This is a genomic window from Herbiconiux moechotypicola, from assembly GCF_024979255.1.
Lineage (GTDB): Bacteria > Actinomycetota > Actinomycetes > Actinomycetales > Microbacteriaceae > Herbiconiux > Herbiconiux moechotypicola.
Map to the genome: position 1 here is coordinate 229036 of NZ_JANLCN010000002.1, position 112079 is coordinate 341114.

Consider the following 112079-nt stretch of genomic DNA (forward strand, 5'->3'; position numbering starts at 1 on the left):
CGTCCTCCAGGAACCACCATGACCGACCAGCTCACCCGGCCCCAGCTCCTCGCCTGGCGCAACGCCATCTTCGTCGTGTTCGCCCTCTCGGGCATCTCCGTCGCGAGCTGGGTGGCGCGCATCCCGGCCGTGCGCGACAGCCTCGGTCTCGACACGGCGCAGCTCGGCATCCTCATCTTCGCCATGTCGGCCGGCTCGGTGATCGGACTCGTCTCGGCACCACCGGTCATGCTGCGGCTCGGGGCGCGGGGCGGCATGGTGCTGTCGCTGGTCGTGGTCTCGGCGGGGCTCGTCATCGTCGGCCTCGGCGGAGGGCTGGTGCTCTCGGCGCCGCTAGTGGGCGTCGGCCTCGCCCTCGTCGGACTCGGCAACGGCGCGGTCGACGTGATGATGAACGTCGAGGGCGCCGCGGCCGAGAAGGCGATCGGCAAGACCCTCATGCCGCTCATGCACGCCTTCTTCAGCTTCGGCACCGTGGCCGGCGCGGGGCTCGGAGCACTGGCGTCGTGGCTGTCGGTGAACGTGGCGCTGCATCTGGCGGTCGTCGCGGCCATCATCGTCGCGGGTGTGCTGGTGGCGATCCGTGCGGTGCCGCGCGGTGTGGAGGACGAGTCGGGAGCGGCGGCGTCCAAGCCGCCCTTCCGCGAGCGCCTCCGCGCCAGCCTGGCCGTCTGGGGCGACCTGCGCCTGCTCGCGATCGGCGTGGTGATGCTCGGCATGGCCTTCGCCGAAGGTTCCGCCAACGACTGGCTCACCCTCGCCGTCGTCGACGGGCACGACCAGTCGAACACCACGGGTGCGGTGATCTTCGCCCTCTTCACGGTCTCCATGACCGCCGGGCGGGTGCTCGGCGGTCCCGTGCTCGACCGCTTCGGCCGCGTGCCGGTGCTGCGGGTGAGCGCGCTGCTCGGCGCCCTCGGCATCGCCCTGTTCATCTTCGCGCCGGTCACCTGGCTGGCCTGGGTGGGCTGCGTCTTCTGGGCGGTCGGATGCTCGCTGGGCTTCCCGGTCGGCATGTCGGCCGCCGCCGACACGGGCGACCCGCGGCAGGCCGCCGCACGGGTGAGCGCCGTGGCCATCATCGGCTACGTCGCGTTCCTCGTGGGCCCGCCGGTGCTGGGCCTGCTCGGCCACGAGGTCGGCATCCTCAACGCGCTGCTGGTCATCCTCGTGCTGGTCGTGCTCGCCGGGATCGCTGCGCCCGCCGTGCGCGAGCGGGACGGGCGCAGCGGGAGCGGGAGCGACACCCTCGGCCCCGGCCAGGGCGGAGACCGCTCCGCCAGCGGCGCTACGCTCTAACGGTGCGTCTCGTCATTGCCACCTGCTCGGTCGACTACGCCGGGCGGCTCAGCGCCCATCTGCCGCTCGCGAAGCGGCTGCTCATGCTCAAGAGCGACGGCAGCCTGCTCGTGCACTCCGACGGCGGCTCGTACAAGCCACTCAACTGGATGAGCCCGCCCTGCACCGTCACCGTGCTCGAGCCCGACGCCGACCAGGCGGAGGCGGGCGTCACGGAGCTCTGGAAGGTCACCCAGAAGAAGACCGACGACGTGCTCGTCGTGTCGATCCACGAGGTGGAGCACGACTCCGCGCACGAGCTCGGCGTCGACCCCGGCCTCGTCAAGGACGGCGTCGAGGCCCACCTGCAGAAGCTGCTCGCCGAGCAGATCGAGCTGCTGGGCGACGGGCACACCCTCGTGCGGCGCGAGTACATGACCGCGATCGGGCCGGTCGACATCCTGGCGCGGGATGCGGGGGGTGCGGCGGTGGCCGTGGAGATCAAACGGCGGGGCGACATCGATGGCGTCGAGCAGCTCACCCGCTACCTCGAGCTCATGAACCGCGATCCCCACCTCGCACCGGTGCAGGGGGTCTTCGCCGCGCAGGAGATCAAGCCGCAGGCCCGCACCCTCGCCCACGACCGCGGCATCCGCACCGTGCTGCTCGACTACGACGCCATGCGCGGTCTCGACGACGCCGACTCCCGCCTCTTCTGAGCGGGCCCCGCGCCGCGGCGCGCATCCGCTCGCCTACTCTTGACGGATGGCCCGTCGTGCACCCGCCTTTCCCAAGTCCTACTCGAACCGAGCGCTGCGCAAATCGCTGGAGACCTTCGCGGCGCTGCCGAACCGCACCACGCTCGACGCTCTGCTGGCGGCGATGCGAACGGGCGGCCTCGTGGTCGACATCACGGGCACGACGGATGCGGCCGACCCGCAGCTGCGCACCCTCCTGTCGACCGATGGCGAGCTGGTGCTGCCGCTGTTCACGTCGCTGGCCGAGTTGCGGCTGGCGGTGCCCGAGGAGGCGCGGGCGAGCGCTCAGGCGATGATCGTGCCGGCGCGCGAGGCGCTCGCGCTCGTGGAGACCGCGGAGTTCGTGGCGGTGCAGTTCGACGTGGGGTCGATCGGCCAAGTCGTGAAGCGGGAGTTCGTCACAGCCTGAACCGCGTCACGGCCTGAACGCCGCCCCCGGGTGGTCGTCGGCCAGTCGCTTGCGCCCCTCTCCCTGGAAGTGCTCGCGCAGCGTCGTGCCCTCGTACTCGGGCGAGTGCAGACCCCGGCGGTGGAACTCGGGCAGCAGCAGTTCGATGAGATCGTCGTAGGTGCCCGGCGTGAGGTAGGGCTGAATGAGGAACCCGTCCGCATCCGTCGCCTCGATGAACGCCTCCACCTCGTCTGCGATCTCGGCGGGGGTGCCCACGAAGGTCGTGCCGTTCACCCCGTTGCGCCTGAAGTCCTCGAGGATCTCGCCCACCGTCTTCACTGTCGCCCCGTTCTCGCCCGTGAAGCGGTCGACGTTGCTCTGGCCGAGCTCGGTGCGCGTGCCGCCGCCGAGCGGCGCATCCTGATCCATCGCCAGCAGGTCGAGGCCCGTGTAGTAGGCGTAGGCCGTGGCCGCGTTCTCGGTGGTGGAGAGGGTCAGCATCTCCTCACGCTTGGCCTCGGCCTCCTCTCGCGTGGGCGCGGTGATGAACGAGGCGCCCACCACGAACTTGATCGCCCTCGGGTCACGGCCGAACGCGGCCGCCCTGGCCCGGATGTCGGCCACGTTCGCCGCGATGTGCGACACCTCGCCCCCGGCGAGAAAGACGCCCTCGGCGTAGCGCGCCGCGAAGTCCTTGCCCCGCCCGGAGGTTCCGGCCTGCAGCAAGAAGGGCGTCTGCTGGGGCGACGGCGGCACTGTGAGCAACCCGTTCGCCGAGAAGTAGGGCCCCGCGTGCGAGATCTCGTGCACCTTCGCCGGGTCGGCGTACACGCGACCCTCCTTGTCGAGCCGGAGCGCATCCGGTTCCCACGAGCCCTCCCAGAGCTTGAGGGCGATCTGCACGTGGTCCTCGGCCATGTCGTAGCGCGTGTCGTGCGGGGTGAGCTCCTCGCCGAAGAGGCGGGCGGAGGAGCCTTGGCCGGCGCCGGTGACGATGTTCCAGCCCAGGCGGCCCTTCGTGAAGTTGTCGAGGGTGGCGTAGCGGCGGGCGATCGCCTGCGGCCGCTCCACCATCGTCGAGGCGGTGGCGACGATGCCGAGGCGTTCGGTGACGGCGGCGACCGCCGAGACGATCACGATGGGGTCGCCCTGGGGGAATTGGATGGCGTCGCGCACTGCATCCGGGATCACCTGGTGCTCGAGCTCGGGGTAGCCGTAGGAATCGGCGAAGAAGAGGAAGTCGAAGCCGGCCCGTTCGAAGCGGCGGGCGAGGGTGGTCCAGTGCTCGATGTCGAGGAAGTCGACGGCGGTGTTGTCGGGGTGCCTCCAGCTGCCGCCCGTCATGCCGCTCGGGGCGAGGAATTGGAAGATGCCGAGGGTGAGGCGCCGGGTCATGGTGACACTCTCGCATCTGTGTGTTTCGGGCATGGGTCGGGATGCGCGGGGCGGGGCGGGATGCGCGGGGCGGGCGCGCAGAGCGGGCGGATGGGCGGGGCTACCCCACCCACGCGAGCGTCAGCGTCGCCAGCGGCACCACCACCGCCACCGCGACCACCCCCAGCGCCATGAACCGCGGCCACGACAGCGTGACCCCGAGCGCGACGAGCCGCTGGTGCCAGAGCAGAGTCGCCAGCGATGCCCACGGGGTGACGAGCGGCCCGAGGTTCGTACCGATGAGCAGTGCCATCAGCCGAGTCGGCGAGTCGGCGTGCGGTTCGAGCACCAAGTAGGCGGGCAGGTTGTTGAGGGCGTTCGACCCGAGCGCGCCGACGGCGGCGAGGTGCAGCAGGCTCAGCGGGTCGTCGCCCGACCCGGTGGCGGCCGCGAGCACGGTCTGCAGCCCGTGCACCTGTGCCGCCTCCACGAGCACGAACAGTCCGAGTGCGATGCCGAGGGCCTGCCACGGGATGAGGGTCAGCCGCAGTGCGCTCCGTTCGCGCATCGCGAAGGCGACGAGCAGGAGCACCGCCGCCACCCCGGCCACGACCGCCACCTCAATACCCGACACGAGCGCGGGCAGCAGCAGCGCGGTCACGATCGCCGCGAACACGAGCAGACCGCGGTCGCGCGCAGGAGTGGGCTCCGCCGGCTCGAAGCGCCCCCGCAGCTGACGGCGGTGCACGAGCGACAGGATGCCCGCGGTCGCGACGACGCCGACCAGCGCCGGGGCCCACGATGCGGCGAGGAACTGGGCGGGCGACTCGGCGAGCGCATCGGCCGCGAGCAGGTTCGTGAGGTTCGACACCGGCAGGAAGAGGGAGGCGGTGTTCGCGAGCCACACGGTGGCCAGCGCGAACGGCAACGGCGGAATGCCCACGTGCTGAGCGAGCACGACCACCACGGGGGTGACGAGCACCGCCGTGGTGTCGAGCGAGAGGAAGGCCGTGCTCACCACGGCGAGCGCCAGCACGAGCATCCAGAGCACCCACACCCGGCCACGCCCCCAGCGGGCCAGTCGCTCGGCGAGGCTCGTGAACACCCCCGCGGCGCTCGCGAGCTCGGCGACGACCGTGATCGCGACCACGAAGGCGAGTACCGGGGCCACGCGGGTCAGCAGGGCGCCGAACTCCGGGGCCGGCAGGATGCCCGTGAGCACGACGGCAGCCGCGGCGAGCAGCAGGGCCACGGTGAGCAGGGCACCGAGCCTGCGGGCGGCGAAGGCGAGCATGGTCGGGCGAGTCTACTGCGGCGTTGGGGCCGCAACCCCGCCCGCCCTAGGATTGCTCGGGTGAATCGTCCTGTCCCCTCCAAGCCCTGGTCGTGCATCCTGTTCGACCTCGACGGCACCATCACCGACTCGGCGCCCGGCATCATCGGCCGGCTCGGTCGGACGCTGGCGGCGATGGGCCGGCCGGTGCCGCTGCCCGCCGAACTCGTGGCCTTCGTGGGTCCGCCCATCCTCGACGGGTTCCGCGACGTGGCGGGCATGACCGCCGAGGAGGCGCTGGACGCACTGCGCATCTATCGTGGTCTCGCGGAGTCGGAGGGGCCGCAAGACGACGCGACGGTGTTCCCCGGGATGCTCGGGCTGGTGCGCTCGCTGCACGATGCGGGCATCCCGCTCGCGCTGGCCACGTCGAAGGCGGAGTCGCAGGCGATCCGCATCATCGAGCACCTCGGGCTCACCGACTGCTTCAGCGTGATCTGCGGCTCGTCGGAGGACGAGACGCGCAGCGCGAAGAAGGACGTGGTGGAGGAGGCCCTGCGCCGGCTCCGCTCTCGGGAGACCGACCTGTCGAACCTCGTGATGGTGGGGGATCGCTCGCACGACGTGGAGGGGGCGGGGCATCACGGTGTGCCGGTCATCCTGGTGGAGTGGGGCTACGGGTCGCCGGCGGAGGCCGTCGGTGCGATCGCCGTGGTGCACTCGGTCGATCAGCTGCGCGAGAAGCTGCTCTGAGGGCCGGTGCAGCGGATGCGCGGTGACCGGCGATGAGGCGGCGTGGTGTACTGGCAACGGCAGCTGTGACGGTGGGCGCCGCGGTGGTGGCATTCGTCGCGGGATTCCTCGTCTACGCGCACGTCACCTTCGCGGCCGAGCGTGAGCCCGTGCAGGCGGTGGCGGCGGATGCGGCGGTCGACATCGCGTGGACCTACGACTCGGTGGTGCTCACGCCGTCCACCGGGACTTCCTCGGTGGGGCTGGTGTTCCTGCCCGGGGCGAAGGTCGATCCGCTCGCCTACGCGTCGAAGCTCAGCGGGGTGGTCGAAGCGGGAGTGACGGTCGTGATCCCACGGCCGCTGCTGAACTTCGCACTGTTCGATCCGCGGCCGCTCTCCGACTTCGAGGCGGTGGAACCCTCGGTGTCGACCTGGTTCGTGGGGGGTCACTCGCTCGGCGGTGTCAAAGCCTGCCAGTACGCAGCGGGCGACTCCGGTGCCGCGGGTCTGGTGCTGTTCGGCTCGTACTGCGCAGGCGACGAGTCCGGGCTCTCCGTGCCGGTTCTCTCGATCTCCGCCTCGAACGACGGCCTCAGCACTCCGGAGAAGATCGACGCCAGCCGCTCGTCGCTGCCCGCGACCACGGAGTTCGTGGTGCTCGACGGCGCCACCCACGCTCAATTCGGCGACTACGGCCTCCAGCCGGGCGACGGCACCTCCACCCTCCCCGATGCCGAGGTACGCGCCGCACTCACCGCCGCCCTCGTGCCCTTCCTCCTCGACTGACCCGCCGCGCCCCCACTCGCCGCGCCCCCACTCGCCACGCCCCCACCCGCCACGCCCCCACCCGCAACGCCCCCGCTCGCCACGCCCCACCCCTCCCGCCCCGCATCGGCCGCTCGCACGCGCAAGAGTCACGCTGACTGCGCACCACGTGACGCGCACTGCAGGAAGGCGCACGCTGGAGCGTGCGACTGAGCCCCGGCCCGCGCGCGTTCAGCTCGCGGCGGTCGGGGCTCCCGGGGGTGGAACCCGGTCAGGCGCGGCGTCGCCTCCGCACGATCTGCAGCGCGAGGAGTCCCGCGGCAAGGAAACCTGCCGCGACGATCACCGCGGGGATCGTCGCCTCCGCCCCGGTCTGCGCGAGACTGCTCGTGGCCCGCGACGCCACTCCCGTCGTGGATCCCGAGGAGGCGGTGCCGCTACTCTGCGATCCCGTCCCCGACCCGCCGGATCCTCCTGTCGTGGGTGTGGTGGACCCGGGAGTCGGAGTCGCAGGTGTCGTGGTCGGACCCGGTGTCGGAGCGTCGGTAGGGGTGGGGGTCGGAGTGGGCTCGGGGTCGACCGCCGCCTCGACGAAAGCGGTGATCGGCACCTGCACCACCACGTTCGGTGCCTCGGGATCGCCGTTCATCTGACGGCCCGCGACCGTGACGGTTCCTGTCACCGGGCCGGTGGCGGCTGGTGTGAATCGAAGGGTGAACGATGCGCTCTGTCCTGGCTTGTACTTGGTGCCGACGCCGAAGTCTGATGCACCAACCGCCACCGACGTCAGCGGCGCACCGCTTCCGTCGGCGATGGAGATGTCTGCGATGGAGAAGCTCAGGTCATCGATGCCCTGCACGGTGATGGTGAGAGCGCGGTCGACCGCCGTACCCATCGGAGTCGTCCCGAAGTCGGCCTTGGCAGCACCATCGGGACCTGTCACCACGAAGAACGACCGATCGGTCGCGAGTGACCGCCCGGCGAACTTGATGGGCAAGGTCGACGAGGGGCTCACGCCGTCGATGTTCTTCGCCGTGAGCGTGACGATCTGCATCGAATCGGTACCCACGGCTGGAGCGGTGTACTTCACCGTGAACGTCCGGCTCGTGCCTGCCTCGATGAAGTCCATGGAGTCGAGGGTGGTCGACACGAGAGTGAACGGTGCCGCCAGCGCCGAGAGCGGCGCCGGGTCGACCATGATCGCCCCCGTGCCGTCATTGAGGAGGGTGAGTGTGCGGGTCACCGTCGTGCCGGTCTTCACCGCCCCGAAGTCACTGCCCGGACCGCTCAGCGAGATCGATGTGGGATCTCCGGGCACGGCCGACGCCGCAGGCACCACGAGGGCCAGGCCTCCGAGGGCGGTGCCCGCGAGGACGGCCGCGGCGAGCGCCGCGAAGGCTCGCGGTCGACGTCGAGAGAAGGGAACAGGCATGGAGGACTCGCTTCCGTGAGGGATCGCTACCCACGGTGCTGTACCGCGCATCCGGGGCGGTATGAGCAATTGCTACTCAGAAGGGAGGCTCTGCGCGTTTGCTCAAGCGGGGTTCCTACAGTGGAGGCATGGGCGACTTCTCCCTCCTTCCCAGCCTCCTCGCGCTCGTCGTGGTGGTCGCCGGCCTGGTCGTGGTGTCCACGCTCCTGCGCCGCCGCGCCCGCCGCCGCCCGGCACCGGCGATCGGCGGGGCGCCCCTCCGCGAGCCCGTCGACGAGCTCAGGAAGCGGGCGAGCATCCGCCTGGTGCAGATGGACGACGGCATCCGCGCCGCCGAGGAAGAGCTCGAGTTCGCCCGGGCCGAGTTCGGCGAGGCGGCCGCCCACGAGTTCGCCGACGCCCTCGGCACCGCCCGCCGGCGCGCATCCGAGGCCTTCGCCCTGCAGCAGCGGCTCGACGACTCCGAGCCCGACACCGAGCAGGAGCAGCGCGACTGGAGCCGCCGCATCCTGGCCCTCAGCGACGCCGCCCTCGCCCTCTCCACCGCCCAGTCCCGCGCCTTCGCCGAGCGTCGCCGCGCCGAGGGCTCCGCCGCCGACTCGCTCCGCCGACTCGACGAGCTGCTCGCCACCGTGCGGGTACGGGGCCAGGATGCGCTACGCACTCTCGCCACCGTCGCCGGCGAGTACGACGGATCCGCCTCGTCCGACCTCGCGCACGCCGCAGCCGATGCCCAGACCGCCCTCGACTCCGCACAGTCCGACCTGCGAGCGGCGCGTGCCGAGCTCGAGACCGACCCGCTCGCCGCGATCTCACGCCGCACCCGGAGCGCCGAAGCCGAGCTCGCCCGCGCCGGCTCCGTGTACGACGCGATCGAGAGGCTCCCCCACGATCTCGCCACCGCATCCGCCCGCCTCGCCGACGCCATCACCGCCGCAGGCCTCGCCGTCCGCGACGCCCAGTCGCTCCGCGACCGCGTCGACGACCACGCCGACACCGTGCGCATCGCCGAGGCCGGCGAACGCCTCCGCTCCGTCGCCGCCTCCGCTGCCGCACGCCGCCCCGCGCATCCCGTGGCCGACCTCGACGCGCTCGCACGGGCCACCGCCGAGCTCGACACCGCGGTCGCCGTCGCCCGCAGCGCCCAGCAGCGCATCGACTCGGCTCGCGAAGCCCTCGCGGGAGCCCTCCGCATCGCCGAGAGCCACATCGCCACGGCCGAGCAGTTCATCGGCTCCCGCCGGGGCGGGGTGGGCACGGATGCGCGCACCCGCCTCGCCTCGGCACACCGCGAACTCGAGCGGGCCCGCCTCGAATCCGACCCCCTCGTCGCGCTCGACACCGCCCGCCGCGCCGCGACCTACGCCACCGACGCCGACGCCCTCGCCCGCTACGACGCCCTCCACGCCTGACCGGGGCGGGAGCCGGGAACACGCTCCCGAAACGACGAATGCCGGGCCGACCTGAAGGTCGTCCGGCATCCTGTTCGTGCGCGAGGGGGGACTTGAACCCCCACGCCCTTGCGGGCACTGGCACCTGAAGCCAGCGCGTCTGCCAATTCCGCCACTCGCGCGAACTAGGAGAGACTAGCACGCGCGCGGGTCGCCTCGCGAACCGCGCGAGACAGGGCAGCGGAACTCCCGTCGTGGGCACGCGGATCGCGAGCGAACCCGGCGAACCGCCCGCGACCCCGAAGACGCCTGAGAGTGCATTAACACCGGAGACAAGTAACATCGTCGTAGCATTCACGCCTTGGACAGTGCGCGCGACCAGCGCCTGGCATCGACCGGCACCACCGAACCCGCCCACCGAGCGGCCGACGGGCGCCGCGAGAAAGAAGATCGGGAGAGACGTGGGAATACTGGACAACTTCGAGAAGGGTCTCGAGCGCGCCGTCAACGGCGCCTTCGCGAAGACCTTCCGCTCGGGGCTCCAGCCGGTCGAGATCTCCGCGGCGCTCAAGCGCGAGCTCGACACGAAGGCCGCGGTCGTCTCGCGCGAGCGCATCCTGGTTCCCAACAGCTTCCAGGTGCTGCTGGCGCCCTCCGACTACCAGCGCATGACGGCGATCGGCCCCGCGCTCGTCGACGACCTCAACCAGATCGTGGTGCAGCACGCGGCGCAGCAGGGTTTCCAGTTCGCCGGCGGTGTGACGGTCGACCTCGTCGAGAGTCCCGGCCTCACCACGGGGGTGGTGCAGATCGACTCGGCCAACGTGCAGGGCCAGGTGAGCTGGATGCCCGTGCTCGACATCGCGGGCACGCGCCACCCCCTCACGAAGAGCCGCACGGTGGTGGGCCGCGGCTCCGACGCCGACATCACCATCGACGACACCGGCACCTCGCGCAAGCACGTCGAGATCATCTGGGACGGCCAGCGGGCCCAGGCCCGCGATCTCGGCTCCACGAACGGCTCCACGCTCGACGGGCAGCCCTTCCAGCGGGCCAACCTCGAGCCCGACTCGGTCATCAAGATCGGCCGCACCGACATCGTCTTCCGCATCGTGCCGCAGTCGTCGGCCTCGCGCGGCGGCCGTCCGGCGTCGCCGTCCGCCCCCGCGGCACCCGGCGGGTTCTGGCGGTAGGCGGCCCATGAGCGAACTCACCCTCCTCATCCTGCAGCTGGCGTTCCTGGCGCTGCTGTGGGTGTTCATCTTCATCGTGGTCTACGCGATGCGCTCCGACCTGTTCGGGCAGCGGGTGCGCAAGCTGAAGGAGCCGGCGACCGCCGGGGCCCCAGCCGCAGCCGCAGCGGGCCAGACAGCACCCACGGGCCAGGCAGCACCGACCCCCGCCGCAGCGGCCCAAGCCGGCCCTCCCGCACCGTCCGCCCCCGCCCCCAAGGTGCCCACCTTCATCCCGGCCCCCGGCACCGAGCTGAGCGGCCCACCGCGCGCCACCCTCGCCAACGCGAGCCGACTCGTCATCACCTCCGGCGCCAAGTCGGGCAGCGAGATCCCGCTCGGCTCCGAGCCGCTCACCATCGGCCGCTCCTCCGACTCGAGCGTCGTCATCCGCGACGACTACACCTCCACGCATCACGCCCGCCTCATGATCTGGGGCGACGAGTGGGTCGTACAAGACCTCGACTCCACCAACGGCACCTTCCTCGACGGCGTGCGGGTCACCACCCCCACGCACGTTCCGCTCAACACGCCGATCCGCATCGGCGCGACGAGTTTCGAGCTCCGGCGGTAACCCGGGTGGCGATCGTGACCGCGAGCGCGGCCGTGTCCCACGTGGGCAAGGTGCGCTCCAACAACCAGGACTCGGGCTTCGCCGGCGAGACCCTGTTCGCGGTCGCCGACGGGATGGGCGGCCACGCGGGCGGCGACGTCGCCAGCGCGCTCGCCCTCAAGCGGCTGGCCGAGATCGACGGCCCGTACGGCTCCGCCGTCGACGCGGAGTTCGCGCTGCAGGAGGCGATCGTCGCGGCGAACGCCGTGCTCACCGAGGCGGTCTACGAGCATCCCGAACTCACCGGCATGGGCACCACCCTCAGCGCCCTCGTGCGGGTGGGCCACAGCGTCGCCCTCGCCCACATCGGCGACTCGCGGGTCTACCGGCTGCGCGACGACGTGCTCACCCAGATCACCGTCGACCACACCTTCGTGCAGCGCCTCGTCGACTCCGGCCGCATCACGGCCGAGGAGGCCAAGACGCATCCGCGCCGCTCGGTGCTGATGCGCGTGCTCGGCGACGTCGACGCCGCCCCCGAGGTCGACCTGCAGGTGATGGACACCCGGCCGGGCGACCGCTGGATGCTCTGCTCCGACGGCCTCTCCGGCGTGGTCGAGCACGACGACATCGCCGCGATCCTGCGCAACACCATCACCCCGAAGGATGCGGCCAACGCCCTGGTGAGGGCCAGCCTCGACCACGGGGCGCCCGACAACGTCACCGTCGTGGTGGTGGATGTGCACCAGTCGTTCGAGACGCCGGAGGTGGAGCCGGTGACGGTCGGCTCGGCGGCGCGCCCCATCGCGTTCGAGCAGCCGGCCGGCCGCCGCAGCTCGCGCATCCCGGGCCTGCGCCTGCACCCGAGGAACCCCACCTCCGAACCCAGCCACTTCGAGCCGGAGTCCGACGACTACCTCGACGAACTGATCGAGGAAGACCGGCGGCGCAGCCGACGCCGCAAGGTGACCTGGCTGGTGGGCACGCTCGTCGTGCTCGCCCTGATCGCCGGAGGCCTCTACGCCGGCTACCGCTGGACGCAGACCCGCTTCTACGTGGGCGAGTCGCAGGGCACGGTCGCCATCTTCCAGGGCGTGCAGCAGGGCGTCGGCCCGTTGCAGCTCTCGCACGTCTACCAGCTCACCGACATCGCGGTCGACGACCTGCCCGCCTACACGCGCCGCCAGGTGGAGAACACCATCAGCACCGACTCCGCCGCCGCGGCGCAGCAGGTGGTGGAGCGCCTGAGCACCAGCGCCGGCAGCGGGGCCGGTGACAGTGGCGGCAGCACCGCGACGCCCACCCCGACCCCCACCGGCACGCCCGCACCGAGCCCGGAGCCGACACCGTGACGACCGCCCCGGTCGCCACCGCCCCGGAGACGCCCCCGAAGGGCATCCGGCGCATCCGCGTGCCCCAGAAGCTGCGCAACCTCGAGCTCTTCCTGCTGCTGTTCGTCTGCGGGGTGAACGCACTCTCGGTCGTGCTGGTGCAGCTCGGAGCCCTGGGGGTCGCCGACTTCACCGTCGTCACCATCGGCGCAGGCCTCGCGGTGCTCGTGCTCGGCCTCCACGTGGCCCTCCGCATCGTGGCCACCAACGCCGACCCGTTCATCCTGCCGATCGCCGCCCTGCTGAACGGCCTCGGCATCGCGATGATCTACCGCATCGACATCGCCGAGAACCTCACCGGCTGGGAGAGCACCGCGCTCCGCCAGGTGGTGTGGAGCGGGATCGCGATCGCCCTGGCCATCGCCGTCATCCTGGTGATCCGCAACCACCGGGTGCTGCAGCGCTACACCTACATCGCGATGCTCGTGGCCGCGGTGCTCCTGCTGCTGCCGATGCTGCCGGTGATCGGGCAGGAGATCTACGGCGCCCGCGTCTGGATCCACATCGGCGCCTTCTCGTTCCAGCCCGGCGAGGTGGCGAAGATCGCCCTGGCGGTGTTCTTCGCGGGCTACCTGGTCTCGCGGCGCGACAGCCTCTCCATGGTGGGCCGGAAGGTGCTCGGGATGCGGTTCCCGCGTGCCAGAGACCTCGGCCCGATCCTGGTGCTGTGGGCGCTGTCGATGGCCATCATCATCTTCCAGCGCGACCTCGGCACCGCGCTGCTCTACTTCGGGCTGTTCGTCGTGATGATCTACGTGGCGACCGGGCGGGCGAGCTGGGTGGTGCTCGGCGTCGGGCTCTTCCTCGTGGGGGCGGTGATCGCCGGGCAGGTGCTGGTGTACGTGAACGACCGGTTCACGAACTGGCTCGACGCGTTCAACCCGGAGCACTACGACGCGGTGGGCGGCAGCTATCAACTCGTGCAGGGGCTGTTCGGCCTCGCCAACGGCGGGCTCATCGGCACCGGTCTCGGCCGTGGCCGGCCCGACATCACCCCGCTGGCGCAGAGCGACTACATCTTCGCCTCGCTCGGCGAGGAGCTGGGACTCGCGGGCGTGTTCGCGGTGCTCGCGCTCTACCTGCTCTTCATCTCCCGGGGCTTCCGCATCAGCTTCGCGGGGCAGGACGACTTCGGCCGGCTGCTCGGTGTCGGCCTGTCGTTCACCGTCGCGCTGCAGTGCTTCATCGTCATCGGCGGCGTGACCCGCGTCATCCCGCTCACCGGGCTCACCACCCCGTTCATGGCCGCCGGAGGTTCGTCGCTGGTGGCGAACTGGATCATCGTGGCGCTGCTGCTGCGCCTGTCGGACACAGTCCGCAATCAGCCGAGGCTGGTGATCTAGAGCCGTGACCCGTGAACTCAAGCGCGTGAGCGTCGTCGTGTTCCTCATGTTCGCGACCCTGCTGGTGTCCACCACGATCATCCAGTTCTTCCAGGCCGACAACCTCTCCGGCGACGCCCGCAACGCCCGCAGCATCTACGCCGGGTACGACACCGAGCGGGGCCCGATCCTCGTCGACGGCCAGCCCATCGCGATGTCGGTGCCCACCGACGACGAGTACAAGTACCAGCGCACCTACCCCCAGGGAGCGCTCTACAGCGCGGTCACCGGCTACTACACGCTGGGTCAGGGCTCGAGCCAGATCGAGCAGTCGCTCAACGACTACCTCTCCGGCACCTCCGACTCGCAGTTCCTCGACTACCTCAACCGCCTGGTCACGGGCCAGAACCCGCAGGGCGCCTCGGTCGAGCTCACCATCGACCCGGTCGTGCAGCAGGCCGCCTATGACGCACTCGGTTCGTATCAGGGCGCAGTGGTGGCGATCGAGCCGTCGACCGGGCGCATCCTTGCGATGGTGTCCAAGCCCGACTACGACCCGAACACCCTCGCCGTGCACGACACCCAGCAGGTGATCGACACCTACGACCAGCTGCTCGCCGCCCCGGGCGACCCGCTCATCAACAAGACAATCAACGACCTCAACCCTCCCGGGTCGACGTTCAAGATCGTCACCACCGCCGCCGCGCTGCAGAACGCCGGCCTCTCGGTCGATCACACCGAGCCGAACCTGGCCCGGTTGCAGCTGCCCGGCAGCGACTCCTCGGTGGCCAACGCCGGCGGGGGCACCTGCGGCTCGGGTGACGAGGTCACCATCGCCACCGCGTTCATCCTCTCGTGCAACATCCCGATGGCCGAGCTCGGCATGGAGATGGGCGAGTCGGCCCTCGCCGACATGGCGAGCGCCTTCGGCTTCGGCTCGGAGCTGTCGGTGCCGATGGACGTGTCGACCAGCGTCTTCCCTCGCGGACTCGACGACGCGCAGCTCGCCCTGGCCTCCTTCGGGCAGGGCAGCGACGTGGCGACTCCGCTGCAGATCGCGATGCTCTCTGCCGCCGTGGCGAACGGCGGCACCATCATGACCCCCACCCTCGTCGACGAGATCACGGCGCCCGACCTCAGTGTGCTGGAGAGCTTCGAAGCGACCGAGTTCAGCACCCCGCTGACTTCGGTAACAGCTTCGGAACTTTCCCAGCTCATGGTCGACGCGGTCGAGAGCGGCGCGGCGACTAATGCAAGAATAGACGGCGTCAGCGTGGCCGGTAAGACCGGTACCGCAGAGAACGGGGAGGGCGATCCCTACACTCTGTGGTTCACGGGATTCGCCCCCGCCGACAACCCTCAGGTCGCCGTGGCAGTGGTCGTCGAGGACGGCGGGGGGCAAGGTCAATCCGGTACAGGCAACGAATTGGCCGCGCCGATCGCGAAACGAGTACTAGAGGCGGTGCTGAGTAAATGAGACCCACAGCTGGCGTGACCTTCGGGGGCAGATACGAGCTGTCCAATCGCATCGCGATCGGCGGCATGGGCGAGGTCTGGCAGGCCACCGATCTGGTCATCGGGCGCACCGTCGCCATCAAGATCCTCAAGGACGAGTACCTCGGCGACCCCGGGTTCCTCGAGCGCTTCCGCGCCGAGGCCCGTCACGCCGCCCTCGTCAGCCACGAGGGCATCGCCAACGTGTTCGACTACGGCGAGGAGGAGGGCAGCGCCTACCTCGTGATGGAGCTCGTGCCCGGCGAGGCGCTCTCCACCATCCTCGAGCGCGAGCACGTGCTCTCCACCGATCGGGTGCTCGACATCATCGCGCAGACCGCGCTGGCGCTCCAGGCTGCCCACGCGGCGGGTCTGGTGCACCGCGACATCAAGCCGGGCAACCTCCTCATCACACCCGACGGCCGCGTGAAGATCACCGACTTCGGCATCGCACGCATCGCCGACCAGGTGCCGCTCACGGCCACCGGCCAGGTGATGGGCACCGTGCAGTACCTCTCGCCCGAGCAGGCCAGCGGCCAGCCCGCCTCCCCCACCACCGACATCTACTCGCTCGGCATCGTGGCCTACGAGTGCCTCGCCGGCAAGCGCCCCTTCACAGGGGAGTCTCAGGTGGCGATCGCCATGGCGCAGATCAACGAGACCCCGCCGGCCCTGCCCACCACGGTGGCGGAGCCGGTGCGCAACCTCGTGCTCTCGTGCATCGCGAAGAAGCCCGACGAGCGGCCCGCCTCCACGGGAGCCCTCGCGCGCGCCGCGATGGCGCTCCGCCGCGGCGACATCGCGGCGGCGGCCGCCTCGGTGCCCGCGGTGCTCGGCGACGAGCCGCTGCCGCCCACCAGTGCCACGACGGTCATGCCGGCCCCGGGGCAGCTGCCAGGTGCCACCCAGGCCACCACCGTGCTCCCTGCCGCCGGTGCCGGCGCCCGACCGGGCAACGGCGTGCCGCTGGTGCCCGGTCCGCCCCCCGGCGAGACCGTCGAAGACGAGCCTAAGAAGCGCAGCCCGTGGACCTGGCCGCTCATCGTGCTCATCATCATCCTCGCCCTCGTTCTCGTAGGCACGATCGTGGCGCTCGTGCTGCAGGGCGGCAACAGCTCCGCGCCGAGCACGCCCACCACCACGGCGGCGACGAACACCCCGACACCCACTCCCACCCAGAGCAATACACCGACCCCGGTGCGGACCACCGTGCCGGTGACCGAGTCCGAGCTGCGCGGCAAGACCTTCGACGAGGCCGCGAGCCTGCTGCAGGGTCTCGGCCTCAGCGCGACCCGCGTCGCCGGCAACGCGGCGCCCTCCGCCGATCAGGTCGACGTGGTCTACCAGGCCTCGCCCGTCGGCAACGTGCAGCCGGGAACCACGATCTCCCTCACCGTCTACACCGACGTGATCGTGCCGACCGCTCCCACGAGCGCTCCCACCGGCGGCGCGGGAGTCGAGGAGGACACGGTCGAGGCCGGCGCCGAGTTCGTGGTGCAGTGGACCTCGTACAGCTGCCCCTCGGGCACCACCCTCACCGGCTACACGGTTGAAGCGACGAACGCCACCGTCACCATCCAGCCCGGTACCAACCCGGCGGCCACCCTCGTGGCGGCCGAGGCGGCCGACCAGAACATCGAGGTGAAGTACGGGGTCTCGTGCTCCGGCTCCGCCTCGGGCCTCTCGCCCGCGCTCACCCTCAGCATCGCCGTGCCCCCGACCGGCAACAGCGGGAACGGCAATGGCAACGGCAACGGCGGCGGGAACGACTGAGCGTGGCCGATGAGACCCGACTCCTCGCCGGACGGTATCGTCTCGGCGAACTGATCGGCCGCGGCGGCATGTCGAACGTGTACTCGGGGCGCGACGAGCGACTCGGCCGCCAGGTCGCCATCAAGCTGCTCAAGTCGCAGCTCGCAGGCGACCCGGTCTTCCGCACCCGTTTCCGCCAGGAGGCCCAGGCCGCTTCACGTATGGCGCACCCCACGATCGTGCGCGTGTTCGACGCCGGCGAGGAGCGGGTCGCCGAGGCCGGCGGGTTCGAGGGTGTCGTCCCGTTCATCGTCATGGAGTTCGTCGAAGGACGCCTTCTCAAAGACATCATCAAGGAGGGCCCGCTCGACTCGGCGGAGGCCATCCGCATCACCGACGGCATCCTCACCGCGCTGGAGTACTCCCACCGGGCCGGTGTGGTGCACCGCGACATCAAACCGGGCAATGTCATGGTGACCCACGGCGGCCAGGTGAAGGTGATGGACTTCGGCATCGCCCGCGCCATCTCCGACTCCTCGGCGACGGTCGCCCAGACCACCGCCATCCTCGGCACCGCCCAGTACTTCTCTCCCGAGCAGGCCCGCGGCGAGTCGGTCGACGCCCGCACCGACCTCTACTCCACCGGCGTGGTGCTGTTCGAGATGCTCACCGGCGAACCGCCGTTCAAGGGTGAGACGCCCGTGGCGGTGGCCTACCAGCACGTGAGCGAGATGCCGGTCGCCCCCTCCAGCATCAACCCGCTGGTGTCTCCCGCCATCGATCAGGTCGTGCTGCACGCCCTCGCGAAAGACCGGTTCGCCCGGTTCCAGAGCGCGGTCGAGTTCCGCACCGATCTCGAGACCGCGGGGGCCGGGCGCATCCCGTCGAAGCGCCTGCCCGTCGAAGACTTCCAGACCTCGCTGTTCGGTGCGCCGCCGAGCCTGGCGCAGGGCGGCGACTCCGCGCTCACCCAGCTCGCCGGCGACGACGAGTACACGGTGCGCACGCAGTCGCGGCCGCCCGTGGTGTGGATCTGGGCGGGCATCGCCTCGGTCGCCGTCATCCTCATCGGCATCGTGGTGTGGGTGCTGTCGCTGCAACCCAGCACCGAGCTGCCCTCGACCTCGCGCGAGGTGCCGTCGGTGACGGGTCAGACCTTCGAGGCCGCAGACGCGACTCTGCAGCAGCTCGACCTCGTCACGGCGCGCTACGACGTCGTCAGCGACACCGTGCCGGCGGGCCAGGTGATCGACACCGATCCGGGCGCGGGCACCATCGTCAGCCCCGGCACGGTCATCGACGTGCACGTGTCGAGCGGCCGCGAGACGGTGGCCATCCCGTCGGTGGCGGGCAGTTCGGTCACCGACGGGGCCGCCGCGCTGGTCGCCGCGGGCTTCACGGTGGGTCAGACGATCAAGGAGAACTCCCCCGACATCGCCGCCGATGTGATCATCCGCACCGACCCCGCCGTCGACGCGGCCGCCTACGCGGGCGACACCATCGACATGGTGGTGTCGACCGGCATGGTGTCGGTGCCGAGTGTGATCGGCCTGCCGATCAGCGACGGCACCACCCGCATGACCGATCTCCTGCTGGTGGTCACCCCTCGTGCGGTGACGAACTGCACCGAGCCGGCCAACACGGTGGTGCGGCAGTCGATCGCCGAGGGCGACGCGACGCAGCGCTCCGAGATCGTGCTCGAGTACTGCAGCTGATCAGCTCGGCGAACGCGTCGGCCGGCCTGCGCCCCGGCGACCGCGCCGGTCAGACAGCGCGCAGCAGCGGGTTGAGCCCCTGAGCGGTCTCGCGCGCGCTCTCGAGCCCGGCGGCGGCGAGCCAGTTGCCCAGCATGGCGTAGCCGCCCTCGGTGAGCACCGACTCGGGGTGGAACTGCACTCCGTACACGGGCGCGCTCACGTGGCGCAGGCCCATGATGACCCCGCCCTCGGTGCGGGAGGTGACCTCGAGCGTGTCGGGAACGGTGCCGTCGACCACGGCGAGCGAGTGATATCGCGTCGCGGTGAATCCGTCGCGCACCCCGTCGTAGAAGGCGCTGCCGTCGTGCCGGATGACCGAGGTCTTGCCGTGCATGAGCTCTTCGGCGTTGGTGACGGTGGCCCCGAGGGCCTCCGCGATGGCCTGGTGGCCCAGGCACACACCGAGCAGCGGCTTCTGAGCCTCGATCGCGGCGAACACCACCGGGATGGAGACGCCCGCCTCCGAGGGCTTGCCCGGCCCGGGCGAGATGAGCACCGCGTCGTACCCCGCGATCACCTCGGCGGCATCGGCCGCGTCGAACGAGTCGTTGCGCACCACCTCGGTCTCGGCGCCCAGCTGCTGCAGGTACCCGCCCAGCGTGTAGACGAAGCTGTCGTAGTTGTCGATGACGAGGACTCGGGTCATTGCTCCACCGTGACATCCTGCGCGGGCGCCGTCAACTCGTCGATCCAGGGGAACACCCAGAACGCCAGCACCGCGAGCACCACGGCGGCGAGCACCACCAGGATGAGGATGCGCAGCCACACCGGGCCGGGCAGGATGCGCCAGAGGGCTGCATACATCGGTCAGGCTCCCGTGAGTGAGGCGATGGCGGCGGGTGCACCGGCCGAACGGGGCGTCCAGTCGGTGAGCACACCGTACGCGATGATGCGTTCGGAGGCGACGTAGAGCGGGTTGCAGCTGGTGAGGGTGATGATGCGATCGGTCGCCGTCACACCCTCCATCTGCGGAACCGGGTCGATCACGCCGACGCCGTAGGGCGAGACGTACTCGAGGCCGCGGAAGGTGTAGGTGTACCAGCCGTCCTGGGTCTCGACGTAGATGGCGTCGCCGACGGTGAGCTCGTTGATCTTGAGGAACGGGCTCCCCCATCCGTCGCGATGGGCCGCGACGGCGAAGTTGCCCACCTCGCCCGGCATCTGCGTCGTGGAGTAGTGACCGGCGCCACCCTTGTTGAGCACCGACTTCGGATCGACGCCCTCGGCGATGGTCTTGCGGTAGTCGGCTCCGAAGCGGGGGACGTACATGACGGCGAACTCCTCGGCGGAGTCGGGCGCGGGCGTGCTCGAGACCGGAGGCTGGCCGTAGGCGAAAGCAGCGCTGACAGCGGTGTCGGGGGCGCCGGTTCCGTCGTCGGACGCCGGGGCGGGCGTCGATGCCGACCAGCTCTCCACCAGGGAATCGGCATCGGAGGCCTGCTGATTGCTCAGCATCACGCCGTTGAGCGTGAACTGCCAGCCGAGGAACAGCAGCACCAGCACGCCCCCCGTGATGAGCACCTCTCCGGCCACCCCCACGACCTTCGACGCGGTCGACCGACGGGGGCGGCGAGGACGCCTGAGGACGGGCTCCTCGGACTGCGCGCTCATGGGCTCAATCCTACGAGAGCCAAGCTGGGCGGCGGCCTCGAACAGTCGTCCCTGTGTACTCACAGGTCACTTGTGGACAGCGTGTGGACAACCCGTGGAGAACGCCGGGACAATCCCCGTTAGAATCGTCGGCATGGCCCGAGACAAAGCATCATCGAACGAGGTCGCCCGCCGGAGCCGCGAGGTTCAGCGCACGAGCGACGACGCCTCGGCCAAGGCGCCGAACCCGGTGTGGTTCAAGCCCGTCATGTTCGGCTTCATGATCGTCGGCCTGCTCTGGATCATCGTGTTCTACGTGAGCCAGGGCCTCTTCCCCATCCCCGATCTCGGCAGCTGGAACATCCTCATCGGCTTCGGCATCGCCTTCATCGGCTTCATCATGACCACCAGGTGGCGCTAGCGAGAGATCTCGGCGCGGGGAATTACAACGGTGTGATTATCCCCAATGTGGAAACACCTGGGGATAAGTCCACAGGTGTGGAGAGTCTTGTGCATAACCCACTGGACTGTGGATAACTCAGACCAGAGCGCGCGCGACGGTGATGGCCACCAGTCCCAGCGCCACCGCCGCCACCAGCAGGATCTGCGTCGTGCGCATGCGGATCGGCCGCGTGCGCACGTAGATGAGGGCCACCAGGCCGCCGGCGATCAGGCCGCCGAGGTGGGCCTGCCACGAGATGCCCGGGATGAAGAGCCCGAACGCCAGGTTGAGGCCTACGAGCACGATGATCTGGATGCTGTTGCCGCCCAGATGCCGGTTGATGATGAAGAAGGCGCCCATGAGGCCGAAGATCGCTCCGGATGCGCCGAGCACGGCGGTGAGCGGACCTCCGAGCAGGTTCACGGCGACCGAGCCGCCCAGCCCTGCGATGAGGTAGAGCGCGAGGAAGCGCCCTCGCCCGAGCATGCGCTCGAGGATCGGCCCGAAGATGAACAACGAGTACATGTTGAGCAGGATGTGGAAGATCGAGCTCGGCGAGTGGGCGAAGATCGACGTGATCATGCGCCACGGCTCGAGCGGAGCTCCCGTGGAGGGTTGCACGTAGGCCGGGGCGAAGAGGATGGCGTTGGTGACACCCAATCCGGGGATGAGCTGCAGCACGTACACCAGGACGCACAGCCCGATGAGCGAGTACGTGACCACGGGCGCACCAGCACCGGTGAGGTTCTGCAAGAACGCGGGGCGCCCTCGCTTCACCCGCGGCGCCTCGCGGCGGTCACGCGCGGCGCACTCCACGCAGTGCACCCCGACCGCCGCCTGCACCTGGCACTCGGGGCACACCGTGCGCCCGCACCGCTGACAGAGCACGTAGCTCTGCCGGCCCGGGTGCCGGAAGCAGAAGTCGTCGGACGAGGTGGGAACGCTGCTCATCGGACCTCGCGGAGAGAAGAAGGAGTGAGGATCGCGGAGGCGATCAGACTTCTTCGACCGTGACGCTCTCGAGCACGACCTCGTCGAGCGGACGGTCGTAGGCATCGGTCGCGACACCAGCGAGCTTGTCGACGATGCGCTTCGAGGCGTCGTCGGCGACGGCGCCGAAGATGGTGTGCTTGCCCTGCAGCCAGGTGGTGGGGCCGACGGTGATGAAGAACTGCGAGCCGTTGGTGCCCTTGCCACCCTGGATGCCGGCGTTGGCCATGGCGAGGATGTAGGGCTCGGTGAAGTCGAGCTCGGGGTTGATCTCGTCGTCGAAGCGGTAGCCGGGCCCCCCGGTGCCGTTGCCGAGCGGGTCGCCGCCCTGGATCATGAAGCCGGGGATGATGCGGTGGAACACGATGCCGTCGTAGAGCGGCGCGGTGGTGGGCTGACCCGTCTTCGGGTCGGTCCATTCGATCTCGCCCGTCGCGAGGCCGACGAAGTTCTTCACCGTCTTCGGTGCGTGGTGGCCGTAGAGGTTGATGGTGATGGGGCCGTGGTTGGTGGTGAGGGTGGCGACGTGCGTGTGTACGGGCATGCCGTCATTCTAGGCCACCCGTCCGACACATCCAGGAAAGCTCCAGCCTCTCTCAAGGGGATGAACAGTGCGGGCTCCTCCCACAGTCGCGTGATGCGTGCCAAGATGAAGTCGTCCGTGCTTTCGCCGATGGAGGTTTCCCATGAGTCTTTCCCGTAAGCGTCGCAAGGAGCTGAAGCGCCTCAAGGGCACGGCCGAAGATCTCTGGCTCGACCAGCAGGCCGTCCTCGACCGCGCGAACGCCATCCTGCGCGAGGCCGGCAAGCAGGCCAGTTTTCTGGCCGACGAAGAGGTGAAGCCACGCGTGAAGACCGCAGTCGAGAGCGTAGCCCCGACCATCTCGAAGAACGTCGCCGCCGTCAAGGTGGCCGGCCAGACCGCCAAGGAGCGTTTCGCCGCCGACGTGGTGCCCGCGCTGGCCTCCACCATCGGTTCCGCGGCCGCCGTGCTGCAGCTGGCCAAGAACCCCGAGTTCGTGAAGCAGGCCGGCAAGAAGGCGGCCAAGGCCTCGAAGGCCCTGCAGAAGCAGGCACCGAAGTCGGGCGGATCGAAGGCGGGTCTCGTCGTGGTCATCAGCCTCGGCGTCGTGACGGCCGCCGGTATCGGCTACGCCCTCTGGCAGACCTTCCGCGCCGACGACGAACTCTGGATCGCCGACGAAGACCCGGCTCCCGCCGCCAACGCGGAGAGCTGATCGTTCGCCCCCGACACACGAAAGAACCCCGCAGCGAGAAGGCTCCGGGGTTCTTTTCGTGTGTGCCCTGGTGGAGCCTAGGAGATTCGAACTCCTGACATCCTGCTTGCAAAGCAGGCGCTCTACCAACTGAGCTAAGGCCCCCCGTCGCACCGAGGTGCTAGGGAGATTTCTTGTGGATCTCTCGTGGGGCTACAAGGACTTGAACCTTGGACCTCTTCGTTATCAGCGAAGCGCTCTAACCGCCTGAGCTATAGCCCCGTTTTTTGACCAGAGAAGAGACTACCTTACGGCGACTCGTTCTCCCAATCGAGCTTACTTGTTGGTGAAGCCGAGCATGACGCCGCCGGTGATGCGCACCGCGAGGTTGTAGAGCGCCGCGGCGATCGCGCCGAGCGCGGTGATGACGATCACGTTGAGGAGCGCCACCACCACCGAGAAGCCCATCACCTGGGGCAGCGACGCGAAGTCGAACAGGTCGAAGTTGCCGGCGCCCGCGATGTCTTGCAGCAGAGTGTTCACCGAGTCGAAGACACCGGTCTGGTTGAGCACCGACCAGACGAGGAAGCTGGCGACCACGGTCACGATTCCGAGGATGATCGCGAGGAGGAAGGAGATCTTCAGCACCGACCAGAAGTCGATGTAGACCAGCTTCAGCCGCACCTGCTTGGTGGTCGCGACCCGTGCCGTCTTCTTCGCGAATTTGTCGCCAAGATTACTCATCCGTCGTTACGTCCTCTCCAGGCGCGGTCTCGGCCGCGGTGTCGGGCGCCTGTGCAGGCTCCGCACCCTCGTCGAGCTCCGCTTCCAGGTTTCGCTCCGTGTTCTTCGCCACCGCGATGATGCGATCGTCGTCCGCGAAGCGAGCGAAGACCACGCCCATCGTGTCGCGTCCTTTGGCCGGTACTTCGGCCACGGCAGAGCGTACCACCTTGCCACTGGCAAGAACCACAAGGACCTCGTCGTCCTCGCCCACGATGAGCGAGCCGATGAGGTCGCCGCGCGCCTCGGCGAGTTTCGCCACCTTGATGCCCAGGCCGCCGCGGCCCTGCACCCGGTACTCGTCGACCGAGGTGCGCTTGGCGTAGCCACCCTCGGTCACCACGAACACGAAGCCCTCGTCGGAGACCACGGATGCACCCTGCAGCGCGTCGTCGTCACGGAACTTCATGCCGATGACACCCGAGGTCGCGCGCCCCATCGGACGCAGGGCCTCGTCACTCGCCGTGAAGCGGATCGACATGCCCTTCTTCGACACCAGCAGCAGATCGGAATCCTCATCCACGAGCATCGCCGAGACCAGCTCGTCGCCCTCGCGCAGGTTGATGGCGATGATGCCGCCGGTGCGGTTGGTGTCGTACTCGGTGAGCGCCGTCTTCTTCAGCAGCCCCGAGCGGGTGGCGAGCACCAGGAAGTCGGCCGCCTTGTAGTCGCGGATGTCGAGGATCTGCGTGATCTGCTCATCCGGGCCCAGCGCCAGCAGGTTCGCCACGTGCTGGCCCTTCGCGTCGCGGCCGGCCTCCTGCAGCTCGTAGGCCTTCGCGCGGTAGACCCGGCCGGTGTTGGTGAAGAACAGCAGCCAGTGGTGCGTGGTGGTCACGAAGAAGTGCTCCACCACGTCGTCGGCCCGCAGCTGGGCGCCCTTGACGCCCTTGCCGCCGCGGTGCTGGCTGCGGTAGTTGTCGCTCCGGGTGCGCTTGACGTAACCACCGCGAGTGACGGTGACCACCATCTCCTCTTCGGGGATGAGGTCTTCGACGTTCATGTCGCCGTCGAAGCCGAACATGATCTCGGTGCGCCGGTCGTCGCCGAACTTGTCGACGATCTCGGTGAGTTCCTCCACCACGATCTCGCGCTGGCGCGACGGGCTGCCGAGGATGACGTTGTACTCGTCGATCCGCGCCTGCAACTCGGTGGCCTCGTCCTGGATCTTCTGGCGCTCGAGCGCCGCGAGCCGGCGCAGCTGCAGCTCGAGGATGGCGCGCGCCTGCAGCTCGTCGATGTCGAGTAGCCCGATCAGTCCGTCGCGTGCCTCCTCGACCGTGGGCGAGCGGCGGATGAGCGCGATGACCTCGTCGAGCGCGTCGAGCGCCTTGAGGTAGCCACGCAGGATGTGCATGCGGGCCTCTGCCTCGCGCAACCGGAACATCGTGCGGCGCACGATCACGTCGATCTGGTGCGCGACCCACTCGGTGATGAAGCCGTCTAGCGGGAGCGTGCGCGGCACGCCGTCGACGATCGCCAGCATATTCGCGCCGAAGTTCTCCTGCAGCGAGGTGTGCTTGTAGAGGTTGTTGAGCACCACCTTCGCCACCGCGTCGCGCTTCAGCACGATCACGAGGCGCTGACCGGTGCGGCCCGAGGTCTCGTCGCGGATGTCGGCGATGCCGGCGAGCTTGCCGTCCTTCACGAGCTCGGCGATCTTCACCGCGAGGTTGTCGGGGTTCACCTGGTAGGGCAGCTCGGTCACCACGAGGCAGGTGCGGCCCTGCAGCTCTTCGACGTTGACGACCGCGCGCATCGTGATCGACCCGCGCCCGGTGCGGTAGGCGTCGTGGATGCCCTTCACGCCGAGGATCTGCGCTCCGGTCGGGAAGTCGGGCCCCTTGATGCGCTGCATGAGCGCGTCAAGCAGCTCCTCGCGATCGGCCTCGGGGTTCTCGAGGTACCAGATGGCGCCGGCGGCGACCTCGCGCAGGTTGTGGGGCGGGATGTTCGTGGCCATGCCGACCGCGATGCCCACCGAGCCGTTGACGAGCAGGTTCGGGAACCGGGCGGGCAGCACGACGGGCTCGAGGGTGCGGCCGTCGTAGTTGTCCTGGAAGTCGACGGTCTCTTCCTGGATGTCGCGCACCATCTCGAGCGCGAGCGGGGCCATCTTCGTCTCGGTGTATCGGGGCGCCGCGGCGCCGTCGTTGCCGGGCGAGCCGAAGTTGCCCTGCCCGAGCGCGAGCGGGTAACGCAGCGACCAGGGCTGGATGAGACGCACGAGCGTGTCGTAGATAGACGAGTCGCCGTGCGGGTGGAACTGGCCCATCACCTCGCCCACCACGCGGGCCGACTTCGAGAACGCGCGGTCGGGGCGGTAGCCGCCGTCGTACATCGCGTAGATCACGCGGCGGTGCACCGGCTTGAGGCCGTCGCGCACGTCGGGCAGGGCACGCCCGACGATCACGCTCATGGCGTAGTCGAGGTAGGAGCGCTGCATCTCCAGCTGGAGGTCGACCTGTTCGATGCGATCGCCGGCGGCAGGGGTGAGTTCGTCTGTCATGTGTCAGTCTCTGTCGAGGCCCGAGGGCTCAGATGTCGAGGAAGCGGACGTCTTTGGCGTTCTTCTGGATGAAGTTGCGCCGCGATTCGACGTCTTCGCCCATCAGCGTCGAGAAGATCTCGTCGGCCGCCACCGCATCGTCGAGGGTGATCTGGCGGAGGGTGCGGGTGTCGGGGTCCATCGTGGTGTCCCAGAGCTCCCGGTAGTCCATCTCGCCGAGACCCTTGTAGCGCTGGATTCCGTTGTCTTTCGGGATGCGCTTGCCGGCAGCCTGCCCGTCGACGAGCAGCGCGTCGCGCTCGGCATCGGAGTAGACGTACTCGTGCGGGGCGTTCGACCACTTGAGCCGGTAGAGCGGCGGCATGGCGAGGTAGACGTAGCCCAGCTCGATGAGCGGCCGCATGTAGCGGAACACCAGCGTGAGCAGCAGGGTGGTGATGTGCTGGCCGTCGACGTCGGCGTCGGCCATGAGCACGATCTTGTGGTACCTGGCCTTCTCGGGGTTGAAGTCCTCCCCGATGCCGGCGCCGAACGCCGTGATCATGGCCTGCACCTCGGCGTTGCCGAGCGCGCGGTCGAGCCTGGCCTTCTCGACGTTGAGGATCTTGCCGCGCAGCGGCAGGATCGCCTGCGTCTCGGGATTGCGCCCCTGGATGGCCGAGCCGCCGGCCGAGTCGCCCTCCACGATGAAGATCTCGCTGCGGGAGGGGTCGCGGCTGGAGCAGTCCTTGAGCTTGCCGGGCATGCCGCCACCCTCGAGCAGCCCCTTGCGCCGGGTCTGCTCGCGAGCCTTCCGGGCCGCCAGCCGTGCCTGCGACGCCTGGATGGCCTTGCGGATGATGTCGCGCGCCTGCACCGGGTTGCGGTCGAACCAGTCGGCGAGCTCCGACCCGACGACGCGCTGCACGAAGGCCTTCGCCTCGGTGTTGCCGAGCTTGGTCTTGGTCTGGCCCTCGAACTGCGGCTCGGCGAGCTTGACCGAGATGACCGCGGTGAGACCCTCGCGCACGTCGTCGCCGGAGAGGTTGTCGTCCTTCTCCTTGATGATGTTCTTCTCGCGCGCGTAGCGGTTCACCAGCGTGGTGAGCGCCGCACGGAAGCCCTCTTCGTGCGTGCCGCCCTCGTGGGTGTTGATGGTGTTGGCGTAGGTGTGGACGCTCTCGGTGTACGCCGTCGTCCACTGCATCGCCACCTCGAGAGCGATGTGGCGCTCGGTGTCCTCCTGCTCGAAGGAGATGATCTCGTCGTTGACGAGCTCGGCCTTCTTCGAGCGGTTGAGGTACTCCACGTAGTCCTTCAGACCGTTCTCGTAGAGGTAGGTGACCACGGTGTCCTCGGCGGTGCCGTCCTCTCCCCCGCGTTCGTCGGTGAGGGTGATGCTGAGGCCCTTGTTGAGGAAGGCCATCTGCTGGAACCGGGCCCGCAGGGTCTCGTAGTCGAACTCGACCGACTCGAAGATCTCGGGGTTCGGCCAGAAGGTGGTCTTGGTGCCGGTCTCGTCGGTGGCCTCGCCCTTCTCCAGGGGCGCGAGCGGAACACCGATCTTGTAGCTCTGGCGGTACACGTTGCCCTGACGGCGCACCTCGACGTCGAGTTCGCTGCTCAGCGCGTTCACCACCGAGGAGCCCACACCGTGCAGACCGCCCGACACCGCGTATCCGCCGCCGCCGAACTTGCCGCCGGCGTGCAGCACGGTGAGCACGACCTCGACGGTCGACCGCTTCTCGGTGGGGTGGATGTCGACCGGGATGCCGCGGCCGTTGTCGGTGACGGTGATGCCGCCGTCACGGCGCATCACCACCTCGATGTGCGTGGCGTAACCGGCCAGGGCCTCGTCGACGGAGTTGTCGACGATCTCGTAGACCAGGTGGTGCAGACCGCGAGGACCGGTGGAGCCGATGTACATGCCGGGGCGTTTGCGTACCGCCTCGAGGCCTTCCAGAACCTGGATCTGGTCCGCGCCGTACTCGTTCACTGGTTGGACCTTGTCCGATTCAGACATATATGGATGTGCTCCTCAGTGCGCTGCCCAGCGGCCGGGCAAGGCGACCCTTAATTCTATCAGGAGCGCGCGGGCGAAACCCGCTCAGACGCCCCTCTGACGAGATTTCTCCCGGGGGGTGACCACATTTGCCTACTCAACCGTAAGTATCGCGAGGACCGCGCCCTGGAATCGATCTGGAGCCTCTTTTCCAGCTCGGGGCGTGGGGCGCTTCGAAGCGGATCGACTCGATGCCCGCCTCGGGAAAGCGCTGAGCGATCGTCGTCATGATGAGCACGCGCATCTGCCGGAGCTGAGTCGCCCACGCCGTCGACTCGCACTGCACGGTCAGAACCGAGTCAGTGATGCCGAGGGGCGTCGAGTGCGCCGCCGTGTCGGGCCCGGCGATCTCGGCCCAGGCGAGCAACAGGTCGGACTTCGCCAGCGACGAGCCCCAGCCCAGCTCCGTCGACAGGCCCGACATCACGTCGCCGAGCCCCTTCGGGTCGCGCCCGACGCCGTACGGCACGCTCGCCTCGTCGTCGCCACCGGTGCGCGACCGCCGCTCGCGCCACCGCGCGGCCCGCGCATCCGGGTTGCCGAACGCCGCCTTCAGGCGGAGGTACACGGCCTGCGCCTCAGACATCGGCGTGCTCCGATTCCGCCTGCTCCACGATGGTGCCGGCCTGAATGCGCACCGTGTGTGCGGTGAGCTCCTCGGGCACGTCGTCGTAGACCGCGGCGGTGATGAGCACCTGCTCGTAGCCCTTCACCGCATCCGCCAGCCGCCCGCGGCGGCCCTGGTCGAGCTCGGCGAACACGTCGTCGAGGATGACGACGGGGTCTCCCGTCGCGGAGTCGGTGCGGATGAGCTCCGCACACGCGAGCTTGAGCGAGAGGGCGAACGACCACGACTCCCCGTGACTGGCATACCCCTTGGCCGGGAGCCCGTTCAATGTGAAGAGCACGTCGTCGCGGTGCGGGCCGCAGAGCGTGATGCCGCGCTCGCGCTCGGCGCGGGCCACCCGCTCCAGCGCCGAGCGGAAGGCCTGTTCGAGCTCCGCGCGCGTGCGCTCACCCGTGTCGCCGTGTGTGCTCTCCTCGTCGTCGGCATCCGGATGCTCGCTGAAGACGCTGAGCACAGGGGCGAGTGCGGGCTGCTGGTCGACCCCGGCAACCGCCTGATAGGCCTCGACCACGCGGGGCCCGAGCGCCGCCACCACGGCGATGCGCTCCGCCATGATCTCGGTACCGAGCTCGACCAGCCGGTCGTTCCACACCTCGAGGGTGGAGAGCCTGCCCTCCTTGAGACCCGAGGCACGGGCCGACTTCAGCAGCGCGTTGCGCTGTTTCAGCACGCGGTCGTAGTCGGCGAACACGCCCAGCAGCCGGGGCGACCGGATGCCGAGCAGGCCGTCCACGAAACGCCGGCGCGTCGACGGCTCGCCGCGCACGAGCGCCAGGTCTTCGGGGGCGAACAGCACCGAGGAGCAATAGCGCGGCAGCTCGCGGGGTTTGACGGCCGCGCGGTTCACCTGCGCGCGATTGGGTGCGGAGCGGTTGAGCTGCAACTCGACCAGCAGCTCCCGCCCGTCGTGCGCGAGGCGAGCCCGCACCACGGCCGACTCCGCACCCGCCCGGATGAGCGCCTGGTCGGACGAGACCCGGTGGGAGCCGAGCGAGCTGAGATAGCCGATCGACTCCACCAGGTTCGTCTTGCCTTGACCGTTCCTCCCCACGAAGAGGTTGGGACCGGGCTCGAGCGCCACCTCCGCAGACGCGTAGTTGCGGAAGTCGGTGAGGCTGAGGTGCCGGACGATCACGGCTGGCCGGGTCGCGGGATGCGCGACGTCAGTCGAGTTCCTTCACGGCGTGGCCGCCGAACTGGTTGCGCAAGGCCGCGACGGCCTTCATGGCCGGCGAGTCCTCCTGACGCGACACGAAGCGCGCGAAGATCGAGGCGCTGATCGCGGGCATCGGCACCGCGTTCTCGATGGCCTCCTCGAGGGTCCATCGGCCCTCGCCGGAGTCGTTGACGTAGCCCTCGATCTGGTCGAACTCGGGGTCGGCCTCCAGTGCGCGCACCAGCAGCTCGAGCAGCCAAGAGCGCACCACCGTGCCGCGCTGCCACGCCTTGAACGTGCCGGTGACGTCTTTGATGATGTCCTTCTTGGCGTCGAGCAGCTCGTAGCCCTCGGCGTAGGCCTGCATGATGCCGTACTCGATGCCGTTGTGCACCATCTTGGCGTAGTGGCCGGCGCCCACCTCGCCGGCGTGCACGAAGCCCTCGGCGCGAGGTCCCTCGGGGCGCAGCGCGTCGAAGATCGGCATGGCCCGCTCGACGTTCTCGGCGGTGCCGCCGACCATGAGGCCGTAGCCGTTCTCGAGGCCCCAGACGCCGCCGGAGACACCGGCGTCCATGAACTGGATGCCCTTCGGGGCGAGGAACTCGGAGTGCTTGAAGTCCTCGGTCCACTTCGAGTTGCCGCCGTCGATGATGAGGTCGCCCTCGTCGAGCACGCCGGCGAGGTCGGTGATGACCGAGTCGGTGATCGCACCGGCCGGAACCATGACCCACACGATGCGGGGAGCCGGAAGCGCCGCCGCGAGGGCTGCGAGGTCGGGGACGTCGCTCACCGCGGGGTTCGTGTCGTAGCCGACAACGTCGATCCCGGCGTTCTTCAGCCGGGCCCGCATGTTGTTGCCCATCTTGCCGAGGCCGATGAGTCCGATGTTCACGAGCGTCTCCTTGAGAGTCAGGGGTGTGGTGGTGGGTGGAACTAGCGCAGCAGCAGGTTGGGCTGGAGCAGGTACTTGTAGTCGTCGGAACCCGGCTGGTCTTTGGACGACTGGCTCGTGATGAGCACCGGGCCGGGCTTGTTGGGGTTGTCGGTCTTCGTGAACGAGATGCGCACGAACTCCGAGTGCACCGCGCTCAGGCCGTCGAGCAGGAACTGCGGCTTGAGCGAGACCACCGTGTCGTCACCGGTGAGCAGGGCGTCGATCGACTCGGAGGCCTGAGCCTGCTCCGATCCGATGGCCTCGAGGGTGACGCCGTCGATGGTGAAGGTGAACCGGAGGGCTGCTTCGCGCTCGAGCACCAGCGACACGCGCTTCGTGGCCTCGATGAGATCGGCCGTGTTGATGACGGCGTAGTTGTCGACCGATTCGGGGAAGAGCCTTTTCACGGGAGGGAAGTTGCCCTTGATCAGCAGGGTTGTGACCGTCTTGCGATCGGACTTGAACGCGATGAGCTCGCGGTCGTCGTTGCCCGAGATCGCCACCGAGATGGTGCCGGCGTTGCCGAAGGTCTTGCCCACCTCCTGGAGCGTGCGAGCCGGCACGAGTGCGGTGGCGGCGGTCACGCCGGAGTCGTTGGAGTCCCAGTCGATGTTGCGCACGGCGACGCGATAGCGGTCGGTGGCCACGAGCGAGATCGTGTTCTCGCTCACCTCGAGCTGCACGCCCGTGATGACCGGGGTGACGTCGTCGCGCGAGGCCGCGACCGCGACCTGCGACACGGCGGCGGCGAACTGCTCGGCGGGGAGCAGACCCGACTCCGCACCCACCTGGGGCAGCGTGGGGTACTCCTCCACCGGCATGCTCAGCAGGGTGAAGCGCGCGGAACCGCAGCTGACGACGATGCGGGTCTCTTCGGTCACGAAGCGCACCGGGGCGTTGGGCAGCCGGCTCGCGATGTCGGAGAGCAGGCGGCCCGACACGAGCACGACACCAGGCTCCTCGACCTCGGCGGCGATGCGCGTCTGCGCCGAGACCTCGTAGTCGAACGACGAGAGGGTGAGACCGTCGTCGCCCGCCTCGATGAGCACGCCGCTCAGGATGGGGAGCGTGGTGCGCTGCGGCAGCAGCTTCACCGCGAACGACACCGCTTCGCTGAAGACGTCTCGGTTTACTTGGAACTTCACGAAGTCACCTCTGTCGGCTCTGGAGACCCTGGGTCGCTCAATGCTATCTGGTGCGGACGTCGCTCTCGGTGGGCCGCGCATCGACAAGGTTGTCGAGTGCCCCTGATCAAAGAATTGGTTTCTTAATCTTCTTAACGACTGTGGATATGTGGATAAAACTGTTTAAACCGCGTGATGACCGAGAACTACACGCGTGTGAGATGTCGAGACTGTGTGAATGACGAGGGGATGCGGTCGACGGGCTGCTGAACCCTGGATGAACGAATCCACATCCCGACTCTCGAACTCGACAGGATGAGCCGATTTCTCCACAGCTGTGTTCACAATCTGTGGAGAACGCATCAGGCGCTCTTGTAGCGCTGATTGTGTTTGATGCGGTTGGAGATCTCGGTGACCTGGTTGTAGATCGATCGCTTCTCGGTCATGAGCTTGCCGATCTTGTTGTTGGCGTACATGACCGTGGTGTGGTCGCGACCGCCGAAGAGCTGACCGATCTTGGGGAGCGAGAGGCTGGTCATCTCGCGGCAGAGGTACATGGCGATCTGGCGCGCGGTCGCGATGGCCTGCGAGCGTGACGACCCGTAGAGGTCGTCGACGGAGAGCCGGAAGTACTCGGCGGTGTGGTTGATGATGTCGACGGGGGCGATGACGTTGTCGTCGTCGAGTGTGATGAGGTCCTTCAGCACCGTCTGCACGAGGGTCATGTCGACCGGCGTGCGGTTGAGGCTCGCGAAGGCGGTGACGCGGATGAGCGTTCCCTCGAGCTCGCGCACGTTGGAGGAGACCTTCGAGGCCATGAACTCGAGGATGTCGTCGGGAACGCGCAGGCGCTCGGACTGCGCCTTCTTCCGGAGGATGGCGATGCGGGTCTCGAGGTCGGGGGTCTGCACGTCGGTGATGAGACCCCACTCGAAGCGGGTGCGCATGCGGTCTTCGAAGCCGGTGAGGTGCTTGGGCGGCAGGTCGGAGGTGATGACGACCTGCTTGTTGTGATCGTGCAGGGTGTTGAAGGTGTGGAAGAAGGCCTCTTGGGTCTCGGCCTTGCCCTGCAGGAACTGGATGTCGTCGATGAGCAGCAGGTCGATGTCTCGGTAGCGGCTGTGGAAGGCGGCGCCCCGGTTGTTCGCGATGGAGTTGATGAAGTCGTTGGTGAACTCCTCGGAGCTCACGTAGCGCACCCGCACCCCGGGGTACAGCGAGATGGCGTAGTGGCCGATCGCGTGGAGGAGGTGGGTCTTGCCGAGCCCCGAGTCGCCGTAGATGAAGAGGGGATTATAGGCCTTGGCGGGAGCTTCGGCCACGGCCACAGCGGCCGCGTGGGCGAAGCGGTTCGAGCCGCCGATGACGAAGTTGTCGAAGCTGTACTTGGGGTTCAGCCGGGTGTCGTTGTTGCGCATCGGACCGACGGTCTCCTGCACGGTCGGCGGCTGCGTATCGGCGAAGGCGGGCTCGGGCGCCGGGTCGATGACGGCGGCGGCCGGGTAGTCGTCGATCTCGGGGTTCACCACGACAGAGAAGTTCGTCACCTCGAGGCGCGGGTCGAGCGTGCCGAGTGCGGCCACGAGTGAGGGGCGCACGCGCTGCTCGAGCATGTCGCGCGTGAAGTCGTTGGGCACCTCGAGGTAGAACGATCCGCCGAGGATGCCCTTCGGCACCACCAGTCCGAGAAAGCCCTTGAGTTGAGGAGTGATGCGCTCGTCGTGGGAGAGGACAGTGAGCACCGACCGCCAATTGTCTTCGGTCGAGCCGGCGCCGTCAGCCAAGGGAACTCCTGTCGAACTGGATTGCTACGCCGAATCGCTCGTGTTCGTTCGGCGCCTGCCGTGTCACGCCCCCGCCGGCTGTTAGTAACTGTAGGCCCCTAAGCTAGCTACTGCCATGCAACAGGGCAAGTTCGGCGTATTGACGGCCTGCGTGTCCTACACAGGTTTTGTCCACAGCATGTGGATACTTGATTCTTTGGGCGCAACGGTTTGACCTATCGCGACTGAGGCCGTAGTTTTAATCAGTTGACTTGTGGCATACGGCCACGCCTCCCGTCACTGTGGTCCCCCCATGGCGACGAGACCACTTGACGACGACGAGCCCGTCGTCGAACCACGGAGATCACTATGAGCAAGCGAACCTTCCAGCCGAACAACCGCCGCCGCGCCAAGGTGCACGGCTTCCGTCTGCGCATGCGCACGCGCGCCGGCCGTGCCATCCTCTCGGCTCGCCGTCGCAAGGGCCGCACCGAGCTCTCCGCCTAGTCCGCTTCGTCGCGGTGCTGGCCAAGCCCCATCGAATCACCAGCGGTGCCGACTACCGGGTCACCGTTCGTCGGGGTACCAAGATCGTGGGGCCCCACACCGTCACTTACATTCGCGCATCCGGTTCTCCGGGTGCGCGTTTCGGGTTCATCGTGGCGAAATCCGTCGGCGTGGCCGTGACCCGCAACCTCGTGCGTAGACGGCTGAAAGCCGCGGCCTACGCTCTGCTGCCTGCGATGGCTCCTGGCTACGACGTGGTGGTGCGTGCTCTGCCCGAAGCAGGGTCTCAGCCTTACCGGTTACTCTTCGAGGAGCTTTCGCGTTCTCTCACCAAAGGATCAGTACTCGCATGACGTCAGTGGTGACCGCGATCGTGCTGCTCCCCCGCAATCTGGCGGTGCTGGTGCTGCGCGGTTATCGGGCGGTCATCTCCCCGCTCTACGGTGACGTGTGCCGCTACTACCCCTCGTGCTCCGCCTACACCCTCCAAGCCATCCAGCAGCGCGGAGTCGTGATCGGTTCTGCGCTCGGTCTCTATCGCATCATCCGGTGCCACCCCTGGGCCAAAGGAGGCGTCGACGACGTTCCGCCTCTGCGTCGCGCTCGGTACCGGTTGACCCCCTTCGGTTTCGTCGTAGCAGCTAGCCACGGAAAGGGCTGACTCCCACCCCATGGAAATCCCGTTCATCGACACGATCCTCTGGCCCATCAAATGGGTGGTGGAGCTGATCCTCGTCGCCTGGCACTGGCTCTGGACCGCGATCGGACTCGACCCCGCGGCAGGTCTCACCTGGGTGCTCTCGATCGTCGGCCTCGTGCTCGTCGTCCGTGCCGCGCTCATCCCGATCTTCGTGCGGCAGATCAAGAGCCAGCGCAAGATGCTCGAGGTGGCGCCGCAGCTCAAGAAGATCCAGGACAAGTACAAGGGCAAGAAAGACCAGTTCTCGCGCGAGGCGATGTCGCGCGAGACCATGGAGCTCTACCGGCGCACCGGCACCAACCCTCTCGCGTCATGTCTGCCCCTGCTGCTGCAGATGCCCATCTTCTTCAGTCTCTTCTCGGTGCTGAACAATGCGCAGAAGGGCGCGGCGGGTGTCGGCCCGCTCAGCGCAGACCTCGGCAAGCAGTTCGGCGACGCGACGTTGTTCGGCGTCGCTCCGCTGCACGACACCTTCATCGGGGCCTGGAACGCCGGCGGCCCGTGGCAGGTCATGGTGATCGCGGGTCTGATGGTGGTGCTCATGACCGCGTCGCAGTTCTACACCCAGCTGCAGATCATGGCGAAGAACCAGTCGCCCGAGGCGAAGAACAGCCCGATGTTCCGGCAGCAGCGCATCCTGCTCTACATCCTTCCCCTCGTCTTCGTGTTCTCGGGAGTCGCCTTCCCTCTCGGTGTCATGTTCTACTGGCTCACCTCGAACCTGTGGACCATGGGTCAGCAATTCCTCGTGATCCGCAACATGCCGACGCCCGGTAGCGAGGCGGCCAAGGCTCGCGAGGAACGTCTCGCCCGCCGCGGCAAACTCACCGGTAAGGACACCCCGGCGATCGAAGCCGCCCCCGAGACCCCCAAGACGACCCAGCGGCAGCAGCCCGTGAGCAAGAACCGCGCCAAGAAGCAAGGTGGAAAGAAGTGAGCGACGTGACCCAGGCGACCTCCGACGAGGCCCTCGAAACCTCTTCGTCGTTCGATGACGAAGGCGATGTCGCGGCCGACTACATCGAGGAGCTCCTCGACATCTGCGACCTCGATGGAGACATCGACATCTCGGTGACCGACAACCGCGCGTACATCTCGGTGAACGCCTCGGGCGAGAGCAACCTCAGGCTTCTCTCGCACCCCGACACCGTGTCGGCCCTTCAGGAGCTGACTCGCCTCGCGGTGCAGACGAAGACCGGCGACTTCTCTCGCCTGATCCTCGACGTGGGCGGAAGCCGCGAGCAGCGTCAGCGCGAACTCGAGGTGATCGTCAACGAGGCCATCGCCACCATCGAGGCCGGTTCCGACAGCGCTGCACTCGAGCCCATGTCGTCGTACGAGCGCAAGCTCGTTCACGACATCGTGGCGGCGCGCGGGCTTCACTCCGAGTCGGAGGGCGAAGGTCGCGACCGGCACACGGTCATTCGCCGCGCGTGATGATGTTTCACGTGAAACATTCGTCGGGTACGCGATGAGCGCATCGTCCACTCCCCCGCCCGAGTTGGAGGTGGAACCGCCCGTCGCCGCAGAGATGTTCGGTGATCGGATCGAGGTCGCCCGCGCGTTCACCCTCGACCTTGCCCAGCGGGGCGAAGAACTCGGGTTGATCGGTCCTCTCGAGCTTCCGCGCCTTTGGACAAGACACATCCTGAACTGTGCGGTGGTGGCACCTCTGGTGATGCCCGGTCGTGTGGGTGACATCGGCAGCGGCGCCGGACTTCCCGGGCTCGTGCTGGCCATCGCGCGACCCGACGTGGAGTTCGTACTGATCGAGCCGATGGAGCGCAGGGTCGCGTGGCTCGATGAGCAGCGATCACTCCTCTCGCTGGAGAATGTGACTGTGCTCCGCGGTCGCGCTGAGGATGTGCGCGGTACCGTCGATCTCGATCAGGTGACCGCGCGCGCCGTGAGTGCGTTCTCGAAGCTGATCCCCCTGGCGGCTCCCCTTCTCCCCCGCGGCGGTGAACTCGTACTCATGAAGGGCGCCGCTGCTGCCAATGAGATCGCAGCAGCGGACAAAGCCATCAAGAAGTACCGGCTGAGCGACGTCGAGATCGTCGAGCTCGGCGGGTCGCAGGGCATCGACCTCACGCGAGTCATTCGCGCGCGGGTTCGATGACACGCTCGGTGTCGGCTGACTTCGGTACGATCGAGGGTGCGCCCGGCGCCCACGCCTGATGTTTCACGTGAAACATTCCGACAGGAAGTATGTATGACCAGTGATTCCCCCGCCTTCGATGCTTCGACTCCGTTGGCGAGAGAGCTGGCCGATCTGTCTCAACGAAAGCGTCTCCTGGCCATGCGTGAGTTTCCCCTCCCCTCCTCCACCCGCGTTCTCACCGTGGCCAATCAAAAGGGCGGCGTAGGTAAGACCACCACGACGGTGAACCTGGCGGCCGCGCTCGCAAAGCAAGGTGCTCGGGTGCTGGTGATCGACCTCGATCCCCAGGGCAACGCGTCCACGGCGCTGGGAGTCGAGCATCGGGGTGATCAGCCGAGTGTCTATGACGCTCTCGTGCACGATGAGCCGATGGTGGAAGTGGTGCAGCAGAGTCCGGAGTTCGACACTCTGTTCTGCGTACCGGCGACGATCCACCTGGCAGGAGCCGAGATCGAGCTGGTTCCTCTCGTGGCGCGCGAGCAGCGACTCCGGGGAAGTCTTGACCGCTACCTCGCGGAGAGCGACGCCGCCGGCAGCGGCTATCACTACGTCTTCATTGATTGCCCGCCCTCGCTCGGTCTACTCACCATCAACGCCTTCGTCGCGGCCCGCGAGGTGCTGATTCCCATCCAGTGCGAGTACTACGCGCTCGAGGGTCTGAGCCAGCTCCTCAACAACATCACGCTGATCGAGAGGCATCTCAACCCGACCCTCGCTGTCTCCACCATCCTTCTCACCATGTACGACGGCCGCACGCGGCTTGCGTATCAGGTGGCCGAGGATGTGCGCAGCCACTTTCCGGAGCAGACGCTGAGTGCGGTGATCCCGCGCTCGGTGCGTATCTCCGAGGCGCCGAGCTACGGCCAGACCGTCATCAGTTTCGATCCCCAGTCCCCCGGCTCCATCTCCTATCTGGAGGCGGCGGCCGAAATCGCAGAGCGAGGAGTGCAGCGTGGCCACTAAGAAGAGAGCGGGACTCGGCCGGGGAATCGGTGCACTCATCCCCACCGAAGAACCGCGCAGCGAGGGCGGCCGGCCCGTCGACGTGTTCTTCGACACTCCGCGAGCTGGTGCCGAAGGTCTCCGCGCCGTTCCCGGAGCGCGTCTCGCGCAGCTCGATCCTGCATCGATCGTGCCGAACGCCAAGCAGCCCCGGAGCGTGTTCGACGCGGATGATCTCGCGGAGTTGGTGCACTCCGTCAAAGAGATCGGTGTACTCCAGCCGATCGTCGTGCGCGAGCTGCCTCATGCGGTCGGTGAACCCGTCCAGTACGAACTCGTGATGGGTGAGCGTCGACTTCGTGCCACCAAGGCGGCCGGTCTCGACACCATCCCGGCGGTGATCAAAGACACCGCCGATGAAGACATGCTGCGAGACGCACTGCTCGAGAACCTCCACCGTTCTCAGCTGAATCCACTCGAAGAAGCCTCCGCCTACCAGCAGCTGCTCGATGATTTCGGCATCACGCAGGACCAGCTCGCGGAGCGGATCGGGCGTTCGAGGCCGCAGATCACGAACACCCTGCGCCTCCTGCGCCTTCCTCCGGCGGTGCAGACGCGCGTCGCCGCCGGCGTCTTGAGCGCGGGTCACGCCCGGGCGGTCTTGGCGGTCGGCGACGTCGACGCGATGACGAAGCTCGCCGACAAGATCGTGAACGAAGACCTGTCGGTGCGGGCGGCCGAGGCCCTCGCCTCCGAGGCACCGAAAGCTTCGCGGTCGAAGCCCACCGCGGGCACCAAGCGCGGGCACCTCGACGAGATCGGGGATCGGCTGGGCGATCGACTGAACACGAGGGTGCGCGTGAGCCTCGGCAGGTCGAAGGGTCAGATCGTCATCGACTTCGCGACGATCGGCGACCTCAACCGCATCCTCGCGGAGCTCGGCGAGGACGGCTTCGGCGGCGCCGTCTAACCGTCGGAGTGGCGTAGCTCGACGAGAGTCGGGTCAGGACAGCTGCTCAGCGATGGCGACCTCACCGAGCTTCTCGTAGACAGAACCGAGGGTGAAGCCTGCAGCGAGGATTCCCTGCGGCACCGTCGACGTCTCGGTGAGCCCGGGCAGAACGTTCACCTCGAGGAACCAGGCCACCCCGGCGCCGTCGATGATGAGATCGACGCGCGAGATGTGGCGCAGACCCAGGGTGGCGTGAACCGCCAGAGCCGTCTCCTGCGCTACCCGGATCACGTCGTCGGAGAGCCGGGCCGGGGCATAGAAGCGCGTCTCCCCCGCGTTGTAGCGTGCCTCGAAGCTGTACACGCCTCCGCGTGGCTCGATCTCGACCGGCGGAAGGGCGAACGGCCCGTCTCCGAGGTCGATCACGCCGACCGAGACCTCGACTCCGCGGGCGCGCTGCTCGATGAGGGCGACCTCGCCATAGGTGTAGGCGTCGACCACGGCTCGTGGAAGATCGTCGATCGACTCGAGCACCGTGAGTCCGAGCGCCGAGCCGCCCATAGCGGGCTTCACCACCAGCTCGTCTCCGAGCGCCGACCGCACGAGGTCGAGCACCTGGGTGGCGCCGAGCTCGCGGAAGCTGTCGCGCGGGAGGGTGACCGAGCGAGGCGTGGCCAGACCCGCGCGCTCGACGAGTTCTTTGGCCGTGGGCTTGTGCCAGGCGAGGCGCGCGGCGTCGGACCGCGCCCCGACATACGGGATGTCGAGCATGCCGAGCAGGGCGCGGAGTGCGCCGTCTTCCCCGCTGGCGCCGTGGAGTGCGGGCCAGACCACGTCGGGGCGCGACTCGGCCAGGTAGGGCAGCAGCGACGCATCAGGATCGCGCAAGATGACGGTGTGGCCGCGCTCGAGAAGGGCGTCGGCGACCCGCCGGCCGGAGCGCAGCGACACGTCGCGCTCGTGGGAGATGCCGCCGGCGAGGACGACGACGGTGCGGGCGATCGAGTCAGCAGTCATGAGCTCAGTCCAGGTTCGGTGGTGGGGCGGAGTAGCCGCGATCGCGGACGGTCTCGAGCGGGCCGGTCGCGGAGAAGGTCTCTAGCAGATCGAGCTCGCCGTTGATGACCGACTGGAGCCGGCGCACGCCGACCTTGATCGCCTCGGGGGTGGGATAGCAGAACGAGAGCCGGATGTTGTTGCGGCCACCGCCGTCGGCGAAGAAGGCCGTGCCGGGCGTGTAGGCGACGAGCTCCTTGACCGCTCGAGGCAGCATCTGCTTCGAGTCGAGGTAGGGCGGGAGGGTCAGCCAGACATAGAAGCCGCCCTGCGGATCCGTCCACTCCAGACCGGGCAGGTACTCAGACAAAGCCCCGATCATGGCCTCTTTTCGTTCGCGGTAGACGCCGCGGAAGCGGTCGACCTGAGCGCGCCAGTCGATGGAGTCGAGGTACTCCGAGACGACCAGCTGGCTGAACGAACTCGGCGAGAGCACCGCGGCCTCGTTGGCCAGGATGAGCTTCTCGCGAATGGCGTGCGGGGCCAGCGCCCAGCCCACCCGGAAGCCGGGTGCCAGGGTCTTCGAGAACGTGCCGAGATAGATGACACCCTCCTCGTCGACCGAGCGCATCGCGGCGGGCGGCGGGGCGTCGAAGTGCAGAAGACCGTACGGATTGTCTTCGAGCACGAGGATGTCGTTCTCGCGGGCGATCTGGAGGATCTCGAGGCGGCGCTCCCAGCTCAGCGTGACACCGGCCGGGTTCTGGAATGACGGGATCGTGTACAGGAGCTTGATCTTCTTGCCGGCCGCCTTGAGCCGCGCGATGTTCTCACGCAGCGACTCGGGGATCATCCCGTGCTCGTCCATCAGCACGTGATGGGTGTCGGCCTGGAACGACCGGAAGATGACGATCGCGGTGACGTAGCTCGGGCCCTCGGCGAGCACCACGTCGCCCGGGTCGAGGAACAGCTTCGAGACCAGTTCGAGGGCGTGCTGCGAACCCGTGGTGACGACGACGTCGTCGGCGCTGGCACGGATGCCCTCCATGGCCATCACGTCGAGGATCTGCTCGCGGAGCTTCGGGATGCCCTGACCCGAGCCGTACTGCAGAGCCACCGGCCCTTGCTCGCGCATGACCCGGTTCATGGAGTCGATCACGAGTTCCTGCGGCAGTGCGGAGACGGCGGGCATTCCCCCGGCGAGGGAGACCACCTCGGGGCGCGAGGCGACGGCGAACAGGGCGCGCACCTCGGAGGCGGCGAGGCCGGCGGTGCGCTCGGCGTAGTTGTAGTACCAGGGGTCGAGGTTCGTGCCCGACTGCGGGGAGGTGTGGCTGTTCACTGTGGTCCATCCGACGTTGACCGAAATTCCATCGTAGGACACAGAAAGTGGCCCGCCGCAACGAAGCAGCGGGCCACTCGCGGCGAACTGGCCGTCAGGCCGGTTCGGCGATGGTGCGCGAGATCAGATGAACGCCGCGAGGTCGGCCTCGAGGGCAGCCTTGGGCTTGGCGCCGATGATGGTCTTCACGACCTCTCCGCCCTGGTAGACCTTGAGCGCGGGGATCGAGGTGATCTGGTACTTCATCGCGGTCTGCGGGTTGTCGTCGACGTTGAGCTTGACGATCTCGATCTTGTCGCCGTGCTCGTCGGCGATCTGGTCGAGGATGGGGGCGACCGCACGACACGGGCCGCACCACTCGGCCCAGAAGTCGACCAGGATGGTCTTCTCGGACTTCAGGACGTCGCTCTCGAAGCTGGCGTCGGAGACGGCCTTGGCGTTGGACATGATTCCTTCTTTCGTGGGGATGTTCGTGGGGCGGGCTCGGGAGGAGCCGGTCAGGAGGCCTGGACGAGGGCGAGCGCCTCGGCGGCCTGGTCGAGCGAGGCGAGGTACTCCTCGGCGTCGAGTGCGGCGACGGTGCCCGAGGCCGCCGCGGTGACGGCCTGACGGTAGTGCGGATCGATCACGTCGCCGGCGGCGAAGACGCCCTCGAGGTTGGTCTTCGAGCTGCGGCCCGCCACGGCGATCGTCCCCGCCACGGTGAGGTCGAGCTGACCGTGCACGAGGTGCACGCGGGGATCGTTTCCGATCGCCACGAACAGTCCCTGCACGGGGAGTTCACGGGTCTCACCGGTGACCGTGTCGCGCAGCGACAGCGATTCGACCGCGCTCTCACCCGAGATGCCGATCACCTCGGCGTTCCAGACGAACTCGATCTTCTCGTTGGTGAAGGCACGCTCCTGCATGATCTTCGACGCCCGCAGCGAGTCCTTGCGGTGCACGACGTAGACCTTCTCGGCGAAGCGGGTGAGGAAGGTGGCCTCCTCCATGGCGGAGTCGCCGCCGCCGACCACCGCGATGGTCTTGGCCTTGAAGAAGAAGCCGTCGCAGGTGGCGCACCACGACACGCCGCGGCCGGAGAGCCGCTCCTCGTCGGGCAGACCGAGCTTGCGGTAGGCCGAGCCGGTGGCGAAGATGACGGCGCGCGCCTCGAAGGTGCCGGAGTAGCCGGTCTCGACGGTCTTCACGTCGCCCTCGAGGTGCACGGCGGTCACGTCGTCGAGCAGCACCTCGGTGCCGAAGCGCTCCGCCTGCTCCTGCAGCTTCATCATGAGCTCGGGGCCCTTGATGCCCTCGGGGAAGCCGGGGAAGTTCTCGACCTCGGTGGTGTTCATGAGGTCACCCCCCGCCTCGACGCTGGAGGCGAGCAGCAGCGGCTGGAGTCCGGCGCGCGCCGCATAGATCGCGGCGGTGAAACCGGCGGGGCCCGATCCGATGATGATGATCTCGCGCATGTGTCCGTGTCTTTCGAAGTGGGGACGGGTACGCATCCGTGGCACCCGTCGAGCGGTACAACACATCCTAACCGCGGCCTATTCCGCGGGCGCGAGGCCTCTCAGCCGCCCAGGCGTGCGCGGATCGGGCCCAGCGCATCCCGCAGTTCGGGCGACCGCACGAGGGCGAGGGCGCCGAGGTAGACCGCGAGCATCACCACCCCGATGACGGCCATCGACACGATGGGCGTGATGTAGCCCGAGGTGAGGAACGCCTCGCCGAAAAGGGCGGCGAGGCCGAGGTACACGAGCACGCCGACACCCGCTGAGGGGAGTGCGGCGAGCAGGAAGCGTGCGAGACTGCGCAGCACGCTGCCACCGCCGTGGCCACCGAGCCGACGGCGCACGATGATCGCGGCGACCAGTGTCTGCACCCCGGTGGCCGCCGACAGCGACAGCGCGAGGCCGACGGCGATGTGCTCGGGCGGCAGCAGCGCGCATCCGGCCGACAGCACCGTGAAGATCGACGCCTGCAGAACTTGGAGGAAGAAGGGTGTCTTGGTGTCGCTCAGTGAGTAGAACACGCGCTGCAGCACGAACAGTGTGCTGAACGGCAGCAGGCCCACCAGGAAGGCGATGAGCACGTTGCCCATCGCGACGGTCCCCGCGAAGGTCGAGGTGAACAGGCTCACGAAAGGGTAGGCCGCCACCATCAGCACGACCATGCCCAGCACCATGAAGAGCGAGGTGACGCGGAGGGCAGCCGAGACGTCGGTGCGCAGTTCGGTGATCTCGCCGCGGTTGGCGTGCCCCGACATCTTCGTGAAGTAGGCGGTGACGATCGAGACGGTGATCAGCGAGTGCGGCAGCATGAAGATGAGCCAGGCGTTCTGCAGGGTGGCGAGGGATGCGGCCTCACCGGAGGCGATGGAGGCCACGATGGTCTCCACCAGACCGGCCGCCTGCGTCACGAGCAGCATGCCGAAGGTCCAGCCGGCGAGCTTGCCGGCTTGGCCGAGCCCGACTCCGCGCCAGCGGAAGTCGGGGCGGTAGCGGATGCCGGCACGCCGCCAGAACAGGAACAGCACGAGCGCCTGCGACGCCACGGCCAGGGTGGTGCTGCCGCCGAGCAGGGCGATCTTCGCCGGGTCCCAGTCGGTGACTAGGCGCTGGCCCTCGGGATCGGCTCCGAACAGTGCGATGAAGGCGACCAGCCCGCCGATCGACACGATGTTGTTGAGCACGGGTGCCCAGGTGAACGGGCCGAACACGTTGCGGGCGTTGAGGACCTCGCCGAGTACGGTGTAGAGACCGTAGAAGAACACCTGGGGCAGACACCAGTAGGCGAAGGCTATGGCGAGAGCGCGCTGCTCGCCACTCCAGCCGGGCGCCGAGACGGTGACCAGCACCGGGGCGAGGAGGGTGGCCGCGAGCGTGGTGGCACCGAGGATCACCATCGCGATGGTGAGGAGTTTGTTGATGTACCCCTTGCCTCCGTCGCTGTGCAGAGTGGCGCGTACGATCTGCGGCACCAGCACCGCCGAGAGGGTGCCGCCGGCGACGATCGCGTAGATGTTGTTGGGTAGCTGGTTCGCCATCGCGAAGGCGTCGCCCGAGGCGCTCGCCACGACGCCGAGCGTCTGCGCCAGGATGATGGCGCGCACGAATCCCATCACCCGCGACACGAGCGTGCCGGAGGCCAGGAACGCGCTCGCCCGCCCGATGCGCGTGCCGTCAGTCATCGGCCGCCTCGGTCGACCCGGGCGCCTCGACCGCGTTGCGGCGCTGCCGACGACGGCGCAGGATGTTGCGCACGATGCCGAAGCCGAACACCCCGACCACGAGCACCGCCGCGATGACCGTGCCCCAGGTCTCCCAGTCGGCACTCACGTTCACCAGCACGGGGGACGGCACCGAGATCAGCACGCCCGTGGGACTCAGCACCTGCATGTTGAGCAGCACCGGGCCGTTCGCGACCCCCGCCTCGAGCGGGATCTGCGCGCCGCGGCGGGACTCCGCCTCGATCGTCACGGTCACGTCGCTCTGCTCCACCACGAGGCGCCCATTGGACGGGGTGACGTGCAGCACGACGGTGACCGGGTACCGGAGGTCATTGCTGACGGTGACCGGCAGGTTCGCCTGATTCGCCACCATGTTGATGCTCGAGCCGTCGACCACCTGGACGGCCGAGAGGGTGCTCTGCGTCTCGTCCCGAGCGGTACCGACGGCCACGTTCCAGCCGCCGGTGTTGGTGGTCCAGGTGTTCGACAGCAGCGCGAGCAGGTCGGACCTGGTCTGTCCGGTGAGCAGTGACGGATCGCTCAGCACCGACGAGAACGCGTCGAGCGACCGGCCGTCGGCCAGGAGCGCCGAGATGTGCTGGATGCGCTCGCCGTCCTGCGGGACGTCGGTGAGGGTGAGCGCCACCGAGGAGTCGGCGTCGAGGACGGCCTGCACCGGCGCGGGCACGGCCTGGCCACCCAGAGTGACCGCGGAGAGCGCCTGGTCGAGTCCGGCGAGGTTCATGCTGGTGCGGTCGAGCACGGCCAGCACCGCACCGGTCCCCGCCCCGGCCTGCTCGCCCGACCGCACCGCGAGGGCGGCGTTGAGAAGTGCGCCCTCGGCGGACTTCGCGGCCTCGCCGGATGCCGCGAGCATCCGTTGCAGGGCGTCGGAGACAGCGTGGTCGGCCACGAGCACGCGCTGCCCGTTCACGGTGCCGGCCACCGGGAGGGGCGAGCCGTCGGCCGCGGAGAGCTGCGACGAGTCGACGATGGTCGTGTCGTAGCCCGACGAGGCGAACACCGGCAGGTCGTCGTTCACCACGGTGGAGGCGCGTGGCCAGGCGACGGAGGTGCTCGTGTAGTCCCAGTCGAGCAGCTGGTCGAGGGTCGGCACGGCCGGGGTGGCCTCCTCGGCGTCTGCGGTGCCCTCGGCGGTGCCCGTGGGAGTGGGGGTGCTGGAGGCCTCGGGCTCGATCAGCTCGTCGACGTCGGTGAAGTCGGCGGCGTCGAGCGCGTAGGCGAACGAGGTGGGTTGCAACACGGTATCGGAGCCCGCCTGACGCTCGCCCGAGATGTCGGAGTCGCCGAAGGTGAGCGGGATGATCGGGTTGGGGGCGGCGTCGAGGCGCTCGAGCCAGGCCACGGCGGACTCGGGTGCCGTGGACCCGAGCGCCCGGATGGAGACGATGATGCGCGGGTCGACCGCCAGCGTGACCGGGCGGCCGTAGACCGCATCCAGTTCTCTGGTGAGCACGCCGTCGGGGGCCGTGAACGCCTCCAGGGCGGCGGCCTGGATGAGACCGGTGGAACTGGCCACGCTCGTGAGCGGCGCGATCACGGTGAGCTCGCTCCCCGGAGCCGAGGCGGCGTCGCGCACCACCACGGCGGAGTGGGCGGAGGTCACCACGGCGCCGTCGGTGCCCACCAGCTCGGCGGAGAGCGGATAGACCCCGGTGCCGTCGGAACCCACCAGGGCGGCGGGCACGGAGAGCTGCAGCGAGTGCGTCGAGCCCGGGCCGAGGGAGGAGGACGGGGTGGTCGACACCGTCTCTCGGTCGACGTCGTCGTCGCCCGCGAGCCACGACGAGAGCGAGGCCGCGTCGTCGAGCACGGCGTCGCCGAGCTCGACGGTGAGCGTTCCCTCCCCCATCGCGGTGGACCCGTCGTTCGAGAGCGAGACGGAGATGAGGAGGTCTTCTCCCGCGGCCACCGTGCCGGCCGCGCCGGGTGTGACCGAGAGGGTCACGGTCGAGGAGGGTTCGGCCTCGGTGGCCGAGGCCGGCGCTCCCGGGGTCGCGAGCAGGGCACCGGCGACCAGCACGCTGACGGCGATCGCGGGCGCAGCTCGAGACAATCGACGCGCAGGTGAGTTCATAGATCTGCGCGGGCGCGCTTCGGTGGCGCCCGCTCCCTCAGCCGATTGTAGGAGGCGGCGCCTGGGAGAAGCGGGAAGCACCCGGGCGGTGTGCCATCTCGCGGCTAAAATGGCTCGGTGCAGTCGGTTCAGCAGTCCCTCGAGTTCCTCTCGGCGCTCGCCGCCGAAGGTCCGGTCGCCGCGCTCGCGAAGGCGTTCAGCGCCGCGGGCCGTGAGCTCGCGCTGGTGGGCGGTCCGGTGCGCGACGCCTTCCTCGGCCGGCCCATCACCGACCTCGACTTCACCACCGATGCCCGGCCCGACGAGATCCTCGGCCTGGTGACCCCCATCTCGCAGGCACAGTGGGACGTGGGGCGGGCGTTCGGCACCATTGCCGCCCGCATCGACGGGCAAACGGTGGAGATCACCACCTACCGCTCCGACAGCTACGACGGAGCCACCCGCAAGCCGGCGGTGGAGTTCGGCGACACCCTCGAGGGCGACCTGTTCCGCCGCGACTTCACGGTGAACGCGATGGCGCTCCGGCTGCCCGAGCTCAAGCTGATCGATCCCTCGCACGGCATGGACGACCTCATCGCGGGCGTGCTGCGCACCCCGGGAGCACCCGAGATCTCGTTCGGCGACGACCCGCTGCGCATGCTCAGGGCCATCCGCTTCACCGCCCAGCTCGGATTCTCGGTGGCGGTCGACACCGCGGTGGCCATCACCGAGATGCGCGACAGCATCGGCATCGTCTCGGTGGAGCGGGTGAACGACGAACTGTCCAAGCTGCTGAAGACGGATGCGCCCCGCCGAGGGGTCGAACTGCTGGTCGAGAGCGGGCTGGCCGAGCTGGTGCTGCCCGAGATCCCCGCCCTGCAGCTCGAGCGCGACGAGCACCACCACCACAAGGACGTCTATCAGCACAGCCTCACGGTGCTCGACCAGGCCATCGACCTCGAGAAGTCGCGCCATCCCGGCGCCGCCCCCGACCTTGTGCTGCGTCTCGCCGCGCTGCTGCACGACATCGGCAAGCCCGCCACGAAGCGCAACGAGCCCGGCGGTCAGGTCTCCTTCCACCACCACGACGTGGTCGGTTCCAAGCTGGCCCGCAAGAGACTGCGTGCCCTGCGCTACGACAACGACACCATCGCCGCGGTGAGCCGGCTGATCGAACTGCACCTGCGGTTCTTCGGCTACACCGACGGCGCCTGGACCGACTCCGCCGTGCGCCGCTACGTGCGCGACGCCGGCGACCAGCTGGAGCGCCTGCACATCCTCACCCGCGCCGACGTCACCACCCGCAACCGGCGCAAGGCCGATCAGCTCGCGTTCGCCTACGACGACCTCGAGGAGCGCATCGCCACGCTCGCGGCCGAGGAGGAGCTCGCCGCGGTGAGGCCCGACCTCGACGGCGAGCAGATCATGCGCATCCTGGGCATCAAGCCCTCACGAGAGGTGGGTCAGGCCTACGCCTACTTGCTCGAGGTGCGGCTCGACGAGGGTCCGCTCAGCGAGGAGGAGGCCACCCGCCGGCTGCTGGAGTGGTGGGCGGTGCGCCAGGAGGGGTGAGCCGCCGCCCAGTGCACCTCAGGCGGGCGAGTTCGCCGCGATGAACTCCTCGAGCTCGGCGCGGGCCACGTCGTCGGGGAGCTGCTTGGCCGGGGACTTCATGAAGTAGGCGCTGGCCGACTCGACAGGGCCGCCGAGCCCAGCGTCGAGCGCGAGCTTCGCGGCGCGCACGGCGTCGATGATGACACCCGCGGAGTTCGGCGAGTCCCATACCTCGAGCTTGTACTCCAGGCTCATCGGGGCACCGCCGAAGCCGTGACCCTCCAGGCGCACGAAGGCGAACTTGCGGTCGTCGAGCCACGGCACGTGGTCGCTCGGGCCGACGTGCACGTCGTGGGCGGGCAGGTCGATTTCGATGTTCGAGGTGACCGCCTGCGTCTTCGAGATCTTCTTCGAGGTCAGGCGCCGGCGCTCCAGCATGTTCTTGAAGTCCATGTTGCCGCCGACGTTGAGCTGGTAGGTGCGGTCGATTCGGATGCCGCGGCTCTCCAGCAGGCGGGCGAGCACGCGGTGGGTGATGGTGGCGCCGACCTGGCTCTTGATGTCGTCGCCCACGATCGGCAGGCCCGCCTCGGTGAACTTCGCCGCCCAGACCGGGTCGGAGGCGATGAACACGGGGATGGCGTTGACGAACGCGACCCCTGCATCGAGGGCCGCCTGGGCGTAGTGCTTGGCGGCCTCGTCGCTGCCGACGGGCAGGTAGCACACGAGCACCTCGGCCCCGCTGGCGCGGAGGGCGGCCGCCACGTCGACGGGCTCGGCGGCCGACTCCTCGATCATGTCGACGTAGTACTCCCCCAGGCCGTCGAGCGTCGGGCCGCGCTGCACGGTCACGCCGGTGGGGGCGACCTCGGCGAAGCGCAGCGTGTTGTTCTCGCTGGCCCAGATGGCGTCGGCGAGGTCTGCACCCACCTTGGCCGCATCGACGTCGAAGGCCGCCACGAACTCCAGGTCGCCCACGTGGTAGGGGCCGAAGCGGGTGTGCATGAGGCCGGGGATCGCTTCGGACTCGTCGGCGTCGGCGTAGTAGCTGACACCCTGGATCAGGGAGTTGGCGCAGTTTCCCACGCCGGCGATAGCGACCTTGATGCTCATCGGGCGGTGTTCCTCTTGTACGGGCTGATGCTGGTTCGTTGTCGAAACCTAACGATCCTATCCATCGGCCGGTCGCCGGTACCGTTCGACGACGCCGATCGCGTGCCGTTGGCCGCCGCTCAGCACGAAGTCGCCCGTGGCGTCGTCGAGCGTGAGCTGGGTGGCGTGCGCCGCCATCGCCCGGGCCTTGAGCGCGGTGAAGGGCCCGAGCTCGAGGGTGACCTCGCCGGCGAGGTCGCTCGGGTCTGAGGCCGGGTCGGGCTGCACCCGGGGCTCCACGATCGCGTAGAAGGGGACGCCGAACTCGCGGGCGGCCTGGCGCGCGGCGGTATGACTGCGCACGTGGTCGGGGTGCCCGTAGCCGCCGATGGCGTCGTAGCTCACGATCGAGGTGACCGCGGGGGCGAGTGCACGGATGCCCGCGATGAGGTCGGCGGCCACCTCGTCGAGCGGTGCCAGGCTGAGCGCCTCGGGTGGTGCGTCGTCGGCGGGGGCGGCGAGACCGTCGTCTCGCCAGCGCATTCCGGAATCGGCATACAGGCGCTCCGTGAGGCCGGCACGGGCCGGTGCCGTGCCCAGGAACAGCTGTGTGAGGGTGCCCGTCGCCGTCGGCGGGGCCAGGGCGGCGACGGCGGCCTGGAGTTCGCGCACGCGGTGCGGGCCGAGCTCAGGGGTTCCCTCAAGGGGGTGCAGCGGGCCCGGGACGACCTCGCCCCGCTCGCCGCGAGTACCGGTGACGAGCAGCACCTGGGCACCCGCCTGCACCAGGGCGGCCAGGGCGCCGCCGGTGGAGATGGACTCGTCGTCGGGGTGGGCGTGCACGAACACCGGATGCGCGCCGAACGCCGCGAGGGCGAGGGCACCCGGGTCGTGGGGCGGGAGGGGGACGGTCATGGTGCCTCCGGATGAGTGGGCGTGGCGAGGAGTGCTTCGTAGTGCCGGAGGGTGTCCGCCGCCACAGCGGACCAGGAACGGCGGGCCCCGAACGCCTGCGCCGTGCGGCTCAGCTCGCGCAGCCGGGACGGGTGGTCGAGGAGTCGGCCGATCGCGGCGGCCCAGAGCACCGGTTCGCGGGAGGGCAGCAGGAGGCCGCTCACCCCGTCCTCCACCGAATCGAGCAGGCCGGTGGAGCTCGCCGCCACGACGGGCGTGCCGCTGGCGGCCGCCTCCAGGGCGACGAGGCCGAAGGTCTCGGAGTGCGAGGGAACCAGGAGGAGATCCGCTCCCCGCAGCAGCTCTGCGGCCTGTTCGCGCGAGCGGGGGCCGAGGAAGTCGACCGTGTCGGCGACGCCGAGCTCGCGGGCGAGCCGTTCGAGCTCGTCGCCGTAGGCCTCGTGGCCCGGACTCACCCCGCCGGCCACCACGAGGCGCGGCCGCGCCTGCGAGGGGAGCAGCGCGAATGCGCGCAGGGCGAGGTCGACCCCCTTCAACGGCTGGATGCGCGCCAGCACGAGCAGGTACGGGCGTCGGTCGCCGCGGTGCGTGGCCGGGTCGGGGTGGAACAGCGTGGTGTCGACGCCGGGGGGCACCACGGCTACGCGCTCGGGCGACGCCTCATCGTGGTCGAGGATCGCCGAGCGCTCGGCCTCGGTGTGCGCCAGGGTGAGGTCGGAGTCGCGCACGAGCATCCGCTCGGCCTCGAGCCGCGCCGCGGGTTCGGGCCGATCGCCGGCGGCGAGGCGGGAGTTCTTCAGGGCGGCGACCGTGTGCAGGCTCAGCACGTGGGGCGCGCCCGTCGCACGCGCCACGGGGAGCCCGGCGAGCCCGGAGAGCCAGTAGTTCGAGTGCACCACGTCGAAGCGCCCGAGCCCCGCCAGAGCTCGGGCGAACTCGGGCACGAGAGGGGGCAGGGCCGACTTGGCCACGGGGGCGAGGGGCCCCGCGGCGAGCCGGTGCACCGGGGTGCCGCCGGCCGTGTGCGCCACCCGGCCCGGCGCATCCGGAGACTCCGCACGGGTCACGAGCACCGCCTCGACCCCGGATGCGGTGAGCGCGTCGGCGAGACCCACCAGCACCACGTTCATCCCGCCCGCGTCGCCCTCGCCCGGCCGGGCCAGCGGCGAGGTGTGCAGCGATACCAGTGCGAGACGCATTCTGGTAGGCTACCCAGGTTGTCTTGTGCCCTGCGGAACTCTCCGCGAGGTGCGAGACCGATGCAGAACCCTCCTGTCACAGACCGTCTGTGACCGTTCTAGTCCGAAGGAGGTGGGTTTGTGACGCATCAGTACGAACTCATGGTGATCCTCGATCCCGAGATCGACGAGCGCACCGTGGCACCGAGCCTCGACAAGTTCCTCAACGTCATCCGGGGCGCCGGTGGCACCGTCGACAAGGTCGACATCTGGGGCCGTCGTCGCCTGGCCTACGAGATCAACAAGAAGAGCGAAGGCATCTACGCCGTGGTGAACCTCACCGCGACCGCCGACTCCACCAAGGAGCTCGACCGCCAGCTGAAGCTCTCCGAGGCCGTCATGCGCACCAAGGTGCTGCGGGCCGAGGAGGCCATCGCCCAGGTCGCCGCCGCCGCGAAGCTCGCCGACGAGAAGGCCGCCCGCAAGGCCGCCAACCCGAAGGCCGCTGCTCCCGCTGCCGCCCCCGCCGCATCCGCCGCGTCGCCCGCCGCCGCCGTCAAGGCCGCGTCGGCCAAGGCCGCCGAGTAGTCGTCATGGCCGGCGAGACCGTCATCACCGTGGTGGGTAACCTCACCGCCGACCCCGAGCTGCGCTACACGCAGAACGGGCTCGCGGTCGCGAACTTCACGATCGCCTCCACCCCGCGCACCTTCGACCGTGCGGCCAACGACTGGAAGGACGGCGAAGCGCTGTTCCTCCGGGCCTCGGTGTGGCGCGAGTTCGCCGAGCACGTCGCCGGGTCGCTGACCAAGGGCAGCCGCGTCATCGCGACCGGCCGTCTGCGCCAGCGCTCCTATGAGACGCGCGAGGGCGAGAAGCGCACCGCGATCGAGCTCGAGGTCGACGAGATCGGCCCGTCGCTGCGCTACGCGACCGCCCAGGTCACCCGCGCCACCTCCGGTGGCGGCGGCTCCTTCGGGGGCGGCAACCGCGGTGGTCAGCCCGCCGTCGACGAGCCGTGGGCCGCATCCGCGCCCTCCTCGTCGGGCGGCTCGGGCGGCGACGTGTGGAACACTCCCGGCAGCTACGCCGACGACACCCCCTTCTAAACTTCTCTTCTTTCAGAACAGGAACCCAACACCATGGCTGGAAAGTCAAGCGGCGACCGCCGCAAGCCGCTCCGCGGCGCCAAGGGCGCGAAGAACGCCGCCCCGGCGAAGTCCATCCGCGTCGGGGTCATCGACTACAAAGACGTCGCGACCCTCCGCAAGTTCATCTCGGAGCGTGGAAAGATCCGCGCCCGCCGCATCACGGGTGTCTCCGTCCAGGAGCAGCGCCTCATCGCCCGTGCCGTCAAGAACGCCCGCGAGATGGCACTTCTGCCCTACGCCGGCTCGGGCCGCTAAGGAGCGTCGACATGTCTAAACTCATCCTCACCCACGAGGTGACCGGTCTCGGTGCCCCCGGCGACGTCGTCGAGGTCAAGAACGGCTTCGCCCGCAACTACCTCATCCCGAAGGGCTTCGCCGTGGCGTGGAGCCGCGGTGGCGAGAAGCAGGTCGAGCAGATCAAGGCGGCTCGCGCCGCTCGTGAGCTCGCCACCATCGAGGAGGCGCAGCACGTCAAGCAGTCCCTCGAGGCCACCACGGTGAAGCTCACCGTCAAGGCCGGTCAGGGCGGCCGTCTGTTCGGCTCGGTGAAGACCGCCGACATCGCCGCCGCCGTGTCGGAGGCCGGCATCGGCAGCCTCGACAAGCGCAAGATCGAGATCCCCACGGCCATCAAGGCCACGGGCACCCACGAGGCGATCGTGCGTCTGCGCGACGACGTCTCGGCCACCATCACCCTCCAGGTGGTCGCGGCCAAGTAGCCCATTCGACGAAGGGGTGTCAAGAGCTCTCGGGCTCTCGGCACCCCTTTTTCGCGCCGATTCTCCCCAGATCTGTGCACAGGGTGCAGTGAGTAGTTCAACATTCAAGCGATGATCGAAGGATGTGTCTACTCACAGTGTGTGGAACAGCGAAATACCCGATCAAATCAGCTTTGAAAGTTGTTGCACCGGAGTTGTTCACAGAGTAGTCCACACCTTGTGCACACGGCGCCCGGCGTTTCGCCCAGATCATCAACAGTCTTATCCACAGCCCCATTTTGAGAATGTCGGTGGTCGGCGATTTGCTTGTCGCACCACCGGATTCATGACGAGGAGACCACGTGTCGATCGCCCATCTCGGCCTCGCGGGAGACCAGCCACGCCCCGGTGACCGGGAATCCCGACCGGCCGGGGAGCGCACTCCCCCGCACGACCTCCTGGCCGAGCAGAGCGCCCTCGGCGGCATGCTGCTGAGCAAAGACGCGGTGGCCGACGTCGTCGAGGTGATGCGGGCGGTCGACTTCTACATCCCCAAGCACGAGGTCATCTTCGAGGCCGTGCTGAACCTCTACTCGCACGGCGAGCCCACCGACGTGATCGCCGTCACCGACGAGCTCACGAAGACGGGCGAACTCACCCGCGCGGGCGGGGCCGAGTACCTGCACACGCTCACGGGTCTCGTGCCCACGGCGGCGAACGCCGGCTACTACGCCTCCATCGTGGCCGAGAAGGCGGTGCTGAGGCGCCTCGTGGAGGCCGGCACGCGCATCGTGCAGATGGGTTACGCCAGTGAGGGCGAGGTGACCGACCTCGTGAACAACGCTCAGGCCGAGATCTACGCCGTCAACGGCGGGGTGGAGACCGAGGACTACGTGCCGCTCACGGTCGCGGTCACCGCGGCGATCGACGAGATCGAGGCGGCGGCGGGCAAAGACGGGCAGATGACCGGTGTGCCCACCGGCTTCGCCGATCTCGACAATCTCACGAATGGGTTCCACCCCGGCCAGATGATCATCGTCGCCGCGCGTCCGGCGCTCGGTAAGTCGACTCTCGCGCTCGACTTCTGCCGGGCGGCCTCGATCAAGAACGACATGCCGTCGATCTTCTTCTCACTCGAGATGGGGCGATCGGAGATCGCGATGCGCCTGCTCTCGGCAGAGGCATCCGTGCCCCTGCAGAGCATGCGCAAGGGGCGCATCGAGGGCCGCGACTGGACCACGCTGGCCTCCACCCGCGGCCGCATCAACGACGCCCCGTTCTACATCGACGACAGCCCCAACATGACCCTGGTCGAGATCAGGGCCAAGTGCCGCCGCCTCAAGCAGAAGGTGGGCCTCAAGCTCGTCGTCATCGACTACCTCCAGCTCATGACCAGCGGCAAGAAGGTGGAGAGCCGCCAGCAGGAGGTGTCGGAGTTCTCGCGTGCCCTCAAACTCATGGCCAAGGAGCTGCAGGTGCCCGTGATCGCCCTCTCCCAGCTCAACCGTGGTCCCGAGCAGCGCGCCGACAAGAAGCCCGCCATCAGCGATCTGCGCGAGTCGGGCTCGCTCGAGCAAGATGCCGACATGGTCATCCTGCTGCACCGCGAGGGCGCCTACGAGAAAGACAACCCGCGCGCGGGGGAGGCCGACTTCATCGTGGCCAAGCACCGCAACGGGCCCACCGCCACCATCACCGTCGGCTTCCACGGGCACTTCTCGCGCTTCGCCGACATGCCGCCGGCGTAGCCGCGCGGGCGGTCCGGCACGGAGCGCGGAGTCAGGGCGTGGAACGCCGAGAGAGGTCTCCGACGACAGCCTGGAGCATTCTCAGCCGTCGATCTCGGTCACCCGTGATCTCCATCACGGTGACGCCTTCATCGACGATGTCGTCGTCGTTCACCAGGTCGAGCAAGGCGTCGTTCATCGCATCCCGAAGCGCCGGATCTTCGTCGACTCCGATGCTGATTCCGTCAGCGGGAGCCAAGGGCAGCAGCACGACCAGGTCGACGTGGCGGAGTGCATCGCGGGTGACCTCGGCGGAGCGTGCCAGGAGCCCGGGTGACTCCGGCATGCGATCGAGTGCGTCGAATGCCAGAAGATATGCCAGAAAGTCGATCGGGCCGCGCTCGGCGATGAGGTCGCCCGGGGTCTCGGTCGGATCGAGCCGGGCCGCGGAGAGGCGGAGCTGGCGTGCGAAAGACGATGCGCCCGGACCGTCCCAGGCCTCATCGATCAGCTCGAAGGGGTCGGGCAGCACGGAGAACGCCGGATACAGCAAGGCGAAATCGGAGACGAGTGTGCTCTTGCCGCTCGCGTGCGTGCCGGATACGACGATGCGCATGTCACGACCCTAAGGCCCCTCGGCGGCGGTGCGGTAGACGGTGTCGACGGAGTGGAGGAAGCGCTCGACGGTGGCGCGCTCGGCGGGGGTGAGATCGTCGACGACGCCCGCGATGCCGGCGATCACGGGCAGGAGCAGGTCGACGGCGCGGTCGACGGATGCACGGGAGGGCACCACGACGATCTTGCGGCGATCGTGCTGGTGCGGGTGGCGCTCGGCGTGACCCAGGGCGACGAGGCGATCCACCACGAGGGTCGAGGCCGCCGTGGTGACCCCGAGGCGGAGGGCCAGTTCGCTCGGCGTGAGCGGTCCGTTCTGGATGAGGTGCTGCATCGCCGCCAGATCGGTGGGGTTCACCGCGAGGGCGGAACCCAGTTTTCGCTCGAAGGCCCGCGAGTGGGTATCGATGTCTCGCAGGGCCACGGCGATGCCGCTCGCCGGCCCCGCGCCCGAGTCGGCGAGCTCGTCGCGCGACCACGGCGCATCCGGGTTGCGGCCATGTGTCATGGATGACATGCTAAACCTCTAGGTAGTTAAGTTGCTTAGTAAGAAGTGATCAGAGAGAGCGAGGCCCACCGCACCATGCGCGCGATAGCCCGATTCATCAGCGGACGCGGCACGGCCTGGGTGGTGCTCGGCCTCTCGGTCGTGGCGATCGGGCTGCTGTTCGCGTTGCTCCCGAAGGGGTCGAGCGACTCCTACCCGGAGTCGGGGCTGCCGGACTCCAGCGAGGCCGCCCAGGTCTCGGCCCTGCTCGAACAGTTCCCGAGCGCCGACAGCACCGCAGCCATCCTGGTCTACGACCGCGGTGGCGACGCCCTCACCGACGCCGACAAGGCCGCCGTCACGGCCAGCGCCGAGGCCCTCGCGAGCGACTCGATCGCCCCGCAGGCCGTCGTGCCCCAGTTCAGCGACGACGGCACCGCCGCCCTCGTCGCCGTGCCGCTGGACGCGGCCGAGGTCGACGACGACGTGCAGGCCGCGGCGGAGCGCATCCGCACCACCGCCGCCGACGGCCTCCCCGACGGCCTCACCGCGCTGCTCACCGGCCCGCTCGGCTTCCAGGCCGACATCGGCAACGCCTTCGCCGGAGCCGACTTCCGCCTGCTGCTGGTCACCGTGATCGTGGTGGCGGTGCTGCTCATCATCACCTACCGCAGCCCCGTGCTCTGGATCGTGCCACTCGCCGTGGTCGGCACGGCCGACGGTCTCGCCCGCATCGTGGTGACCAGCCTCGCCGAACCCCTCGGCATCACCGTCGACGCCTCCATCGCGGGCATCCTCTCGGTGCTCGTGTTCGGCGCGGGCACCAACTACGCCCTGCTGCTCGTGGCCCGCTACCGCGAAGAGCTCACCCGGGTCGACGACCGGCACCGCGCCATGCTCACCGCCGTCACGAGTGCCGGGCCGGCCATCGCCGCGAGCGGCGGCACCGTCGCGCTCAGCCTGCTCACGCTGCTCTTCGCCCAGCTGGCGGGCAACCGCGCGCTCGGCGTGGCCTGCGCCATCGGCGTCGCCATCGCCGTGCTCTTCGCGCTCATCGTGCTGCCCGCCGCCCTCGTGGTGTGCGGCCGTGGCCTGTTCTGGCCGTTCATCCCGCGAGTCCAGAAGGATGCTGGGGTAGGCACCGAGCACAAGGGCGTCTGGATGCGCCTCGGCCGCGGCGTGCAGCGGCGCCCGGCCGTCGTCGCCGTCGTCGCGACCCTCGGCATCGCCGCTCTGGCGCTCGGCCTGAACGGCGGGCGGGTCGGACTCTCCCAGACCGACCAGCTCATCGGCGACCCCGACTCGGTGGTGGCCCAGCGCATCGTCGACGAGGCCTTCGGGGCCGGACTCACCGGCCAGACGGTCGTGCTCACCCCCGACGCCGCGGTCGCCGACGCGACAGCGCTCGCCGACGGCGTCGACGGCGTGGTGTCGGTGCGCGCCGGCGAGAGCCACGACGGGCTCACCCGGCTCGACCTCACCCTCGACGCCGAGCCGCAGAGCGACGAGGCCTTCACCCTCATCCAGACGCTGCGCACCGACTATGCGTCCTCGCCCGCCCCCCTCGACCAGACCCTGGTGGGCGGCAACGACGCGACCGCCCTCGACGAGAACACGGCGGCCGCAGCCGACCAGGCGCTCATCATCCCGCTCATCCTGGCGATCGTGTTCCTCATCCTGGCCCTGCTGCTGCGCTCCCTCGTGGCGCCGGTGCTGCTCATCGCGAGCGTGCTGGCCACCTTCTTCGCGAGCCTCGGCGCCTCGAACCTCATCTTCCAGAACCTGATGGGCTTCCCCGCCTTCGATGCGAACGTGGTGCTCTTCGCCTTCCTCTTCCTGGTGGCGCTGGGGGTGGACTACAACATCTTCCTCACGACGCGGGCGCGCGAGGAGACCGTCGCCCACGGCACCCGGGAGGGCATGGTGCGCGCGCTGAGCTCGACCGGCGGGGTCATCACGAGCGCCGGCATCCTGCTCGCGGCGGTGTTCGCGGTGCTGGGGGTGCTGCCCGTGGTGGCGCTCACGCAGATCGGCGTGATCGTGTGCATCGGCGTGCTGCTCGACACCCTCGTGGTGCGCACGGTGCTCGTGCCCTCGCTGGTGTTCCTCACCGGCGACGCCTTCTGGTGGCCCTCCCACCCCGCGCGGCGGGGCTCCCAGGCGAGGGGCAATAAACTGGAGGCGTGACCGACGCAACCCGAACCCTCCCGCGGTCGCCCTACTGGGGCGTCCCGGTGGCGAGGGCCATCCCCTTCATCGTGACGGCGCTGGTCATCACCTTCACCTCGAACCACTCCGCGCAGGTGGGGCTTCTGGCCTACGGGGTCTTCGCGATCGTCTCGGGCGTGATCGTGGGGGCGCTGTCCTGGCGCTACGTCGTCGAAAAGCCCGTGCGGGTCGCCTTCGTCATCCAGGGCGCCTCCGGAGTCGTGTTCGGTGCGCTGGCCCTCGTCATGAACGGCGGCGGGCTCGGCTTCCTGCTCTTCTGCGCCACCATGAACTCGGCCATCAGCGGCTTTCTCGAGCTCTACGTGGGGCTCCGCACCACCAAGAACCCGGCCTCGCGCGACTGGGCCATCGTCGGCGCACTCACGGTCGTGTTCGCCCTGGTGCTCATCTTCTTCCCCACCGACCCGGTGTTCGTGGTCGGCATGCTCGGGGCCTACGGCGCGATCGTGGGGCTGTTCCTCGTGATCGCGGGCCTGTCGCTGCGCTGGGGCACCCAGGCGGCACCGGCCGTGCGAAGTGGAAAGGCATCGTGAACCAACCCTCGAGGCGCGACCGGCTGAAGCCCGTCGAACTTCTCGTCCTGTCCGGCATCCTCTCGCTCTTCGTGGGCCTGGTGGTGCTCTTCACCACGCGCGAAATCGTGCTCTCGCTCATCTTCTTCGGCCTGGCGTTCATCGTGACGCTGGTGGTGATGGCGATGTTCTCGCTCTCGATCAAGCCGAACGAGATCGAGCAGCACGAGATCGACGACGACGAGCTGCCGCCGCCGTCGCACTAGCCCGCGGGCGGCGGTGCCGACGGCGGGCGTGGGCTACAGGATGTGCTCCACGAGCTGCGAGGCCAGTCCGGTGTAGCCGGCGGGCGTGAGCGCCACCAGCCGGGCCTTCGCCTCGTCGCCGATGTCGAGCCCCTGCACGAACTCCACCAGCTCGGCCTGTCCGATGCGGCGGCCCCGCGTGAGCTCCTTGAGCAGCGCGTACGGGTCGACGATCGACGAGCGGCCGGCCGTCACCTCGGCGCGCACCACCGTCTGGATGGCCTCGCCGAGCACCTCCCAGTTGGCGTCGAGGTCTCGGGCCAGCGCGTCTTCGTTGAGCGCGATCTGCCCGAGCCCGCCGCGGATGTTGTCGAGCGCGAGCACCGAGTGCCCGAGCGCCACCCCGATGTTGCGCTGGGCGCTCGAGTCGGTGAGGTCGCGCTGCAGCCGCGAGGTGACCAGCGTGGAGGCGAGCGAGTCGAGCAGCGCGCTGGAGAGCTCGAGGTTGGCCTCGGCGTTCTCGAACCGGATGGGGTTCACCTTGTGCGGCATGGTCGACGACCCCGTCGCGCCGGCGACCGGGATCTGGGTGAAGTACCCGATCGAGATGTAGGTCCACACGTCGGTGCAGAGGTTGTGCAGGATGCGGTTGGCGTGGCTGATGCGGGAGTACAGCTCCGCCTGCCAGTCGTGCGACTCGATCTGGGTGGTGAGCGGGTTCCACTCGAGCCCCAGCGAGGTGACGAAGCCGCGCGAGACCGCCTGCCAGTCGACCGCCGGGTCGGCCACGAGGTCGGCGGCGAAGGTGCCGGTGGCGCCCGAGAACTTGCCGAGGTACTCGGTGCCCTCGATCTGCGCCTTCACGCGCTCGAGCCGGTGCACGTTCACCGCGAGCTCCTTGCCCATGGTGGTGGGCGTGGCGGGCTGGCCGTGCGTGTGCGCGAGCATCGGCACGTCGCGGTAGAGCACGGCCTGGCGGCGCAGCTCGTCGATGACGGCCGTGAAGGCGGGCAGCCACACCTCGGTGACGGCCGAGCGGATGGTGAGCGCATAGGAGAGGTTGTTGATGTCCTCGCTCGTGCACCCGAAGTGGGTGAGCTCGCCGATGGCGGTGAGACCGAGCTCGTCGAGCCGGCGACGCACGTAGTACTCCACCGCCTTCACGTCGTGCTTGGTGGTGGCCTCGAACGCCGCGATCTCGTCGATGTCGGCCTGACCGAACTCCTGCACCACCGCGCGCAGCCGCCGGGCGAGCTCGGCGTCGAGCGGCTCGGAGCCGATAAGCGAGTGGTCGGTGAGGTAGAGCAGCCAGTCGATCTCCACGTGCACCCGCGCGCGGTTGAGGCCGGCCTCGGAGAGGAACTCGCCGATCTCGCCGACGGCGGGGCGGTAGCGGCCGTCGAGAGGGCTGATGGGCTGAGGGGGCAGGGGAGGCATGGCGTTCTTTCGGGGCGGCGGGGCGGGGTGTCGGATGCGGGGCGCGGTTCAGAGCACGGGCGTGCTGCGGCGGAAGGCGGGTTCGAGCTGACGGAACAGGGCCCGGCAGGAGTGCTCCACCATCGCCAGCACCGAGTCGAACATGGCCTCGTCGGAGTAGTAGGGGTCGGGCACGTCGGAGCGGCCGGCGTAGTCGGCGTCGAAGCCGAGCAGCAGGCGCACCTTCTGCCGGTCGTCGTCGGAGCGGGCCCACGAGCGCAGTACCCGCTCGTGGCTGCGGTCGAGCGCGATCACGAGATCGAGCGAGTCGAACCACGAGGCGTCGAACTGACGGGCGCGGTGCCCAGAACCGTCGAAGCCCTGCCGCTCGAGGGCGGAGACGGTGCGCGGGTCGGCGTGCTCGCCCACGTGCCACTCCCCCGTGCCGGCCGAGGTGACCACGACGCGGTCGGAGAGCCCGGCCTTCTCGACCAGGTCGCGCAGCACGATCTCGGCCATCGGGGAGCGGCAGATGTTGCCGGTGCACACCATGCAGATGCGGAACGCCTGATCCTGCGGCTCGGCGGGGTCTGACGTCATGGCATCCATTGTCGCAGCAGCGGAGGCTCGTGCGGCGGTCAGCGGCCCTTGCGGCCGGCGAGCGGCCGGAGGATGGCGCCGATGATGGCGGAGAGGATGGCCAGCACGAGCGCGCCGAGCACCGTCCACCAGAAGCCGGCGACGGTGAGCCCGAAGCCGAACCATCCGGTGACCACCGAGACGAGCCAGAGCAGCAGCGCGTTCACGAACAGCGCCAGGATGCCCAGGGTGAGGATGTAGAGCGGGAAGGCGACCACACGGATGATGCTGCCGATGATGCCGTTCACGAGGCCGAACACGAACGCCACGAACAGGTAGGTGACGATGGTCTCGAACACTCCGCCGTCGCCGAAGGCGTCGATCTTCACCCCGGCCACGATGAGGGTCGTGAGCCATAGGGCGATCGCGTTCGCGACCAGGGAGACCAGGAATCTGCGCATGAGCCCACTATCCCAGACCGGGTGGTGCAGAGTCGATGCATGGTGAGCATCCCGTGGTCCCCTTCCTACCCCGTCGTGACCCCTCATCTCGACCTGCGACCGCACCGCCACGACGATCTCGACGATCTGGTGCGCTACCATTCCGACCCCGAGGTGGTGCGGTACATCCCGTGGCCGGTGCGCACCCGGGCGCAGGTGGCCGAGGCGCTCGCCGCGCGCGTCCGTCAGGGCATCGTGGGCGAGGAGGGCGAGTGGCTGGTGCTCGCCGTGGAGCTGCGCGAGCAGCGACGGGTGATCGGCGAGGTGCTGCTGAAGTACGACAGTGCCACGGATGCGCGGGGCGAGCTGGGTTACGCGTTCGCCTCAGACGTGCACGGGCAGGGGTATGCCACGGAGGCAGCGGGCGCGATGCTGCGTCTGGCCTTCGGCGAGTTCGGCCTGCACCGCGTGATCGCGCGGCTGGATGCGCGGAACGGTGATTCGGCGCGCCTTCTGACCCGACTGGGTTTTCGCCAGGAGGCGCACTTCGTGCGCGACGAGTACTTCAAGGGGGAATGGACAGACACGCTCGTCTTCGCGATGCTGGCCGAGGAGTGGGAGGCCACTCATATTCCCGGCCCGCTTTCACAGCCCAAACTATGATGGGCGGATGAGCTCCGGCCCCCTGCACAGCCCGGTGACGCCGCATCTTCCCGTGAAGCTGCGGCCCGAGATCCTGGCCCTCCCGGCGTACCGCCAGGGTCAGGCCGCCCCCACCGGGTTCAAGCTCTCGTCGAACGAGAACCCCTACGACCCGCTGCCCGGCGTGCTCGAGGCGGTCGACGCCGCCACCCGGCAGCTGCACCGCTACCCGAACGCCGCCGCCCCCGAGATCACCGGCCGGCTCGCGGCGGAGTGGGGCGTGGAGCCCGACGAGGTGATCGTCGCCGCCGGCTCGGTGGCGCTGCTCATGCAGTTCACGCTCGCCGCGGCCGGGCACGGCGACGAGGTCGTGTACTCCTGGCGCTCCTTCGAGGTCTACCCGTGGATGACCGTGCTGCCGGGCGCCACCAAGGTGCCGGTGCCGAACACGCCCGACCACCGCCACGACCTCGTCGCGATGGCCGCCGCCGTCACCGAGCGCACGCGGCTCGTGCTCGTGTGCAGCCCCAACAACCCCACCTCGAGCGTGGTGACGGCCGAGGAGTTCGAGGCCTTCATGGCGAAGGTGCCCACCGACGTGCTCGTCATCCTCGACGAGGCCTATGCCGAGTTCGTCACCGACCCGGCCGCCGTGAACGGCCGCCGGCTGGTGCGCCGCTACCCGAACCTCGTCATCCTGCGCACCTTCTCCAAGGCGTACGGTCTGGCGGGCCTCCGCATCGGGTACGGCATCGGCTCGCCCGCGATCCTCGCGGCCGCCCGCACCACCATCGTGCCGCTCAGCCTCACCGACCACGCCCAGCTCGCCGCGATCGCCTCGCTCGACCGCGGCGACGAGCTGCGCCACCGGGTGGCCGAGATCTCCTCCCGCCGCGACGCCGTCTACGACGCGCTGCTCGAGCAGGGGTGGGCGAGCATCCCGCGCCCCCACGGCAACTTCCTCTGGTACCCCACGGGACCGAAGACCGAGGAGGCCCTCGAGGTGTTCCGCCGCCACGGCATCGTGGCGCGCGCGTACCTGCCCGACGGCATCCGGCTCACCATCGGCGAGGCCGAGTCGGTGCAGAACGTGCTCGACGCCTCAGAAGAGATTGCGAGGTTGCTCGCATGAGCGACGCCCTGGACATCACCACGCCGAAGCCCGTGAGCTTTCTCACGCCCGACGGTGAGTTCGCGCCCACTCCCGAGGCGGAGGCATTCGCCGACCGCCTCGACCTGCTCGACGAGACCACGCTGCGCGAGTTCTACCGGCACATGGCCGTCGTGCGGCGCTTCGACCAGGAGGGCATCAACCTGCAGCGGCAGGGTCAGATGGCGCTCTGGGTGCCGAGCCACGGTCAGGAGGGCGCCCAGGTGGGCTCCGCCTTCGCCGCCCGGGCGCAGGACCACATCTTCCCCTCCTACCGCGAGCACGCCGTCGCCCACGTGCGCGGCGTGGAGATGCTCGACATCGTGCGGCTGCTGCGCGGCGTGACCCACGGCGGCTGGAACCCGAACGACCCCACCAACGGCAACGTGCACACCTACTGCCTGGTGATCGGCTCGCACTCGCTGCACGCCACCGGATACGCGATGGGCGTGCAGCGCGACGGGCTCGTCGGCACCGGCGACCCCGAGGTCGACACCGCGGTGCTCTGCTACTTCGGCGACGGCGCCACCTCGCAGGGCGACGTGAACGAGGCCTTCGTGTTCTCGGCCTCGAACCAGAGCCCCAACGTGTTCTTCCTGCAGAACAACCAGTGGGCCATCTCGGTGCCCGTGACGACCCAGTCGCGCACTCCCCTCTACCTGCGCTCGCGCGGCTTCGGCATCCCGAGCGTGCAGATCGACGGCAACGACCCGCTGGCGAGCTTCGCGGTCACCTCCGCCTACCTCGACCAGGCGCGCGCCGGCGAGGGCCCGCGCTTCATCGAGGCGCTCACCTACCGCATCGGGGCCCACACCTCCTCCGACGACCCGTCGAAGTACGCCGACCCCGAGCAGCACGCCTACTGGGTCGCGCGCGACCCCATCGTGCGCATGGAGAAGTACCTGCGCTCGCTCGGCGAGTCGGACGGATTCTTCGCCGAGGTCGCCGCCGAGGCCGAGGACTTCGCGGCCGACATCCGCCACCGCACCCTCGCCATCGAGCCGCCGCCGGCGTCGAGCATGTTCGACCACGTGTATTCCGAGCCCCACCCCGTGATGGCCGAGCAGAAGCTCTGGCTGGAACGCTACGAGGCCTCGTTCGAGGAGGAACTGTCATGACCATCGACGTGTCGCCGGTGCAGGAGGTCGCGGCTGCGACCTCGCCCGTCGCCCGGGTCGAGGAGCTGCCGATGGCCAGGGCGCTCAACGCGGGCCTTCGTCAGGCGCTCGCCGACGACCCGAAGGTGCTGCTCATGGGTGAGGACATCGGCCGGCTGGGCGGGGTGTTCCGGGTGACGGAGGGCCTGCAGGCGGAGTTCGGCGCCCAGCGGGTGGTCGACACCCCGCTGGCGGAGTCGGGCATCGTCGGCACCGCCATCGGCCTGGCCATGCGGGGCTACCGGCCCGTGTGCGAGGTGCAGTTCGACGGCTTCATCTGGCCGGCCTTCGACCAGATCACCTCCCAGCTGGCCAAGCTCACCAACCGCGGCCAGGGCGCCTTCTCGATGCCCGTGGTCATCCGGGTGCCCTACGGCGGGCACATCGGTGCGGTCGAGCACCACCAGGAGAGCCCGGAGGCGTACTTCGCCCACACGGCGGGCCTGCGCCTGGTGAGCCCGTCCACCCCGAACGACGCCTACTGGATGATCCAGGAGGCCATCGCCTCCAACGACCCCGTCATGTTCTTCGAGCCGAAGAGCCGCTACTGGCCCAAGGGCCCGGTCGACTTCGCCGGCACCGCGGCGCCGCTGCACGCCAGCCGCGTGGTGCGCACCGGCACCGACGTCACGCTGCTCGCCCACGGCGCCATGGTGAGCGTGCTGCTGCAGGCCGCCGAGATCGCCGCCGAGGAGGGCGTGAGTGTCGAGGTCATCGATCTGCGGTCGCTCAGCCCGGTCGACTACGGGCCGATCGTCGACTCCGTCACCAAGACCGGCCGCCTCGTGATCGCGCAGGAGGCGCCCGGGTTCGTGAGCCTCGGCTCCGAGATCGCCGCGACGGTCGCCGAGCGCTGCTTCTACTCGCTGCAGGCCCCCGTTCTGCGGGTCTCCGGCTTCGACACCCCGTTCCCCCCGGCCAAGCTCGAGACCCTCTACCTCCCCGACGCCGACCGCGTCATGGAGGCGGTCGACCGCGTGATGGCGTACTAGGCGAGGAGACTCCGATGACCAGTTCCCTGTTCCACCTCCCCGACGTGGGCGAGGGTCTCACCGAGGCCGAGATCGTCGCGTGGAAGGTCGCTCCCGGCGACACCATCGCCATCAACCAGGTACTCGTCGAGATCGAGACCGCGAAGTCGCTCGTGGAGCTGCCCTCGCCCTTCGCGGGCACCGTGGAGGGCATCCTGGTGAGCGAGGGCACCACGGTCGACGTGGGCACGCCCATCATCTCGGTGGCCGCAACCGACGGCGAGGAGGCTCCGCCCCCGCACGAGGTGCTCGAGCAGGAGGCGGCCGCCGCGGCGGCGCCCGCTGCCGCGCCGGTCGCTGCTGCGCCGGTCGAGGAGGCGAGCGCGCCGCCCGCACCCTCCGGCTCCGGCGCCGTGCTCGTGGGCTACGGCATCAAGGGCCACGTCACCAGCCGACGCAGCGGCCGCACCGGCGCCCGTGCCGCCATCCCCGCGATCGGCGAGGCGGTCGATGCGCGCCGCCCGGCCGAGCGCGCCGCCCGCGTGCACCAGCCCATCCCGGGCGTGCCCGTGATCGCCAAGCCGCCCATCCGCAAGCTGGCCAAAGACCTCGGGGTCGACCTCAACGAGGTCACACCCACCGGCGTCATCGGCGACATCACGCGGGAGGACGTCATCCGGCACGCCGACCAGGCGAAGGTGTTCCACAACATCGAGACCCCGCAGTGGGCCCCGGTGCGCGAGGAGCGCATCGCGGTGAAGGGGATGCGCAAGCAGATCGCGAAGGCGATGGTGACCTCCGCGTTCACCGCGCCGCACGTGTCGCTCTTCGTCGACGTCGACGCCACCCGCACCATGGAGTACGTCAAGCGGCTGAAGACCTCGACCGACTTCACCGGCGTGAAGATCTCACCGCTGCTCATCATGGCCAAGGCCATCATCTGGGCCGTGCAGCGCAACCCCATGGTCAACTCGGCGTTCACCGAGAAGGAGATCATCGTGCGCAACTACGTGAACCTCGGCATCGCCGCGGCCACGCCGCGCGGGCTGATCGTGCCCAACATCAAAGACGCGCAGGACATGTCGATGCGCACGCTCGCGGGTGCGCTCGAGCAGCTCACCCTCACGGCGCGCGAGGGCCGCACCTCCCCCGCCGACATGGCCGACGGCACCATCACCATCACGAACATCGGGGTGTTCGGCATGGACACCGGCACGCCCATCCTCAACCCCGGCGAGGTGGGGATCGTGGCGCTCGGCACCATCAAGCAGAAGCCGTGGGTGGTCGACGGCGAGGTGCGCCCGCGCTTCGTCACGACCGTCGGTGCGAGCTTCGACCACCGCGTGGTGGACGGCGACGTGGCAAGCCGGTTCGTGGCCGACGTGGCGTCGATCCTGGAGGAGCCCGCGCTGCTGCTGGACTGAGTCGTGACCGGCGACGGCCGGGCGGATTTGGTATTGACAATCATTATCAATAAGATCGAGGCGTGAAGAGAAACGCCCTGATCCTGCCCGTGCTCGTCTCCGCCTCGGCGCTCGCCCTCACCGGCTGCGCCACGGGTGCCGCCTCGACGGATGCGGGTGCCACCGCCGCCGCGGGTTCGACCCTCAAGGTGGTGGCGACCACCACCCAGGTCGCGGACTTCACCCGCGAGGTGGCCGGCGACGCGGCCGACGTGACCCAGCTCATCCAGCCCAACCAGAGCGCCCACAGCTACGACCCCTCGGCGGCCGACCTGAGCGCCCTCGCCTCGGCCGACGTGCTCGTCATCAACGGCGCCGGCCTCGAGGAGTGGCTCGACGACGCCATCAGCGCCTCGGGTTTCGCCGGGGTGACCATCGACGCGTCGACCGGCATCGAGCTCTCCGACGACGAGGCGGGCGACGACCACGATCACGCCGAGGACGAGCACGCGGACGACCATGCCGACGAGGACCACTCCGACGAGGCGGAGTCCGAGCACACCGACGAGGCCGATGACCACGCCCACGAGGCCGGCAACCCGCACATCTGGACCGACCCCGCCCTCGCGAGCCGCATGGTCGCCACCATCGCCGACGGTCTCGAGCAGGCCGACCCGGCCGCCGCCGCCGACTTCGCCACCAACGCCACCGCGTACGAGGCGAAGCTCACCGAGCTCGACGCCTGGATCCGCGAGAACGTCGACACCGTCCCGGAGGCCGAGCGCCTGCTGGTGTCGAACCACGACGCCTTCACCTACTTCGTCGACGCCTACGACATCACCTATGTCGGCTCGGTCATCCCGAGCTTCGACGACAACGCCGAGCCGAGCGCGGCGCAGATCGACGAGCTCGTCGCCGCCATCAAGGCGACCGGGGTGAAGGCCGTGTTCTCCGAGGCCTCCATCTCGCCGCGGGCCGCCGACACCATCGCCTCCGAGGCCGGGGTGAAGGTCTACTCGGGCGACGAGGCCCTCTACGGCGACTCGCTCGGCCCGGCGGGCAGCGACGGCGCCAGTTACATCGACTCGCAGGTGCACAACGCCACCGTCATCCTCGAGTCGTGGGGGGTGACCCCCAGCGCGCTCCCGGCAGACCTGGAAGACTAGCCGCGTGACCCCGCCCACGGCATCCGAGCCCACCGTCGCCCCGGCCGCGGTGGGCGCCGTGCTGCGCGTGCAGGACGCCACGTTCGCCTACGGCGCCCGCACCGCGCTCGAAGGGGTCTCGATCGAGGTGCACCCCGGCGAAGCAGTGGCGCTCATCGGGCCCAACGGCGCGGGCAAGTCCACGCTGCTGAAGGGCATCCTCGGTGCCGTGCCGCTCGTCTCGGGGCGCATCGAGGTGGCGGGCTCGACGGGCCACCGCTCCTACGCCTCGCGCATCGGCTACATGCCGCAGCACGACGACCTCGACCCGCAGTTCCCGGTCACGCTCGAGCAGGTCGTCATGATGGGCCGCTATCGCGGCCTCGGCTGGTTCAGGATGCCCGGGGCCGCCGACCGCGCGGCCGTCGAGTCGGCGCTCGCCGCGGTGGGCCTCTCCGACAGGGCCAAGCGGCGCTTCGGCGACCTCTCCGGTGGGCAGCAGCAGCGGGGCATCCTGGCCCGTTCCATCGTGTCGTCGCCTGAGCTGCTGCTGCTCGACGAGCCCTTCAACGGCCTCGACCAGAGCAACCGCGACGCGCTGGTCACGACGCTCCGCGACCTCAAGAGCCGGGGCGTGGCGGTGCTCGTCTCCACCCACGACTTCGACCTCGCCCGGCAGGTGTGCGACCGCGTGCTGCTGCTGAACGGCCGCCAGCTCGCGTTCGGCGAGCGCGAGAGCGTGCTCACCCTGCCCAACGTGCACAACACCTTCAGCGACGTCGAGCTCTGACCGCGGTGGACCTCGTCGCCGTCCTGATCGACCCCTTCGCCCTCCCGTTCATGGCGAAGGCTCTCGCCGTGCTCGTGGTGCTGAGCGTGGTGGCGGGTGTCATCGGCGTACTCGTCAACCTGCGCGCGCTCGAGTTCGTGAGCGATGGCCTCGTGCACGCGGTCTTCCCCGGACTCGTCATCGGCTACGTGCTCTCCGGCCGTGAGGGTCTCTATGCCGGTGCGGTCGTGGCGGCCGTCGTGGCGGCCGTCGTGCTCACCCTCGTCACGCGCCGAGCGGTCACCTCCGACGCCTCCACGGCGATCGTGCTGACGGGCATGTTCTCCATCGGCATCCTCGTGGTCTCGACGCAGAGCGACTACGTGGGGCAGCTCGACCAGCTGCTGTTCGGGCGGCTGCTCACCGTGACCGACTCCGACCTGGTGCAGACGGCGGTGGTGTGCGGGCTCGCCCTGGTGCTCGTGCTGGTGACCTTCAAGGGGCAGCTGTTCCGGGCTTTCGACGAAGAGGGTGCCGCTGCGGCGGGCTACCGGGTGCTCGCCCTCGACCTCGTGCTCAACGTGGCGATCGCGCTCGTGGTGGTGGCCGCATCCAACGCGGTGGGCAACCTGCTGGTGCTGGCGGTGCTCATCGTGCCGGGTGCCGTGGGTCGGCTGGTGGCGGGGCGCATCGGGGTGATCGTGGCCATCGCGGCGGCGTTCGCCGCGCTCGCCGGCTGGCTCGGCCTCAGCGTCGCCTACGCGCTCTCGGTGGGCGCGGGCGTGCCGGCGCCCAGCGGGGCGACGGTGGTGCTCGTGGTCGTGGCCGCCTACCTGATCGTGCTGCTCGGCCGGGTCACGGTCGACGGGATGCGCCGGGTGCGCGCGCGTGCGCGGGCCCGGGCTGCCGAGGTGGCCGCCTGATGGGGTACTACGAGAGGGCGCTCGTCGTCGCCGTGGTGATCGGAGTGCTCTGCGGGCTGGTGGGCACCGTGGTGGTGCTGCGCCGCCGGGCCTTCTTCACGCAGGCACTCACCCACGCCACGTTCCCCGGGGCGGTGGTCGCGGCGGCGATCGGGGTCGACATCATGGTCGGGGCGCTGGCCTCGAGCGTGCTGCTCATCGTGGCCATGACGATGCTCGGCCGGGTCACCCGGCAGGGGTCGCAGGTGGCCTCGGGCGTCGTGCTCACGGCGGGGTTCGCGCTCGGGGTGTTCGCGCAGGCGTTCTTCCCCGACCTGCCGATCCACGTGGACAGCTATCTCGTGGGCTCCATCCTCAACACCACCGACAGCGATCTCGTGGTCGCCGCCGCGGTGCTCGTGGTGACGGTGCTCGTGCTGCTCGGCACGGGCAAGGAGATCCTGTTCTCCACGCTCGACCCGGCCGGGTTCCGCGCGGCGGGATACCGGCCGTGGGTGATCGAGACCGTGGTGCTCTCGCTCATCGTGCTCACGGTGGTCACCGCCATGCCGGCGGTCGGGGCGATCCTCGCGCTGGCGCTCATCGCCGCGCCCGCGGCGGCGGCCAGGCTGATCGCGCGCACCACCACTCAGCTGTTCGTGCTCGCGCCCATGCTCGGTGCGCTGTCGGGTGTGATCGGCGTCGTGGCGTCACGGATGCTCGGGGTGGCCGCGGGTGCGGCGATTTCGCTCACGGCCGCACTGTTCCTCGTGCTCGCCCTGGGGATCTCCAAGCTGGCGGCACTACGGTGGAGGGGTTCGAAGTCCCTGGGATCGGTGAGGTCATGAAGCGCAATACCTGGCAGCGCGAGGCCGTGCGCTCCGCGCTCGGCACGCAGATGGGATTCGTGAGCGCGCAGACTCTGCACTCCTCGCTCAAGAACACCGGTTCGCAGATCGGCCTCGCCACCGTCTACCGTGCGCTGGCCGACCTGGCGCAGGAGGGCGAGGCCGACTCGCTGCAGTCGCCCGAGGGCGAGTCGCTCTACCGCGCCTGCTCGCTCGAGCACCATCACCACCTCATCTGCCGCAGCTGCGGGCTGACCGTCGAGATCGAGGCCGACGAGGTGGAGGAGTGGGCGCAGCGCACCGCGCGCCTGCACGGTTTCAGCCGGCCCGAGCACGTGGTCGACATCTTCGGCTTCTGCTCGGCCTGCGTGCCGACCGCGTGACACCCTCGCGGCGCGTGCGGAGGATGGTGTAAGCTTCTCAGGTTGGGTGGAATCCTCCGCCCATTGTGGGTGCGGCACAGGCCGCATCCGCCGACAAGTCATCTTGGGTGAGGCGCTCGTCTCACGGTAACCAAATGGAGGAACCAATGGCAGCAGTGTGCCAGGTGACTGGAGCCGTTCCCGGCTTCGGGCACAACATCTCGCACTCGCACCGGCGCACCAAGCGCCGTTTCGACCCGAACGTGCAGAAGAAGACGTACTACGTGCCGTCGCTTCGCCGTAGCGTCACCCTCACGGTGAGCGCGAAGGGCATCAAGGTCATCGACGCCCGTGGCATCGAGGCCGTCGTGAAAGACATCCAGGCTCGTGGGGTGAAGCTCTAATGGCGAAGCAGCAAGACGTCCGTCCCATCATCAAGCTCCGTTCGACGGCCGGCACCGGGTACACCTACGTGACCAAGAAGAACCGCCGCAACGACCCCGACCGCCTCGTGCTGAAGAAGTACGACCCGGTCATCCGCAAGCACGTCGACTTCCGAGAGGAGCGCTAAGCACATGGCCAAGAAGAGCAAGATCGCGCGCAACGAGCAGCGCAAGGTGGTCGTGGAGCGCTACGCCGCGAAGCGCCTCGAGCTGAAGAAGGCGCTGGTGAACCCCGCCTCCACCGACGAGGAGCGCGAGGCCGCCCGCGTGGGCCTGCAGAAGCTCCCCCGCAACGCGTCGCCCATCCGGGTGCGCAGCCGCGACGCCGTCGACGGCCGTCCCCGTGGAGTGCTGACCAAGTTCGGCATCTCGCGTGTGCGGTTCCGCGACATGGCGCACCGGGGCGAGTTGCCGGGCATTACGAAGTCCAGCTGGTAAGTTACCCACGGTCGTACCGACCAACGACACTGGCCCTGGTGGCCGGACCGTTCCAGAACACACTGCTACCCCGGTAGCGAAGAGGTCCGAGGAGGACACCTTAAAATGGCTGACAAGTCACTCAACAAGACCGAGCTCGTCGCCGCCGTCGCTGCCGCTTCCGGCCAGACGCAGGCTTCCGTCAACGAGGTGCTCGACGCTCTCTTCTCCACCCTGGCCGACTCCGTCGCCAGCGGCACCAAGGTCACCATTCCGGGTTGGCTCGCCGTCGAGCGCACCTCGCGCGCCGCTCGCACCGGCCGCAACCCGCAGACCGGTGAGACCATCGAGATCCCTGCGGGCCACTCCGTGAAGATCTCGGCCGGCTCGAAGCTGAAGGCCGCCGCCAAGTAAGGCGACACCGCACCACCCGAAAGGGCGTCGACTCCGGTCGGCGCCCTTTCGCATTCCCGGGATGCTCACAGCTGCCGGGTGGGCAGCCGGGCCCCTGGCCGTGCTCGGCGCACATCCGGGCCGCGTAAAGTAGTCCGGTGCCAAGAGTCGTGCGGATCGCCGGACCGGCCGCCCTCGTCGCGGTCTCGTTCCTCGCACTCCTGGTGGCATTGGCCATCGGCGGCGGAGCGGCACCGCAGCTCCTCGAAGACCCCGGCGCCGTGGTGCGCTACGGGCTCCCGGCCTCGACCATGCTGGTCAACCTCGGCGCCTCGGGCATGATCGGCGCCATCGGGCTCACCCTGTTCGTGTTCCCGGCCGGCTCGAAGGCCTACGCCCGCTCACTCGACGTGGCCGCCGCATCCGCCGCCGTGTTCACGGTAGCCGCCGCACTCACCGGGTTCTTCTCCTACCTCAGCGTCACCGCCCGGGCATTCAGCCTCGACGACGCCTTCGGCCAGGGGCTCGGCCAGTTCCTCACCCAGATCGCCCTCGGCCAGGCGTGGCTGCAGACCACGCTCATGGGTGCCGCGGTGACCGTGCTCTGCTTCGCGGTGCGCAACCAGACGGCGCTGTTCTTCGTGGGCCTGTTCGCGGTGGCGAGCCTGTGGCCGATGGCGCAGCAGGGCCACGCCGCGGGCGTGAACGGGCACGACGCGGCCATCACGGCCCTGGGTCTGCACATCATCTTCGCCGCCGCCTGGCTCGGCGGTCTCGTGGTGATCGCGCTGCTCAGCCGGCAGATCGAGACCGGAGCCCTGGTCGAGGTGGTGTCGCGCTACTCGAGCGTAGCGCTGGTGTGCTTCGTGGTGGTGGCGGCGTCGGGCTATGTGAGCGCCGAGCTGCGCGTCGGAACCCTCGACCGGTTGCTCACCCCGTACGGCGTGCTCGTGCTCGTGAAGGTGGGGGCACTGCTCGCGCTCGGGGTCATCGGGGCGATCCACCGCCGCTTCGTCATCGCGCGGCTCGCCACCTCGGGCAGGCGCCGGCACTTCTGGTGGCTGGTCGTGGCCGAGCTCGGCTTCATGGGCATCGCCACGGGGTTCGCCGCGGCCCTCGCCCGTACCGCCACCCCGGTGCCCGAGACGGTGCCGCCCGAGCAGACGGCCGCGCAGATCCTCACCGGAGAGCCGCTCCCGCCCGAGCCCGTGTTCCCGCAGCTGCTCGGGCAGTGGAACGTCGACCTCATCTGGGTTCTCGTCTGCGGCTTCGGCATCGTCTTCTACCTGGCCGGGGTCATCCGCCTGCGCCGCCGCGGCGACCGGTGGCCGTGGTACCGCCCCGTGCTCTGGGTGGCGGGCATGCTGCTGCTGTTCTTCGTGACGAACGGGCCGCTCAACGTCTACCAGGACATCCTGTTCAGCGCGCACATGTTCGGCCACATGACCCTCAGCATGATGGTGCCGCTCCTGCTCGTACCCGCCGGCCCGGTCACGCTCGCGCTCCGCGCCATCCGCAAGCGCGACGACGGCAGCCGCGGCATGCGCGAGTGGATCCTGCTCGCCGTGCACTCCCGGGTGGCGACGGTGATCGCCAACCCCGTCGTGGCCGGAGTGCTGTTCGCCACCAGCCTGGTGGCGTTCTACTACACGCCGCTGTTCCGCTGGGCCACGGTCGACCACCTCGGGCACGAGTGGATGATCGTGCACTTCCTCATCGTGGGCTATCTCTTCGTGCAGGCGCTCATCGGCATCGACCCGGTGCCCTACAAGCTGCCGTACCCGTTCCGACTGCTGCTGCTGCTGGCCACCATGGCCTTCCACGCCTTCTTCGGCCTCGCCCTCATGGAGGGCGATGGACTGCTGCTCGCCGACTGGTTCGGCGCCACGGGCCGCGACTGGGGCCCGAGCGCGATCGACGACCAGCGCAACGGCGGCGGGATCGCCTGGAGCATCGGCGAGATACCCACGTTCATCCTGGCCCTCGTCGTGGCGGTGCAGTGGAGCCGCAGCGACAAGAAGGAGACGAAGCGGCGGGATCGCAACGCCGATCGCACGCACGAGGCGGAACTGGGCGCCTACAACGCTATGCTCGGCAAGCTGGCTGAGCGCGACCGCGACGAGGGAGACGCACGATGATGGTGACCCCTCACTGCCCGGCCTGCGGGTCGGTGGTGTTCTTCGAGTCGCTCGAGTGCCCCGCCTGCAGCACCGAGCTCGGCTTCCACCGAGCCTCGGGCGAGTTCGCCGAGGCTCGCCCGGAGGGCGTGCTGCTCACCGACCCGCGCGGCGGCGAACCGCGCCTGTGGCGGCCCTGCTCGAACCGGGCGTGGCGCTGCAACTGGCTGGCCCCCGACGGCGAGGCGAGCGCCCAGTGCCTCAGCTGCCGACTCACCCGCCGGCGGCCGGACAACGACGACACCCTGTCGCTCGAGAAGCTCGCGGTTGTCGCGGCCGACAAACGGCGCCTGCTCATGCAGCTGATCGACCTCGGGCTGCCCATCACGCCCTACTACGAGCAGGAGGGCGGACTCGCGTTCGACCTCGTCTCGAGCCTGTCGAACGGTGAACGGGTCATCATCGGCCACGCGAACGGCGTCATCACGATCGACCTCGCCGAGTCGCTCGACGCCTACCGCGAGCGGCTGCGGGTGCGCCTCGGCGAGCCCTACCGCACCGTGCTCGGGCACTTCCGTCACGAGATCGGTCACTACTACCAGAGCATCCTGCTCGACACCGACGAGCTCTGGGCGGAGTGCCGGGCACTGTTCGGCGACGAGCGGGCGAGCTACCAGGATGCGCTGAAGCGCCACTACGACGTCGGAGCCCCCGCGGGCTGGATCGACGAGTACATCTCCGACTACGCCACCATGCACCCGTGGGAGGACTTCGCCGAGACCTTCGCGCACTACCTCCACATCACCGGCACCCTCTCCACGGCCGCGAACTCGGGCGTGCTGCTGCAGGCCGAGCGCATCGCCGGCTTCGACCACGGCGACGTGCTGCCCCGGGCCTCCTACCGTGACGCCACGTTCGACGAGGTGCTCTCCGACTGGACCTGGCTGTCGCTCATGTTCAACCGGGTGAACCGCTCGATGGGGCTGAAAGACCTCTACCCCTTCGGCATCGTGGCCCCGGTGGCGCGCAAGCTCGCCTTCGTGCACCGCATCGTGGTGCGGGCGGGTGCGGCGCGGGCGGCCAGCTCACAGCCGGGGTGAGAACGCGATCGAGTCGTCGGGCTCGATCGTCACCGTGAACGTGACGTCGAACGGCACCGACTCGTCGCGGGTGCTCACCGTGCCGTCGAAGAGCGAGCGGATGTCGACGCGCACCCGGGCGCTCGCCGCCGACGACGGCACCACCCAGGTGTCCTGCCCGGCAAGGATCGTGAGCTGCGGGTAGCTCTCGATCGACCACACCGGCTCGGAGGCGATGCGGTCGTTCACGTCGAGACCGAACGGGCAGCCGGGCGGGTAGAGCAGCGTCTCGGCGGCGCAGTCGTCGAGGAAGGCGTCGACGGCGTCTTGCACGGCGGTGAGGAACCCCGTCGTGGGCTGCACGTCGACGATGGCGCTCACCGCCCCGAGCGGCTTCGTGGCGACGAGGGCCACCGGATGCGCGCCGAGGTAGGTGGAGCGGTGCGAGAGCATGGTGACGCTCGGCACGAGCACCTCGTAGGAGCCGGTCGCGTGGAACTCGTCCTGCGCATCCGCCACCGCTACCTGCGTGGAGCCGGCCGTGAAGTCGTCGGCGTGCGACACCGTCACGGTCGCCGACGCGATCGGCGAGCGCGCGAACTCCCAGGTGGGGAAGAACAGCCAGCTGGTGCCCGTGCGCGTCACGTCGAACTCGGTCTGGGAGGGGATGACGTGGTCGTCGTCGCCGGTGAGGGTGTACGAGAAGACCATGCGGTGGCGGCCGGGGGTGATCTCCACGTCGCTCACCAGGGCGACGTCGTCGAGGTCGCCCAGCGCATCCGGGGTCAGCAGCGCGGCCGAGCCGGTGCCCGGCTGGTCGTCGCCGATGCGGTCGACCCCCGGGGTCGCGAGAGCGGCGGCCACGTCGTGCCGGGCGAGGGCCTCGAGGTAGATGCGCACGAAGGCCGGCGCGCTGTACAGCTCGCGGTTGAGGATGCCCACGGCCGAGAAGCCCGCGGCCACGATGAGCAGCAGCAGGCCGCTGTAGATCACGACGGAGCGCTGGAGGCTCGTGCGCGGGTCCTCCCCCGGCTCCACCGCGTGAGTCATCTCCACAGTTTACGGGTGGGCTGCCGCCGGGCCCCGGGAGCGCGGGTAGATTAGGGCACCATGCGCACCTCGCCGGCCGAAGAGCGGCCCACCCTCTCGGCCGAGCAGCAGCGCGTGTTCGACCTCGTGGAGGGCACCCGCAAGCACGTGTTCGTCACCGGCCGCGCCGGCACGGGCAAGTCGACGCTGCTCAACCACCTGTCATGGAACACCGAGAAGCAGCTCGTGATCTCGGCCCCCACCGGGGTGGCGGCGCTCAACGTGGGCGGCCAGACCATCCACTCGCTGTTCCGCCTGCCGATCGGGGTGATCGCCGACCACGACATCGAGCAGAACGCCGAGGTGCGCAAGCTCCTCAACACCATCGACACGCTCGTGATCGACGAGGTGTCGATGGTGAACGCCGACCTCATGGACGCGATCGACCGCTCGCTGCGGCAGGCCAGGCAGCGGCCGCTCGAGGCCTTCGGCGGGGTGCAGGTGGTGCTGTTCGGCGACCCGTACCAGCTCGCCCCGGTGCCCGGCGACGGCGACGAGCGCGCCTACTTCAGAGACCACTACCGGTCGATGTGGTTCTTCGACGCGAAGGTGTGGGAGGAGACCCAGCTCGAGATCGTGGAGCTCACCGAGATCCACCGCCAGCACGACGACGACTTCAAGTTCATGCTCAACGCGGTGCGCTTCGGCATGGTCACCAAGGAGATCGCGGATGCGCTCAATACCGCGGGGGCGCGGCCCGCGCCCACCGAAGGGGCCATCACGCTCGCCACGCGCAACGACTCCGTCAACCGCATCAACCAGGCTGCCCTCGCCCGCCTGCCCGGCCGGGTGCTGACGGCCAAGGCCGAGATCAGCGGCGACTTCGCCGGCCGCGCCTACCCCGCCGACGTGAGCCTCGAGCTGAAGAACGGGGCGCAGGTGATGTTCCTGCGCAACGACAGCGAGGGGCGCTGGGTGAACGGGACCGTCGGCACGGTGACGAAGATCGACTCCACGGTGTGGGTCGACGTCGACGGCGAGGTGCACGAGGTCGACCCCGTGGCCTGGGAGAAGCACCGGTACTCCTACTCCCCCGAGTCTAAGCAGCTCACCAAGGAGGTGATCGGCGAGTTCACCCAGTTCCCACTGCGGCTGGCCTGGGCCGTCACCATCCACAAGTCGCAGGGGCAGACCTACGACCAGGCCGTGGTCGACCTCGGGTCGCGGGTGTTCAGCCCCGGGCAGACATATGTGGCGCTGTCGCGGCTCACCTCGCTGGAGGGGCTGTACCTCACGCGGCCACTGCGGCCGAGCGACATCATCGTCGACCAGTCGGTGCTCGCCTTCATGCGGCGCGCGCTGCGCCGCTGAGGGCTCTCGCGGTCGGGCGCACCGGCCCCCGGACGGGGGTGGAGGGGGCGTCGGGGCGGATGGGCGCGTGGCGATAGCCTTCTGGAGGGAAGGGGAACATGGCCACGCTGCTGTACAGGATCGGGCGGTTCGCGGCTCGGAGGAGCATCGCCGTCATCGTCGGCTGGGTGGTGCTGCTCGGCCTCGCGATCGGGGGTGCGCAGGCGCTCGGCGGCACGCTCACCGCCTCGTTCGCCATCCCCGGAACCGAGTCGCAGCAGGCGATCGACATGCTCGATCAGCGCTTCCCGCAGGCGGCCGGCGGTTCTGCCCGGGTCATCTACGTCGCCCCGGAGGGCGGGCAGGTGACCGACTTCCAGGACCAGATCGACGCGAACGTCACCGAGCTGGCCGCTGCGCCTCACGTCTCCGGCGTCACGGGCCCCTTCGACTCGGGTGCGAGCGGGCAGGTCAACTCCGCCGGCACCATGGCCTTCGCCACCGTGCAGTACGACGTGGCCACCGCATCCCTCACCGCCGCCGACAACGAGGCACTGCTCGCCGCCGGCGAGAAGGCGGCCACCGGCGGCCTCGAGGTGGGCTTCTCGGGGGTGACCGACCCGCCCGAGGCGGGCGTCGACTACACCGAGGCGATCGGCCTCGTGGTGGCCTTCGTGGTGCTCTTCATCACCTTCGGCTCGCTGCTGGCCGCCGGCATGCCGCTCATCACAGCCCTCGTCGGCGTGGGCGTCACCTCCACCCTCATCACCATCGCGTCGGGCTTCGCCAGCATCTCGTCGACGGCACCGCTGCTCGCCACGATGCTCGGGCTCGCGGTCGGCATCGACTATGCGCTGTTCATCGTCTCGCGACACCGCACGCAGCTCATCCACGGCATGGACCCGAAGGAGTCCGCCGCCATCGCGGTCTCCACCGCGGGCAGCGCCGTCGTGTTCGCCGGCCTCACCGTCATCATCGCCCTGCTCGGGCTCTCCGTGGTGCAGATCCCGTTCCTCACGGTGATGGGCGTGGGCGCCGCCGTCTCGGTGGTCATCGCGGTGGTCGTGGCGCTCACGCTGCTCCCGGCGATCCTCGGTCTGCTCGGCCGCAAGCTCATCCCGAAGCCCACCTCGCGGGCAGCCCGCCGCGAGCTCGCCTCCTCCGCCCCCGACGCCGCCGGATCGCACCGAACCCTGGGGGCACGCTGGGTCGCCCTGGTCACCGCGAAACCCGTCATCACGGTCGCCGTCGTGGTGATCGGCCTCGTGGTCGTGGCCCTCCCGGCCACCTCTATGCGCCTCACCCTCCCCGACGCCGGCTACAACCCGCCGGGCACCGAGTCGCGCGACGGCTACGATCTGCTCACCGAGGGCTTCGGGCCCGGGTTCAACGGTCCGCTGCTGGTGACCGCCGACATCTCGAACATCCTCGACCTCGAGGCCGCCCGAACCGCACTCCAGAGCGAGTTCGAGGGGCTCGACGACGTCGACTCGGTGAGCGAGGCCATCCCGAACGCGACGCTCGACATGCTCATCGTCTCGATCATCCCCGACAGCGCCCCCGACAGCGTGCAGACCGAGCAGCTCGTGCACACCATCCGGGCGCACGAGGCCGCCTTCGCCGAGAAGAACGACTTCGGCTACCAGGTCACCGGGCAGACGGCACTCGGCATCGACGTGTCGGCACGCCTGGCGGATGCCCTGCTGCCGTTCGCGCTCGTGGTGGTGGGGCTCTGCGTCATCCTGCTCACGATCGTGTTCCGCTCACTCGCCATCCCGATCTCGGCGACCGTGGGCTACCTGCTCTCGGTGGCCGCCTCCTTCGGCATCGTCACCGCCGTCTTCGAGTGGGGATGGCTCTCCGACCTCCTCGGCGTGGCCAAGGTCGGCCCGGTGATCAGCTTCTTCCCGATCCTGCTCATGGCCGTGCTCTTCGGACTGGCCATGGACTACCAGGTCTTCCTGGTGTCACGGATGCGCGAGGAGTTCGTGAAGACCGGCGACCCGCATCAGGCAGTGCGGCACGGCTTCATCGGTGCCGCGCGCGTGGTGACCGCGGCGGCCTGCATCATGTTCTCGGTGTTCGCCTCGTTCGTGCCGGGCGGCAACGCGGTGCTGCAGCCGATCGCGCTGGGCCTGGCCGCTGGCGTGTTCATCGACGCGTTCTTGGTGCGCATGACGTTCATCCCGGCGCTCATGATCCTGCTCGGCCGCATCGGGTGGGCACTCCCCCGCCGCCTCGGGCGCGTGCTGCCCGACGTCGATCTCGAGGGCGAGGGAGTGCGCGAGATGCTCGACGCCGTCGCTTGGCGTCCGCTCCCTGCGGGCGACGGGGGTGACGCGGGTGCGGATGCACCGGCACCGTACGCGGTCGCCGCCGAGCTCGCCGTCGTGGAGTCGGCCGCCGAGGGAGGGCTCGTGGCACCGTTCTCGGTGCGCGCCGCCTCCGGTTCGCTGGTGCTCGTCTCCGGAGGCCCCGGTACGCATCCCGAGGCCGTGGCGGCCGCGATCGCGGGCCGCCAGCGACTTCTGCGGGGGCATCTCCGCGTGCTCGACCAGCCGCAGCCGGTGCACGCGGCCGCCCTGCGACGCCACAGCGTGTTCGTGGCACGACCGGTCGAGGGCGACCTGCTCGCCGACCGCATCCCGCTGCGCCGCCTACCGGTGGGTGCGGCCGGAGTGCTCGAGTGGCTCGAACGGGAGCTCGGTGCCGAGCTCGGTGAGCTCTGGGGCGACGACCTGGCAGGCGAGTGGATGCGCCAGGTGGCGGTCGCCGTGGCCGCGGCGGGCGAGGTGGCCGGCAGGTCGCGCTCCGCCGGCCGCACGCGCCTGCGACTCGTGGCGATCGACGCCACCGCGCTCTCGACGACCCAGGTACAGCACGTGCTCGACGCGGTGGAGCCTTCGCTGCCGGCCGGAGCGACGCTCGTGGTGGCGCACCACGGCGCCGCGACGCTGAGCGCCGGGGCGCGCACCGTCGAGGTTGTCGCACTGGAGGCGATCGCTCCCCCTCCCCCGCTGCCGCCGGGTGGCTCCGCTCCCGACGGGCCCGATGACGTCCCCGAGGCCGACGATCCCGACGCCCCCGACCAGTCCCCGTCCGCACCGCGAGAGGAAGTGACCGCATGACCAGCCTCCGTTCCCTCGTGAGCCGCGGAGACGGCGGGGTGCTCTCCCCCACCGCGCGTCGCGTGGCCATCGTGCTCGCCGTGCTCACCCCGCTCGTCGTCGCCGGTGTCGCCGTCACGGCGGTGCGCGGCACGGATGCGGCGGCGGCCGGCTCCACCGGCCCCTCGGACTCCGCGTCGACCACGCCGGTCACCTCTCCCGAGCTGCCCGCCGCCGTCGTGAACGGCGACCAGCTGGTGTACGTGGGCGACGACGGCACCGTCACGCCCGCCGCCTCCGACGGCTCGGGCACCGGAACGCCGGTGCTGGCCGGCAAGCTCCTCGTGAGCGAGCTGACCTCGGGCGACTCGGGTGAGGGCTTCACGTGGACCGTCACCGACGCCGACACCGCCTCGAGCGGCCTCGCCTCGGGCGAGTTCGCCGCGGTGGTGACCATCCCGGAGGACTTCTCGGCGTCCTACGCCTCCCTCGGGGGCGACTCGCCGGTGCAGGCGCAACTGCAGGTCGAGACGAACGGTGCCGGCAGCTACGTCACCGGTCTGCTCGCCTCGGCGCTCTCCACCAACCTGCAAGAGGCTCTCTCCGATCAGGCGACGAAACAGTTCGTGACGGGCTTGCTCGCGGGCTTCACCACCCTCAACAGCCAGCTCGGCGAAGCGGCCACGGGAGCCGGGCAGCTCGCCGCGGGTGCGTCAGAGCTCGCGGGCTACACCGGCGAGCTCGCCTCGGGGCTGGCCACCGCCGCCGGGGGTGCCGCCGAACTCAACGGGGCGACGCAGGAGCTCGCGGTCGGGATGCGCGCCATCGCCGACGGCACGGCCGATCTCCCCGGATACGCCGACCTCATCGCGGCCGGGTCCGACGGCGTGACCACGGGCATCGGCGTGCTCACCGCACGGCTGGCCGAGGAGACCGCGGCCAGCGCCGCGATCGACGCCCGGCAGCACCAGCTCGAGAGCGACATCGCGGCTCTGAGCGCGCAGGTGCCCGACCTCTCCCCCGCCGAGATCCAGGCCCAGCTCGCCGGGCTGCAGAGCCAGGCCGCGAGCATCCGCGACGCCTCCTTCGCCGTCACGGCCGGCCTCGGCCTCGACGCCCTCGGCGTCACCGCCCTGCAGGGCTTCTCGGCCGAGGTGAGCTCGGGGGCCACCCAATTCGCGACCGACCTGCCCCTGCTCACCACCACGCTCAGCGACGTCGCCGGTGGCACCGAGCAGCTCGCCACGGGCACCAGCGGACTCGCATCGGGTCTCGGTGAGCTCTCGACCGCCGCCACCGGTCTCGCGGGTGGCTCGACCGAACTCGCCACGAACATGGGCGCCCTCGCCTCCGGGCTCGACGAGGCGGTCGCGGCCATCCCGAGCTACACCGAAGCGCAGCAGGACTCCATCTCGACGGTCGTCACCGAGCCCGTCGTCACCGATCAGAGCGACCTGGGTGCGCCCCCTACCACCGCGGGCGCGATCGCCGCGGTCGCGGTACCGCTCGCGCTGTGGATCGGCGCCTTCGCGATCTACCTGCTCCTGGTGCCGTTCGGGCGCCGCGAGCTGGCCTCGACCGCGTCGACGTTCCGCGTGGTGGTCTCGTCGCTCGTGCCGGCGGCGGTGCTCGCCCTGGTGCAGGCGGCGGTGATCGCGGTGGCGCTGTTCGTGGTGGGTGCGCATCCCGCCCACGCGGTGGGGAGCATCCTGTTCGCCTTCGTGATGGCGATCAGTTTCGTGATGCTGCACCAGGGTCTCGTGGCGCTGTTCGGCCTCGCGGGACGGCTCGTGTCGCTCGCCTTCGTGGTGGTGCAGGTCGCGGCGGCGGCCGTCATCCTGCCGAGCGGGCTGAGCGCACCGTTCTACACCGGTCTGGCCGACGTGCTGCCACTCTCGCATGCCGTCACGGGAATGCAGGCGCTGATCAGCGGCGGGTCGCTCGCGGTGGCGGTGCAGTCCTCGGTGGTGCTGCTCGTGTTCGCGGCGATCGGGCTGGTGCTCACGCTGGTGGCGGCGACCAGGGCGCGGTCACGCAGCACGGTGCTGGTGGCGCGACCGGCGTGAGTCGCGCGGCTCAGGCGACCTGGGCGGCCTTCGCGTCGGCCAGGTCGAGGAAGAGCTCGGTGTTGAAGCGGTACGCCACGAGCACCTCGTCGATCACGCGCTCGCGCTCGGCGTCGTCCCAGTCGACCGCGTCGAGCTGGGTGCGGTAGGTCTCCTTGAACTCCTTCGGCTTCGCGATGTCGCCGAAGAGGTAGAAGCCCACGCCGTTGGTCTCGAAGCCGAACTGGCGCTGCATGAGGGTGCGGATGATCTGGCCGCCCGAGAGGTCGCCGAGGTAGCGCGTGTAGTGGTGGGCGATGAACCCGCCGTTCCAGGTGGCCGCGACCTCGTTGATGCGGCGCACGTAGCGCTCGGTGGTGGGCAGCGGGTGGATCTGGTCGCGCCAGTCGGGGCCGATGAGAAAGCGCAGGTCTTCTTCGATCGCGGGAAGGCGGGTGAGCTTGGGTGAGATGAACTCGGCGGCGACCGGGTCGGACTTCATGCGGTCGGCGGCTGCCTCGAGCGCCTCGTAGATGAAGAAGTGCTGGGCCACCAGGGCGATGTAGTCGTCTCGGGAACCCTTGCCGCTCATGAGGTCGGTCATGAAGCCGGCGCCCTCGCTGTCGCTGTGGCCTGTCCAGGTGCGCTCGCGAAGCGCCTGCGAGAAGGGGATCACTGCAGCCATCTGCTCATTCCATGCCGTCGGGAGGTTAGGTCAGCCTAACTCTAGCGGAGAACGGCAGTGGCGCACCGATGAATTCGCTAGGAGTGCGGCCTGGGCTCCACGCCGAGCGCGGCGCACGCCCCGTCGTAGAGCGCCACGATCTCGCGGCGCACCTCGGCACGCTCGGTGATGGGGCCGGCGGGCCAGGCGACGGATGCGGGGTTCACGACGCCGTCGACCGTCACGTCCCACACTCCCCCGTCGCCGTCGAGGCCGGTCATCGTGGCTGACTCGGCGGCCGGGTTCACGAAGGCGCGGGCGATGAGCAGGTTGTCGTCGGTGTGGTCGCCGTTCATGTGGCGGAGGATGGCGGAGACGATGTCGGGGGAGAAGGTCGTGGTCACGGCACCCCACGCTAGTCGAGCAATTGCGCCTGGAGGAAGTACGTGCTGCGGGCGAAGGCGAGCGCGGCGGCGTGCTTGTCGAGCAGCTCGAGCATGGTGGCGTTGGCGAAGCCGGGGCGGGCCGCCGCGTAGCTGTGCTGGGTGACAGGGGTGCCGTGCTCCTTGAGGCGCGACACGAAGAGGTCGGCTTCCATAGCCGCCGCGGCATCTTCGTCGGCGCGGTGCAACAGCACGGGACAGGGCACGATACCCGCCTCGTCGGCGGCGAGCAGCGCGTGGTACGCGACCACGGCGTCCACCGCCCCGCTCTGGGCCAGTCGGAGCGCCAGGCGTCCACCGATGCCGAGGCCGATCACCCCGACCCGCGAGGCGCCCTGACCCCGGGCCATGCCGACGGCGTCGTCGATCGTCGCGATCGCGAAGCCCTCGTCGAGAGCCGACTCCAGCTCGACGGCGGCGACGGGCGAGACCGTGGCCCTTCCGTCGAAGAGGTCGGGTACGAGAGCGAAGAATCCCTGGCCGGCAAGCGATGTGGCGTACGCCTCGAGGTAGGGGAGACGCCCAAAACCGTCGTGGACGATCACCACGCCCGGGCGACCGGGTTCGCCGAACTCGAGCGGCCAGCCGGGGGACGGGATGTCGATGAACTCGGTCACGACGGCACCCGCCCGAGGTGGGAGATGTGCATCGCCGTCTGGGTGAGGGCCGAGAACAGGTAGAAGCCGTGCAGGTTCTCCCAGCCCGCCGTCCAGGTCATGCGCTCGGCGAGGTGCCACACGCCGGCGGAGGGATCGAGGTCGAGCAGTGCGGCCACCTCCCGGGAGCGCCGGAGGTGGTGTTCGGCAAGGGCGTCGCAGCGGGCACGCAAGCCGACGAAAGGCGTGCCGTGCCCGGGCACGACCAGGGTATCCTCCGGCATGGCCCGAAGGCGATCGAGGGAGTCGAGGTAGTCGCCGAGGGGGTCGGTCGCGGGGCCGCCGAGTCCGAGACCGGGGAAGATGTCGGGCAGCACCGTGTCGCCGGAAATGAGGAGGGCGCCCGCATTGCTGGAGAGGCATATGCTTCCCGGAGTGTGCCCCGGCGTGTGGAGCACCGTGAAAGCTGGATCGGTGTCGCCGACGTGGTCGCCGTCCTGCAGCAGGAGGTCGGGGTGGAGATCGTCCGCGCCGCCCCAGGCGGTCACCGAGCGCGTCGACGGCTCTGCCGATGCGGTCGTGCGAGCGACCGCGAGAAGCTCGGATGCCGCGATGGCGGGCACACCCCACTCGGAGATGCGCTGTTCAGCCTGCTCCACCGCGCGGGGCGCATCCTCCGCGAGACGGTGCAGGGCGGACAGTTCGTCGCGGTGCATCAGCAGCTGCGCGCCGGTGCGATCGCGAACCCACGGCACCAGGCCGAGGTGGTCGGGGTGGAGATGGGTGGCGATGACCGATCTCACGGTGCCGAGCGGTTCGAGGGCGCGCTCGAGGCGGGCGCGGTTCTCCAGTGTGTCCCACCCGGGGTCGATCACGTGCACGTCGCCCCGGGGGTCGACGAGCAGCACGCAGAGAGTGGCGTGCGGCGAGGCGCCCTCCGGCGTGGGCTGCTCGATCACCTGGACACCGGGGGGCAGCTCACTCGGCCGGCCGGCCGCATCCACGCTCGTGCGGGGGAGGCTCATGGCAGGGTGGTGACCGTCTCGACGAACAGCCGGGCGACGCGGGGCGCGTCGATGTCGAGTGCCACGTCGACCAGGGGCAGGGCGGTGTGCAGGCCGTGCACCGCGTCTTCGCCCACGCGCGGCCGGCGGTCCACCACCGTCTGTCCGCGTGACGCCCCCGCGAGCTCGACGCGCACCGGATGGCGCTCCACGTGCAGGGCGCCCGGGTCGACGAGCGCACAGAGCGCTCCGGCGTCACCGATGTGGGCACCGTCGGCCTGGAAGTCGAGCAAGCGGCCGGCGATTCGGGCGGCGGCGCTCTCACCCGACAGGAGGGCGTCGACATCGCTCCGCGCCACTCCGACCTGGTTGAACACGTCGAGCCCGTACATGAACGTCTGCACCCCCGAATCGATCGTGATGGCGGCGGCTTCGGGGTCGTGCCACACGTTGAACTCGGCGACCGCCGTGGCGTTGCCCACACCGGCGGCGCCGCCCATGAACACGATCCGGTCGAGGGCCTCTGCCACTTCGGGGTACTGCCGGAGCAGCAGGGCGACGTTCGTCTGCGGCGCCACCGTCACCAGGGTCACCGGCTGGTCGGAGCCGAGAATGAGGTCGCGTGCCAGGTCGACCCCGTGGCGTGGATCGACGGGCCGCCGCGAAGAAGGAAGGCCCAGGTCACCCATCCCGTCGCCGCCGTGCACGTGCGAGGAGCGAGCGGGCTCGATGAGGGGTCGCCTGGCCCCCGCTGCGACCGGGGTCTCGGGCGCACCGGCGACGTCGAGGATGGCGAGGGTGTTCTGCACGACGTTCTCGAGCGTCGTATTCCCCGAGACGCATGTGACGCCGATGAGCTCGATCTCGGGATGCGCCACCGCGAAGAGGAGGGCGAGGGCGTCGTCCACCCCGGTGTCGACGTCGAGCAGCACGCGATGGGTCACGTCGGTCAATCTACCGTGGCGGGCTCCGCGGTCGTGGCGGCCTCGCCGCACACCTCCCTCACGAACAGCTGCAGTCGGCGGTACACCTCCTGCGACTCGGGGTGGCGGTAATCCTGCTGCCAGGTGTGCTGGGTGTTTCGGCTCGCTCGGTCGTAGAGCAGCGCATCCACGTGCACACCGTGTGCACGGAGCCGGGCGATGAAGTTGAGGTTGGCCCGGTAGAAGTAGTCGCGCTCGGAGGTGGTGACGAGCACCGGGGGGTAGCCGCGGTCGACCCATTCGATGGGCGAGAGGTAGGCGACCGCGCGGCGCAGGGCGGCCCGGCCGGCGCGACGCGGCTCGCGCCCGGCGTGGCTGGAGGGCAGCAGCATGCGGGCGAAGTCGAGGCTCATGATGAAGCCCTTCTCGAACAGCACCGAGAAATCGACCACGCTGCAGTGCTGCACCAGGCCGCGGAGCGCATCCGGAGTCACGGCGGGAGTCAGCTCGTAGTGAGCGGCCAGCTCGGGATGGTGCACGGCTGCCGAGAGCAGCGCCGAGAGCTGACCCCCCGCCGAATCACCGCCGAGCACGAGACGATCGGCATCACCACCGAACTCGGCGATGTGTGCTCGTACCCAGGCGAGCGCGTCGTTGGCGTCGTGCAGCATGTGCCCCATGGTGAACCGGGTGGCGCGGCGGTAGTTGACGTTCACCACCACCATGCCGGCGCGCGCCTGGGTGGCGCAGTACTTGGTGAGCGGAGCCTTGTCACCCGAAGTCCAGCCGCCGCCGTGGAAGTACACGTACACGGGCAGCGGATGCGCGGGACGCTCGTGGGGAACGATCACGTCGAGCCGGTGGCCGCGCAGGCCGTCGCCCACGAAGTCGAGGTCGAGGTGGTAGTCGACGTCGGTGACGGGGTCGAGGTTGAAACGCACCTGCTCGCGCCGGCTCACGGAGCTCATGAGGAGTCGCCACGCCCAGACGGGAACACGGGGGAGCGGGGCGGGCATGTCGACGACCCTAGGCAGCCCGCTTGGCAGCGGGCTGGCCGTGACCCGGGAGATGCCTCAGGACTTGGTGCGAGTCGACCAGAGCGCCCAGCCGATGAGCACCGGCTGGAAGAACAGGCGGGCGAAGCGCTTGCGGTCGTCGTCGAGCCCGAACGCGTCGCGCTCGTTCACCCACTGCGACACGTTGCCCGGGAAGATCGCGGTGAAGAACAGCGCCGCCACGGTGCCGACGGCCTTCTTCTGCTTGGGCAGGGCGATGAGCGCCGTGCCGAGAGCGATCTCGGCCACCCCGGAGGCGAGCACCACCTGATCGCGGTCGAGCGGCACCCAGTCGGGCACCTGCGCCTGGAAGTCCTGCCGTGCGAACGTGAGATGCGACACCCCCGCGAACACCAGGCCCGCCCCGAGCGCCACCCGCCCGATCGCGCGCCCCACCGACTGAGTCCGTGTGCGAGAAGTCATGCCCCCACCAGCCCCAGCGCCTCAGGACGCGTCACCATAGGAGGCTCCGAGGTCTGACGATCGAGACTGTTCGGAAGCCGTACGCCATTCGGCTGGAGCAGCAGGTAGTCGAGGAACATCGCGACCGTGGTCGCGGGGTTAGGAGCATCGGATGTCATGTCGGTCGCCGACTCGGGGTCGACCGCGCCGGAAGCTCGGAGTACCGCGAGGTACCTCACGCCGCCCGCCGACTTCACGAACACGTTGGCGTAGCCGCCGACCATCTCGATGCGACGCAGCAGCACGGCGAGTCGCTCATCGTCCATCGCGACGATGACGGGTGCTCGGCCCTCGTCGTCGACGACGGCCAATTCCCGGTCGGCGAGCTCGCCGAGTGCGATCGCGGCGAACATCTCCTGGCGGAAGTCATCCAACTTCTCGGTAGAGGCGGTCATGAACTCTCACTTTCACTGTTGTCGCGGAGTCTACGCGCACTGTCGGACATGGTGACGGTGGCGAGACGGTACGCCGCTGAGACATCGTCGACCGTATCGAGCCGCATCAGATGCTGCCGCAACTCACGGTGACGGCTGTCGTCGGGATGGAGGTGGCAGTGGCCGTCACAGCAGTCGACGAGGGCCACGTTCCGCCACGACCCGCCCCAACCCGCGGTCTGGAGTATGAGCACGAAATCGACGAGCGCCCCGTCGTGCCGCCAGATCGTCGTGACGATACGGATGGTGTTGAAGTCGTCTACCGGGGTGTCCCACGACTTGGCGCGCGTATCCGAGCGGGGAGGCCGATTGTAAGAGCCGTTCTCGCGCTCGAGCGCCTCGACGGCAGCCGCACGAGCCCGAACCTCGGCTCGGCGTTGCTGCTGAGTGCGCCTGACCATGCCAGCGATCCTAGCGACCGTGTCGTCGCCATGACGAGGAAGATTCAGAAGTGGAGCGGATGACGGGAATCGAACCCGCGCTATCAGCTTGGGAAGCTGAAGTTCTGCCATTGAACTACATCCGCAGTGCAACCATCCTAGGCGGTCAGAGCGCCGGCTAGCGAGTCGAGCACTCTGAGGCGGTCGGAGCCGACCGGGGTGAGCACGACCGTGGTGGTGCCCGCGGCGTGCCGGGCGGCGATCGCGGAGCGGGCGTCGGCGGGGGTTCCGGCGATGGCCAGCGACGCCACCCACTCGTCGGGGAGGAGGGTCGCGAAATGCTCGGGATCCGATGCGGTCTCGCGGAGCGCCGTGAACTCGGCGGCGAAAGGGAGGGGTGCGATGTGGGGTGCCCAGTCGGGTTCTCCGAGCCAGGCGAGGGCAGGCCGGGCGGCGGCCAGCGCGGCCTCGCGGTCGGAGGACACGGAGGCGACGTCGTAGGCCACCACCCGCGGCGCGGCCGTGCCTGCGGGCGCGAGAGCCCCCGAGCCCGCAGTCACGCTCCGGAGTGCCTCGGCGACATACGACGGATGCGCGGGCTCGGCCAGCACCACGCCGTCGGCCACCTCGCCCGCCAGCGCCAGCGAGCGTGGGCCGCGCACGCCCAGCAGCAGCGGCGGGGGAGCGCTGGGCAGCTCGTCGAGCACGATCCCGCCCACGTCGACGTACCGGCCGCCGGCCGGGCCCGGCCGACCTGAGAGCAGCTCGGTGAGCGCCCGCGTGTACTCGCGGAGGAGGGTGAGCGGGCTCGACGGCCACGCGCCGGCCTGACGCATCCATCCGGGCATCCCGTGCCCGATCCCCACCACGACCCGGCCCGGGTGCAACTGCTCCAGCGTCGCGAGCTCCATCGCGGCGAACGCCGCGTTGCGGGCGCCGGCGGGCAGGATGCCGATGCCGACGGTGATGTGCGAGGTGAGCGCGAGCACCGTCGCCGCCTGGGCGATGCCTCCGCGGAAGCCGAGATCCTCCACCACCCAGAGCTCGTCGAACCCGAGCTCCTCGGCGCGACGGGCGAATGCGGCGACCGACCCCACCGGCAGGTCGCGGGGGAGCATCACACCGACGAGACCCCGATCCTCCCGAGTGACCATGTCATCCCTCCTCTTCGATCGTTACACTGACCACGTGCTGCTCTCCGACCGCGACATCCGTACCCAGATCCGCGAACACCGCGTGAGCCTCGAACCCTACGAGCCGGCGATGCTGCAGCCCTCGTCGATCGACGTGCGTCTCGACCGCTACTTCCGCCTCTTCGACAACCACAAGTATCCCTTCATCGACCCCGCCGAAGACCAGCCCGAGTTGACCCGGCTGATCGAGACGAAGCCCGACGAGCCGTTCATCCTGCACCCCGGTGAGTTCGTGTTGGGTTCCACCTTCGAGCGAGTGGGCCTGCCCGACGACATCGCGGCCCGACTGGAGGGCAAGAGTTCGCTGGGGCGCCTGGGGCTGCTCACCCACTCCACCGCCGGTTTCATCGACCCCGGTTTCAGCGGCCACGTCACGCTCGAGCTGAGCAACGTGGCGACCCTGCCGATCAAGCTGTGGCCGGGCATGAAGATCGGGCAGTTGTGCTTCTTCCAGCTCTCCAGCCCCACCGAGCGCCCGTACGGGTCGAGCCAGTACAGCTCGCGCTACCAGGGGCAGCGCGGCCCGACCGCGTCGCGCTCGCACCTCAACTTCCACCGCACCGACGTGTCGACCGTCGACGAGGGCTCGATCGGCGGCTGAGCCGCGGGCCGGGGCGAGCCCTAGCTGCTCGCCGCCGCCCCGCCCGGCAGCCCCGCGGCCCCGAGCCGCGTCGCCCCGCGCGAGCGGGCCCGCTGCTCCTCGAGGGCTTCGGCGAACTCCGCCTCCCAGTCGGCCGCGACCTCGATCCCGAGCCGCCGAGCCTCCTCGACGGACAGTTCGCGCGGGAACCCGTGCGTGTCGGAGAGCCGGAACACGTCGGCCCCGGTGAGCACCCGGCCCTCGTATTCCCCGAGGGCTATGAGTCCCCCTTCGAGCGTGCGCCGGAACGAGTTCTCCTCCTTCACGAGCACCGCCACCACCTCGTCGCGCGAGGCGGCGACTTCGGGGTAGTCGTCGGCGTAGAGGTCGGCGATCACGGGCACCACCTCGGCGAAGAAGTTCTCGGCGAGGCCCAGCGAGAGCGCCAGCCGGATGGCGCGCCGCAGCAGGCGCCGCATCACGTAGCCCTGCTCCTTGTTGGAGGGCCGCACCCCGTCGACGGCGAGGAAGGTGGCGCCACGCAGGTGGTCGGCGATGATGCGCATCGACGCCGTCTCGTCGTCGTACGACTTGCCGGTGAGCGATTCGAGCTTCTCGATGATGGGCCACAGCAGTGAGATGCGGAACACGTCGTCCGACCCGAGCGACGCGGCCGCGATGCGCTCGAGCCCACCGCCGAAGTCGACGTTACGCCGCGCCAGCTCCTCGAAGCTCCCGTCGTCGAGTCGTCGGTACTGCATGAACACCTGGTTGCCGATCTCCATGAACTGCCCGCCGTCGCTGGCCGGGTGCGCGAGCCCGTACGACGCATCCTGGTGCGACGGCCCGAAGTCGTAGAACACCTCGCTGTCGGGGCCGCACGGGTCGCCGATGGGTGTCGCCTCGAGCGATCCACCGCGCGACCACCAGTTCTCGCCGCCGTCGTAGAAGAAGATGCGCTCGCCCGGATGCACGCCCCGCGCATCCCCGTCGGCCTGCGACCCGATGGCGGCGATGCCGTTCGACACCCCGCGCTCGGCGAACACCCGTGCCCAGATCGACGCGGCCTCGTCGTCGCGCGGGATGCCGTTGGCCTCGTCGCCGATGAAGCAGGTCACGTAGACGTGCTCGGGGTCGAGCCCCACGACGTCGAACAGGAACGCCGAGAACTGCCTGATCTGCTCCTCTTTGAAGTAGTCGCCGAGCGACCAGTTGCCGAGCATCTCGAAGAAGGTGGTGTGCCGGTTGTCGCCCACGTCGTCGATGTCCTGCGCCCGCACGCAGGGCTGCGAGTCGACGAGGCGCTGACCGGCGGGATGCGTCTCGCCGAGCAGGTAGGGCAGCAGGGACTGCATGCCGCTGCCGTTGAAGAGGGTGGAGGTGTCGCCGCGCGGCACGAGGGGCGCGCGTGGGATGAGGGTGTGGCCGTTCTCCTCGAGAAAGGCCAGGTACCGGTTGCGGATCTCGTGGGCGTCCATGCCCTCAGCATCCCACACGGACGAAGTGGGCCGCGGCTGCCGTCAGAGCGCGCGGCCCGTCTCGTCGAGGTGGTCGCGCCACGAGCGGCGGGGCACCCAGCCGAACAGCGCCGTCGCCTTCGCCGAGCTGATGCCCGAGGCATCCGTTCTCGGTAGCGGCCGCACGGGCACCGAGGGGTGCAGACGGGCCATCTCGGCGGCGAGGTCGCGCCCGCCGATGTTGTCGGCGGCGGCCGCGTAGACGACCTCGTGCCCGGGCGTCGGCGTCTCGACGGCGGCGACGATGAGGTCGGCCAGGTCGTCGACGTCGACATACGCCCAGAACACCGCGCTCGAGAGGTCGGGGTCGTCGAAGAACGGCCGCAGGTTCGCCTCGTAGCTGGCGGGTGTGAGCACCCAGGTGGGCCTGATCGACACGGCCGTCGCATCCGTTCGCCCGACCAGCCCGTCGCAGAGCACCTCGGAGACCCGCTTCGAGAGCCCGTAGGCGTCGTGGGCGAGGTCGGGATGCGTCTCTTCGATCGGGCAGAACTGCCCGGTGAACGGTCGGTGCGCCCAGGTCATGCCCGACACCGAGTCGCTGGAGAGGTTGACGAACCGGCGCACCCCCGACGTCGCCGCGGCCTCGACCACGTTGAACGCGGCGGTGACGTTGGTGAGGAAGACCGTGTGCGGCGTGTTCTTGGTGGGCTCCGGGATGCCCGCGGCGTGCACGACGGCCTCCATCCCCCGCACCACCGAGAAGGCGTCGGCGCCGAGGGTGAGGTCGGCCTGCACGTAGCGCACCGCGTTCGACTCGTCGGCGTCGTAGACCGGGCGCACGATGTCGGTGGCCGTCACCTCGTGGCCGGCGGCGACCAGGGCTGACACCGCAGCCCGGCCGACCTTGCCCCGCGCACCCGTCACGAGAACCCTCATGCCAGCCACCCCTGTCGGCCCTCGTCGATCACGCTCTCGTCGAGCTCGATACCGAGTCCCGGCCCGGTCGGCACGGCGAGGCGCCCGTCGACGATGGAACCGATGCCGAAGCCCGCCGAGGGGGCGAGCCGCTCGAGCACGGGGGAGAGGTGGAAGGGGTACTCGAGCACGTCGACCCCCGGCACCGATGCAGCGACGTGCGCGTTGGCGGCGAGCGAGATCGGGCCGCCGTGCAGGTGCATCACCACCCGGGCGCCCCGCCCGAGCGCGGCGCGGGCCAGTCGGTGTGCCTCGTCGGGGCCGCCGCAGATGGAGGCGTCGGGCTGCACCACCGAGAGGCCGGTGAGCTCCAGGGCATCGAGCGCGTACTCGGCGCCGAAGAAGTGCTCGCCGTAGGCGATCGGCACGGGCGACGCCTCCACCACCCGCTTGATGGCCGAGAGCCGCCCCGCCGGCACCGGCTCCTCGAACCAGCCGATGCCGAGCGCGCCCAGCCGGGCCGCGATCTCGATCGACTCGGCGACGGTGAAGAACTCGCTGCCGTCGACGGTGATCTCGACGGTCTCCGGCAGCAGGGCGCGCAGCTCGCCCAGCACGCGCAGGGCGTTCCTCCAGTCGAGCCCGATGCGCATCTTCACGATCGAGACGCCGCGGTCGAGCAGAGGCGCGAGCAGCTCGAGGTGGGCGCCGGCCTCCCGCGTCTCGAGGAAGTGGCTGTTGCCGGCGTACACGCGCACGCTGTCCGCGACCCGCCCGAGCATCCCCGAGAGCGAGACGCCCCGCGCCTTGCCCTCGAGGTCGCGGAGCGCGATGGCCACCGCGCTCCGCGACTGGCCGGCGCTGAACTGGTCGCCCAGGGTGCGGCGGGTGGCCGCGTGCGCCCGTTCCAGCACCACGCCCGCCTTCTCGAGCTCCACGCCGACCAGGGCGGGCGCCCAGAGCTGCTCGACGATGGTCGCGAGCACGGCGGGGTGCGAGATGCCGAAGCAGTCGCAGCTCTCGCCCCAGCCCACGAGGCCGTCGTCGGTCTCGACCTTGACCACGAAGTAGGTCATGGCCGAGTAGTCGGTGGTGAGCCGGAGGGGGATCGGGGTGACGGAACGGATGCGCACGGGTCTTACTTGCCTTCCGCGTAGCTGATCGAGGGGTCGAGGAACTCGTTGGTGTAGATGTCGTCTGCCGTGAGGCCGTCGGCCACCTCCACGTCGGTGCCGGAGTAGATGTCGGTGAGCACACCGGTCATCCGCTCCATCCGCTCCGGGTCGAAGGAGCCGAACACGCCGTCGGCGCCGTTGGTGACGATGGCTTCATCCTGCATCACATCGTGCACGTACTGCGCGAGCTCCGGGGTGATCTGGAAGAACTGGTCGATCTCGACGAGGTAGTCGCTGAGCGCCTGGTTCACCGCGTCGGGCGACTCCATGTAGTCGATCTGCGCCTGTTGCATGGCCGGCACGAGCTGCGCGAGGCAGTCGCTCTGCGCCTCCACCACGTCGGGCTTGCCCGACCACGCCGCGGGGTAGATGTCGTAGCCCGAGTCGGCGATGAGGAAGGAGTCGACGTCGCGGCCGTAGTCGGGGAAGTCGTTCTTCAGGCGGTACGGCTCCTGCGTGATGTAGCCCTGCATCACGACGGGCTCGCCGGCCACCAGGCGGGTGACGGAGCCGTCGAACGAGCCGTCGACCTGGTCGGCCCGCACGTCGCCCTGGGCGATGAGGTAGTCCATGTAGGTCGCGCCCTGGAAGTAGAGCACGGTGGAGTCGCTCGCGGCGATGTCGGACAGCTGCGAGAAGGAGTACATCTCCGGGTCCCAGAACAGGATCTGCGGGTTCTTCTGCAGCGGCGTGTAGACGGCCTTGGTGGGCTGGTCCTTCGAGAGCTTCACCGACTCGTCGGTGTCGATCATCGCGAGCATGATCGAGTCGTCGGAGTAGAGCAGTGCGGTGGACTGCTGGAAACCGATGAACGGCCCGCCCGCCCGCACCTCGACGGTGATGCTCGGGTCGGCGATCGCGGGGCCGGAGTATATTCCCGCGTCGGCATCGATCGTGGCGGTGGCCGGGTCGATGAGGGCGTAGGCGGCGGAGTGCTCGGGCTCGGGGAACCAGTTGGTCTGCAGCACGACGGTGGAGGGGCAGGCGCTGAGGGCGCCGTCGCCGCCGGCGGCCTCAGCGTCTTCGGCGGCGGGGGCGGAGCTGGAGCAGGCGGCGAGCAGCAGCGCCGAGCTCAGGGCGACGGCGGTGCCGGTCGCGACACGGATGCGGGACATGGGTTCTCCTCGGGGTGCGGGATGCGGATGGTGCGGGATGCGGGGTGGTGCGGGATGCGGGGTGGTGCGGGATGCGGGGTGGTGCGGATGCGGGTGGTGCGGTCAGCGTGCGTTCGGCCGGTACCACGGGCCGACGACGAGACGGGAGAGGAGCCCGAACAGCCAGAAGGCCGCGAGCCCGAGCAGGGAGGCCAGGATGATGGCGCCGTAGAGCATCTCGCCGTTCAGCTGGTTGCGGTACGTGTCGATGACGAGCCCGATCCCGGAGTCGCCCTTGCGGAAGAAGAAGTCGGCCACGATCGAGCCCACCACCGCCATGCCGGCCGAGATGCGGAGCCCGGTGAAGAGCGCGGGCAGCGCCGCGGGGAACTGCAGCTTGGTGAGCACGGTCCACCGGCTCGCGCGCTTGAGGGTGAACAGGTCGCGCATCTGCGGGCTGGTGGACTGCAGCCCGAACAGCGTGTTCGTGATGATGGGGAACAGGCTGATGAGCACCACCACGAGGATGCGGCTCTCGAAGCCGTAGCCGATCGCGAAGGCGATCAGCGGCACGATCGCGAGGATGGGCACGCTCTGCAGTGCCACCGCGTAGGGGAAGAGCGTGACCTCGACCCACTTGGCCTGACTCATCAGCACCGCGGTGACGATCCCGATCACGGCGGCGATGGCGAGACCCACCATCGCGATGACGGTCGAGGTCCAGAGCGGCCCGAGCAGGGCGCCGAGGTTCTTCGGGGTGAGGAACGCGTCGACGAGCACCTCGTGGGGCATCGGCAGGATGAAGCGGCGGCTGGGGGAGAGCAGGAAGGCGCTCGTGACGTACCAGAGCGCCACGAAGAGCGCACCGAAGGCGATCGGGAGCACGATCTGCAGGGTGCGCGAGCGCGTGCTCATGCCATCGCTCCCTTGAGGCAGTCGGAGATGGCGTTCGCGAGTTCGGCGAACTCGGGCGAGTAGCGCGTGTGCTCGTCGCGGGCGTCGCCGAACGGCACCTCGAACTCGCCGATGACCCGGCCGGGCCGGGCTCCCATCACCACCACCCGGGTGGCCATGTAGACGGCCTCGGGGATGGAGTGGGTCACGAACAGGCCGGTGAACCGCTCCCGCACCCAGAGCGCACGCACGTCGTCGTTGAGCCGCTCGCGGGTGAACTCGTCGAGCGCGCCGAACGGCTCGTCGAAGAGGAAGAGCTCGGGCTGGTTGACCAGCGACCTGGCTAGCGACACCCGCATCCGCATCCCGCCCGACAGCTGGTGGGGGCGGTGCTTCTCGAAGCCCGCGAGTCCGACGCGGCCGAGCGCGTCATCGACCCGCGAGGCGGTCTCGGCGCGGTCGAGGTGGTCGAGCTCGGCGAAGAGGGCGACGTTCTGGCGCACCGTGCGCCACGGCAGCAACGTGGCGTCTTGGAAGACGTAGCCGATCTGGCGGGTGGCGACGCGCGTCGAGCCCGAGGTGGCCGTCTCGAGACCCGACGCGAGACGCAGCAGGGTCGACTTGCCGCAACCGGAGGGGCCGAGCAGGGCGACGAACTCGCCCCGGGCGACCGTGAGATCGACGCCGTCGAGGGCGACGGTACCGCCGGGGAAGGCCATCGACACGCTGTCGAACACGACCTGGGACTCGGGCATCCGAACTCCTCAAATATTGACTAGTTCAATATTGTGAGGGTCAAATATTACCGACGCGTGTCGGCCGTGTATCAGATCTATTACTCAGATCAATTTTCGTGGGCAGGATATTGATGCGGAGTGCCCGCCTGCGTCATCAGCAGCCGTGCCGGCCACAGCCCCCGCACGCGCCAGCGATGCCGCACGCCGCCGGCGAAGTACAGGGTGTCGGAGGCCTGCAGCACGTGAATGCCCTGATCGGCGAGGTCGACCTCGAGCACCCCCGAGATCACGTAGATGAACTCCGGATGCGGGTGCTGGTAATACTCCTCGAACTCCGTCAGTCGGGTGACGAACTCGAGCGGGTACATCGCCCGATCGCCCGCGACGAGCGCTTTGGCCTGGCCGGTGTCCTGCACGGCCATGGATCCCTCGTCGGCGCGCACGAGGCTCACCAGCTCGGTGTCGATCTCGGCCTGGGCTCGGGAGTCGGGCTCGGGCGACTCGCTCGAGGCGGCGAGCAGCACCGGGGTGGAGGTGCCGAGCGCCTGGGCGATGCGGTGCAACGAGGCCATGCTCGGGCGGGCCTTGCCGCGTTCGATCTGGCTGAGGAAGGGTTGCGAGAGCTCCGTCATAGCGGCCAGGCGGACGAGGGTGAGCCCGTGCAGCTTGCGGAGCGCGGAGATGCGCCGGCCGAGATCGGAGGCGAGCTCCGAGTCGGCGGCGCCGGCGTCGATTTCGGCCATGCCGACAGGCTAGCGCGCGGTCTCAGGCACCCGCGTGCAGCTGGGGGAGTTGGAGCGCCAGCCACGGGCTGAACGCCCACGGCGTGAGCGACACCGCGAGGGTGAGTTCCGCGGTGTCGGCCCAGCGCCACTCCGCCACCTCGCTCGGGTCGGGGTCGATCCCTCCCGCCGCCCGGGCGGTGTACACCGGGCAGATCTCGTTCTCGACGATCCCGGAGGCGTCGATCGCGAGGTAGCGGAAGTCGGGCAGCGCCAGCTGCAACCCGGTCACCTCGAGTCCGAGCTCCTTCGCGGCCCGCCGGCGCACCGCATCCTCGAGCGCTTCGCCGGGAGCGGGGTGGCCGCAGAACGAGTTGGTCCAGACGCCGGGCCAGGTGGCCTTGGTGAGCGCGCGCCTGGTGACGAGCACTCGGCCGCCGTCGTCGAACACGTGGCACGAGAACGCCAGGTGCAGCGGTGTGTCGTCGGTGTGCACCGTGCTCTTGTCGGCCGTGCCGATCGGCTCTCCGGCGTCGGAGAGGAGGATCACCTGCTCGATCGTGTGGGCCATTTCACTATTGTCCTTTATTACCAGGTAGCCGTGTAACGTGATGATGTGGACAATCACGATCTCGTCGCGCTGTCCGAGCGCCGCCAGCACCAGGTGGACGGCGTGCTCACGGCCTTCTTCCGTGAGTCCCACTATCGGGCGAAAGCCCTGGGCACGCCATACGCCACCTTGTGGGAGACGCTCGAGCGCAACGCCACCGGCGGCAAACGGTTCCGCCCGCGCATGGTGATGGCCGCCTACGAAGCGCTGGGCGGTGAAGAGCCCGAGCGGGCGGCTTACGTGGGCGCCGCGTTCGAGCTGCTCCACACGGCGCTGATCGTGCACGACGACGTGATCGACCGCGACTTCATGCGCCGCGGCGGTCTCAACGTGTCGGGCAGCTACCGCGACATCGCGACCACCGCGGGCATCCCGCTGCCCGTCGCCGAGCACCGCGGCATGTCGGTGGCCATCATCGCGGGCGACCTCGCGCTCTTCAACGCCTACCGGTTGATCGACCGGTCGGGAGTGGAAGGGGCACTGCGCACGCGACTGCACGACATCCTCGACGAGGCGATGTTCGTCTCGGCCGCGGGGGAACTGCTCGACGTGGACTTCGCCCTGCGTCAGCGGCCGCCGTCGGTCGACGAGGTGGTGGAGATGGAGCGGCTGAAGACGGCGGGCTACTCGTTCGAAGGGCCCCTTCGCGCCGGAGCCGTGCTCGCACTCGCATCGGCGGAGGCCGAGGAGGCGCTCGCCGGATTCGGCCGCAACATAGGCATCGCCTACCAGATCGTGGACGACCTGCTGGGCGTGTTCGGCGACGAGCGCGACACCGGCAAGACGACGGTCGGCGACCTGCGCGAGGGCAAGAGCACCGTGCTGTTCGCCCACGCCGTCGGCACACCGGAATGGGCCGAGGTGAGCGACTGGTTCGGCTCGCCCGAGCTCTCGGTGGAGCAGGCGCAGCGCATCCGCGAGGTGCTCGAGGCCGCGGGGTCGCGGCGCTTCGCCGAAGCGCTCGCCAGGGACTTCGCCAACCGCGCGTGGGAGTCGCTCACGAGCGAGGCCCTTCCCGACGCGGTGCGCGAGGAATTCCGGCCCGTGGTGGCCTCGGTGCTGGGGCGCGTACGGTGAGCGGTGTGCGCGAGAAGGCGGATGCGGCGGTGCCGGCCGGGGCGAGGGAGCTCTACGACCGGGTGGCGCTCGAGACGGCGTCGATCGTCATCCGCCGCTACTCCACCTCGTTCGGCCTGGCGTCGAGGCTGCTCGCCCCTCCGGTGCGCCGGCACGTCGAGAACATCTATGCGCTCGTGCGGCTGGCCGACGAGGTGGTGGACGGGGTGGCCGCGACCGCCTCGCTCGAACGCGTGCAGATCGCCGAGCGGATCGACGCCCTCGAGCAGGAGACCCGGCGGGCGACCGCGTGCGGCTACAGCACCAACCTGGTGGTGCACGCCTTCGGCTGGACGGCCAGGCAGGTGGGCATCGGCGACGACCTGACCGCGCCGTTCTTCAGGTCGATGCGCGCCGACCTCACCGCCACCACCCACACCAGGGAGTCGTTCGACGACTACGTCTACGGCTCGGCCGAGGTGGTGGGGCTGATGTGCCTCGCGGCGTTCCTCGACGGGGAGGAGGTGCGGCCCGCCGAACGCGAGCGCCTCGCCGAGGGCGCGCGCCACCTGGGCGCCGCGTTCCAGAAGATCAACTTCCTCCGTGACCTCGCCGCCGACTTCGGCGCCCTGGGGCGCAGCTACTTCCCGGGCATCGACGTGGCGGGATTCACCGAAGAGGCCAAGCGCGCGATCGTCGACGACATCGACCACGATCTCGAGATCGCCCGGGCCTGCCTGCCCGGCCTGCCGAGATCGAGCAGGCGCGCGGTGGCTCTCGCGCAGGGACTGTTCGAAGAGCTCGCCCACCGGCTGGGCGCGACGCCGGCGATCGTACTCGCCGGGTCGCGCATCCGGGTTCCGAACCCCGTGAAGGCGAGAATAGCCCTGGGCGCCGCCGTCGGCCGGCTGCCGAAGCGACGAGCCTAGGAGTGAGCACCGCGTGACGGAGACCAAGAGGGCCATCGTGATCGGTGCGGGGATCAGCGGGCTCGCCAGCGCCGCCCTGCTCGCCCGTGCGGGCTGGGCGGTGACGGTGCTGGAGAAGAACGACGCCGTCGGCGGGCGTGCGGGAGCGTGGGAGCGCGACGGGTTCCGCTTCGACACCGGACCCTCGTGGTACCTCATGCCCGAGGTGTTCGACCACTTCTTCAAACTGCTCGGCACGAGTGCCGACGAACAGCTCGAGCTGGTGAAGCTCGACCCCGGCTATCGCGTCTACTTCGAGGGCGAGTTCGCGCCGGTCGACATCGCGGCGAGCCGCGAGGCCAACATCGACCTCTTCGAGGCCCTCGAGCCGGGCTCCGGTGTGCGGATGGCGGGGTACCTCGACTCCGCGCAGGAGACCTACGAACTGGCGAAGGAGTACTTCCTCTACACCACCTTCGCGTCGTACACCCCGCTGCTGGCCGCGCCGGTGCTCAAGCGGCTCCCGCGCCTGGCCAGGCTGCTCACCGAGTCGCTGGCGAGCTTCGCCGGCCGCACCGTCAACGATCCGCGGCTCGCCCAGGTGCTCGGGTATCCCGCCGTGTTCCTCGGCAGCTCGCCGTATGCCGCTCCGAGCATGTATCACCTCATGAGCCACCTCGATCTCGACCAGGGCGTGCTCTACCCGCGCGGGGGGATCGCCGCGGTGATCGAGGCGATCGAGCGGCTCGCGCTCGGCGAAGGGGTGGAGATCGTCACCGGCGCCGAGGCGACGCGCATCGTGATGGCGGTGGACGGCGGCTCGTTCGCCGCGCCCTCGCCCGAAGACCCCTACGACTACGAGACCCACGCCTTCGACACCGGGGTGATCGACCGCGACGAGCTGAGGCGCATCCTCGACGGCGAGGAGCCGCTCGACTCCCGGCCGTCGGCGCAGGCGCGGGACGAGGCGGCCGAGCAGACCGGGCAGACCGGGTCGACAAGGGATTCGAGCGGTGGCAGGCGACCGCACGTCGGAGGCGTGACCTACACCGACCGCGAGGGCCGCGCCCACTCGGTGGCCGGCGACATCGTGGTGTCGACGGCCGACCTCTGGCACACCGAGACCGCGCTCCTGCTGCCCGAGCTGCAGAGCTACCCCGAGAGCTGGTGGGAGAAGAAGACCCCGGGCCCGAGCGCACTGGTGCTGCTGCTGGGCGTCTCGGGCGAGCTCCCGCAACTCGAGCACCACACCCTCTTCTTCGCCAAGGACTGGAAGGCGGGCTTCGAGAAGATCTTCGGTGCGCATCCCGCGGTGCCGGAGCCGGCCTCGCTGTACGTGTGCCGGCCGAGCGCGACCGACGACGGTGTGGCGCCGGCCGGTCACGAGAACCTCTTCGTGCTGGTGCCGATCCCCGCCGACGTGTCGATCGGGCACGGCGGCGTCGACGGCGCGGGCGACCGGGCGGTCGAGGTTCTGGGCGACGCGGTGATCGAGCAGATCGGCCGCTGGGCCGGCGTGCCCGACCTGGCCGAGCGTGTGGTCGTGCGCCGCTCGATCGGGCCCGCCGACTTCGCCGACGACCTCAACTCCTGGCGCGGCACGGCGCTGGGACCGGCACACACCCTCCGGCAGAGCGCGATGTTCCGCGCGAAGAACGTGAGCTCGAAGGTCGACGGACTCTACTACGCCGGAGGATCGACCACGCCGGGCATCGGCCTTCCGATGTGCCTCATCAGTGCCGAGCTCGTGCTCAAGCGGCTGCACGGCGACACCTCCACCACCGCGCTGCCTGAACCTCTCGCCGGCCCACGCGCGGTAGGCGACTGACGAGCGGCATGGGCCTTCTCTACCTCCTCGCACTCCTCGTCTCGCTCGCCGGGATGGTGGTGCTCGACCGGCGGTTCAGCCTCTTCTTCTTCCGCAGTCCGGGGCGGGCGGCAGTGGTCATGCTGGTGGGCCTTGTGTTCTTCCTGGTGTGGGACCTCGCGGGCATCGGCCTCGGCATCTTCTTCCGTGGTGAGACCGTGTTCATGACGGGCATCCTCCTGGCGCCCGAACTGCCCCTCGAAGAACTGTTCTTCCTCGCCCTGCTCTGCTACCTCACGATGAACCTGTTCTGCGCGGCACGCAGACTGATCGCGCGGCGGCCGGCATGAGCTACTGGGGCTTGAACGCCGTCTTCCTCGCGGTGGTCGCCGTGGTGCTGGCGATCGGGGTCGTGTCGGTGGCGCGGCGGCCTCCGGATGCGCGACGCGGGCTGGCGGGCGCGTTCGGCCTCACCCTCGGGGTGCTGCTGGTGCTCACCGCGGTGTTCGACAACGTGATGATCGCGATCGGTCTCGTCGGCTACGACGATGGACTCATCTCGGGGGCGTTCGTGGGGATCGCGCCGCTGGAAGACTTCGCCTACGCCCTCGCCGCCGTCTTCCTGCTGCCCTCCCTGTGGCTCCTCCTGGGCGGTGAGCGCCGGTGATCCGCCAGCTGCTGCTCTCCTCGCGCCCGCTCTCCTGGGTGAACACCGCCTATCCCTTCGCCGCCGGGTACCTCCTCACCACCCGCGAGCTCGACCTGGTGTTCGTGCTGGGCACCCTCTACTTCCTCGTGCCCTACAACCTCGCCATGTACGGCATCAACGACGTGTTCGACTACGAGAGCGATCTGCGCAACCCCCGCAAGGGCGGGGTGGAGGGGGCGGTGCTCGACCGCTCCTTCCACCGGGTGACGCTCATCGTGGTCGCCGTGACCAATATTCCCTTTCTGGCATACCTCGTGGTCGTGGGCTCCCCGCTCAGCTGGCTGGTGCTGGCCGTGAGCGTGTTCGCGGTGGTCGCCTACAGCGCACCGGGGCTCCGGTTCAAGGAGCGGCCCTTCGTCGACTCGCTCACCTCGAGCACCCACTTCGTCAGTCCCGCCGTCTACGGGCTGGTGCTGGCGGGAGCGGTGTTCACGCCGGGGCTCTGGGCGGTGCTCGGGGCGTTCTTCCTCTGGGGGGTGGCGAGCCACGCCTTTGGGGCGGTGCAGGACATCGTGGCCGACCGCGAGGGGGGCATCGGATCGGTGGCCACGGTGATCGGGGGCCGGGCCACCGTGCGATTCGCGTTCGCCGCCTACCTGCTCGCGGGAGTGCTGCTGCTCACCACGCCCTGGCCCGGCCCGCTCGCTGCGGTGCTGGTGCTGCCGTATGCGGCGAGCATCCTGCCTTTCTGGTCGATCGCCGACCGGGATGCGGAGCGGGCGAACGCCGGCTGGCACCGCTTTCTCTGGCTGAACTTCGTGACCGGATTCCTGGTGACACTGCTGCTCATCGCGGTGTGGCTGATCGGCGCCCCTGCCTAGACTCGGTGGATGGAACCGGCGAGCGCGAAGCGGGGATGGCGAGGCCGCCTCGACCGCTCGCGGCTGTTGCCCGTGGTGGCCGGAGGCCTCGCGGTGACGGTGGTGGTGCTGGCGGGGTTCACGGTGGGCGTGATCACGGGCACCTCCCTCGACGCGGGCCGCCCGCCGGCCACGGTGGGGCCGGCTGATCCCGAGCCCGGGGCACGGCTCGAACGGCAGCTCGGAGAGCCCGGCCGCACGGCGGCCTACAGCTTCGGACACACCGTCGACCGCGTGCAGACCGACTCGTCCGGCCGGTTCGAGGCGGGCATGCGCCTGCCGTTCGAGCTCGCCGTCGACGCCACGGCGTTCCGGGTGCACGTGAGCAACGGGGAGTTCGACGCCGAGGAGGACTTCGACTCCCCGGTCTCGCTCACGGGGGTCTGGCTGGGGGAGCACCTCGTGTCGGGGGCGGAGGGAATGACCGGGCGTTTCGCCGGGCCGGCCGTGCAGCTGGCGGGCACCCTCAACCTGCCCGCGGGGGGCGCGGCGTCGGAGTGGGTCGAGGCCGACACGGCGGCGCTCCAGACCGGCGTGCCCTACCTGCTGGCTCTCGGCTTCACGACCCCGGCGGCAACGACCCTCGGCACGGTGCCCGGTCTCTCCTGGCTGTCGACCGGCAGCGGCTCGGCCGCCGCGGCGGGCGACGAGTCCGCGACTCCGCCGCGTTCGCCGGCGCTGAGCTACCTCGACGTGTGGATCGAGTACCGCTTCACCGGTGACGCTCCCGTGCTGTTCGCCGTGGGCCACTCCCTCAACGCACCCGGTAGCAACCGCACCGACGCGCATCCGACCCGCGGCGAGTCGACGGCCTGGCCGCAGCAGTGGGCGCAGGCCAACGCCGGCGTGGCCGTCTCGCTGGCGGCGCCCGGATCGCTGACCTCGCTCTTCGCGCGGGGCACGGAGGTGTGGCGCGAGTACGAGGACGCCACCGGGCTGAGTCCCGACGTCGTCACGATCTGGGCGGCCTCGAACGACATCGCGCGCGGCCGGCCGCTCGCCGACATCCAGCGCGACTGGGGCGCCGTGGTGAACCGCGTGCGCACCCTCTGGCCCGAGGCGCAGGTGGTGGCGATGACCGAGCCGCCGCGCCGGCTCGACGCCGAGCGCGAGAGCGTGCGGGTGGCCTGGAACGCCTGGCTCGCCACCGCACCGTACGGCGTGGACCGCGTCATCGACGCCGACGGACTGCTGCGAGACCCGCTCGATCCGTCACGGCTGCGGGCGGAGGTCGACGCCGACGGCATCCACTTCACCGAGCTCGGCCACTCGCTGCTCGCGTCTCAGCTCGCGGCACCCCGCAGCAGCTCGTAGTCGGCGGCCGAGACGTCGGCATAGGCCAGAGCCCACTCCACCACGGCGCGGTCGAACTCCTTCGACCGCCCGAGGTAGCCCGCCACGACGGGAGCGTCGCGGCTCTGGGCGTGCGAGCGCGCGAGCACCATCCCGCACGCGGCGGAATAGGTGCGGAATGCCTTGGGCGAGAGCGTCGCGGTGTCGATCGAGCCCTTCATGTCGCGGAACTGGCGCACGTAGTAGTCGCGGCCGTCGACCTGCAGGTGGCCGAGGAACGGGTCGGACACCGCCTGCAGGATGCGCTGGCAGGCCACCACCCGGTGCCCCTCCGAGTGGTGGGCGCCGCCGGCTCTGGGGTTCGGAGCGATGCCGCCGTGGCTCTGCAGCACCGAGGCCTGGGCCTCCTTCACCTGCAGCACCAGGGGCTCTCCGGCGGGCCCGGCGAGGATCAGGATGTAGCAGCGGGTGCCCACGCTCCCCACCCCCACCACCCGCATCGCGAGGTCGGTGAGGGTGAAGTGTGACACGAGCACCGCGATGTCGGGAGCGACCGTGGAGCGGTACTGCTCGAACAGCTCCTCGAGCTCCTCCTCGGTGCGGGTGGTCACGTGGGTGAGCACGGGAGGGTTCTCGACCAGCACCGGGGTGCCGTCTTCGGTGGTGGTCATGACCTTCTCGACGAAGGCGCGCGCGGTGCGCCGGCGGGCCTGTCGCGCGGCGCGGTCGAGCACCCGCTGCCCCTGGGCGTCGAGGTGCGGGTGCGGTGCGTCGGTGTCGACACGGGAGTAGTAGCGCTCCAGCGCGTCGAGCCGCATCATCGAACGCAGGCTCATGCGGTAGGCGGTGACGCTCGCCATCGCGGCGCGCCGCACCTGCTCCTCGGAGTGCCCCGCGTCGCGCCCGCCGATCACGGCGCTCGTCACCAGTCGCTTCACGTCCCACTCCCAGGGGCCCGGCGCCGACTCGTCGAAGTCGTTGAGGTCGAACACCAGCGAGCGCTGGGGCGAGGCGAACAACCCGAAGTTCGACAGGTGGGCGTCGCCGCACGACACCACCTCCACCCCCGTGCGTGCACCCGGCGCGAGGTCGGCCGCCATGATTCCCGCCGTGCCGCGGTAGAACGCGAACGGGCTCTGCAGCATGCGCTCGTGGCGGAGCGGCACGAGATGCTGGAGCCTCGTCGCGTCCTGCCCCGCGAGCACGCCGAGCGGGTCGCGGTCGGCCGGCAGCTCGAGGGCGGCGTGGGCGCTGCGCGGCACCGTTCGGCGGATCGCCCGCCCGTGCTCCATCAGCTCGGTGAGCACGGGATGGGGGTCGCGCGCGTTCTGCAGGCGGGCGAGATGGGTCGACATGGAGACACGCTATCGCCACGGGGCGCACCATCGGCGCCGTCCGTTCACCGCGTGCCGCTACCCTGCGGGCATGAGCGACGGTGGTGCGAGAACGCTGAGGCTCGGCGGTGCGGTGTGGATCGGGCTCGCCGCCATGATCGGCGCCGGAGTGTTCGCGGCGTTCGCGCCCGCGGCGGCGGCCGCGGGGTCGGCACCCGCGCTGCTCGGTGCGCTCCTCGTGGCTGGGACCGTGGCGTTCTGCAACGCCTCGTCGACGGCGCAGCTCGCGGCCCGGTACCCGGCCGCCGGCGGCGCCTACGTCTACGGCCGTGAGCGGTTGGGGGAGTGGTGGGGCTTCGGCGCGGGCTGGAGCTTCGTGGTGGGCAAGACAGCCAGCTGTGCGGCGATGGCGCTCACCTTCGCCGCCTACGCGGTTCCGGATGCGGGGGCCGCCCCGCAGAAGGCGGTGGCGGCGCTCGCCGTGGTGGCGCTCGTGGGCGTGAACCTGCTCGGCATCACGCGCACCGCGGCGGTGGCCCGGGTGCTCGTGGTGCTCGTGCTCGGGGTGCTGGCTGTCGTCGTGGCGGCGGGTGCGGTCGCGGCGGGTGGGAGAGGAGGCGTCGGTGACGGTCCCGGCGCCTCGGCGCTCGGCGGCCCGTACGGTGTGCTGCAGGCCGCGGGGCTGTTGTTCTTCGCCTTCGCCGGCTACGCGCGCATCGCCACCCTCGGCGGCGAGGTGCGTGAGCCTGCCCGCACCATCCCGCGGGCCATCGGCATCGCGTTCGCGGTCGCCTTCGGGGTGTATCTCGCGGTGGCCCTCGCCGCCCTCGCCGCACTCGGGCCCGAACGGCTCGCGGGTTCGGCCGATCCGCTCTCGGCGGTCGTGACGGCCGCGGGATGGGGGTGGGCGGCGCCGGTCGTCGGCGTCGGGGCGGCGCTGTCCTCGCTCGGGGCGCTGCTCGCGCTGGTGGCGGGTGTCGGTCGTACGGCCTCGGCGATGGGCCAGGAAGGCGACCTCCCGCGCATGCTGGGCCCTGTGCATCCGCGCCACTCGGTGCCGGTGCGGGCCGAGCTGGCGGTGGGAGCCGTGGTGCTCGTGCTGGTGCTGGCCACCGACCTGCGCGGGGCGATCGCCTTCTCGTCGTTCGGGGTGCTGCTCTACTACTTCGTGGCCAACGCGGCGGCGCTCACGCAGCCGGCGCCCGAGCGCCGGTACCCGCGTGCACTCGCCGTGGTGGGAGCGGTCGGGTGCGTGGTGCTCGTCGCCGCGCTTCCGCCGGTGGCGGTGCTCGTGGGGCTCGCCGTGCTGGGGCTGGGCTTCGGAGGGCGGGCACTGCTGCGCCGCGCCTGAGCGGGCCGTCGCCTGAGCACGCCGTGAGGATGGCGTGTGGATTCGTGCCCGCGCGGCGGCGGCGGCGTCAGGATCCCGTGAGGACCGGCTCCGCGCCGTCGTCGCGTTGACAGGATCGGACACCGAGCGCGCCACCGCGGTGCGCCGGATGGAGTCGTACTCGTGTTGGACCTGGTGTCTGTGCTGGCGATCGCCGGCCTCTTCGCCGTCGTCGCGCTCGTGGCGTGGGGGGTCGAGAAGCTGTGATCGTCTTCGAGATCGTCGCCGCCGTGCTCGGCGTCGCCGCCGTGGCGTACCTCGTGGTCGCCCTCGTGAAGCCGGAGAGGTTCTAGATGGAGATCTGGCTCGCCGTCGCGCAGTTCGCGACCCTCGCCCTCATCCTCGCCATCGTCTACCGCCCGCTCGGCGACTACCTGGCGCTCACCTTCACCTCGGGCCGGCACCTCCGCGTCGAGCGCGGCCTTTACCGGGTCGTGGGTGTGGCCCCCGACTCCGAGCAGACGTGGGGGGCCTACCTCCGCGGGGTTCTGGCCTTCTCGTTCGTCGGTGTGGTGATCCTCTACGCCATCCAGCGACTGCAGGCCGTGCTGCCGATGTCGCTGGGCATCCCCGCGATCCCCGAGGGGCTGTCGTTCAACAACGCCATCTCGTTCGTGACGAACACGAACTGGCAGTCCTACTCGCCCGACGTCACGATGGGCTACGCGGTGCAGATGGCCGGACTGGCGGTGCAGAACTTCGTCTCGGCCGCCGTGGGCATCGCCGTGGCCGTCGCGCTCATCCGGGGTCTCGCCCGTCGCTCGACGGGCACCCTCGGCAACTTCTGGGTCGACCTCACCCGGGCGACCGTGCGCATCCTGCTGCCGCTGTCGTTCCTCGCCGCGATCGCACTCGTCATCGGCGGGGTGGTGCAGAACTTCGCGGGGTTCACCGACGTGACCACCCTCACCGGGGGCACGCAGTCGATCCCCGGCGGCCCGGTGGCGAGCCAGGAGGCCATCAAGGAGCTCGGCACCAACGGTGGCGGGTTCTTCAACGCCAACTCCGCGCATCCGTTCGAGAACCCGAGCGGCTGGACGAACCTGTTCCAGATGGTCCTGATGCTCGCCATCCCGTTCTCGCTGCCGCGCACCTTCGGCGCGATGGTCGGCGACAAGCGGCAGGGCTACGCCGTGCTCGCGGCCATGGCCACGATCTTCGTGGTCTCGCTCGCGGCGGTGACCACCTTCGAGCTGATCGGCTCCGGAACCGCGCCCGAAGCGGCCGGCGGCAGCTTCGAGGGGCGCGAGCAGCGTTTCGGCATCTCGTTCTCGGCCCTGTTCGCGGGCGCCACCACGCTCACCTCCACGGGTGCGGTCGACTCGATGCACGACAGCTACACCGCGCTCGGCGGCATGATCCCGATGATCAACATGATGCTCGGCGAGATCGCGCCCGGCGGCGTCGGATCGGGCCTCTACGGCATGCTGGTGCTCGCCGTCATCACGGTGTTCATCGCGGGGCTGCTCGTGGGCCGCACTCCGGAGTACCTGGGCAAGAAGATCGGGCCGCGCGAGATCAAGCTCGCGAGCCTCTACATCCTCACCACCCCCACGCTCGTGCTGGTCGGCACCGCGCTGAGCTTCGCCATCCCGGCGATCCGGGCCGACCTCGAGTCGACCTCGATCTGGAACCCGGGGCTGCACGGCTTCAGCGAGGTGCTCTACGCCTTCACCTCGGCCTCGAACAACAACGGCTCGGCCTTCGCCGGCCTCACCGCCAACACCCCGTGGCTGAACGCCGCGCTCGGCGTCTGCATGCTGCTCGGCCGCTTCCTCCCCATGGTGTTCGTGCTCGCGCTCGCCGGCTCGTTCGCCGCGCAGGGCAGGATCCCCGCCACGGCGGGCACCCTGCCCACCCACCGCCCGCAGTTCGTGGGCCTCCTCGTGGGCGTGACCGTCATCGTGGTCGCCCTCACCTACTTCCCCGTGCTCGCGCTCGGGCCGCTCGCCGAAGGACTCGCCTGACCATGACCGCCCTCACCCCTCAGATCGTCGCGGGACTCCCCGGGGCGTTCCGCAAGCTCTCTCCGCGCCAGATGTGGCGGAACCCCGTCATGTTCATCGTCGAGGTGGGCGCCGCGCTCACCACGGCGGTCGCGCTCGCGCAGCCCCTCCTCGGGGGCGACGCCGCGTCGATCGCCTTCACCTGGGCCATCGCCGCCTGGCTCTGGCTCACCGTCGTGTTCGCCAACCTGGCCGAGGCGGTGGCCGAGGGCCGCGGCAAGGCTCAGGCAGCGACGCTCCGCGCCACCCGCACCAGCACCCTCGCGACCAGGGTCGTGAGCTACGACGGAGACTCCGACGCCGCAGCCTCGACCGCACGCACCGAGCGGGTCGCGAGTGCCGAGCTGCGCCTCGGCGACGTGGTCGTGGTGGCGGCGGGAGACCTCATCCCGGGCGACGGAGACGTCGTGTGGGGCATCGCCTCGGTCGACGAGTCGGCCATCACCGGTGAGTCGGCGCCCGTGGTGCGGGAGTCCGGCGGCGACCGCAGCGCCGTCACCGGCGGCACCCGGGTACTGAGCGACCGGATCGTGGTGCGCATCACCTCCAAGCCGGGTGAGACCTTCGTCGACCGCATGATCCGCCTCGTCGAGGGGGCGTCGCGCCAGCGCACCCCCAACGAGATCGCGCTCAACATCCTGCTCGCGAGCCTGTCGATCGTGTTCGTGATCGTCGTGCTCACGCTCGGGCCGATCGCCGGCTACTCCAACGCCACCCCCACCCTCGCGGTCATGATCGCCCTGTTGGTGTGCCTCATCCCCACCACCATCGGGGCGCTGCTCTCGGCCATCGGCATCGCCGGCATGGACCGCCTGGTGCAGCGCAACGTGCTGGCCATGTCGGGCCGCGCCGTCGAGGCCGCGGGCGACGTGACCACGCTGCTCATGGACAAGACCGGCACCATCACCTACGGCAACCGCCGCGCCAGCGAGTTCCTCGCCGTCGACGGCGGCGACCCCGCCGAGCTCGGCCGGGTGGCGGCACTGGCCTCGCTGAGCGACCCCACCCCCGAGGGCAAGTCGATCGTCGACCTCGCCCGCGAGCGGGGGATCGCCGTGCCCGCCACGGTCGACGCGGTCGTGGTGCCGTTCAGCGCCCAGACCCGGATGAGCGGGGTCGACTTCGCCGACGGCACGATGATCCGCAAGGGCGCCGGCTCGGCCGTGCGCGCCTGGGTGGAGCAGGACGGGAGGGTGGCGAGCACGCTTCTCGCCGAGGTGGAGGAGCAGGCCGACCGCATCGGCGGGCTCGGCGGCACCCCACTCGTGGTGGCCAGGCGTTCGCCAGGCGCCGCCGCCGAACTGCTCGGCGTCGTGTACCTGAAAGACGTGGTGAAGCCGGGCATCGCCGAGCGGTTCGCCGAGATGCGGGCCATGGGCATCCGCACAGTCATGGTGACGGGCGACAACCCGCTCACCGCCGCCGCCATCGCGAAGGAGGCCGGGGTCGACGACTTCCTCGCCGAGGCCACCCCCGAGCAGAAGCTCGAGCTCATCAAGAAGGAGCAGGAGGGCGGGCGGCTGGTCGCCATGACCGGCGACGGCACGAACGACGCCCCGGCGCTGGCGCAGGCCGACGTGGGAGTGGCCATGAACACGGGCACCTCGGCCGCGAAGGAGGCCGGCAACATGGTCGACCTCGACTCCGATCCCACGAAGCTCATCGACATCGTGGCCATCGGCAAGCAGCTGCTCATCACCCGCGGTGCGCTCACCACCTTCTCGATCGCGAACGACGTGGCGAAGTACTTCGCCATCATCCCGGCCATGTTCGCCGCGGTGTTCCCGGGCCTGGGGCTGCTCAACATCATGCAGCTGCACTCGCCGGCGTCGGCCATCCTCTCGGCGGTCGTCTTCAACGCGCTCGTGATCGTGGCCCTCATCCCGCTCGCCCTGCGCGGGGTGAAGTACCGGCCGATGCCGGCCTCGCGCATCCTCACCCGCAACATCCTCGTCTACGGGCTGGGCGGGGTGATCGCGCCGTTCATCGGCATCAAGCTGATCGACCTCGTCGTCAGCCTCATCCCCGGGTTCTGAGCGCGCCGCGCCGCCCGACCGTCTCGACAGTCTCGACCGTCTCGAAAGGACACAGTCTCCATGGCCTCATCACGCGGGTTCGCCCGCCCCTACTGGGTGGCGCTCCGGTTCATGATCGCCGCCACCGTCGTGCTCGGCATCGCCTACCCGCTCGCGGTGTTCGGCGTCGGCCAGCTGGTCGCGCCGGCGCAGGCGAACGGC

The 112079-nt window shown here is 69.6% G+C and carries 114 protein-coding genes and 4 tRNA genes (1 of these 118 running past the window's edge); 64 read left to right on the top strand and 54 right to left on the bottom strand.

Annotated features, from left to right (window positions below; genetic code table 11):
- Window positions 1-18: 18 nt before the first annotated feature.
- The 3 genes from N1031_RS03760 to N1031_RS03770 are packed head-to-tail and all read left to right on the top strand — an operon-like array spanning window position 19 to window position 2445.
- Entirely contained in the window at window positions 19-1299 is a 1281-nt protein-coding gene (locus tag N1031_RS03760; RefSeq protein WP_259478253.1) for an MFS transporter, read from the top strand.
- A gap of 2 nt (window positions 1300-1301) precedes the next feature.
- The gene (gene nucS / locus N1031_RS03765; protein WP_259478254.1) at window positions 1302-1997 is read left to right on the top strand and encodes an endonuclease NucS; all 696 of its coding nucleotides are present in this window, start codon (window positions 1302-1304) and stop codon (window positions 1995-1997) included.
- Between the two features lie 46 nt (window positions 1998-2043).
- Complete coding sequence (locus tag N1031_RS03770) at window positions 2044-2445, top strand: SseB family protein (protein ID WP_259478255.1); 402 nt, start codon at window positions 2044-2046, stop codon at window positions 2443-2445.
- 6 nt (window positions 2446-2451) lie between these two features.
- Here the strand turns inward: N1031_RS03770 and N1031_RS03775 are convergent, their stop codons facing one another.
- Both N1031_RS03775 and N1031_RS03780 read right to left on the bottom strand, forming a co-directional pair.
- On the bottom strand, window positions 2452-3822 hold the full coding sequence (locus N1031_RS03775; protein WP_259478256.1) for an NtaA/DmoA family FMN-dependent monooxygenase: 1371 nt from the start codon (window positions 3820-3822) through the stop codon (window positions 2452-2454).
- Window positions 3823-3922: 100 nt separating this feature from the next.
- On the bottom strand, window positions 3923-5095 hold the full coding sequence (locus N1031_RS03780; protein WP_259478257.1) for an ArsB/NhaD family transporter: 1173 nt from the start codon (window positions 5093-5095) through the stop codon (window positions 3923-3925).
- A 60-nt stretch (window positions 5096-5155) separates the two neighbouring features.
- Here N1031_RS03780 and N1031_RS03785 point away from each other — a divergent pair, with 60 nt between their 5' ends.
- Window positions 5156-5827: an HAD hydrolase-like protein gene (locus N1031_RS03785; protein WP_259478258.1), complete on the top strand. Its 672-nt coding sequence runs from the start codon at window positions 5156-5158 to the stop codon at window positions 5825-5827.
- An 83-nt stretch (window positions 5828-5910) separates the two neighbouring features.
- A complete protein-coding gene (locus N1031_RS03790) occupies window positions 5911-6594 on the top strand; it encodes an alpha/beta hydrolase (RefSeq protein WP_259478259.1) in 684 nt (227 codons plus the stop codon).
- A gap of 250 nt (window positions 6595-6844) precedes the next feature.
- Here the strand turns inward: N1031_RS03790 and N1031_RS03795 are convergent, their stop codons facing one another.
- A complete protein-coding gene (locus N1031_RS03795; protein ID WP_259478260.1) occupies window positions 6845-8005 on the bottom strand; it encodes a choice-of-anchor D domain-containing protein in 1161 nt (386 codons plus the stop codon).
- A 128-nt stretch (window positions 8006-8133) separates the two neighbouring features.
- Here N1031_RS03795 and N1031_RS03800 point away from each other — a divergent pair, with 128 nt between their 5' ends.
- The gene (locus N1031_RS03800) at window positions 8134-9417 is read left to right on the top strand and encodes a coiled-coil domain-containing protein (protein WP_259478261.1); all 1284 of its coding nucleotides are present in this window, start codon (window positions 8134-8136) and stop codon (window positions 9415-9417) included.
- A 77-nt stretch (window positions 9418-9494) separates the two neighbouring features.
- Here the strand turns inward: N1031_RS03800 and N1031_RS03805 are convergent.
- Window positions 9495-9578, bottom strand: a tRNA-Leu gene (locus N1031_RS03805).
- A gap of 279 nt (window positions 9579-9857) precedes the next feature.
- Here N1031_RS03805 and N1031_RS03810 point away from each other — a divergent pair.
- The 7 genes from N1031_RS03810 to pknB are packed head-to-tail and all read left to right on the top strand — an operon-like array spanning window position 9858 to window position 18855.
- A complete protein-coding gene (locus N1031_RS03810) occupies window positions 9858-10589 on the top strand; it encodes an FHA domain-containing protein (RefSeq protein ID WP_259478262.1) in 732 nt (243 codons plus the stop codon).
- 7 nt (window positions 10590-10596) lie between these two features.
- The gene (locus tag N1031_RS03815; RefSeq protein WP_259478263.1) at window positions 10597-11202 is read left to right on the top strand and encodes an FHA domain-containing protein FhaB/FipA; all 606 of its coding nucleotides are present in this window, start codon (window positions 10597-10599) and stop codon (window positions 11200-11202) included.
- 5 nt (window positions 11203-11207) lie between these two features.
- A complete protein-coding gene (locus N1031_RS03820) occupies window positions 11208-12533 on the top strand; it encodes a PP2C family protein-serine/threonine phosphatase (protein ID WP_259478264.1) in 1326 nt (441 codons plus the stop codon).
- Window positions 12530-13915 (top strand): FtsW/RodA/SpoVE family cell cycle protein, encoded by a 1386-nt coding sequence (locus N1031_RS03825; protein WP_259478265.1) that lies wholly within the window; start codon window positions 12530-12532, stop codon window positions 13913-13915. The genes N1031_RS03820 and N1031_RS03825 overlap by 4 nt, the downstream gene beginning before the upstream one ends.
- A gap of 4 nt (window positions 13916-13919) precedes the next feature.
- A complete protein-coding gene (locus N1031_RS03830) occupies window positions 13920-15371 on the top strand; it encodes a peptidoglycan D,D-transpeptidase FtsI family protein (protein ID WP_259478266.1) in 1452 nt (483 codons plus the stop codon).
- Complete coding sequence (locus N1031_RS03835) at window positions 15368-17161, top strand: serine/threonine-protein kinase (RefSeq protein WP_259478267.1); 1794 nt, start codon at window positions 15368-15370, stop codon at window positions 17159-17161. The genes N1031_RS03830 and N1031_RS03835 overlap by 4 nt, the downstream gene beginning before the upstream one ends.
- Before the next feature lie 2 nt (window positions 17162-17163).
- Window positions 17164-18855 carry a Stk1 family PASTA domain-containing Ser/Thr kinase gene (gene pknB, locus N1031_RS03840; protein WP_259478268.1) on the top strand — a complete coding sequence of 564 codons (1692 nt, stop codon included), beginning with the start codon at window positions 17164-17166 and terminating at the stop codon, window positions 18853-18855.
- A gap of 49 nt (window positions 18856-18904) precedes the next feature.
- Here the strand turns inward: pknB and N1031_RS03845 are convergent, their stop codons facing one another.
- Genes N1031_RS03845 through N1031_RS03855 form a run of 3 tightly spaced genes read right to left on the bottom strand, consistent with a single transcriptional unit; the run spans window position 18905 to window position 20508 of the window.
- A complete protein-coding gene (locus N1031_RS03845; protein WP_259478269.1) occupies window positions 18905-19543 on the bottom strand; it encodes an anthranilate synthase component II in 639 nt (212 codons plus the stop codon).
- Entirely contained in the window at window positions 19540-19701 is a 162-nt protein-coding gene (locus N1031_RS03850) for a hypothetical protein (protein ID WP_259478270.1), read from the bottom strand. The genes N1031_RS03845 and N1031_RS03850 overlap by 4 nt, the downstream gene beginning before the upstream one ends.
- Before the next feature lie 3 nt (window positions 19702-19704).
- A complete protein-coding gene (locus tag N1031_RS03855; RefSeq protein WP_259478271.1) occupies window positions 19705-20508 on the bottom strand; it encodes a class E sortase in 804 nt (267 codons plus the stop codon).
- 133 nt (window positions 20509-20641) lie between these two features.
- On the opposite strand from N1031_RS03855, the gene N1031_RS03860 reads away from it, so the two are divergent.
- Entirely contained in the window at window positions 20642-20908 is a 267-nt protein-coding gene (locus N1031_RS03860; protein WP_259478272.1) for a cell division protein CrgA, read from the top strand.
- A gap of 117 nt (window positions 20909-21025) precedes the next feature.
- On the opposite strand, the gene N1031_RS03865 is transcribed toward N1031_RS03860, so the two are convergent.
- Window positions 21026-21880, bottom strand: a complete 855-nt coding sequence (locus N1031_RS03865; protein WP_259478273.1) for a rhomboid family intramembrane serine protease — start codon at window positions 21878-21880, stop codon at window positions 21026-21028.
- Between the two features lie 43 nt (window positions 21881-21923).
- A complete protein-coding gene (locus tag N1031_RS03870) occupies window positions 21924-22463 on the bottom strand; it encodes a peptidylprolyl isomerase (protein ID WP_259478274.1) in 540 nt (179 codons plus the stop codon).
- A 142-nt stretch (window positions 22464-22605) separates the two neighbouring features.
- Here N1031_RS03870 and N1031_RS03875 point away from each other — a divergent pair, with 142 nt between their 5' ends.
- Window positions 22606-23157, top strand: coding sequence for a hypothetical protein (locus N1031_RS03875; RefSeq protein WP_259478275.1), 552 nt, complete (start codon window positions 22606-22608; stop codon window positions 23155-23157).
- Window positions 23158-23225: 68 nt separating this feature from the next.
- On the opposite strand, the gene N1031_RS03880 is transcribed toward N1031_RS03875, so the two are convergent.
- The 10 genes from N1031_RS03880 to dnaA form a co-directional block, all read right to left on the bottom strand.
- Window positions 23226-23301 (bottom strand) — tRNA-Ala (locus N1031_RS03880).
- 43 nt (window positions 23302-23344) lie between these two features.
- Window positions 23345-23418 (bottom strand) — tRNA-Ile (locus N1031_RS03885).
- A 54-nt stretch (window positions 23419-23472) separates the two neighbouring features.
- Window positions 23473-23880, bottom strand: a complete 408-nt coding sequence (locus tag N1031_RS03890) for a DUF3566 domain-containing protein (RefSeq protein WP_259478276.1) — start codon at window positions 23878-23880, stop codon at window positions 23473-23475.
- On the bottom strand, window positions 23873-26428 hold the full coding sequence (gyrA, locus tag N1031_RS03895; RefSeq protein WP_259478277.1) for a DNA gyrase subunit A: 2556 nt from the start codon (window positions 26426-26428) through the stop codon (window positions 23873-23875). The genes N1031_RS03890 and gyrA overlap by 8 nt, the downstream gene beginning before the upstream one ends.
- A 28-nt stretch (window positions 26429-26456) precedes the next feature.
- Window positions 26457-28430 carry a DNA topoisomerase (ATP-hydrolyzing) subunit B gene (gene gyrB / locus N1031_RS03900; protein WP_259478278.1) on the bottom strand — a complete coding sequence of 658 codons (1974 nt, stop codon included), beginning with the start codon at window positions 28428-28430 and terminating at the stop codon, window positions 26457-26459.
- Between the two features lie 136 nt (window positions 28431-28566).
- Window positions 28567-29055, bottom strand: a complete 489-nt coding sequence (locus N1031_RS03905; RefSeq protein WP_259478279.1) for a DciA family protein — start codon at window positions 29053-29055, stop codon at window positions 28567-28569.
- Window positions 29048-30232, bottom strand: a complete 1185-nt coding sequence (recF, locus tag N1031_RS03910) for a DNA replication/repair protein RecF (RefSeq protein ID WP_259478280.1) — start codon at window positions 30230-30232, stop codon at window positions 29048-29050. The genes N1031_RS03905 and recF overlap by 8 nt, the downstream gene beginning before the upstream one ends.
- Window positions 30233-30260: 28 nt before the next feature.
- Window positions 30261-31148 (bottom strand): phosphogluconate dehydrogenase (NAD(+)-dependent, decarboxylating), encoded by an 888-nt coding sequence (gene gnd / locus N1031_RS03915; RefSeq protein ID WP_259478281.1) that lies wholly within the window; start codon window positions 31146-31148, stop codon window positions 30261-30263.
- Between the two features lie 41 nt (window positions 31149-31189).
- Entirely contained in the window at window positions 31190-32335 is a 1146-nt protein-coding gene (dnaN, locus tag N1031_RS03920) for a DNA polymerase III subunit beta (protein WP_259478282.1), read from the bottom strand.
- 341 nt (window positions 32336-32676) lie between these two features.
- The gene (dnaA, locus tag N1031_RS03925) at window positions 32677-34098 is read right to left on the bottom strand and encodes a chromosomal replication initiator protein DnaA (RefSeq protein WP_259478283.1); all 1422 of its coding nucleotides are present in this window, start codon (window positions 34096-34098) and stop codon (window positions 32677-32679) included.
- Between the two features lie 348 nt (window positions 34099-34446).
- On the opposite strand from dnaA, the gene rpmH reads away from it, so the two are divergent.
- The 8 genes from rpmH to N1031_RS03965 all read left to right on the top strand — a co-directional run bounded on the left by rpmH (window position 34447) and on the right by N1031_RS03965 (window position 39357).
- Window positions 34447-34584 (top strand): 50S ribosomal protein L34, encoded by a 138-nt coding sequence (rpmH, locus tag N1031_RS03930; protein ID WP_022895130.1) that lies wholly within the window; start codon window positions 34447-34449, stop codon window positions 34582-34584.
- Window positions 34585-34598: 14 nt separating this feature from the next.
- The gene (gene rnpA / locus N1031_RS03935) at window positions 34599-34937 is read left to right on the top strand and encodes a ribonuclease P protein component (RefSeq protein ID WP_259478284.1); all 339 of its coding nucleotides are present in this window, start codon (window positions 34599-34601) and stop codon (window positions 34935-34937) included.
- Window positions 34934-35245 carry a membrane protein insertion efficiency factor YidD gene (yidD, locus tag N1031_RS03940; protein ID WP_259478285.1) on the top strand — a complete coding sequence of 104 codons (312 nt, stop codon included), beginning with the start codon at window positions 34934-34936 and terminating at the stop codon, window positions 35243-35245. The genes rnpA and yidD overlap by 4 nt, the downstream gene beginning before the upstream one ends.
- Before the next feature lie 16 nt (window positions 35246-35261).
- Window positions 35262-36221 carry a membrane protein insertase YidC gene (gene yidC / locus N1031_RS03945; protein WP_259478514.1) on the top strand — a complete coding sequence of 320 codons (960 nt, stop codon included), beginning with the start codon at window positions 35262-35264 and terminating at the stop codon, window positions 36219-36221.
- Between the two features lie 5 nt (window positions 36222-36226).
- Window positions 36227-36721, top strand: coding sequence for a Jag family protein (locus tag N1031_RS03950; protein WP_375163607.1), 495 nt, complete (start codon window positions 36227-36229; stop codon window positions 36719-36721).
- A gap of 34 nt (window positions 36722-36755) precedes the next feature.
- On the top strand, window positions 36756-37403 hold the full coding sequence (gene rsmG / locus N1031_RS03955; RefSeq protein WP_259478287.1) for a 16S rRNA (guanine(527)-N(7))-methyltransferase RsmG: 648 nt from the start codon (window positions 36756-36758) through the stop codon (window positions 37401-37403).
- Window positions 37404-37496: 93 nt separating this feature from the next.
- A complete protein-coding gene (locus tag N1031_RS03960; RefSeq protein ID WP_259478288.1) occupies window positions 37497-38408 on the top strand; it encodes a ParA family protein in 912 nt (303 codons plus the stop codon).
- Window positions 38398-39357, top strand: a complete 960-nt coding sequence (locus tag N1031_RS03965; RefSeq protein ID WP_259478289.1) for a ParB/RepB/Spo0J family partition protein — start codon at window positions 38398-38400, stop codon at window positions 39355-39357. The genes N1031_RS03960 and N1031_RS03965 overlap by 11 nt, the downstream gene beginning before the upstream one ends.
- A 33-nt stretch (window positions 39358-39390) precedes the next feature.
- Here the strand turns inward: N1031_RS03965 and N1031_RS03970 are convergent, their stop codons facing one another.
- The 6 genes from N1031_RS03970 to N1031_RS03995 form a co-directional block, all read right to left on the bottom strand.
- Window positions 39391-40356 (bottom strand): D-alanine--D-alanine ligase family protein, encoded by a 966-nt coding sequence (locus N1031_RS03970; protein ID WP_259478290.1) that lies wholly within the window; start codon window positions 40354-40356, stop codon window positions 39391-39393.
- Window positions 40357-40360: 4 nt separating this feature from the next.
- A complete protein-coding gene (locus N1031_RS03975; RefSeq protein WP_259478291.1) occupies window positions 40361-41677 on the bottom strand; it encodes an aminotransferase-like domain-containing protein in 1317 nt (438 codons plus the stop codon).
- A gap of 123 nt (window positions 41678-41800) precedes the next feature.
- Window positions 41801-42124: a thioredoxin gene (gene trxA, locus N1031_RS03980; RefSeq protein ID WP_259478292.1), complete on the bottom strand. Its 324-nt coding sequence runs from the start codon at window positions 42122-42124 to the stop codon at window positions 41801-41803.
- Between the two features lie 50 nt (window positions 42125-42174).
- Window positions 42175-43134 carry a thioredoxin-disulfide reductase gene (trxB, locus tag N1031_RS03985; protein WP_259478293.1) on the bottom strand — a complete coding sequence of 320 codons (960 nt, stop codon included), beginning with the start codon at window positions 43132-43134 and terminating at the stop codon, window positions 42175-42177.
- A 101-nt stretch (window positions 43135-43235) separates the two neighbouring features.
- The gene (gene murJ / locus N1031_RS03990) at window positions 43236-44855 is read right to left on the bottom strand and encodes a murein biosynthesis integral membrane protein MurJ (RefSeq protein WP_259478294.1); all 1620 of its coding nucleotides are present in this window, start codon (window positions 44853-44855) and stop codon (window positions 43236-43238) included.
- Complete coding sequence (locus tag N1031_RS03995; protein ID WP_259478295.1) at window positions 44848-46992, bottom strand: DUF6049 family protein; 2145 nt, start codon at window positions 46990-46992, stop codon at window positions 44848-44850. Before N1031_RS03995 ends, murJ begins: the two co-directional genes overlap by 8 nt.
- Window positions 46993-47109: 117 nt before the next feature.
- Between N1031_RS03995 and N1031_RS04000 the strand changes: the two genes are divergently transcribed.
- Complete coding sequence (locus tag N1031_RS04000) at window positions 47110-48543, top strand: CCA tRNA nucleotidyltransferase (protein ID WP_259478296.1); 1434 nt, start codon at window positions 47110-47112, stop codon at window positions 48541-48543.
- Window positions 48544-48561: 18 nt separating this feature from the next.
- Here the strand turns inward: N1031_RS04000 and N1031_RS04005 are convergent, their stop codons facing one another.
- From N1031_RS04005 to N1031_RS04015, 3 genes are read right to left on the bottom strand one after another with little or no spacing between them, the layout of a single operon-like run.
- On the bottom strand, window positions 48562-49638 hold the full coding sequence (locus N1031_RS04005) for an inositol-3-phosphate synthase (protein WP_259478297.1): 1077 nt from the start codon (window positions 49636-49638) through the stop codon (window positions 48562-48564).
- 57 nt (window positions 49639-49695) lie between these two features.
- Entirely contained in the window at window positions 49696-50532 is an 837-nt protein-coding gene (locus tag N1031_RS04010) for a PIG-L family deacetylase (RefSeq protein WP_259478298.1), read from the bottom strand.
- Complete coding sequence (locus tag N1031_RS04015) at window positions 50529-51731, bottom strand: glycosyltransferase (protein WP_259478299.1); 1203 nt, start codon at window positions 51729-51731, stop codon at window positions 50529-50531. Before N1031_RS04015 ends, N1031_RS04010 begins: the two co-directional genes overlap by 4 nt.
- A 141-nt stretch (window positions 51732-51872) precedes the next feature.
- On the opposite strand from N1031_RS04015, the gene rpsF reads away from it, so the two are divergent.
- The 5 genes from rpsF (at window position 51873) to dnaB (ending at window position 55307) form a co-directional block, all read left to right on the top strand.
- The gene (gene rpsF / locus N1031_RS04020; protein ID WP_375163609.1) at window positions 51873-52298 is read left to right on the top strand and encodes a 30S ribosomal protein S6; all 426 of its coding nucleotides are present in this window, start codon (window positions 51873-51875) and stop codon (window positions 52296-52298) included.
- 5 nt (window positions 52299-52303) lie between these two features.
- Window positions 52304-52819: a single-stranded DNA-binding protein gene (locus tag N1031_RS04025; RefSeq protein ID WP_259478301.1), complete on the top strand. Its 516-nt coding sequence runs from the start codon at window positions 52304-52306 to the stop codon at window positions 52817-52819.
- 33 nt (window positions 52820-52852) lie between these two features.
- Window positions 52853-53116: a 30S ribosomal protein S18 gene (gene rpsR / locus N1031_RS04030; protein WP_022895757.1), complete on the top strand. Its 264-nt coding sequence runs from the start codon at window positions 52853-52855 to the stop codon at window positions 53114-53116.
- 11 nt (window positions 53117-53127) lie between these two features.
- Entirely contained in the window at window positions 53128-53580 is a 453-nt protein-coding gene (gene rplI / locus N1031_RS04035; RefSeq protein WP_259478302.1) for a 50S ribosomal protein L9, read from the top strand.
- A gap of 341 nt (window positions 53581-53921) precedes the next feature.
- The gene (dnaB, locus tag N1031_RS04040) at window positions 53922-55307 is read left to right on the top strand and encodes a replicative DNA helicase (RefSeq protein WP_259478303.1); all 1386 of its coding nucleotides are present in this window, start codon (window positions 53922-53924) and stop codon (window positions 55305-55307) included.
- A 31-nt stretch (window positions 55308-55338) separates the two neighbouring features.
- Here the strand turns inward: dnaB and N1031_RS04045 are convergent, their stop codons facing one another.
- Together N1031_RS04045 and N1031_RS04050 are read right to left on the bottom strand one after the other, a co-directional pair.
- Window positions 55339-55902, bottom strand: coding sequence for a DEAD/DEAH box helicase family protein (locus N1031_RS04045; RefSeq protein WP_259478304.1), 564 nt, complete (start codon window positions 55900-55902; stop codon window positions 55339-55341).
- Window positions 55903-55911: 9 nt separating this feature from the next.
- Entirely contained in the window at window positions 55912-56409 is a 498-nt protein-coding gene (locus tag N1031_RS04050) for a MarR family winged helix-turn-helix transcriptional regulator (RefSeq protein WP_259478305.1), read from the bottom strand.
- A 45-nt stretch (window positions 56410-56454) separates the two neighbouring features.
- Between N1031_RS04050 and N1031_RS04055 the strand changes: the two genes are divergently transcribed.
- The 3 genes from N1031_RS04055 to N1031_RS04065 are packed head-to-tail and all read left to right on the top strand — an operon-like array spanning window position 56455 to window position 59395.
- A complete protein-coding gene (locus N1031_RS04055; protein WP_259478306.1) occupies window positions 56455-58575 on the top strand; it encodes an MMPL family transporter in 2121 nt (706 codons plus the stop codon).
- The gene (locus N1031_RS04060) at window positions 58572-59150 is read left to right on the top strand and encodes a hypothetical protein (RefSeq protein ID WP_259478307.1); all 579 of its coding nucleotides are present in this window, start codon (window positions 58572-58574) and stop codon (window positions 59148-59150) included. Before N1031_RS04055 ends, N1031_RS04060 begins: the two co-directional genes overlap by 4 nt.
- Window positions 59147-59395 (top strand): hypothetical protein, encoded by a 249-nt coding sequence (locus tag N1031_RS04065; protein ID WP_259478308.1) that lies wholly within the window; start codon window positions 59147-59149, stop codon window positions 59393-59395. Before N1031_RS04060 ends, N1031_RS04065 begins: the two co-directional genes overlap by 4 nt.
- Before the next feature lie 33 nt (window positions 59396-59428).
- On the opposite strand, the gene purB is transcribed toward N1031_RS04065, so the two are convergent.
- Genes purB through N1031_RS04080 form a run of 3 tightly spaced genes read right to left on the bottom strand, consistent with a single transcriptional unit; the run spans window position 59429 to window position 61830 of the window.
- Entirely contained in the window at window positions 59429-60811 is a 1383-nt protein-coding gene (gene purB / locus N1031_RS04070; RefSeq protein ID WP_259478309.1) for an adenylosuccinate lyase, read from the bottom strand.
- Window positions 60812-60859: 48 nt separating this feature from the next.
- Complete coding sequence (locus N1031_RS04075) at window positions 60860-61390, bottom strand: low molecular weight protein-tyrosine-phosphatase (protein WP_259478310.1); 531 nt, start codon at window positions 61388-61390, stop codon at window positions 60860-60862.
- 38 nt (window positions 61391-61428) lie between these two features.
- Complete coding sequence (locus tag N1031_RS04080) at window positions 61429-61830, bottom strand: phage holin family protein (RefSeq protein WP_259478311.1); 402 nt, start codon at window positions 61828-61830, stop codon at window positions 61429-61431.
- A gap of 39 nt (window positions 61831-61869) precedes the next feature.
- Here N1031_RS04080 and N1031_RS04085 point away from each other — a divergent pair, with 39 nt between their 5' ends.
- The 16 genes from N1031_RS04085 (at window position 61870) to N1031_RS04160 (ending at window position 75628) form a co-directional block, all read left to right on the top strand.
- Complete coding sequence (locus N1031_RS04085; RefSeq protein WP_259478312.1) at window positions 61870-62472, top strand: GNAT family N-acetyltransferase; 603 nt, start codon at window positions 61870-61872, stop codon at window positions 62470-62472.
- 7 nt (window positions 62473-62479) lie between these two features.
- The gene (locus tag N1031_RS04090; RefSeq protein WP_259478313.1) at window positions 62480-63583 is read left to right on the top strand and encodes a histidinol-phosphate transaminase; all 1104 of its coding nucleotides are present in this window, start codon (window positions 62480-62482) and stop codon (window positions 63581-63583) included.
- Window positions 63580-64719 carry a thiamine pyrophosphate-dependent enzyme gene (locus N1031_RS04095; RefSeq protein WP_259478314.1) on the top strand — a complete coding sequence of 380 codons (1140 nt, stop codon included), beginning with the start codon at window positions 63580-63582 and terminating at the stop codon, window positions 64717-64719. The genes N1031_RS04090 and N1031_RS04095 overlap by 4 nt, the downstream gene beginning before the upstream one ends.
- Window positions 64720-64790: 71 nt before the next feature.
- Window positions 64791-65750, top strand: a complete 960-nt coding sequence (locus N1031_RS04100; protein WP_259478515.1) for an alpha-ketoacid dehydrogenase subunit beta — start codon at window positions 64791-64793, stop codon at window positions 65748-65750.
- A 14-nt stretch (window positions 65751-65764) separates the two neighbouring features.
- Window positions 65765-67153, top strand: coding sequence for a dihydrolipoamide acetyltransferase family protein (locus N1031_RS04105; protein ID WP_259478315.1), 1389 nt, complete (start codon window positions 65765-65767; stop codon window positions 67151-67153).
- A gap of 62 nt (window positions 67154-67215) precedes the next feature.
- Window positions 67216-68298, top strand: a complete 1083-nt coding sequence (locus N1031_RS04110; RefSeq protein ID WP_259478316.1) for a metal ABC transporter substrate-binding protein — start codon at window positions 67216-67218, stop codon at window positions 68296-68298.
- Window positions 68299-68302: 4 nt separating this feature from the next.
- Window positions 68303-69067 (top strand): metal ABC transporter ATP-binding protein, encoded by a 765-nt coding sequence (locus N1031_RS04115; protein ID WP_259478317.1) that lies wholly within the window; start codon window positions 68303-68305, stop codon window positions 69065-69067.
- A gap of 5 nt (window positions 69068-69072) precedes the next feature.
- On the top strand, window positions 69073-69969 hold the full coding sequence (locus N1031_RS04120; RefSeq protein WP_259478318.1) for a metal ABC transporter permease: 897 nt from the start codon (window positions 69073-69075) through the stop codon (window positions 69967-69969).
- Window positions 69969-70796, top strand: coding sequence for a metal ABC transporter permease (locus N1031_RS04125; RefSeq protein ID WP_259478319.1), 828 nt, complete (start codon window positions 69969-69971; stop codon window positions 70794-70796). The genes N1031_RS04120 and N1031_RS04125 overlap by 1 nt, the downstream gene beginning before the upstream one ends.
- Complete coding sequence (locus N1031_RS04130) at window positions 70793-71179, top strand: Fur family transcriptional regulator (protein WP_259478320.1); 387 nt, start codon at window positions 70793-70795, stop codon at window positions 71177-71179. Before N1031_RS04125 ends, N1031_RS04130 begins: the two co-directional genes overlap by 4 nt.
- A 146-nt stretch (window positions 71180-71325) precedes the next feature.
- Complete coding sequence (rpmB, locus tag N1031_RS04135; RefSeq protein ID WP_259478321.1) at window positions 71326-71562, top strand: 50S ribosomal protein L28; 237 nt, start codon at window positions 71326-71328, stop codon at window positions 71560-71562.
- Window positions 71562-71729, top strand: coding sequence for a 50S ribosomal protein L33 (gene rpmG, locus N1031_RS04140; RefSeq protein WP_022897487.1), 168 nt, complete (start codon window positions 71562-71564; stop codon window positions 71727-71729). Before rpmB ends, rpmG begins: the two co-directional genes overlap by 1 nt.
- A gap of 4 nt (window positions 71730-71733) precedes the next feature.
- Window positions 71734-72039, top strand: coding sequence for a 30S ribosomal protein S14 (gene rpsN, locus N1031_RS04145; RefSeq protein ID WP_259478322.1), 306 nt, complete (start codon window positions 71734-71736; stop codon window positions 72037-72039).
- A 105-nt stretch (window positions 72040-72144) separates the two neighbouring features.
- A complete protein-coding gene (locus N1031_RS04150; protein WP_259478323.1) occupies window positions 72145-72432 on the top strand; it encodes an HU family DNA-binding protein in 288 nt (95 codons plus the stop codon).
- Window positions 72433-72569: 137 nt separating this feature from the next.
- Window positions 72570-74549 (top strand): bifunctional copper resistance protein CopD/cytochrome c oxidase assembly protein, encoded by a 1980-nt coding sequence (locus tag N1031_RS04155; protein WP_259478324.1) that lies wholly within the window; start codon window positions 72570-72572, stop codon window positions 74547-74549.
- Window positions 74546-75628, top strand: a complete 1083-nt coding sequence (locus N1031_RS04160; RefSeq protein WP_259478325.1) for a zinc-binding metallopeptidase family protein — start codon at window positions 74546-74548, stop codon at window positions 75626-75628. The genes N1031_RS04155 and N1031_RS04160 overlap by 4 nt, the downstream gene beginning before the upstream one ends.
- Here the strand turns inward: N1031_RS04160 and N1031_RS04165 are convergent.
- Window positions 75614-76657 (bottom strand): hypothetical protein, encoded by a 1044-nt coding sequence (locus tag N1031_RS04165; RefSeq protein ID WP_259478326.1) that lies wholly within the window; start codon window positions 76655-76657, stop codon window positions 75614-75616. The two genes, N1031_RS04160 and N1031_RS04165, sit on opposite strands and share 15 nt — an antisense overlap.
- A gap of 60 nt (window positions 76658-76717) precedes the next feature.
- Between N1031_RS04165 and N1031_RS04170 the strand changes: the two genes are divergently transcribed.
- The 3 genes from N1031_RS04170 (at window position 76718) to N1031_RS04180 (ending at window position 83159) form a co-directional block, all read left to right on the top strand.
- Window positions 76718-78007, top strand: a complete 1290-nt coding sequence (locus N1031_RS04170; protein ID WP_259478327.1) for an ATP-dependent DNA helicase — start codon at window positions 76718-76720, stop codon at window positions 78005-78007.
- Between the two features lie 98 nt (window positions 78008-78105).
- Window positions 78106-81114, top strand: coding sequence for an MMPL family transporter (locus tag N1031_RS04175; RefSeq protein ID WP_259478328.1), 3009 nt, complete (start codon window positions 78106-78108; stop codon window positions 81112-81114).
- Window positions 81111-83159, top strand: coding sequence for a YhgE/Pip family protein (locus N1031_RS04180; RefSeq protein WP_259478329.1), 2049 nt, complete (start codon window positions 81111-81113; stop codon window positions 83157-83159). Before N1031_RS04175 ends, N1031_RS04180 begins: the two co-directional genes overlap by 4 nt.
- Before the next feature lie 10 nt (window positions 83160-83169).
- Here the strand turns inward: N1031_RS04180 and N1031_RS04185 are convergent, their stop codons facing one another.
- From N1031_RS04185 to N1031_RS04235, 11 genes are all read right to left on the bottom strand, one after another.
- Entirely contained in the window at window positions 83170-83823 is a 654-nt protein-coding gene (locus N1031_RS04185; RefSeq protein WP_259478330.1) for a biliverdin-producing heme oxygenase, read from the bottom strand.
- Window positions 83824-83900: 77 nt separating this feature from the next.
- Window positions 83901-84206, bottom strand: a complete 306-nt coding sequence (locus N1031_RS04190) for a DUF2470 domain-containing protein (protein WP_259478331.1) — start codon at window positions 84204-84206, stop codon at window positions 83901-83903.
- An 11-nt stretch (window positions 84207-84217) separates the two neighbouring features.
- On the bottom strand, window positions 84218-84862 hold the full coding sequence (locus N1031_RS04195; protein ID WP_259478332.1) for a dienelactone hydrolase family protein: 645 nt from the start codon (window positions 84860-84862) through the stop codon (window positions 84218-84220).
- Window positions 84859-85866: an MBL fold metallo-hydrolase gene (locus N1031_RS04200; protein ID WP_259478333.1), complete on the bottom strand. Its 1008-nt coding sequence runs from the start codon at window positions 85864-85866 to the stop codon at window positions 84859-84861. Before N1031_RS04200 ends, N1031_RS04195 begins: the two co-directional genes overlap by 4 nt.
- Window positions 85863-86789 (bottom strand): nucleoside hydrolase, encoded by a 927-nt coding sequence (locus N1031_RS04205; RefSeq protein WP_259478334.1) that lies wholly within the window; start codon window positions 86787-86789, stop codon window positions 85863-85865. The genes N1031_RS04200 and N1031_RS04205 overlap by 4 nt, the downstream gene beginning before the upstream one ends.
- Before the next feature lie 5 nt (window positions 86790-86794).
- Window positions 86795-87784 (bottom strand): alpha/beta hydrolase, encoded by a 990-nt coding sequence (locus N1031_RS04210; RefSeq protein ID WP_259478335.1) that lies wholly within the window; start codon window positions 87782-87784, stop codon window positions 86795-86797.
- Window positions 87785-87841: 57 nt separating this feature from the next.
- On the bottom strand, window positions 87842-88246 hold the full coding sequence (locus tag N1031_RS04215) for a DoxX family protein (RefSeq protein WP_259478336.1): 405 nt from the start codon (window positions 88244-88246) through the stop codon (window positions 87842-87844).
- Window positions 88243-88680, bottom strand: coding sequence for a hypothetical protein (locus N1031_RS04220; protein WP_259478337.1), 438 nt, complete (start codon window positions 88678-88680; stop codon window positions 88243-88245). Before N1031_RS04220 ends, N1031_RS04215 begins: the two co-directional genes overlap by 4 nt.
- Entirely contained in the window at window positions 88677-89120 is a 444-nt protein-coding gene (locus N1031_RS04225; RefSeq protein WP_259478338.1) for a hypothetical protein, read from the bottom strand. The genes N1031_RS04220 and N1031_RS04225 overlap by 4 nt, the downstream gene beginning before the upstream one ends.
- 51 nt (window positions 89121-89171) lie before the next feature.
- Window positions 89172-89245: transfer RNA gene (locus N1031_RS04230), tRNA-Gly, on the bottom strand.
- Between the two features lie 12 nt (window positions 89246-89257).
- A complete protein-coding gene (locus tag N1031_RS04235; RefSeq protein WP_259478339.1) occupies window positions 89258-90253 on the bottom strand; it encodes an LLM class flavin-dependent oxidoreductase in 996 nt (331 codons plus the stop codon).
- Window positions 90254-90287: 34 nt separating this feature from the next.
- On the opposite strand from N1031_RS04235, the gene dcd reads away from it, so the two are divergent.
- A complete protein-coding gene (gene dcd, locus N1031_RS04240; RefSeq protein ID WP_259478340.1) occupies window positions 90288-90893 on the top strand; it encodes a dCTP deaminase in 606 nt (201 codons plus the stop codon).
- A gap of 20 nt (window positions 90894-90913) precedes the next feature.
- Here the strand turns inward: dcd and N1031_RS04245 are convergent, their stop codons facing one another.
- From N1031_RS04245 to idi, 8 genes are all read right to left on the bottom strand, one after another.
- Complete coding sequence (locus N1031_RS04245) at window positions 90914-92350, bottom strand: alanine--tRNA ligase-related protein (protein ID WP_259478341.1); 1437 nt, start codon at window positions 92348-92350, stop codon at window positions 90914-90916.
- Between the two features lie 42 nt (window positions 92351-92392).
- Window positions 92393-93268: an NAD-dependent epimerase/dehydratase family protein gene (locus N1031_RS04250; RefSeq protein ID WP_259478342.1), complete on the bottom strand. Its 876-nt coding sequence runs from the start codon at window positions 93266-93268 to the stop codon at window positions 92393-92395.
- The gene (locus N1031_RS04255; protein WP_259478343.1) at window positions 93265-94380 is read right to left on the bottom strand and encodes a mandelate racemase/muconate lactonizing enzyme family protein; all 1116 of its coding nucleotides are present in this window, start codon (window positions 94378-94380) and stop codon (window positions 93265-93267) included. Before N1031_RS04255 ends, N1031_RS04250 begins: the two co-directional genes overlap by 4 nt.
- A gap of 5 nt (window positions 94381-94385) precedes the next feature.
- On the bottom strand, window positions 94386-95537 hold the full coding sequence (locus N1031_RS04260; protein WP_259478344.1) for a hypothetical protein: 1152 nt from the start codon (window positions 95535-95537) through the stop codon (window positions 94386-94388).
- 102 nt (window positions 95538-95639) lie between these two features.
- Window positions 95640-96431: an ABC transporter permease gene (locus N1031_RS04265; RefSeq protein ID WP_259478345.1), complete on the bottom strand. Its 792-nt coding sequence runs from the start codon at window positions 96429-96431 to the stop codon at window positions 95640-95642.
- Window positions 96428-97165, bottom strand: a complete 738-nt coding sequence (locus tag N1031_RS04270) for an ABC transporter ATP-binding protein (protein WP_259478346.1) — start codon at window positions 97163-97165, stop codon at window positions 96428-96430. The genes N1031_RS04265 and N1031_RS04270 overlap by 4 nt, the downstream gene beginning before the upstream one ends.
- Window positions 97166-97254: 89 nt before the next feature.
- Window positions 97255-97890, bottom strand: a complete 636-nt coding sequence (locus N1031_RS04275; protein ID WP_259478347.1) for a helix-turn-helix domain-containing protein — start codon at window positions 97888-97890, stop codon at window positions 97255-97257.
- A 22-nt stretch (window positions 97891-97912) separates the two neighbouring features.
- A complete protein-coding gene (gene idi, locus N1031_RS04280; protein ID WP_259478348.1) occupies window positions 97913-98440 on the bottom strand; it encodes an isopentenyl-diphosphate Delta-isomerase in 528 nt (175 codons plus the stop codon).
- Window positions 98441-98485: 45 nt separating this feature from the next.
- Here idi and N1031_RS04285 point away from each other — a divergent pair, with 45 nt between their 5' ends.
- The 7 genes from N1031_RS04285 to N1031_RS04315 are packed head-to-tail and all read left to right on the top strand — an operon-like array spanning window position 98486 to window position 105133.
- The gene (locus tag N1031_RS04285) at window positions 98486-99556 is read left to right on the top strand and encodes a polyprenyl synthetase family protein (protein WP_259478349.1); all 1071 of its coding nucleotides are present in this window, start codon (window positions 98486-98488) and stop codon (window positions 99554-99556) included.
- Window positions 99553-100464, top strand: a complete 912-nt coding sequence (locus N1031_RS04290) for a phytoene/squalene synthase family protein (protein WP_259478350.1) — start codon at window positions 99553-99555, stop codon at window positions 100462-100464. The genes N1031_RS04285 and N1031_RS04290 overlap by 4 nt, the downstream gene beginning before the upstream one ends.
- 13 nt (window positions 100465-100477) lie before the next feature.
- A complete protein-coding gene (gene crtI, locus N1031_RS04295) occupies window positions 100478-102271 on the top strand; it encodes a phytoene desaturase family protein (RefSeq protein WP_259478351.1) in 1794 nt (597 codons plus the stop codon).
- Window positions 102272-102279: 8 nt separating this feature from the next.
- Window positions 102280-102600, top strand: a complete 321-nt coding sequence (locus tag N1031_RS04300) for a lycopene cyclase domain-containing protein (RefSeq protein WP_259478352.1) — start codon at window positions 102280-102282, stop codon at window positions 102598-102600.
- Window positions 102597-102917, top strand: coding sequence for a lycopene cyclase domain-containing protein (locus tag N1031_RS04305; protein WP_259478353.1), 321 nt, complete (start codon window positions 102597-102599; stop codon window positions 102915-102917). Before N1031_RS04300 ends, N1031_RS04305 begins: the two co-directional genes overlap by 4 nt.
- Window positions 102914-103780, top strand: a complete 867-nt coding sequence (locus N1031_RS04310; RefSeq protein ID WP_259478354.1) for a prenyltransferase — start codon at window positions 102914-102916, stop codon at window positions 103778-103780. The genes N1031_RS04305 and N1031_RS04310 overlap by 4 nt, the downstream gene beginning before the upstream one ends.
- 9 nt (window positions 103781-103789) lie before the next feature.
- Window positions 103790-105133 (top strand): SGNH/GDSL hydrolase family protein, encoded by a 1344-nt coding sequence (locus N1031_RS04315; RefSeq protein WP_259478355.1) that lies wholly within the window; start codon window positions 103790-103792, stop codon window positions 105131-105133.
- Here the strand turns inward: N1031_RS04315 and N1031_RS04320 are convergent.
- Window positions 105103-106467, bottom strand: coding sequence for a DUF2252 domain-containing protein (locus tag N1031_RS04320; protein ID WP_259478356.1), 1365 nt, complete (start codon window positions 106465-106467; stop codon window positions 105103-105105). The two genes, N1031_RS04315 and N1031_RS04320, sit on opposite strands and share 31 nt — an antisense overlap.
- A gap of 70 nt (window positions 106468-106537) precedes the next feature.
- Between N1031_RS04320 and N1031_RS04325 the strand changes: the two genes are divergently transcribed.
- The 5 genes from N1031_RS04325 to kdpC form a co-directional block, all read left to right on the top strand.
- Window positions 106538-107797 (top strand): APC family permease, encoded by a 1260-nt coding sequence (locus N1031_RS04325; RefSeq protein WP_259478357.1) that lies wholly within the window; start codon window positions 106538-106540, stop codon window positions 107795-107797.
- Between the two features lie 242 nt (window positions 107798-108039).
- A complete protein-coding gene (kdpF, locus tag N1031_RS04330; protein ID WP_259478358.1) occupies window positions 108040-108129 on the top strand; it encodes a K(+)-transporting ATPase subunit F in 90 nt (29 codons plus the stop codon).
- Window positions 108130-109803, top strand: a complete 1674-nt coding sequence (gene kdpA, locus N1031_RS04335; protein WP_259478359.1) for a potassium-transporting ATPase subunit KdpA — start codon at window positions 108130-108132, stop codon at window positions 109801-109803.
- Window positions 109804-109805: 2 nt separating this feature from the next.
- Window positions 109806-111878, top strand: a complete 2073-nt coding sequence (kdpB, locus tag N1031_RS04340; protein ID WP_259478360.1) for a potassium-transporting ATPase subunit KdpB — start codon at window positions 109806-109808, stop codon at window positions 111876-111878.
- Between the two features lie 60 nt (window positions 111879-111938).
- Window positions 111939-112079 carry the start of a potassium-transporting ATPase subunit KdpC gene (kdpC, locus tag N1031_RS04345; RefSeq protein WP_259478361.1) on the top strand. 465 nt of this gene lie beyond the right edge of the window, so 141 of the gene's 606 nt are visible here — the first part of the coding sequence; it begins with the start codon at window positions 111939-111941; its stop codon lies off the right edge, out of view.

What these genes read in the sequence shown, in the direction of transcription:
- N1031_RS03850 (WP_259478270.1), bottom strand. Translation starts at nt 19,701, where the DNA reads ATGTATGCAGCCCTCTGGCGCATCCTGCCCGGCCCGGTGTGGCTGCGC.
- N1031_RS04245 (WP_259478341.1), bottom strand. Translation starts at nt 92,350, where the DNA reads ATGGACGCCCACGAGATCCGCAACCGGTACCTGGCCTTTCTCGAGGAG.
- N1031_RS03775 (WP_259478256.1), bottom strand. Translation starts at nt 3,822, where the DNA reads ATGACCCGGCGCCTCACCCTCGGCATCTTCCAATTCCTCGCCCCGAGC.
- N1031_RS04210 (WP_259478335.1), bottom strand. Translation starts at nt 87,784, where the DNA reads ATGCCCGCCCCGCTCCCCCGTGTTCCCGTCTGGGCGTGGCGACTCCTC.
- N1031_RS04305 (WP_259478353.1), top strand. Translation starts at nt 102,597, where the DNA reads ATGAGCTACTGGGGCTTGAACGCCGTCTTCCTCGCGGTGGTCGCCGTG.
- N1031_RS04300 (WP_259478352.1), top strand. Translation starts at nt 102,280, where the DNA reads ATGGGCCTTCTCTACCTCCTCGCACTCCTCGTCTCGCTCGCCGGGATG.
- rpsR (WP_022895757.1), top strand. Translation starts at nt 52,853, where the DNA reads ATGGCTGGAAAGTCAAGCGGCGACCGCCGCAAGCCGCTCCGCGGCGCC.
- N1031_RS04200 (WP_259478333.1), bottom strand. Translation starts at nt 85,866, where the DNA reads ATGAGCCTCCCCCGCACGAGCGTGGATGCGGCCGGCCGGCCGAGTGAG.
- N1031_RS03995 (WP_259478295.1), bottom strand. Translation starts at nt 46,992, where the DNA reads ATGAACTCACCTGCGCGTCGATTGTCTCGAGCTGCGCCCGCGATCGCC.
- N1031_RS03865 (WP_259478273.1), bottom strand. Translation starts at nt 21,880, where the DNA reads ATGAGCAGCGTTCCCACCTCGTCCGACGACTTCTGCTTCCGGCACCCG.
- rpmB (WP_259478321.1), top strand. Translation starts at nt 71,326, where the DNA reads ATGGCAGCAGTGTGCCAGGTGACTGGAGCCGTTCCCGGCTTCGGGCAC.
- rsmG (WP_259478287.1), top strand. Translation starts at nt 36,756, where the DNA reads ATGAGCGCATCGTCCACTCCCCCGCCCGAGTTGGAGGTGGAACCGCCC.
- rpsF (WP_375163609.1), top strand. Translation starts at nt 51,873, where the DNA reads ATGGTGATCCTCGATCCCGAGATCGACGAGCGCACCGTGGCACCGAGC.
- N1031_RS04105 (WP_259478315.1), top strand. Translation starts at nt 65,765, where the DNA reads ATGACCAGTTCCCTGTTCCACCTCCCCGACGTGGGCGAGGGTCTCACC.
- N1031_RS04250 (WP_259478342.1), bottom strand. Translation starts at nt 93,268, where the DNA reads ATGAGGGTTCTCGTGACGGGTGCGCGGGGCAAGGTCGGCCGGGCTGCG.
- N1031_RS04215 (WP_259478336.1), bottom strand. Translation starts at nt 88,246, where the DNA reads ATGACTTCTCGCACACGGACTCAGTCGGTGGGGCGCGCGATCGGGCGG.
- N1031_RS04180 (WP_259478329.1), top strand. Translation starts at nt 81,111, where the DNA reads ATGACCAGCCTCCGTTCCCTCGTGAGCCGCGGAGACGGCGGGGTGCTC.
- N1031_RS04265 (WP_259478345.1), bottom strand. Translation starts at nt 96,431, where the DNA reads ATGAGCACGCGCTCGCGCACCCTGCAGATCGTGCTCCCGATCGCCTTC.
- rplI (WP_259478302.1), top strand. Translation starts at nt 53,128, where the DNA reads ATGTCTAAACTCATCCTCACCCACGAGGTGACCGGTCTCGGTGCCCCC.
- N1031_RS03835 (WP_259478267.1), top strand. Translation starts at nt 15,368, where the DNA reads ATGAGACCCACAGCTGGCGTGACCTTCGGGGGCAGATACGAGCTGTCC.
- N1031_RS03970 (WP_259478290.1), bottom strand. Translation starts at nt 40,356, where the DNA reads ATGACTGCTGACTCGATCGCCCGCACCGTCGTCGTCCTCGCCGGCGGC.
- N1031_RS04130 (WP_259478320.1), top strand. Translation starts at nt 70,793, where the DNA reads ATGAAGCGCAATACCTGGCAGCGCGAGGCCGTGCGCTCCGCGCTCGGC.
- N1031_RS03800 (WP_259478261.1), top strand. Translation starts at nt 8,134, where the DNA reads ATGGGCGACTTCTCCCTCCTTCCCAGCCTCCTCGCGCTCGTCGTGGTG.
- N1031_RS04050 (WP_259478305.1), bottom strand. Translation starts at nt 56,409, where the DNA reads ATGACACATGGCCGCAACCCGGATGCGCCGTGGTCGCGCGACGAGCTC.
- N1031_RS04100 (WP_259478515.1), top strand. Translation starts at nt 64,791, where the DNA reads ATGGCCAGGGCGCTCAACGCGGGCCTTCGTCAGGCGCTCGCCGACGAC.
- N1031_RS04275 (WP_259478347.1), bottom strand. Translation starts at nt 97,890, where the DNA reads ATGGCCGAAATCGACGCCGGCGCCGCCGACTCGGAGCTCGCCTCCGAT.
- N1031_RS04170 (WP_259478327.1), top strand. Translation starts at nt 76,718, where the DNA reads ATGCGCACCTCGCCGGCCGAAGAGCGGCCCACCCTCTCGGCCGAGCAG.
- murJ (WP_259478294.1), bottom strand. Translation starts at nt 44,855, where the DNA reads ATGACTGACGGCACGCGCATCGGGCGGGCGAGCGCGTTCCTGGCCTCC.
- N1031_RS04270 (WP_259478346.1), bottom strand. Translation starts at nt 97,165, where the DNA reads ATGCCCGAGTCCCAGGTCGTGTTCGACAGCGTGTCGATGGCCTTCCCC.
- trxB (WP_259478293.1), bottom strand. Translation starts at nt 43,134, where the DNA reads ATGCGCGAGATCATCATCATCGGATCGGGCCCCGCCGGTTTCACCGCC.
- N1031_RS03845 (WP_259478269.1), bottom strand. Translation starts at nt 19,543, where the DNA reads ATGACCCGAGTCCTCGTCATCGACAACTACGACAGCTTCGTCTACACG.
- gyrA (WP_259478277.1), bottom strand. Translation starts at nt 26,428, where the DNA reads ATGACAGACGAACTCACCCCTGCCGCCGGCGATCGCATCGAACAGGTC.
- N1031_RS04010 (WP_259478298.1), bottom strand. Translation starts at nt 50,532, where the DNA reads ATGACCGTCCCCCTCCCGCCCCACGACCCGGGTGCCCTCGCCCTCGCG.
- N1031_RS03780 (WP_259478257.1), bottom strand. Translation starts at nt 5,095, where the DNA reads ATGCTCGCCTTCGCCGCCCGCAGGCTCGGTGCCCTGCTCACCGTGGCC.
- N1031_RS04125 (WP_259478319.1), top strand. Translation starts at nt 69,969, where the DNA reads ATGGGGTACTACGAGAGGGCGCTCGTCGTCGCCGTGGTGATCGGAGTG.
- N1031_RS04095 (WP_259478314.1), top strand. Translation starts at nt 63,580, where the DNA reads ATGAGCGACGCCCTGGACATCACCACGCCGAAGCCCGTGAGCTTTCTC.
- yidD (WP_259478285.1), top strand. Translation starts at nt 34,934, where the DNA reads ATGACGTCAGTGGTGACCGCGATCGTGCTGCTCCCCCGCAATCTGGCG.
- N1031_RS04225 (WP_259478338.1), bottom strand. Translation starts at nt 89,120, where the DNA reads ATGGTCAGGCGCACTCAGCAGCAACGCCGAGCCGAGGTTCGGGCTCGT.
- N1031_RS03760 (WP_259478253.1), top strand. Translation starts at nt 19, where the DNA reads ATGACCGACCAGCTCACCCGGCCCCAGCTCCTCGCCTGGCGCAACGCC.
- kdpB (WP_259478360.1), top strand. Translation starts at nt 109,806, where the DNA reads ATGACCGCCCTCACCCCTCAGATCGTCGCGGGACTCCCCGGGGCGTTC.
- N1031_RS04220 (WP_259478337.1), bottom strand. Translation starts at nt 88,680, where the DNA reads ATGACCGCCTCTACCGAGAAGTTGGATGACTTCCGCCAGGAGATGTTC.
- N1031_RS04325 (WP_259478357.1), top strand. Translation starts at nt 106,538, where the DNA reads ATGAGCGACGGTGGTGCGAGAACGCTGAGGCTCGGCGGTGCGGTGTGG.
- trxA (WP_259478292.1), bottom strand. Translation starts at nt 42,124, where the DNA reads ATGTCCAACGCCAAGGCCGTCTCCGACGCCAGCTTCGAGAGCGACGTC.
- idi (WP_259478348.1), bottom strand. Translation starts at nt 98,440, where the DNA reads ATGGCCCACACGATCGAGCAGGTGATCCTCCTCTCCGACGCCGGAGAG.
- N1031_RS04160 (WP_259478325.1), top strand. Translation starts at nt 74,546, where the DNA reads ATGATGGTGACCCCTCACTGCCCGGCCTGCGGGTCGGTGGTGTTCTTC.
- N1031_RS04090 (WP_259478313.1), top strand. Translation starts at nt 62,480, where the DNA reads ATGAGCTCCGGCCCCCTGCACAGCCCGGTGACGCCGCATCTTCCCGTG.
- gyrB (WP_259478278.1), bottom strand. Translation starts at nt 28,430, where the DNA reads ATGTCTGAATCGGACAAGGTCCAACCAGTGAACGAGTACGGCGCGGAC.
- rpmG (WP_022897487.1), top strand. Translation starts at nt 71,562, where the DNA reads ATGGCGAAGCAGCAAGACGTCCGTCCCATCATCAAGCTCCGTTCGACG.
- N1031_RS04235 (WP_259478339.1), bottom strand. Translation starts at nt 90,253, where the DNA reads ATGGTCACTCGGGAGGATCGGGGTCTCGTCGGTGTGATGCTCCCCCGC.
- N1031_RS04045 (WP_259478304.1), bottom strand. Translation starts at nt 55,902, where the DNA reads ATGCGCATCGTCGTATCCGGCACGCACGCGAGCGGCAAGAGCACACTC.
- N1031_RS04185 (WP_259478330.1), bottom strand. Translation starts at nt 83,823, where the DNA reads ATGGCTGCAGTGATCCCCTTCTCGCAGGCGCTTCGCGAGCGCACCTGG.
- rpmH (WP_022895130.1), top strand. Translation starts at nt 34,447, where the DNA reads ATGAGCAAGCGAACCTTCCAGCCGAACAACCGCCGCCGCGCCAAGGTG.
- N1031_RS03875 (WP_259478275.1), top strand. Translation starts at nt 22,606, where the DNA reads ATGAGTCTTTCCCGTAAGCGTCGCAAGGAGCTGAAGCGCCTCAAGGGC.
- N1031_RS03770 (WP_259478255.1), top strand. Translation starts at nt 2,044, where the DNA reads ATGGCCCGTCGTGCACCCGCCTTTCCCAAGTCCTACTCGAACCGAGCG.
- purB (WP_259478309.1), bottom strand. Translation starts at nt 60,811, where the DNA reads ATGCCTCCCCTGCCCCCTCAGCCCATCAGCCCTCTCGACGGCCGCTAC.
- N1031_RS04085 (WP_259478312.1), top strand. Translation starts at nt 61,870, where the DNA reads ATGGTGAGCATCCCGTGGTCCCCTTCCTACCCCGTCGTGACCCCTCAT.
- N1031_RS04025 (WP_259478301.1), top strand. Translation starts at nt 52,304, where the DNA reads ATGGCCGGCGAGACCGTCATCACCGTGGTGGGTAACCTCACCGCCGAC.
- N1031_RS03960 (WP_259478288.1), top strand. Translation starts at nt 37,497, where the DNA reads ATGACCAGTGATTCCCCCGCCTTCGATGCTTCGACTCCGTTGGCGAGA.
- rpsN (WP_259478322.1), top strand. Translation starts at nt 71,734, where the DNA reads ATGGCCAAGAAGAGCAAGATCGCGCGCAACGAGCAGCGCAAGGTGGTC.
- kdpA (WP_259478359.1), top strand. Translation starts at nt 108,130, where the DNA reads ATGGAGATCTGGCTCGCCGTCGCGCAGTTCGCGACCCTCGCCCTCATC.
- N1031_RS03905 (WP_259478279.1), bottom strand. Translation starts at nt 29,055, where the DNA reads ATGTCTGAGGCGCAGGCCGTGTACCTCCGCCTGAAGGCGGCGTTCGGC.
- N1031_RS03815 (WP_259478263.1), top strand. Translation starts at nt 10,597, where the DNA reads ATGAGCGAACTCACCCTCCTCATCCTGCAGCTGGCGTTCCTGGCGCTG.
- N1031_RS03855 (WP_259478271.1), bottom strand. Translation starts at nt 20,508, where the DNA reads ATGAGCGCGCAGTCCGAGGAGCCCGTCCTCAGGCGTCCTCGCCGCCCC.
- N1031_RS04175 (WP_259478328.1), top strand. Translation starts at nt 78,106, where the DNA reads ATGGCCACGCTGCTGTACAGGATCGGGCGGTTCGCGGCTCGGAGGAGC.
- N1031_RS03860 (WP_259478272.1), top strand. Translation starts at nt 20,642, where the DNA reads ATGGCCCGAGACAAAGCATCATCGAACGAGGTCGCCCGCCGGAGCCGC.
- N1031_RS04075 (WP_259478310.1), bottom strand. Translation starts at nt 61,390, where the DNA reads ATGACGTCAGACCCCGCCGAGCCGCAGGATCAGGCGTTCCGCATCTGC.
- N1031_RS04005 (WP_259478297.1), bottom strand. Translation starts at nt 49,638, where the DNA reads ATGAGCATCAAGGTCGCTATCGCCGGCGTGGGAAACTGCGCCAACTCC.
- N1031_RS04150 (WP_259478323.1), top strand. Translation starts at nt 72,145, where the DNA reads ATGGCTGACAAGTCACTCAACAAGACCGAGCTCGTCGCCGCCGTCGCT.
- N1031_RS04080 (WP_259478311.1), bottom strand. Translation starts at nt 61,830, where the DNA reads ATGCGCAGATTCCTGGTCTCCCTGGTCGCGAACGCGATCGCCCTATGG.
- N1031_RS04015 (WP_259478299.1), bottom strand. Translation starts at nt 51,731, where the DNA reads ATGCGTCTCGCACTGGTATCGCTGCACACCTCGCCGCTGGCCCGGCCG.
- N1031_RS04315 (WP_259478355.1), top strand. Translation starts at nt 103,790, where the DNA reads ATGGAACCGGCGAGCGCGAAGCGGGGATGGCGAGGCCGCCTCGACCGC.
- N1031_RS04320 (WP_259478356.1), bottom strand. Translation starts at nt 106,467, where the DNA reads ATGTCGACCCATCTCGCCCGCCTGCAGAACGCGCGCGACCCCCATCCC.
- N1031_RS03890 (WP_259478276.1), bottom strand. Translation starts at nt 23,880, where the DNA reads ATGAGTAATCTTGGCGACAAATTCGCGAAGAAGACGGCACGGGTCGCG.
- N1031_RS04260 (WP_259478344.1), bottom strand. Translation starts at nt 95,537, where the DNA reads ATGTCCCGCATCCGTGTCGCGACCGGCACCGCCGTCGCCCTGAGCTCG.
- N1031_RS04165 (WP_259478326.1), bottom strand. Translation starts at nt 76,657, where the DNA reads ATGACTCACGCGGTGGAGCCGGGGGAGGACCCGCGCACGAGCCTCCAG.
- N1031_RS03870 (WP_259478274.1), bottom strand. Translation starts at nt 22,463, where the DNA reads ATGCCCGTACACACGCACGTCGCCACCCTCACCACCAACCACGGCCCC.
- N1031_RS03795 (WP_259478260.1), bottom strand. Translation starts at nt 8,005, where the DNA reads ATGCCTGTTCCCTTCTCTCGACGTCGACCGCGAGCCTTCGCGGCGCTC.